The organism is Salinivibrio costicola subsp. alcaliphilus (assembly GCF_001996185.1).
GTDB classification, from domain to species: Bacteria; Pseudomonadota; Gammaproteobacteria; order Enterobacterales; family Vibrionaceae; genus Salinivibrio; species Salinivibrio costicola.
Map to the genome: position 1 here is coordinate 1 of NZ_MUFR01000011.1, position 87,489 is coordinate 87,489.

General features: G+C 49.9%; 76 protein-coding genes and 2 tRNA genes. 31 read left to right on the top strand and 47 right to left on the bottom strand.

All coding sequences use genetic code 11. From position 1 onward, the window contains the following. The first annotated feature begins 139 nt into the window (after positions 1-139). Genes rsxD through gloA form a run of 5 tightly spaced genes read left to right on the top strand, consistent with a single transcriptional unit; the run spans position 140 to position 3,664 of the window. Positions 140-1,219 carry an electron transport complex subunit RsxD gene (gene rsxD / locus BZJ21_RS05235; protein WP_077460383.1) on the top strand — a complete coding sequence of 360 codons (1,080 nt, stop codon included), beginning with the start codon at positions 140-142 and terminating at the stop codon, positions 1,217-1,219. Beyond that, a complete protein-coding gene (gene rsxG, locus BZJ21_RS05240) occupies positions 1,216-1,854 on the top strand; it encodes an electron transport complex subunit RsxG (RefSeq protein WP_077669298.1) in 639 nt (212 codons plus the stop codon). The genes rsxD and rsxG overlap by 4 nt, the downstream gene beginning before the upstream one ends. After that, positions 1,851-2,549, top strand: a complete 699-nt coding sequence (locus BZJ21_RS05245; protein WP_021022310.1) for an electron transport complex subunit E — start codon at positions 1,851-1,853, stop codon at positions 2,547-2,549. Before rsxG ends, BZJ21_RS05245 begins: the two co-directional genes overlap by 4 nt. 12 nt (positions 2,550-2,561) lie before the next feature. Next, positions 2,562-3,203, top strand: coding sequence for an endonuclease III (nth, locus tag BZJ21_RS05250; protein WP_021022309.1), 642 nt, complete (start codon positions 2,562-2,564; stop codon positions 3,201-3,203). 44 nt (positions 3,204-3,247) lie between these two features. Beyond that, the gene (gene gloA / locus BZJ21_RS05255; protein ID WP_021022308.1) at positions 3,248-3,664 is read left to right on the top strand and encodes a lactoylglutathione lyase; all 417 of its coding nucleotides are present in this window, start codon (positions 3,248-3,250) and stop codon (positions 3,662-3,664) included. A gap of 186 nt (positions 3,665-3,850) precedes the next feature. Here the strand turns inward: gloA and motY are convergent, their stop codons facing one another. Then, positions 3,851-4,762 carry a flagellar protein MotY gene (gene motY, locus BZJ21_RS05260; protein WP_021022307.1) on the bottom strand — a complete coding sequence of 304 codons (912 nt, stop codon included), beginning with the start codon at positions 4,760-4,762 and terminating at the stop codon, positions 3,851-3,853. 213 nt (positions 4,763-4,975) lie between these two features. On the opposite strand from motY, the gene rnt reads away from it, so the two are divergent. The 3 genes from rnt (at position 4,976) to BZJ21_RS05275 (ending at position 9,073) form a co-directional block, all read left to right on the top strand. Beyond that, positions 4,976-5,644: a ribonuclease T gene (gene rnt, locus BZJ21_RS05265; RefSeq protein ID WP_021022306.1), complete on the top strand. Its 669-nt coding sequence runs from the start codon at positions 4,976-4,978 to the stop codon at positions 5,642-5,644. Positions 5,645-6,080: 436 nt separating this feature from the next. Further along, positions 6,081-7,388 carry a porin gene (locus BZJ21_RS05270; RefSeq protein WP_077669299.1) on the top strand — a complete coding sequence of 436 codons (1,308 nt, stop codon included), beginning with the start codon at positions 6,081-6,083 and terminating at the stop codon, positions 7,386-7,388. Positions 7,389-7,750: 362 nt separating this feature from the next. Continuing rightward, on the top strand, positions 7,751-9,073 hold the full coding sequence (locus BZJ21_RS05275; protein WP_021022304.1) for a Na+/H+ antiporter family protein: 1,323 nt from the start codon (positions 7,751-7,753) through the stop codon (positions 9,071-9,073). A 126-nt stretch (positions 9,074-9,199) separates the two neighbouring features. Here the strand turns inward: BZJ21_RS05275 and grxD are convergent, their stop codons facing one another. Continuing rightward, a complete protein-coding gene (grxD, locus tag BZJ21_RS05280) occupies positions 9,200-9,538 on the bottom strand; it encodes a Grx4 family monothiol glutaredoxin (protein ID WP_021022303.1) in 339 nt (112 codons plus the stop codon). A 302-nt stretch (positions 9,539-9,840) separates the two neighbouring features. Between grxD and sodB the strand changes: the two genes are divergently transcribed. Then, on the top strand, positions 9,841-10,425 hold the full coding sequence (gene sodB, locus BZJ21_RS05285; protein WP_021022302.1) for a superoxide dismutase [Fe]: 585 nt from the start codon (positions 9,841-9,843) through the stop codon (positions 10,423-10,425). A 229-nt stretch (positions 10,426-10,654) separates the two neighbouring features. Here the strand turns inward: sodB and asd are convergent, their stop codons facing one another. Further along, positions 10,655-11,779, bottom strand: a complete 1,125-nt coding sequence (gene asd, locus BZJ21_RS05290) for an aspartate-semialdehyde dehydrogenase (protein WP_021022301.1) — start codon at positions 11,777-11,779, stop codon at positions 10,655-10,657. A 563-nt stretch (positions 11,780-12,342) separates the two neighbouring features. On the opposite strand from asd, the gene nhaC reads away from it, so the two are divergent. Further along, entirely contained in the window at positions 12,343-13,785 is a 1,443-nt protein-coding gene (gene nhaC / locus BZJ21_RS05295) for a Na+/H+ antiporter NhaC (protein WP_077669300.1), read from the top strand. 56 nt (positions 13,786-13,841) lie between these two features. On the opposite strand, the gene yejK is transcribed toward nhaC, so the two are convergent. After that, positions 13,842-14,861: a nucleoid-associated protein YejK gene (yejK, locus tag BZJ21_RS05300; protein ID WP_077669301.1), complete on the bottom strand. Its 1,020-nt coding sequence runs from the start codon at positions 14,859-14,861 to the stop codon at positions 13,842-13,844. A 77-nt stretch (positions 14,862-14,938) separates the two neighbouring features. Between yejK and BZJ21_RS05305 the strand changes: the two genes are divergently transcribed. The 3 genes from BZJ21_RS05305 to BZJ21_RS05315 all read left to right on the top strand — a co-directional run bounded on the left by BZJ21_RS05305 (position 14,939) and on the right by BZJ21_RS05315 (position 17,258). Next, positions 14,939-15,157, top strand: a complete 219-nt coding sequence (locus BZJ21_RS05305; RefSeq protein ID WP_021022298.1) for a YejL family protein — start codon at positions 14,939-14,941, stop codon at positions 15,155-15,157. A gap of 39 nt (positions 15,158-15,196) precedes the next feature. After that, positions 15,197-17,077 carry a DUF3413 domain-containing protein gene (locus tag BZJ21_RS05310; RefSeq protein ID WP_077669302.1) on the top strand — a complete coding sequence of 627 codons (1,881 nt, stop codon included), beginning with the start codon at positions 15,197-15,199 and terminating at the stop codon, positions 17,075-17,077. A 104-nt stretch (positions 17,078-17,181) separates the two neighbouring features. Next, positions 17,182-17,258: transfer RNA gene (locus tag BZJ21_RS05315), tRNA-Pro, on the top strand. Positions 17,259-17,345: 87 nt separating this feature from the next. Here the strand turns inward: BZJ21_RS05315 and BZJ21_RS05320 are convergent. Then, complete coding sequence (locus BZJ21_RS05320; protein ID WP_077669303.1) at positions 17,346-19,424, bottom strand: alpha-amylase; 2,079 nt, start codon at positions 19,422-19,424, stop codon at positions 17,346-17,348. Positions 19,425-19,535: 111 nt separating this feature from the next. After that, positions 19,536-22,496, bottom strand: coding sequence for a bifunctional diguanylate cyclase/phosphodiesterase (locus BZJ21_RS05325; RefSeq protein WP_077669304.1), 2,961 nt, complete (start codon positions 22,494-22,496; stop codon positions 19,536-19,538). Between the two features lie 232 nt (positions 22,497-22,728). Between BZJ21_RS05325 and BZJ21_RS05330 the strand changes: the two genes are divergently transcribed. After that, positions 22,729-23,487, top strand: coding sequence for a sulfite exporter TauE/SafE family protein (locus tag BZJ21_RS05330; RefSeq protein ID WP_077669305.1), 759 nt, complete (start codon positions 22,729-22,731; stop codon positions 23,485-23,487). Positions 23,488-23,546: 59 nt separating this feature from the next. Here BZJ21_RS05330 and BZJ21_RS05335 read toward each other — a convergent pair whose 3' ends face one another. From BZJ21_RS05335 to BZJ21_RS05345, 3 genes are all read right to left on the bottom strand, one after another. Further along, positions 23,547-25,499, bottom strand: coding sequence for a DNA topoisomerase III (locus BZJ21_RS05335; protein WP_077669306.1), 1,953 nt, complete (start codon positions 25,497-25,499; stop codon positions 23,547-23,549). A gap of 115 nt (positions 25,500-25,614) precedes the next feature. Next, entirely contained in the window at positions 25,615-26,163 is a 549-nt protein-coding gene (locus BZJ21_RS05340) for an NAD(P)H nitroreductase (RefSeq protein WP_021022292.1), read from the bottom strand. A gap of 72 nt (positions 26,164-26,235) precedes the next feature. Beyond that, positions 26,236-28,248, bottom strand: coding sequence for an NADPH-dependent 2,4-dienoyl-CoA reductase (locus tag BZJ21_RS05345; protein WP_077669307.1), 2,013 nt, complete (start codon positions 28,246-28,248; stop codon positions 26,236-26,238). A 215-nt stretch (positions 28,249-28,463) separates the two neighbouring features. Between BZJ21_RS05345 and sppA the strand changes: the two genes are divergently transcribed. Next, positions 28,464-30,350 (top strand): signal peptide peptidase SppA, encoded by a 1,887-nt coding sequence (gene sppA / locus BZJ21_RS05350; RefSeq protein WP_077669308.1) that lies wholly within the window; start codon positions 28,464-28,466, stop codon positions 30,348-30,350. Positions 30,351-30,482: 132 nt separating this feature from the next. Then, a complete protein-coding gene (gene ansA / locus BZJ21_RS05355; protein ID WP_077669324.1) occupies positions 30,483-31,496 on the top strand; it encodes an asparaginase in 1,014 nt (337 codons plus the stop codon). A gap of 154 nt (positions 31,497-31,650) precedes the next feature. Here the strand turns inward: ansA and BZJ21_RS05360 are convergent, their stop codons facing one another. Continuing rightward, complete coding sequence (locus tag BZJ21_RS05360; protein WP_077460372.1) at positions 31,651-31,932, bottom strand: YeaC family protein; 282 nt, start codon at positions 31,930-31,932, stop codon at positions 31,651-31,653. A 153-nt stretch (positions 31,933-32,085) separates the two neighbouring features. Between BZJ21_RS05360 and BZJ21_RS05365 the strand changes: the two genes are divergently transcribed. Next, on the top strand, positions 32,086-32,934 hold the full coding sequence (locus tag BZJ21_RS05365) for a DUF2989 domain-containing protein (RefSeq protein ID WP_077576300.1): 849 nt from the start codon (positions 32,086-32,088) through the stop codon (positions 32,932-32,934). Here the strand turns inward: BZJ21_RS05365 and BZJ21_RS16285 are convergent. Continuing rightward, positions 32,908-33,084 (bottom strand): hypothetical protein, encoded by a 177-nt coding sequence (locus BZJ21_RS16285; RefSeq protein WP_158009962.1) that lies wholly within the window; start codon positions 33,082-33,084, stop codon positions 32,908-32,910. The genes BZJ21_RS05365 and BZJ21_RS16285 overlap by 27 nt on opposite strands. Before the next feature lie 185 nt (positions 33,085-33,269). Here BZJ21_RS16285 and gap point away from each other — a divergent pair, with 185 nt between their 5' ends. Both gap and BZJ21_RS05375 read left to right on the top strand, forming a co-directional pair. Then, complete coding sequence (gene gap, locus BZJ21_RS05370; RefSeq protein WP_021022285.1) at positions 33,270-34,265, top strand: type I glyceraldehyde-3-phosphate dehydrogenase; 996 nt, start codon at positions 33,270-33,272, stop codon at positions 34,263-34,265. A gap of 113 nt (positions 34,266-34,378) precedes the next feature. Next, entirely contained in the window at positions 34,379-35,260 is an 882-nt protein-coding gene (locus BZJ21_RS05375) for a D-hexose-6-phosphate mutarotase (protein ID WP_077669309.1), read from the top strand. Positions 35,261-35,376: 116 nt separating this feature from the next. Here the strand turns inward: BZJ21_RS05375 and BZJ21_RS05380 are convergent, their stop codons facing one another. Further along, on the bottom strand, positions 35,377-36,135 hold the full coding sequence (locus tag BZJ21_RS05380) for a MipA/OmpV family protein (protein ID WP_158009961.1): 759 nt from the start codon (positions 36,133-36,135) through the stop codon (positions 35,377-35,379). A gap of 280 nt (positions 36,136-36,415) precedes the next feature. Here BZJ21_RS05380 and BZJ21_RS05385 point away from each other — a divergent pair, with 280 nt between their 5' ends. The 3 genes from BZJ21_RS05385 to BZJ21_RS05395 are packed head-to-tail and all read left to right on the top strand — an operon-like array spanning position 36,416 to position 41,244. Next, complete coding sequence (locus BZJ21_RS05385) at positions 36,416-38,350, top strand: PrkA family serine protein kinase (RefSeq protein WP_021022282.1); 1,935 nt, start codon at positions 36,416-36,418, stop codon at positions 38,348-38,350. A gap of 33 nt (positions 38,351-38,383) precedes the next feature. Next, positions 38,384-39,655: a YeaH/YhbH family protein gene (locus BZJ21_RS05390; RefSeq protein WP_077460368.1), complete on the top strand. Its 1,272-nt coding sequence runs from the start codon at positions 38,384-38,386 to the stop codon at positions 39,653-39,655. 41 nt (positions 39,656-39,696) lie between these two features. Beyond that, positions 39,697-41,244: a SpoVR family protein gene (locus BZJ21_RS05395; protein ID WP_077576297.1), complete on the top strand. Its 1,548-nt coding sequence runs from the start codon at positions 39,697-39,699 to the stop codon at positions 41,242-41,244. Between the two features lie 135 nt (positions 41,245-41,379). On the opposite strand, the gene fadR is transcribed toward BZJ21_RS05395, so the two are convergent. Continuing rightward, complete coding sequence (gene fadR, locus BZJ21_RS05400; RefSeq protein ID WP_077660655.1) at positions 41,380-42,231, bottom strand: fatty acid metabolism transcriptional regulator FadR; 852 nt, start codon at positions 42,229-42,231, stop codon at positions 41,380-41,382. 393 nt (positions 42,232-42,624) lie between these two features. Here fadR and nhaB point away from each other — a divergent pair, with 393 nt between their 5' ends. Together nhaB and dsbB are read left to right on the top strand one after the other, a co-directional pair. Then, positions 42,625-44,217, top strand: a complete 1,593-nt coding sequence (gene nhaB / locus BZJ21_RS05405; RefSeq protein ID WP_077460365.1) for a Na(+)/H(+) antiporter NhaB — start codon at positions 42,625-42,627, stop codon at positions 44,215-44,217. 88 nt (positions 44,218-44,305) lie between these two features. Further along, complete coding sequence (gene dsbB, locus BZJ21_RS05410) at positions 44,306-44,845, top strand: disulfide bond formation protein DsbB (RefSeq protein ID WP_077460364.1); 540 nt, start codon at positions 44,306-44,308, stop codon at positions 44,843-44,845. Positions 44,846-44,931: 86 nt separating this feature from the next. Here dsbB and BZJ21_RS05415 read toward each other — a convergent pair whose 3' ends face one another. The 8 genes from BZJ21_RS05415 to BZJ21_RS05450 form a co-directional block, all read right to left on the bottom strand. Continuing rightward, entirely contained in the window at positions 44,932-45,369 is a 438-nt protein-coding gene (locus BZJ21_RS05415) for a (deoxy)nucleoside triphosphate pyrophosphohydrolase (protein ID WP_077460363.1), read from the bottom strand. 4 nt (positions 45,370-45,373) lie between these two features. Beyond that, entirely contained in the window at positions 45,374-46,009 is a 636-nt protein-coding gene (locus tag BZJ21_RS05420) for a YecA family protein (RefSeq protein WP_077576294.1), read from the bottom strand. An 8-nt stretch (positions 46,010-46,017) separates the two neighbouring features. Then, on the bottom strand, positions 46,018-46,998 hold the full coding sequence (gene dusC, locus BZJ21_RS05425) for a tRNA dihydrouridine(16) synthase DusC (RefSeq protein WP_021022274.1): 981 nt from the start codon (positions 46,996-46,998) through the stop codon (positions 46,018-46,020). A 119-nt stretch (positions 46,999-47,117) separates the two neighbouring features. Continuing rightward, positions 47,118-47,849 carry a DsbA family protein gene (locus BZJ21_RS05430; RefSeq protein ID WP_158075505.1) on the bottom strand — a complete coding sequence of 244 codons (732 nt, stop codon included), beginning with the start codon at positions 47,847-47,849 and terminating at the stop codon, positions 47,118-47,120. 29 nt (positions 47,850-47,878) lie between these two features. After that, positions 47,879-48,397, bottom strand: a complete 519-nt coding sequence (locus BZJ21_RS05435; RefSeq protein ID WP_077669310.1) for a protein disulfide oxidoreductase — start codon at positions 48,395-48,397, stop codon at positions 47,879-47,881. After that, positions 48,394-50,517 (bottom strand): protein-disulfide reductase DsbD family protein, encoded by a 2,124-nt coding sequence (locus BZJ21_RS05440; protein WP_077669311.1) that lies wholly within the window; start codon positions 50,515-50,517, stop codon positions 48,394-48,396. Before BZJ21_RS05440 ends, BZJ21_RS05435 begins: the two co-directional genes overlap by 4 nt. A gap of 49 nt (positions 50,518-50,566) precedes the next feature. Then, positions 50,567-50,926 (bottom strand): hypothetical protein, encoded by a 360-nt coding sequence (locus tag BZJ21_RS05445; protein ID WP_077669312.1) that lies wholly within the window; start codon positions 50,924-50,926, stop codon positions 50,567-50,569. Between the two features lie 101 nt (positions 50,927-51,027). Then, positions 51,028-51,468, bottom strand: a complete 441-nt coding sequence (locus BZJ21_RS05450; RefSeq protein ID WP_021022268.1) for a YcgN family cysteine cluster protein — start codon at positions 51,466-51,468, stop codon at positions 51,028-51,030. Positions 51,469-51,632: 164 nt separating this feature from the next. Here BZJ21_RS05450 and BZJ21_RS05455 point away from each other — a divergent pair, with 164 nt between their 5' ends. After that, positions 51,633-51,899, top strand: coding sequence for a YkgJ family cysteine cluster protein (locus BZJ21_RS05455; protein ID WP_021022267.1), 267 nt, complete (start codon positions 51,633-51,635; stop codon positions 51,897-51,899). A 97-nt stretch (positions 51,900-51,996) separates the two neighbouring features. Here BZJ21_RS05455 and BZJ21_RS05460 read toward each other — a convergent pair whose 3' ends face one another. Further along, on the bottom strand, positions 51,997-52,866 hold the full coding sequence (locus BZJ21_RS05460) for a Tim44 domain-containing protein (RefSeq protein WP_077669313.1): 870 nt from the start codon (positions 52,864-52,866) through the stop codon (positions 51,997-51,999). 188 nt (positions 52,867-53,054) lie between these two features. Between BZJ21_RS05460 and BZJ21_RS05465 the strand changes: the two genes are divergently transcribed. Together BZJ21_RS05465 and BZJ21_RS05470 are read left to right on the top strand one after the other, a co-directional pair. Further along, the gene (locus tag BZJ21_RS05465) at positions 53,055-53,450 is read left to right on the top strand and encodes an NINE protein (protein ID WP_021022265.1); all 396 of its coding nucleotides are present in this window, start codon (positions 53,055-53,057) and stop codon (positions 53,448-53,450) included. Between the two features lie 115 nt (positions 53,451-53,565). Then, a complete protein-coding gene (locus BZJ21_RS05470; protein WP_077646351.1) occupies positions 53,566-55,428 on the top strand; it encodes an MFS transporter in 1,863 nt (620 codons plus the stop codon). Here BZJ21_RS05470 and BZJ21_RS05475 read toward each other — a convergent pair. Genes BZJ21_RS05475 through BZJ21_RS05500 form a run of 6 tightly spaced genes read right to left on the bottom strand, consistent with a single transcriptional unit; the run spans position 55,425 to position 62,596 of the window. Further along, entirely contained in the window at positions 55,425-56,810 is a 1,386-nt protein-coding gene (locus tag BZJ21_RS05475; RefSeq protein ID WP_077669314.1) for an AMP-binding protein, read from the bottom strand. The genes BZJ21_RS05470 and BZJ21_RS05475 overlap by 4 nt on opposite strands. Continuing rightward, entirely contained in the window at positions 56,807-57,811 is a 1,005-nt protein-coding gene (gene menC / locus BZJ21_RS05480; RefSeq protein ID WP_077669315.1) for an o-succinylbenzoate synthase, read from the bottom strand. Before menC ends, BZJ21_RS05475 begins: the two co-directional genes overlap by 4 nt. 8 nt (positions 57,812-57,819) lie before the next feature. After that, positions 57,820-58,686: a 1,4-dihydroxy-2-naphthoyl-CoA synthase gene (menB, locus tag BZJ21_RS05485; protein ID WP_077576286.1), complete on the bottom strand. Its 867-nt coding sequence runs from the start codon at positions 58,684-58,686 to the stop codon at positions 57,820-57,822. A gap of 60 nt (positions 58,687-58,746) precedes the next feature. Further along, on the bottom strand, positions 58,747-59,529 hold the full coding sequence (gene menH / locus BZJ21_RS05490; protein ID WP_077669316.1) for a 2-succinyl-6-hydroxy-2,4-cyclohexadiene-1-carboxylate synthase: 783 nt from the start codon (positions 59,527-59,529) through the stop codon (positions 58,747-58,749). Next, on the bottom strand, positions 59,529-61,298 hold the full coding sequence (gene menD, locus BZJ21_RS05495) for a 2-succinyl-5-enolpyruvyl-6-hydroxy-3-cyclohexene-1-carboxylic-acid synthase (protein ID WP_077669317.1): 1,770 nt from the start codon (positions 61,296-61,298) through the stop codon (positions 59,529-59,531). Before menD ends, menH begins: the two co-directional genes overlap by 1 nt. Further along, the gene (locus tag BZJ21_RS05500; protein ID WP_158075506.1) at positions 61,298-62,596 is read right to left on the bottom strand and encodes an isochorismate synthase; all 1,299 of its coding nucleotides are present in this window, start codon (positions 62,594-62,596) and stop codon (positions 61,298-61,300) included. The genes menD and BZJ21_RS05500 overlap by 1 nt, the downstream gene beginning before the upstream one ends. Before the next feature lie 292 nt (positions 62,597-62,888). Between BZJ21_RS05500 and BZJ21_RS05505 the strand changes: the two genes are divergently transcribed. Both BZJ21_RS05505 and BZJ21_RS05510 read left to right on the top strand, forming a co-directional pair. Beyond that, on the top strand, positions 62,889-64,109 hold the full coding sequence (locus tag BZJ21_RS05505) for a pyridoxal phosphate-dependent aminotransferase (RefSeq protein ID WP_021022257.1): 1,221 nt from the start codon (positions 62,889-62,891) through the stop codon (positions 64,107-64,109). A gap of 76 nt (positions 64,110-64,185) precedes the next feature. Continuing rightward, on the top strand, positions 64,186-64,815 hold the full coding sequence (locus tag BZJ21_RS05510) for a tRNA-uridine aminocarboxypropyltransferase (protein ID WP_021022256.1): 630 nt from the start codon (positions 64,186-64,188) through the stop codon (positions 64,813-64,815). On the opposite strand, the gene BZJ21_RS05515 is transcribed toward BZJ21_RS05510, so the two are convergent. The 10 genes from BZJ21_RS05515 to BZJ21_RS05560 all read right to left on the bottom strand — a co-directional run bounded on the left by BZJ21_RS05515 (position 64,805) and on the right by BZJ21_RS05560 (position 76,454). Then, on the bottom strand, positions 64,805-66,160 hold the full coding sequence (locus BZJ21_RS05515; RefSeq protein ID WP_077669318.1) for an anti-phage deoxyguanosine triphosphatase: 1,356 nt from the start codon (positions 66,158-66,160) through the stop codon (positions 64,805-64,807). The two genes, BZJ21_RS05510 and BZJ21_RS05515, sit on opposite strands and share 11 nt — an antisense overlap. Further along, the gene (gene yfbR, locus BZJ21_RS05520) at positions 66,150-66,752 is read right to left on the bottom strand and encodes a 5'-deoxynucleotidase (RefSeq protein WP_021022254.1); all 603 of its coding nucleotides are present in this window, start codon (positions 66,750-66,752) and stop codon (positions 66,150-66,152) included. Before yfbR ends, BZJ21_RS05515 begins: the two co-directional genes overlap by 11 nt. A gap of 110 nt (positions 66,753-66,862) precedes the next feature. Next, a complete protein-coding gene (locus BZJ21_RS05525; protein ID WP_021022253.1) occupies positions 66,863-67,171 on the bottom strand; it encodes a ComEA family DNA-binding protein in 309 nt (102 codons plus the stop codon). A 212-nt stretch (positions 67,172-67,383) separates the two neighbouring features. Continuing rightward, positions 67,384-69,267, bottom strand: a complete 1,884-nt coding sequence (ppiD, locus tag BZJ21_RS05530; protein WP_077669319.1) for a peptidylprolyl isomerase — start codon at positions 69,265-69,267, stop codon at positions 67,384-67,386. A 169-nt stretch (positions 69,268-69,436) separates the two neighbouring features. Beyond that, the gene (gene hupB / locus BZJ21_RS05535; RefSeq protein ID WP_077460346.1) at positions 69,437-69,712 is read right to left on the bottom strand and encodes a nucleoid-associated protein HU-beta; all 276 of its coding nucleotides are present in this window, start codon (positions 69,710-69,712) and stop codon (positions 69,437-69,439) included. Between the two features lie 186 nt (positions 69,713-69,898). Next, positions 69,899-72,271 carry an endopeptidase La gene (lon, locus tag BZJ21_RS05540; protein WP_077460345.1) on the bottom strand — a complete coding sequence of 791 codons (2,373 nt, stop codon included), beginning with the start codon at positions 72,269-72,271 and terminating at the stop codon, positions 69,899-69,901. A 138-nt stretch (positions 72,272-72,409) separates the two neighbouring features. Next, complete coding sequence (clpX, locus tag BZJ21_RS05545) at positions 72,410-73,687, bottom strand: ATP-dependent protease ATP-binding subunit ClpX (protein ID WP_021022249.1); 1,278 nt, start codon at positions 73,685-73,687, stop codon at positions 72,410-72,412. Between the two features lie 144 nt (positions 73,688-73,831). Further along, on the bottom strand, positions 73,832-74,455 hold the full coding sequence (gene clpP, locus BZJ21_RS05550; RefSeq protein WP_021022248.1) for an ATP-dependent Clp endopeptidase proteolytic subunit ClpP: 624 nt from the start codon (positions 74,453-74,455) through the stop codon (positions 73,832-73,834). A 277-nt stretch (positions 74,456-74,732) separates the two neighbouring features. Then, complete coding sequence (tig, locus tag BZJ21_RS05555) at positions 74,733-76,037, bottom strand: trigger factor (protein ID WP_077460344.1); 1,305 nt, start codon at positions 76,035-76,037, stop codon at positions 74,733-74,735. A 340-nt stretch (positions 76,038-76,377) separates the two neighbouring features. Next, positions 76,378-76,454: transfer RNA gene (locus BZJ21_RS05560), tRNA-Arg, on the bottom strand. A gap of 298 nt (positions 76,455-76,752) precedes the next feature. On the opposite strand from BZJ21_RS05560, the gene folD reads away from it, so the two are divergent. Continuing rightward, a complete protein-coding gene (folD, locus tag BZJ21_RS05565) occupies positions 76,753-77,613 on the top strand; it encodes a bifunctional methylenetetrahydrofolate dehydrogenase/methenyltetrahydrofolate cyclohydrolase FolD (RefSeq protein ID WP_077460343.1) in 861 nt (286 codons plus the stop codon). Between the two features lie 109 nt (positions 77,614-77,722). On the opposite strand, the gene rfaH is transcribed toward folD, so the two are convergent. After that, positions 77,723-78,223, bottom strand: a complete 501-nt coding sequence (gene rfaH, locus BZJ21_RS05570; protein ID WP_077669320.1) for a transcription/translation regulatory transformer protein RfaH — start codon at positions 78,221-78,223, stop codon at positions 77,723-77,725. 160 nt (positions 78,224-78,383) lie between these two features. Beyond that, complete coding sequence (locus BZJ21_RS05575) at positions 78,384-79,439, bottom strand: response regulator (protein ID WP_077576277.1); 1,056 nt, start codon at positions 79,437-79,439, stop codon at positions 78,384-78,386. A gap of 508 nt (positions 79,440-79,947) precedes the next feature. Here BZJ21_RS05575 and BZJ21_RS05580 point away from each other — a divergent pair. Continuing rightward, entirely contained in the window at positions 79,948-80,547 is a 600-nt protein-coding gene (locus BZJ21_RS05580) for a Yip1 family protein (RefSeq protein ID WP_077460340.1), read from the top strand. A 55-nt stretch (positions 80,548-80,602) separates the two neighbouring features. Here BZJ21_RS05580 and purF read toward each other — a convergent pair whose 3' ends face one another. The 7 genes from purF to BZJ21_RS05615 all read right to left on the bottom strand — a co-directional run. Continuing rightward, entirely contained in the window at positions 80,603-82,117 is a 1,515-nt protein-coding gene (purF, locus tag BZJ21_RS05585) for an amidophosphoribosyltransferase (RefSeq protein ID WP_077576276.1), read from the bottom strand. Between the two features lie 31 nt (positions 82,118-82,148). Then, positions 82,149-82,646, bottom strand: a complete 498-nt coding sequence (locus BZJ21_RS05590) for a CvpA family protein (RefSeq protein ID WP_021022877.1) — start codon at positions 82,644-82,646, stop codon at positions 82,149-82,151. Positions 82,647-82,707: 61 nt separating this feature from the next. Next, a complete protein-coding gene (locus tag BZJ21_RS05595; protein ID WP_077669321.1) occupies positions 82,708-83,265 on the bottom strand; it encodes an SPOR domain-containing protein in 558 nt (185 codons plus the stop codon). 12 nt (positions 83,266-83,277) lie between these two features. Continuing rightward, positions 83,278-84,528: a bifunctional tetrahydrofolate synthase/dihydrofolate synthase gene (gene folC, locus BZJ21_RS05600; protein WP_077669322.1), complete on the bottom strand. Its 1,251-nt coding sequence runs from the start codon at positions 84,526-84,528 to the stop codon at positions 83,278-83,280. Positions 84,529-84,593: 65 nt separating this feature from the next. Beyond that, the gene (gene accD, locus BZJ21_RS05605) at positions 84,594-85,526 is read right to left on the bottom strand and encodes an acetyl-CoA carboxylase, carboxyltransferase subunit beta (protein ID WP_077576274.1); all 933 of its coding nucleotides are present in this window, start codon (positions 85,524-85,526) and stop codon (positions 84,594-84,596) included. A gap of 116 nt (positions 85,527-85,642) precedes the next feature. Then, the gene (truA, locus tag BZJ21_RS05610) at positions 85,643-86,479 is read right to left on the bottom strand and encodes a tRNA pseudouridine(38-40) synthase TruA (RefSeq protein WP_077669323.1); all 837 of its coding nucleotides are present in this window, start codon (positions 86,477-86,479) and stop codon (positions 85,643-85,645) included. 137 nt (positions 86,480-86,616) lie between these two features. Beyond that, a partial coding sequence (locus BZJ21_RS05615; RefSeq protein WP_330359239.1) for a FimV/HubP family polar landmark protein occupies positions 86,617-87,489 on the bottom strand: 873 nt, incomplete at its 5' end.

Sequence of the window (87,489 nt, forward strand, 5' to 3'; positions counted from 1 at the left end):
AAAGCCAAACCGCAACAGCCAACAAAACGTCAGACACTGGCGAGGCCAGCGATAAAAAAGCCGCTGTCGCCGCTGCCGTTGCCCGTGCCAAAGCGCGTAAAGCCGCTCAACAAAAACAAGATAATAAGGAATAATCAACGTGGCGTTTTTCATTGCAAGTTCACCACACGCCCACAATAAGCGCTCCACCAGCCATATTATGCTGACCGTTCTCCTGTGCGCATTACCAGGACTCGCGGCACAGTGGTATTTCTTTGGATGGGGAGTATTAATCCAGCTAACACTCGCCGTGTTAACCGCCTGGACAACAGAAGCACTGGTGATGCGGTTACGTCGCCGCCCGGTGATGGCCTATTTACGTGACAATAGCGCGCTGCTCACTGCATTTCTTTTGGCCGTCGCGATCCCCCCGATGGCACCTTGGTGGGTGATCGTAATTGGTACCGCGTTTTCTATCATCGTTGCCAAGCATATTTATGGCGGGCTGGGTCAAAACCTGTTTAATCCCGCCATGGTTGGCTATGTAGTGTTGTTGATCGCATTTCCAGTACAAATGACCACCTGGCTACCGCCCGAAAGCCTTGCCACCCATGCGTTAACCTTCGGTGATACCCTAGCCGCTATTTTCAGTGGCTATACGTTGGACGGTTTTAGTGTTAACCAACTCCGTATGACCGTCGATGGTGCGACCATGGCCACGCCACTGGACACCATAAAAACCGCATTAGCCGGCGGACAAACCGTCAGTGAGGCCTTGCAACAGCCTATATTTTCTGCCGTTGGTGGCAAAGGCTGGGCCTGGGTGAATACGCTGTATCTGCTCGGTGGTTTGGTATTGATTCAACGCGGTGTGATCAACTGGCATATTCCGGTTGCGGTACTCACCGCCTTATTATCAAGCTCACTGTTGGGCCACTTGATTGCGCCCGATCAATTAGCGTCGCCGCTGATTCATTTGTTGTCTGGTGCGACCATGCTGGGGGCATTTTTCATCGCCACCGATCCGGTTTCCGCATCCACGACGGACAAAGGGCGCTTGTGGTTCGGCGGCCTCATTGGGGTGTTGGTGTACTTGATCCGTACTTGGGGTGGCTACCCCGACGGTGTCGCGTTTGCAGTGATTATCGCTAACTTATGCGTGCCTTTGATTGATTACTACACCAAACCGAGAACTTACGGCCATGCGAATAAGCGGGCAGAGAAGAAGTCACAGTCATGATTGAAACAATACGAAAACATGGGGGCATCTTGGCGATCGCAGCCCTCTTATCCACCGCATTAGTGGCGGTTACCAATGCGCTGACTGAAGACACGATAAAAGAGCAACAACAAATTCAGTTATCCAAAGCGCTCAATCAAGTGATCCCAAAAGCGCGCCATGATAATCCGCTTCACCAAAGCTGCCGCTTGGTGACAAACTCGGACGCACTCGGCACTGACGAGGCGCAACCTTTTTATGTCGGCACCTTGAACGATGAGGTGACCACGGTCGCCATTCAAACCATCGCCCCCAATGGCTACAATGGCGCGATAAAAGTGCTGATCGGGATGGATGCCACCAGTCATCAAGTCTTGGGCGTACGGGTCCTCGAGCACAATGAAACCCCAGGCCTGGGAGACAAAGTGAGCTTACGTGTGTCGGACTGGGTACAGAGCTTTAGCGGCAAGACAGTGACCAGTGAAGACGATAAACGCTGGGCGGTCAAAAAAGATGGCGGTCAGTTCGATCAGTTTACCGGTGCGACCATTACCCCCCGGGCGGTGGTTTCCGCGGTAAAAAAAGCGGCCTGGTTTGTCAGCCAGCAACAAGCTACCTTGCTTAACCAACCTGTCAATTGCGGAGGTGCGTCGTGAACAGTGACCACAAAGCGCTGATGAAAAATGGCTTATGGAGCAACAACCCCGCCTTTGTGCAGCTGCTGGGGTTGTGTCCACTGCTGGCAGTCTCTGCCACCGTCACCAATGCGCTGGGCCTCGGCATTGCAACACTGGCTGTGCTAGTGGGTTCCAACTTAATCGTGTCGGTGATCCGAGAATGGGTGCCTAAAGAAGTGCGTATCCCAATTTTCGTGATGGTGATCGCCTCATTGGTCACCTGTGTGCAATTGGTGATGAATGCCTATGCTTACGGCCTTTATCAGTCACTCGGGATCTTTATCCCCTTGATTGTCACCAACTGCATTATTATCGGCCGCGCTGAAGCCTTTGCCTCAAAAAACCCGGTTGGCTTATCGGTTAGTGATGGTTTTTGGATGGGAACGGGCATGACTGCAGCGCTGGTGATACTCGGCGCGATTCGAGAGATTATTGGTAACGGCACCTTGTTTGATGGCGCCGATCTGTTACTCGGTGATTGGGCCTCGGTACTACGGATTGAAATTTTCCAATTCGATACCAAATTCTTATTGGCGATATTGCCACCCGGTGCATTTTTAGCGGTGGGCTTTTTGATCGCTCTGAAGAACATCATTGATACCCATCTTGCCAGTAAGACAGAATCCGAGCAGAAACCAGTGATTGAACGCGCGCGGATCACCGGCAATCAGTGACGGGATAGGGAAATGAATAAAGAAAAACGACAACAGATTTTAGAGCGGCTGCGGGACAACAATCCCACACCGCAAACAGAGCTGCATTGGTCTACCCCTTTCGAGTTGTTGATTGCAGTGTTACTGTCTGCCCAGGCCACCGATGTGAGTGTCAATAAAGCGACCGATAAACTCTATCCGGTGGCCAACACACCAGAGGGCTTATTGGCACTAGGTGTGGATGGGGTGAAGTCCTATATCAAAAACATCGGCCTGTTTAATTCCAAAGCCGAGAACGTGATTAAGACCTGTCGTGCGCTGATCGAACAGCACGGTGGTGAGGTGCCAGAAAACCGCGAAGCGCTGGAGGCCTTACCCGGTGTCGGGCGTAAAACGGCCAATGTCGTGCTCAATACCGCATTTGGTTGGCCCACTATTGCGGTCGACACCCATATTTTTCGAGTCTCTAATCGCACCAAGTTTGCGATGGGTAAAAACGTCAATGACGTGGAAGAGAAACTAAACAAGGTGGTGCCCAAAGCGTTTAAGGTCGATGTGCACCATTGGCTTATTTTGCACGGACGCTATACCTGCCTGGCACGCAAACCCCGCTGTGGCAGTTGCATCATTGAAGATTTATGTGAATATAAAGATAAAGTCTATCCAGACAGCTAACGCTATTTCAGGCGAGCACTGGCAAGTAATAAAGGAGCAACGTCATGTCTAACGGCAGAATTCTACACACCATGATCCGCGTCGGTGATCTGGATCGCGCAGTGAAATTTTACACCGACGTAATGGGTATGCGTTTGTTACGCACCAATGAAAACGAGCAGTATAAATATAGCTTGGCGTTTGTCGGTTACAGCGATGAGTCTGACGGTGCGGTGATCGAATTGACCTATAACTGGGGCGAATCGGAATACGATCACGGCAACGCCTTTGGTCATATTGCGATCGGTGTCGACGATGTTTACGCCACCTGTGATCAAATTCGCCAAGCCGGCGGCAATATCACTCGCGAGCCAGGTCCAGTAAAAGGTGGCAGCACTGAAATCGCTTTTGTCACTGACCCTGATGGTTATAAGCTCGAGCTTATTCAAAACAAGAGCGCATCTGCTGGCCTAAACGGTTAACTGACACCTGCTCATGAAGCTCACTCGCTTAACAGAGTGAGCCTTAGTGATAGCGACATAGCCAAGACAACAAAGCCCTGCTTTAACCGCAGGGCTTTGTTATTTCTGTCGCTGGGAACTAAGGTTCGCTTTTGGTTTGTCATCCTCGGCTGAACGTCCGCCTACTCGCTGAACGTTGACTGTGCCTTATAACAAGGTCCTACCCAGAGAGATCACCACACGACGGTTTTTACTTCGGCCAATGGGATCCTCGTTATCGGCGACCGGCCGGCGCTCGCCATAGGCTTCAACGGTAATCCTGTCCTCAGGCAAGCCCAAAGAGGTAAAGTAGTCACGTAATTTCTTCGCCCGCCGCTCCGACATTTGTTGATTGGCGGCGCGTGTGCCTCGTGCATCGGAATAAGTGGCGACCAAAACCAAATCAATATCATCGCTATAGCGGACAAATTCGGCAATTTGGGTTAAGCGTTGGCGGCTCGCTTTGGTGAGCTCATCGCTGTTTTCTTGATAGCGCAACACGGTAAAGGAAATGTCCTCAAACGCGTAAGGCAATAAGGTGTTTAAGCATTGGCTAAATTCTTGGTACGGTGCCCCAAACGCCACCGCAGACAGGGCAACATCGATTTGACGCTGTTGGCGCCGCCAATCTTGAAAACTAAAGGTAGGAAAGCGACCTTCTTCCAATTCGCTCAACATCGACCAGGCCGTTTGGCCGCCGACATAACCATCAAACTGTTGGAAAAACTTAAGCTGGTCCATGTATCGGGCCGGTTCACCGGGCATCCAATCGGCAGGCATGGATAGCAAAGATACCGGCGCTGTCTCACCCATAGGACGCTGCATCTCCAACTCGAAATCTACATTCATGTCTTTGCTGGCGCGCGAGGTAAACGACGCGAGCCCGTATCCAGGGATATTATGCTGCAGGCGGCACTCGATCGGTGTATCTATGGTCACCGCCCAGTTCGACTCGCCAAGCGATGCGACATATTGCTTGTTTGCATAAACATTACCCGCACTCAATAGACCCACGGTGAGGGCCAGCGCGCCCGGCAACACATTATTAATCAGGCATGGCTTAAAAAGGCGAGACGCCATTCTGGACTCCGAACTTCGCATGAGGCTCTGCACAGGCTTTATGATCCTTGGAGTGGCATATTTGCACACCTAAAGAGGATGCACCCAGCAGTGAGAGACGGTTTAACCAACAAGAGTAACGATAAAGATATCGACCGGCAAGATGGTGACTTTAGCTTATCGTCCGGATTTGCGATAATCATGCTCTGATTATTGTAAGTAAAGTGACATTGCATGAGCCAAGAAAGCGATCTAAACAGCCTTAAGGCCCGATTCCGTGGTTACTTTCCCGTTGTTGTTGATGTGGAGACAGCCGGGTTTAACGCCAACACCGATGCATTACTCGAAATTTGCGCGGTAACCTTAAAAATGGATGAGCAAGGCTGGCTCGCTCCGGATAAAACATTGCATTTTAATGTCACGCCTTTTGAAGGCGCCAACTTAGAGCCAGCGGCCCTTGAATTTACCGGCATTCGTGATCCCTATAGCCCCTTGCGCGGCGCGGTTGATGAGGGCGAGGCCTTAAAAGAGATTTTTAAACTGATCCGTAAAGAGCAAAAAGCGGCAGAGTGCCAGCGCACCATTATGGTCGCCCACAATGCCAATTTTGATCACAGCTTTGTGATGGCCGCCGCCGAGCGCGCGAAACTAAAGCGTAACCCCTTCCACCCTTTTGCCACCTTTGACACGGCGGCTTTAAGCGGCTTGGCTCTCGGGCAAACCGTGCTGGCTAAAGCCTGTAAAACCGCTGATATTGCTTTTGATAACAAAGAAGCCCATAGCGCCCTTTACGATACCGAGCGTACGGCCGAGCTATTTTGTGAAATTGTTAATCGTTGGAAGCGCCTAGGCGGCTGGCCTTTGCCCTCTGCGCCTGACGCGCAAGAAGAGACGCCCGAATAAAACCCCAGCGCGTGAGCCGACCCACGGTTATCCGTTGCAGCAATAAATGCATGATTCAATTGTTAACAACTTGTTTGTTGTCACATTTTTGTGATCTTATTTTGGCCTCTATTTAGCCAGCATATTAACCACGATTAAACAGGCACATAAGGAGTGAGCGACAGAATTAATTTATCCATATTACGCCAAACACGGGCTGAGATGAGTAATAAACGCTTTAGAGTATTTACTTAAAACAATCGATAGAAACATTATCAGCCCAACCAGGTGACATCGTGCGGCATCCGTTTTGAAACCAACCTTTAACAAACGCGAAATTGGTGCCAGTATTGAACCTGTAGAACATCCGACCACTTCTCTCGCCCACGTAAGATGGGCTTTGAAGCGGCGGCCCCAAAGAACAAGAAGCTTAATTAACATAGGAGTGAGGCGCGTTATGTCATCACTATTTAAGAAATCGCTAGTGGCAACCAGTTTATCTTTGTTAGCCGTACAAGCACACAGTGCCGGCTTCCAAGTATCAGAAACCTCGGTATCCGGTTTGGGGCGTGCTTTTGCCGGTGAAGCCGCTATCGCAGACAATGCCGCCGTCGGCGCACGCAACGCGGCTGCCCTAACCCGTTTTAACACCACCGCATTCTCGGGCGGCTTAAGTATCATTGACCCGGATGTGCATGCGGATGCTACTCCAGGAGCCTTACCTCAAGGCTCAACCAGTACGAGTGCCAAAGATATTGCTCCTACTGAATACGTGCCTAATATTCATATCATCCAGCCGATTGATGACAAATTAGCGGTGGGCTTCTCTGCTTTTTCTAATTTTGGCTTATCGACTGATTATCCAAAAGACTTTTACGCGGGGTCAATCGCTGGTTCTACCGAACTGGTGACCATGAACTTTAATCCCAATATTGCTTATAAGCTTAACGATCAGTGGAGTATTGGTGCCGGTATCAGTGCCATTTACGCGGATGCTGAGCTAAAACGTCAGAAAGGGGCGTTAGCAAATATTCCATCTCCACCAGGACCTGGAGGTGAGCCCACAGATCAGGCAGCAAAATTAACCGGCGATGGTTGGGGTTTTGGCTGGAATCTAGGCACCCTTTGGGAATTAGATGAAAACAACCGTTTTGGTCTCACCTATCGTTCTCAAACCGATGTCACCCTGGATGGTAAATATACGGACGGCACAGGAAATAAGCTTAAAACAGGAAATCCGGCAACCGTCGACGGTGAGTTAGAATTGAACCTACCAGACATCCTCGAATTCTCCGGCTTCCATCAGCTAAATCAACAATTCGCTGTCCATTACAGCGCCATGTACACCGGCTGGGATAGCTTTGAAGAGCTTAAGGCAACCGGCTCTCAATGTACCAATAACACCTGCTTCGAAAAAGAAGAAGGGTGGGATAACAGCTGGCGTTATGCGCTAGGTGCGACTTACACCATGGACGATCATTGGGCCTTCCGTGCCGGCTATGCCTATGATGAAAGCCCGGTATCAGCAGAAAAACGCACACTAAGCATTCCAGATTCTGACCGTCACTGGTGGAGCCTGGGTGCCACCTATACTGCCAATGACAACCTGTCGATTGATGCCGGCTTTGCCTTCCTCGATGGTGATCAAGTCGGTGGGCAAGAAAAGCTCACTGAAAGTTCGTCCGTTCCTGTAGATACTACCACTAGTTTCTCAGCTGGTGGCGATGCTTACATCTACGGTTTGCAGCTGAACTACTTGTTCTAAATACTGCTACCTAGCCATCACCCAACAAGCCGGCCTACATAGGCCGGCTTTTTTCGATCTAGTATCCCGCCCTGAATGACATTAGAAGCGATGGCTGGCCGCTATGATGGAATAACGCAACCAAGCCCCGTACACAGACATGCCGTGAACCCATCCCTGGGGGCGGCGCCGCGCCCTATTTGCCTACTTTGCTGGTCGCGAATTTCAGCAACGCTGACAAGCATGAAAGAAAGTAACCAAAAAAAAACGATTTCCCCTCGACACAGACAAAATTTTGCGCAAACTGGGTAGCTTAATTACAAAATCATAGATAACCCCTGCGGCAATGCTGCAGTGATAACCCCTATAACAGGAACGTTTCCATGAACCCGGTAGTCATTTCAGTCTGTGTCATGCTGGCACTGGCCCTTATGCGCGTCAATGTCGTCGTCGCACTCACCTTTAGTGCTGTCCTTGGTGGCCTGGTCGGTGGGCTCAGTATTTCCGAGACCATCAGTGCCTTTGAAGGCGGCCTTGGCGGTGGTGCCACTATTGCGCTCAGTTATGCGATGCTCGGTACCTTTGCGGTCGCAATTAGCCGTTCAGGGATCACCGATGTTCTCGCGCACTCGGTGATCCGCAAGCTTAACGCGCGCCCAACCGATGCCAATACCGCCACCTTTAAATATGTGGTCTTGGTCTTATTAGGCCTTTTGGCTATTTCGTCGCAAAACGCGATTCCGGTCCACATCGCTTTTATTCCTATTGTGATCCCACCTTTATTGCATGTGTTCCAACGCTTAAAGCTCGATCGTCGCCTGGTTGCCTGTGTGCTGACCTTTGGTTTGATCATGCCGTATATGGTGTTGCCGGTCGGCTTTGGCGGCATCTTTTTGAATAATATTTTGCTGAAAAACCTCAATGACAATGGCCTAAACGTGGTCGCCAGCCAGGTGCCGACGGCAATGTTATTACCGGCAGCCGGGATGGTAGTAGGCTTGCTGATCGCAACCTTTATCAGCTATCGCCAGCCACGCCAATACAGTGAAGGGGACGTCCTCACTGCTGAGCCGGAAAACCACGCCATTAGCCCCCGTAACCTGTGGGTTGCAGGCATTGCGATTGTCGCGGCGTTAAGCGTGCAGCTGATGGCAGGGTCGATGATTGTCGGCGCATTGGCCGGCTTTATGGTGTTTACCTTTGGCGGCGTGATCCGTTGGAAAGACACCCAGGATGTGTTTACCAAAGGGGTACACATGATGGCGATGATCGGCTTTATTATGATCACCGCCGCTGGGTTTGCCGCGGTAATGAAAGCAACGGGTGGTGTGGAGTCCTTAGTCGCTTCTTTGTCAGGCTCGATTGGCGATAACAAACCGCTCGCGGCGTTTTTGATGTTGATTGTCGGTTTACTAGTGACCATGGGGATCGGCTCGTCGTTCTCGACCATTCCGATTATCGCTACCATTTATGTGCCACTCTCACTGGCGTTTGGCTTCTCGCCGATGGCAACCATTGCCTTGGTGGGAACGGCCGCCGCCCTGGGCGATGCTGGCTCACCCGCTTCGGATTCTACTTTGGGTCCAACGTCGGGCCTGAACGCCGATGGCCAACATGAACACATTTGGGATACCGTGGTCCCCACCTTTATCCACTATAACCTGCCATTAATTGCCTTCGGCTGGTTAGCCGCGATGATGCTCTAGGGCGTAAACGCGCTATGTGAGTAAAAAGGCGGTATAGACAAGAAAAAAGCCACGTTTTATAACGTGGCTTTTTTCCTGATACGGCTCGTTTCAGTGATACGGCGAGAGCCGGATAAACGCGAACAATTACTCGTTTTCACTCGCATCACGACGCGCGGCCGCTTCTTTGACCAGTGGCTGTAACTCACCTTTTTGGAACATTTCCAAGATGATGTCACACCCGCCAACCAGCTCTCCGTCAACCCACAACTGTGGGAATGTTGGCCACTGTGCGTAAACAGGTAGCTCTGCGCGGATCTCTGGGTTTTGCAACACATCCACGTAAGCAAACTTCTCGCCACACGACATCAGCGCTTGAGAGGCTTGTGACGAAAAACCACAGCTTGGTAGTTTCGGCGACCCTTTCATGTATAGCAGAATCGCGTTTTCTTCGATTTGCTGCTTAATTTTGTCCATTGTTTCCATTGCTTCCTCGAACACTGTCTGTGAATCTTATTTTGATTCTACTGGTTAACAGGCTGGAAAAAAATGCCTAAATGTTTTGTGGGATTAAGCGTAAAAATTTTGCTGCGATCCTTTTAATAAAGTAAAAACTTGCTAAACTAGACTTAGCAAAACGAAAATAGTAGTCACACTCGATGGTTAGGTGGCGATAACGGCAATGGGTAGTCAGTGATCATCCGTTGTCAGTCATTCGTATTTGCCCCTGCACTGTCAGTGATCGACTACAGGAAGCACTCTCACGATAAAAACGGAGATATATAGCAATGTCATTCCAACTACCTGAATTACCTTTCGCAAAAGACGCACTAGAACCACATATCTCAAAAGAAACACTCGACTACCACTACGACAAGCACCACAACACCTATGTGGTGAAGTTGAACGGTTTGATCGAAGGCACAGATTTCGAAGGTAAATCACTCGAAGATATTATCAAGACCTCGTCAGGTGGCGTGTTCAATAATGCGGCCCAAGTGTGGAACCACACCTTCTACTGGCACTGCCTAAGCCCAAATGGCGGCGGTGAGCCAACAGGTGACGTTGCAGACGCGATCACCAAAGCATTTGGTTCGTTTGACGAGTTTAAAACTCAGTTCACCAATGCTGCTGTGACTAACTTCGGCTCAGGCTGGACTTGGTTGGTGAAAAAAGCAGACGGGTCGGTTGCAATCGTCAACACCTCGAATGCCGAAACACCCGTGACTCACGATGGTGAAACGCCATTGTTGACTGTCGACGTTTGGGAACACGCGTACTACATCGATTATCGTAACGTGCGTCCAGATTACCTCGCTGCATTCTGGAAACTGGTTAACTGGGACTTCGTCGCGAAAAACTTCGCAGGCTAAACCAATCGCCAACAGACCGAGCGCGAAAAAGGTCTGTTGCAAGCCCTGGCTCTTGTAAACCTAGGTTCTTGCAAACCTAGGCGCTTGTAAACCCAGGCTTACCAATCACTAGGAGGCGTTTATCGCCTCCTTTTTTTATGCCTGATACGCTTTGCAAACTCGCATTTTGGGCAAAAAAAAACCGCCAACTAGGTTGACGGCTTAACGGAGCTTGATAAATCCAAGAGAATTAATCTTGTTCTTTTTCTGACAAGATAATCCGCAGCGTGCGGCGTAGCGGCTCTGCCGCTCCCCATAACAGCTGATCACCCACAGTAAAGGCATTAAGGAAATCATCCCCCATCGCCAGTTTACGGAGACGACCCACTGGCACAGACATGGTGCCTGTCACTTTTGCTGGGCTCAGATCCGTCATGGTCACGTCACGCTCGTTAGGCACCACGCTGACCCAGTCATTGTGCGACGCAATCATGTCTTCAATCTCATCCATCGGCACCGCTTTTTTCAGCTTAATGGTCAGCGCCTGGCTGTGACAGCGCATGGCTCCCACACGGACACAAGTCCCGTCAATAGGAATCGGATTGTTTTGTAACCCTAGGATCTTGTTGGTTTCAACCGAAGCTTTCCACTCTTCCTTGCTTTGGCCGTTGTCACGCTTGACGTCAATCCAAGGGATCAATGAGCCTGCGAGTGGCGCACCAAACTGCTCGCTAGGAAAATCGCTCGAGCGTAGGGTTTGAGCCACTTTGCGGTCAATATCTAGAATAGATGTTGCAGGGCTTGCTAAGTCAGTGTTCACTGAATCATTAATGACACCCATTTGGCTGATCAGCTCGCGCATGTGTTTTGCGCCTGAGCCAGACGCCGCTTGGTACGTTTGCGCGGTCATCCACTCAACCAGACCGTTTTGATACAAACCGCCTAAGCCCATCAGCATCAAGCTAACCGTACAGTTACCGCCGACGAACGTGCGCGTGTCGTTATGGATCCCCGCTTGGATGTGTTTGAAGTTAATCGGATCCAAGGTGATGATACTATCATCTGCCATTCGTAATGATGACGCTGCATCAATCCAATAGCCTTTCCAACCTGATTCACGCAGTTTTGCGTAAACATCGTTGGTGTAATCGCCGCCTTGGCAGGTGATAATAGCATCGAGGGTTTTGAGCGTTTCAATGTCATAGGCATCTTGTAACATGCCTGCATCTTTCCCGTAATTCGGCGCTGCAATCCCGACTTGTGAGGTGCTAAAAAACACAGGTTCGATATGGTCGAAGTCTTTTTCTTCTACCATGCGCTGCATCAGCACCGATCCCACCATGCCGCGCCAGCCAACTAAACCTACTCGCATCATAATTTTCACACTCCATGTTGTGTGACCGCCGTTAACAACAGCATATGGTTGCCTGACAGTCAGTGAAAAAACGTTTTTGATACTAACACGTCTTATCACGGTCGTCAGGTTAACGCCTCTGCCTGCTTATTAAATGACCTCATTTTCAAGTTTCCGTCACCTATGTCTAACTTGATTTAACGTACAGGCGTCTAAAAAACAAACTGAAAAACACAGACAAAACAAAATATTGAAACATTTAAACACCCTTAAAATAACCATATATTAACTAATTATGTCAGGATGTAACTTAATTCGCGCGCGACTCACATAAGCGACAAAAATGTTTCCCATCACTTTACTCTGTTAGCTAGAGTAGGGCCCCTCACAAATGGAACAAAGGATACTGAAACAAGGACAGTGATGTGAGTTTGGTTGTTGCTTAAGGCATCGCTAAATCGCGCAGGGAGTAGTCGCGCAATCACAGACGATCCACCTTCCGATAATGATATTGACTCGCTCAACGCTATCGGTAACCCGCAAGCGACCGGTTACCCAGCAAGCGACGTGAAGAAGGTTAAGTTATGACAACACAGCAAGCTCGATTACCCTCCATCATTCAGGTGGTATTAGCACTTGGCGCCTTTTTGGCGCTCGCGTTTTCGTTTACCGCCAAATTAGACCTCCCCATTCAACTGGCCTTATTTATCGGCTGGTTTGTGATTATGGGATTGGGGTTAAAACTTGGCCATCAATACAAAGATCTTGAAAGTGCTGCCACGAAAGGAATTTCTAACGGCTTAGGCGCCGTTTTAATACTTCTATCGGTTGGCGCATTGGTAGGTACCTGGATTGCAGGCGGGATCGTCCCCACTATTATTTACTATGGTCTTAAAGCTATCCACCCTTCTATCTTCCTTTTAGCGACCATGTTGATTTGCTCGTTAACCGCTTTAGCGACGGGCACCTCTTGGGGGGCTGCCGGAACCGCGGGTATTGCCATGATGGGGATTGGTCAAGGCCTTGGGATCCCTGCCCCAATGACGGCAGGTGCCGTTCTTTCAGGGTGCTACTTTGGTGATAAAATGTCGCCATTGTCTGATTCAGTGATCCTTGCCTCGTCAATGTCTGGCGTCGAAATCGTTGAGCATATTAAAGGCATGCTGCCGATTGCACTGATCAGTTACATCATTACCGGTATTCTGTTTACTCTGATTGGCTGGCACTACGCAGGCAATGTGGATATGAGCCAAGTAGAGATGGTGAAGCAAGCGATGCAAGATCAGTTTGTGATTTCACCACTATCCTTTGTGCCGGTGCTGATTGTCCTCGCGCTGCTGGCAATGCGATTACCGTCTTTCCCGGTCATTAGTTTTGGTTCATTACTGGGTGTGGTTTGGGCCGTAATGCTGCAAGATATGACCCCCGTGAACGCCATTAATACCGCGTGGGCGCCGTTTTCTATCTCATCGGGTGTCGACTTTATCGATGCCATTCTCAACCGCGGTGGCATGTCTTCAATGCTCGGTTCCGTGGCTGTGATTGTGTTTGGTCTGGGTTTTGGTGGCTTACTCGAAAAAGTCGGGGTCTTGCATACCATTGCCAGCTTGTTTGAGCGTCGCGTTAACAGTGCAGGTAGCTTGGCAACCTCCACCATCGGCACCGCCTTTATGGGGAACGTATTCGGCTCGGCCATGTATGTGTCGCTGATCTTAACCCCTAAAATCTGTGCCAAAAACTACGACAGACTGGGTTATCAACGTAAAAACTTGTCTCGTAACGCTGAATTTGGTGGCACGTTAACCTCAGGCATGGTGCCATGGAGTGATAACGGTATTTATATGGCCAGTATTCTTGGTGTCGCCACCTTGTCTTATGCACCTTTCATGTGGTTAAGCTTTGTGTGTATTGCCGTCACCATCGTGACCAGCTACTTCGGTTGGTTTGTCGATAAGGTTGAGCCAAACCAGGCCGCGCAAGCGCAAGAAGATACAACCGCAATAGCGTCTACGCCAGAGCGTGCCTAACGAGCAATAAAAGCGCTTAAAAAAAAGCGGGACACGTTAGCCGTGTCCCGCTTTTTTTATTCATCGTCTCGACTGGATAAACGGCGTTGTAGTTGGTCACGCAAATTTGGGGGCGTCCCTTTTATGGTAAGGGTGTCTGTGTCTGGATCGTAGAACACGCGCTCCCCCATCAACATGGCATCAAAGTTGACCGATAAGCCACCCCCCGATCCGACAAATTTAGTTAACTTGCGCATGGTGGTGCGGTCGGCAGGAAACTGCGCTTCCAGTTCATAGCCTTGCTGGTTGGTGTATTGATAAAAGTCCGTTCCTTCGGGGGTCGCTGGCAATTCCTCCGCGAGCTCTTTGACCACCACTTCATCACCCGCTTTAAGCTGATCGTTACAGTAGTCATACACCTGCTTGCGGTAGTTGTTCTTCTCTTCTTTATCTAAACGGGCATCATCACAGTAATCCTCAACCGCCTGCATCAGCACTTGGTTTTGCTGTTTACTGTCCATGCCCACTTCCGCTTGCAAAAAATCAAGGAAGAAGTCTGCAACTTTGCGCCCAACTCGCCCTTTGATAAACGACAAGTAACGATTTGATGCCGGATCCGTCTCCCAGGTAGACAAATCAATCCGTGCCGCGATATCCATTTTGCTGACATCTAGGTATTCGGTGGCGTTAACGTCAAGCTCGTCCGTGACACGTAAACTGTGCTTTGATTCCACCACACCAATAAATACGTAGTCAGTGGCTAAGGCACGATAATGCGCCATCACCAAGGTGCCACTATCGGCAAATGGGTATTTCGCGAGCTCAGCGCGCAGACGTTCAACGGCACGTTCAGAAAAGGCTCGAAAGTCCAGTTCGTTAGCGCGGTAAGCCTTTAACCATTGCTGGAATTCACTCTCGGTGTCGAACAACGCAAACCCTTTGCCTGCTTTTGCATGATAAACCCGATGTACATCGGCCATCAGATTTTCGGTTTGTTCGTTGAGCGGTAATGGTCCGTCGCGAAGCTGAACATTAAGCGAATCATCAGCTTGTTTGACAATTTGATGTAATATTACGTTAGAAAGCGTGAGGGTCATGATTGAAAAGATTTTCAGTAAGACTAAAGTGTGGGTTATTATACGCTGCTTTGGTTTTAAGAAGACAAGACGATTTTATGCCTGTAACCTCAAAATATGATGATAAGCAAGTGGAACGTATTATCAGTGATGTTGTCAATGTGTTAGAGCAACACGATGCATCGACGGATTTATCACTGATGGTGATTGGGAATGTCGCCACCAATATCCTTAACCACAATATTCCTGCCGCACAACGTCAGGCATTTGCCGAGAAGTTCGCCCAAGCATTAATGGCATCCATCGATAACCAATAACGCTTGCAGCAGTATCTAATCAGAGAAGAATAAATTTGTATGGTTGATAGCGGAACATCGTATCGCGACAAAGTATCCCAGCTGATCAGTTGGGGGCATTGGTTTAGCTTTTTCAACATCATTGCCGCTATGTTGCTGGGCACCCGCTATATCAGCCAATCTGGGTGGCCAGACACCCTATTAGGGCAAAGCTACTTGATCTTTAACTGGGTCGGCCACTTCGGTTTCCTGGTTTTTGCGCTTTATATTCTGATCATTTTTCCAGCCAGTTTTATCATCCCGTCTCAGCGTCTTATGCGGCTTTTTGCGGTAATAGTCGCGACTGTCGGAATGATGGTATTGCTGCTAGATATTTACGCCTATCAAACCTTACACCTACATCTTAATCCCTTGGTGTGGGAGCTGCTTTTAAGCGGCGAAAAAACCGATATGAATGCCCACTGGCAGTATTTATTTATTGCTGGGCCGGTGATCTTTATCTTAGAGCTGGTCATGGCCGAGTGGGTGTGGCGTAAGCTGCGTAAATTAACCCGTAAACGCGTTGGTGTTCCGGTTGCCAGCGTGTTTGCTCTTTGCTTTATTGCCAGCCATTTAATCCATATATGGGCCGATGCGTTTATTTACAGCCCGGTCACGGCGCAGCGTTCGACCTTTCCTGTCTCGTATCCGATGACAGCAAAAACCTTTATGGAAAAGTATGGCTTGCTCGATCGACAAGAGTATCAACGCCTACGCGAGCAGCGCGGCCAAGAAACCAGCGAGGTGATTCGTTATCCGTTGGAGCCACTGTCATTTGCGTCAGATGCCAACAAATACCGCCCAAACTTATTGGTGGTGATGGTTGAAGGGTTGCGTGCCGATATGCTTAACCCAGTCACTATGCCTCACCTGCATCGTTTCGCTACCGATAATCTGTGGTTTAAGAATCACTTCAGTAGCAGCAACGATGATATGGCCGGTTTGTTTGGTTTCTTTTATGGACTGCCGGGCAGCTATGCGCAAAGCGCGCGAACTGAGGGTTTGCGTCCTGTATTGATGGATACGCTCAATCAACGTCGCTATCAACTCGGGCTGTTCAGTGGCGATAACTTTTCTAACCCCATTTACTATCAAAGTATTTTTAGTCGCGCACTCGACCGAGATACACAGTCAGAGGCACCGGCTTGGCAGGCCGATGCCAGTGCGATCACCTCGATGCAAAGCTGGCTACAAGGGCGCCAAGCAAATACACCTTGGTTTGGTTATTTAGAGCTCGCCACGGTGAATGAATATGAGCAAGGCGGCGACTATGCGCAACCTTTCCAACCGGCGCTTAACAGTGGAATGGCCGGTGTCGACCAGCAAACAGGCTTGGTCCTCAAAAATAGCTATAACAATGCCGCTCACTATCTGGATGAGCAATTGGGCGAACTGATTCAACAGCTTGAGACTTCGGGAAAGCTAGCCAATACCGTAGTGATGATTACGGCAAACCACGGCATGGAATTTAATGAAACCGGGATGAATAGTTGGGGGTCGAACTCAAACTACAGCCGTTATCAGCTTCAAGTACCGATGGTGATGCACTGGCCTAATCAACCGGCCGAGCAGATCAATCATTACAGTAGTCACCTTGATGTGGCACCGACATTGATGGAGTCGATGCTATCGGTGAGCTCACCCGCCGACAGTTACAGTAGCGGTGTGAATCTGTTTGAACTCGAGAGCCAATCACGCAAATGGGTGTTGGCCGGTGACAGTCGCGATATTGTGGTGATACAGCCACAAAAAACCACGGTGGTGGATAAATTTGGCAATTATAAAGTCTATGATCGCCACTATACCCCACTTCCCGAAGGTAAGCCCCAGTTGTCACTATTGATGCAAGTGATGCACGAATTAAAGCGTTTCTATTATCCTGAGGATCACGAGCCGCAATAATGGCCAATAAGTGGCGCATAAGTAGCCAAACAATTGAAAAACGGGGAAACAACCGCGTTTAGCAATTGACAGTCATTAGGTCGATTCGTAATATAGCGCTTAGTCGGTCTGTAGCGCAGCCTGGTAGCGCACTGTCATGGGGTGTCAGGGGTCGCTGGTTCAAATCCAGTCAGACCGACCAACACATATAAGCCCGTCACTCAATGAGTGACGGGCTTTTTCGTATGGTACGTTCAACAAGGATAAACATCCTGTTCGCGGCGGGCACTTATTCGGCTTGACGCCCGACAAACGCGGCAACAATGGTGTCTTCTCCATATTGCCGGGAAAAGACATACGCGCCTGGTTGAGGGATCACTTGGTGCGCGCCCGCACCTACCGCAGGGTGGCGTTGCCTAAACTGCCCCACTTTTCGCCAATGGTTTAATAACCCCGCCTGCATGGCGTTACGCTGCCACACCATATCCGAGCGTGTTCCTTGGTGAAAGTCATCGCCGTAAGGGCCTAAATCACGTCCAACTTCATCACCGTAATAGACTTGCACCGCACCGGGCGCCAGAAGTAATGCGTTGGCAGCACCGCGCTGCATGCTGGCATCTTTAAAACGGCTAAAAAAGAGCTCGGTATCATGAGACGACATATAGCTAACCGGAATGAAATCCGCTTCTGTTTGCATGGTCTCAGCGTACGCGTGATACGTGGTTTCCATTTCACTTAAACAATACGCCCCTTTGTCCATCCGCTTTTGCAGATCAAAGTTAATCAGTGCATCAAAGCCTTGGTCAAAATAAGGGCTCCGGTAGGCATTGTGCCCCCATACTTCTCCCATCATCCAAAAGGGCTCGCCCGTTTGATTATTAGCGGCGCGCCAGCTTTTCAATGCCTCCGAGGCGTGTGCTTTTAACGCTCGCCAAACCTCACCATCAACATGCTTGACGGTATCAACACGAAAACCATCAATACCAAAACGCGCAACCCACTGGGTTTGCCATTCGAGTAAGTAATCACTCACTGTGTAATTGTCTCGCACCTTTACCCGCGTGCCGGGATTGTTGAGCAACCATTGTGGCGGGGTCACCGGTTGCGAAGATTCAGTTTTAAAGTCAGGCAATCCGGCTAAGGTCAGCGTTTTATCGCTGCTGCCAGGCTCATCGTACCCCGGTAATCCTGCGCGTACCCAGTCTTTTCCCCACCACTGCTGCCAATTCGTGCTCTTATAATCAATCGCATCATGAAAGTCATGCCAGCTTTGTCCGTCACCGGGCTGCCAATTTTGCCATTGCGCCGGTAATTCAGTGTCATTGACTACCTCAATCCCGTCTTGCTGTAAATCCGCGAGCGTTGCGTAACCTGGGTGATTGACGACTGCGTCCAGAAACACCTTTAGTCCGCGTTGATGCGCTTCGTCGACCAATTTTTTTAGTGTGGCATCATCACCAAAGTTGTTGTCTACTTGGGTAAAGTCACGCGACCAATAGCCGTGGTAGGCATAAAACGGAAAGTCCCCTTGACTGCCACCACCGACAAACCCGGGAACCTGCTCTACGATCGGCGATAACCAGATTACATCGGTGCCGAGCGCTTGGATATAATCCAATTTGTCGATCACGCCTTGTAGATCTCCGCCATGAAAGGTACCAATGTTTTGCGCTTTATCCTGACGCCGCCCATAGCTGTGATCATTACTCGGATCGCCATTGCTGAATCGGTCCACCATGACAAAATAAATGTTTGCATTGCGATAGGTAAAATCTGGCTCTGGTGCTGTAACCGGGGCGAGCAACACCAACCCGCCACTTTCAGAGGCCGGGGTGAGCGTCACGCTGTGATTTTTCACCGTGACAACCTGCCCACTGAGCGCCTCTTTTAATTGCGTGCCATCGGCAAAACTCTCTCCCAAAGAGAGGGTGACCGGCCCACCTTGATAGCGGTGACACTGGACATCGGGCAACGGGCGTTTAAACCTTGATGCGGTCTTTTTCGGTTCACGTTTAACGCGGATTGTTTGCGTCTCTGGCTGATAATAAAACCCATAATCCCCAGCAAAACGCACGGTAAGTTCAAAGTTTGTCTGATCTTGGCAAGAAAGCGGAATAGGCGTATTAAATTTCGCGTTCTCGGGAGACGCGGCCTGACAGTCACCTGCTATCCCTTCCACACTGATTTGGTAGGTGTTCTTACCTAACGAGAAGACCGCTGGGGCGTTGGGATCAAGCGGTCGGTCAGACTGTGTCGTTGCTGTGGTTACCGTGATATGCGGGGCCGCCGCAGTGGAAAACGACGCTGCCATAGTCAACGAGGCCGCTACCGCGATGGCCAGCCGCTGTCGAGGAAAGAAAAAAGTCATGATTGTGCTCCTTGCCATTTTCTATCAGAGTAAAAAAACAGCAAGGCATTGACATCATTCCTGCCTCTGCGCCCTAAAACTGTGAGCGATGACAGTTAGAGGAGGAGCCGATTACGCGCCGCACTCTCCCTCCGGATCCAGGCCTAACAATTCGCTCATCTCCACGGCGGGAATAGGACGGCGATAGAGAAACCCTTGACCAAAGGTGCAGCCCAATTCATGCAAAATCGCCTGTTGATGCAAGGTCTCAATGCCCTCAGCAACGACCCCCATCCCAAGGCTATCGGCCATGGCAATCATAGCCGACACAATTGCCACTTCTTGTTCATCGGGTGATTGGCTTTGTATGTCTTTAATGAAATGACGATCAATTTTTAATTTTGAAATGGGGTAGCGCTTGAGATAAGCCATCGATGAATAGCCAGTGCCGAAATCGTCGATCGCAATCCCAACCCCTTTATCACGTAATTGCTCCAGCACTTTTAACGCGTTGGCTTGGTTTTCTATCAAGGTATTTTCGGTAATTTCTAACTCTAAAAAGCGCGGATCGGCGCCGGTGCGGTCCAAGGCCTCAAACACCACTTGCGTAAAGGCCACGTCGGCAAGGTTGCGCGGCGAGATATTCACCGCCATAGACACGTTGAGGCCCGTATCCTGCCAGACTTTTAATTGCTGACATCCAGTCTCAACCACCCACTGCGTGATATCGTGGATAATCGAGCGCTCTTCGGCGACATCAATAAAGTGAAACGGTGATAACAGCCCCCGCTCTGGGTGATGCCAACGCAATAACGCCTCGACGCCAATAATATCGCCGGTCACCAGATCGACCTGGGGTTGGTAATATAATTCTAACTCTTCATTTTGCACACACTGACGTAGCTCGACCGCCAAACGTAACTTGTGATTCGCTTCTACCGTCAACGCATCATTGTAAAACGCATAGGTGTTTCGCCCCGATTTTTTCGCGTGATACATCGCCGAATCGGCAAAGGTCAGCAGATCATCAGTACTCGCGGTATTCTCTGGATATTGGGCAATGCCGATACTGACACCGATTTGAGCGTCGATCCCACCTTTGAGCATAAACAGGCGATTCATGGCATGGATCACATCTTCAGATAAGCGAATACAGGCATTATCATCAGCATGAATCACCCGTAGGATCACAAATTCATCGCCACCGAGACGGGCTAAGGTATCGCCCTCCTCTAACAGACCCTCTAAGCGCTGACTGACTAATTTAAGGAGTTCATCACCGACGGTATGGCCATGGCTATCATTGACGAACTTAAACTGGTCAAGATCGAGAAACATCAACGCCAGCTGGTTACGCTGGACCGTTTGCCTATTCATCGCTTGACGAATGCGCGACGTAAGCAGCAGGCGATTCGGTAATCCGGTTAGCGAGTCATTGTGGGCCAAATCAATCAGTTTTTTTTCTGAGTCTTTAAGCTGGGTGATATCAGAGAAAACACCGATATAATTCACCACGTCACCGGCGTCATCTTTTACTACACTGATCGAGAGAAGCTGTGGATACACGATACCATCTTTGCGGCGATTCCAGATTTCGCCTTTCCAATGTCCCTCTTGATGTATCTGCTGCCACATTTCGGCGAAAAAATGTGCGTCATGACGGCCCGAATTCAGAATGGATGGCATTGCGCCGACGACATCTTGTTCTTGATACCCGGTGATCGCACTGAAGCCACCATTGACGGCGACGATAGCACCTTGCGCATCCGTGATCAGCACCCCTTCGCTCGATTGCTCAAAGATTTTCGCATTGAGCATCAATTTACGTTCAACCTCTAACCGTTCAGATACATCGTGGATAACCGAGAACAGCAGGCGGGCGTTACCAACGGTGATCGGGGATGAATGAACCTCGACCTGGCGACTCTCACCGTTTTTTAGCCGATGTTCAAAAATAAAGCAGTTTTTCTCGCGCTGTCTCGCCTGTGAAAGGCTTTGTTTGAGGGTGCTGTCGACTTGTGTATTAATCTCGCTGATACTCATCGCTGTGAGCGTTGCATGGTCATAGCCATAAAAACGTTGGGCACTGTCATTAGCATCTAAAATTTCGCCACTTTTGGCATCCAGTAACATCATCACCGCATCATGGCGTTTAAAGATACTCCTAAAGCGGTAACTATCATCAACCATGCGACCAATCGACTGCGCAAAGCTGCGTCCAGCATTTAATCGGGCATATAATCCGCCGAGCCAAAACCCTAAGATAATCAAGCCAACTCCCCATACCGTGGGGTGAGGGTGCAAACTTTTCCAACCGTCTTGCGGGATCCCCAATAAGCGCCAGTGGCCGGAAGGCAAGCTCACTGCGACGGATTCAGGGGACTGCGTTAAGATCGAGGGGTCACCGAAAATGGGGGTAAACCTCCCCTCGGCGGTCGATTTTTCTTGCAACACCACACGCACTGGATACGCCTCGCCTTCGGCAAAGCTTGCGGAGAAAAGGCTATCAATATCGAGCACCGTGGATAACACGCCCCAGGGTAACCCTGTGTTTTGATTGATGATCGATTGACGTGCAATTAAGGCGGTTCCGCCTTGAAGAAGATCGACCGGCCCTGAAATCACGGGCTCACTGGAGGCATACGCCGCACGTACACTGGCTAATTGCTCAGGCACATCATGGTAACGCGTCCCGACTAACGATGATTTTAGGTTCTCAGGATACACATGGCTGATCACCCAATTACGCGCGGCACCAAAATTGAGGATATGAGGAGATTTGGCTTTTAACTGGCTGGCAAAGCGGGAAAATTGGTCTTGCGTCAGATCTGGATTTAAGCTGATATAGGTGGTCAGTCCATGACTTAAATCGACATTCTGCGTCACTTTAAGCTCAATCCGGGAGCGGTAGGCCAACAAGGCGTTACGAACGTCTTTTACTTCTTGGTCATGGGCTTGTTGATATAGCCAAAACTCCACGGAAGCCACCGCAAACATGAAAACCATCACGGAGATAACCACATTATAAATGAATCCGACTCGCGCCGAGCGGCGGGCGACTTTATCAAGTGCCGATGGAACAGCTTGCTGCATGACCTGGTACAACCTTATCTCGCTCTGCTTATGGAGCGAACATTAACCAAAAACCTCAGGTGTAGCACGTGATTATAAAGGGCATAGAGAGAATCGCCAGTGTTACCGGTCAGTTTCACCGCATTACACAGGCTCTGTATGCGTAGGATCAAACGGTTACATACACATATTGGCGATACAATCAAACCGCCTTTATCCAAAAAACACAAGAGATTGCAAACAAGGAGCGTGTATGGCAATCAGCCTCGAATACAGTTTTATCTTGGTGGTTTTGGGCGTGATCGCCGGGATTATCAATACCCTCGCGGGTGGTGGCTCTAACCTAACATTACCTGCATTGATGGTGATGGGCATGCCTGCCGATGTCGCCAACGCCACCAATCGGGTGGCGGTATGGCTACAGTGTGCGTCAGGGATGAGCGGGTTTCGTCAACATGACAAGCTCGATACTCAGGATATCATTCCGGTATTGATACCGAATTTAATCGGGGGCTTGTGCGGCGCATTGGCCGCTGCATGGTTGCCAACCAGTTGGGTCAAACCCTTGCTACTCGGTACCTTGCTGACCATGACGGTAGTGATGCTGGTTAAGCCAGCCACTTTTGGCCCCCCCACCGGTACGCCAGTCAAAAAGGTGGCTGACACACCCACCGCATGGTTCGGCCTTATGCTCGCAGGCTTTTATGGCGGATTCGTACAAGCAGGGGTCGGATTTGTTTTGCTCGCCGCGCTATGTGGCACCTTACACTACGACTTGGTCCGTGGTAATGCACTCAAACTGGCATGCACCTTAGCTTTCACCTCTCTTTCACTGTTGGTATTTATTGCTGATGATCTGGTCCGTTGGGCGCCAGGGCTGATCCTGGCGATAGGGACCATGGTCGGGGCACGGATTGCGGTACGATTTGCTATCTCCGCGAACCCCAAGCTATTAAAACTCTTTTTATTTGTGATGACGTTGGTCGGTTGTCTCGCCGCCTATTTATTTTAGTGGCAGCGAGTCTGTTGTCGGGCGATCACTGCATTTTTTGCTCGAGTATACTGGTGCGGTTATTGTGTCGCGGTCTTACCCGTTGATTTCGCCGGTCCTTTACGACGAGTGCTGGTGCGCCGTGTTTTACGTTTAAATGTTTTTGCCGGCGCAGCCGGTAAACCTTGCAAAGAGGCAGGCGGTGGTGAGGTTTTTACACTTTCAATCAAGCCCGCGACCTTGTCGGTTAACGCTTGCATAAAGGGGTGATACGCGCATTGTCGGTCCGCCATATCTTGCAGCTGCCGCTCCCAATCAGCGGTCATATCCGGGTAGGTCGCACTGTCGGGTAAGGCATCAATTAATCCCGTTCCACTGGCTGTCGCATGAAGTGTTTTTCCTTGTCGATTCAAAAGACCACGTTTTACCAACAGCTCAATAATCCCAGCCCGAGTGGCTTCGGTCCCGAGCCCATCGGTTTCTCGCAGTATCTCTTTCAGTGCTTTGTTTTGCACATAGCGACCAATGCCGGTCATCGCTTGTAACAAACTGGATTCGGTAAACGCAGCCGGTGGCTCGGTCATGCAGTCTTTAATGTCGCCACGCTCACACTGCGCTTGCTCACCTTTCTCCATTAAGGGCAAAGGCGTGGCGTCACTGTCTGCGGTTTGCGTGGAGGGCAATAGCGCGCGCCAGCCCGCTTGAGTGAGCACCTTGCCTTTGGCAATAAAACAGCCACCGGCAATATCGAACACCAGTTTTCCTTCTGCATACTCGGCAGGCGGATAAAACTGCATCACATATTGGCGCGCCACCAGCTGATAAATTTTCGCTTCATCGCCTGACAAGCTCGCAGGCGCAGCTTTCGCGGTTGGAATAATCGCATGGTGCGCACCGACTTTGGCATCGTTCCATGCTTTGCCTTTGCGTTTTGGATCCGCATTGTCACAAGCCTGGATCAGTGTCTGACACCCCTTTTTAATCGCTGCCAACACCTTGGGCGCCTCAGCGAAGTGCCCTTTAGGTAAGTAACGACAATCCGATCGCGGATAGGTAATGATTTTGTGGCGCTCATACAGTTGTTGACACACATCCAGGGCTTTTTGGGCGCTAAAACCAAATCGCTTTGATGCGTCTATTTGCAAGGCTGACAAGTTATAAGGCAGTGGCGCCGCTTGCTTTCGCTGCTGACGTTCCGCGTCAGTGACCGTGGCTGGCTGCCCCGTAATTCGATAGGCGACATTGTCGGCGAGTGACCGAGAAAGTACGCGCCCTTGCTCGTCTTGCCATTTGGCGCAGGCGTCACTGGGCTGCCATCGCGCGCGTATTTCACTCCCTTGATGAGCAATGATGGCGTCGAGCTGATAATACGGATGGGGAATAAAATGTTTGATTGCTTGATCGCGTCGCACCACTAGGCCAAGCACCGGCGTTTGTACCCGCCCGACCGACAATACGCCTTGATAACCGGCCTGTTGCCCTAGCAGGGTATAAGCGCGCGTTAGGTTCATCCCATAGACCCAATCGGCACGTGAGCGAGCTAACGCGGAAACAGATAAGGGCATGTAACCTTTATTGTCTTGCATGTTGCTGAGTGATTTTTTCACCGCAGAGAGGTTTAAATCACTGATCAAAAGGCGTTTTATATTGGCTTTTTTGCTCTGACTGACCTTCGCATAGTCAATCACTTCATCCACCAGCAGCTGCCCTTCGCGGTCTGGGTCGCCGGCATGAACCAGCTGATCAAATTGCTTAATCAGTTTTTTAACCACGGACAGCTGGCCCGAGGCGGCTTTGCGCGGGCGCAATTGCCATTGTTGAGGCACAATAGGAAGATCAGCCAGATGCCATTTTTTATAGCGGCTGTCATAAGCCTCGGGCTCGACTTGTTCGAGTAAGTGGCCAATACACCAAGTGACCACATCGCCTTGCCCTGTTTCAATGTATCCTTTCTGATTTTTATGAGGCTTAGGCAGGCCTGCGGCAATTGCGCGCCCTAAACTCGGTTTTTCCGCAATAAATAATCGTGCCATGACAGAGTCTCTTTATCAGTCGCTGTCCGCATGGTATGCAAAGCACGATCGAGGCGCAATAAAAAACCTGTACATATGCACAGGTTTACTCGATTAACCAAGCCCTTCTCGTGGCTTAAAGATAAGAGACAAACTGGCTAGTATCGCGTTTAGGCGCATTAGCCGCCGCACAATCAGGCGTTCCTAAGTACAAAAAACCCACGATATGATCATCGCCTTCAACGGCTAACGCCTCTCTCACAGCGGGGTGGTATGCAAATGCGCCAGTGCGCCAAAAGCCCTGATACCCTTGTGCGACCGCTGCCATTTGCATCGCATGCGTCGCACATCCCGCAGAAATATGCTGCTCAATGGTCGGAACTTTGTCATGCACACGTGTACGCGCAATCACGGCCACCACCATCGGGGCCCGAAAGGGTGCGTTTTTGGCATTTTTCACTGCCGTTTCATCCGCGCCGTTGGCCTGTGCTGCCTCGGCTAAAATGGTTGAAAGCCGCGTCAGCCCATCGCCCTCGCAAATCACAAACTGCCACGGCGTTAGTGCGCCATGATCAGGGGCTCGTAATCCTGCTTGAATAATGTTTTCTAGTGCTTCACCGCTCGGCGCTGGCGCTGCTAATCGTGGCACAGAGCGGCGCTTTAATAGCAAATCAAGTGCGTCCATGGTTTATCCTTTTTAACCGTTTAGTGCTCACTGCATGAGCGGATATCAGCATATTAGCACAGACTCCCGCCGCTAAAGCGCCAAGGCTGTCTCAATCCCCTGGCGAATGGCTCGCTTCGCATCGAGCTCTCCCGCATGCTCGGCACCACCAATTAAATGGTAAGAGACACTGGCATCATCAAGCTGCTCGGCCAACGTATTCACCGATTCTTGCCCCGCACACAAGATGATCTGGGTGGCAGGGATCAGGTGTGCTTCTCCTTTAACACTGATATGCAGGCCTTCATCGTCAATTTTATGGTAGCTCACGCCACCGACAAGATTCACACCACGCTTTTGTAACGTTTTTCGATGGATCCAACCGGTGGTTTTGCCCGGACCTTTTCCGACTCGTCCTTCGCGACGCTGCAATACCCACACCTGCTTGTCGCTAAGCGTATCGTGCCCAGGGTAGAGTCCGCCTTCGTGGGTAATAGTCTTATCGATTCCCCACTCATTGAGCCAAGCGTCCAAACTTTGATTTTTGGGTTCGGTAATCATGGTCGCGACATCAACGCCGATCCCACCAGCACCGATAATGGCGACATGGCTCCCCAGCTCAGGCTGTTCACGAATAAAGGTTTGATAATCAATAACGCTCGGGTGATCAATGCCTTCAATGGCGGGACGGCGTGGCTTCACACCCGTGGCGACAACAATATCGTCAAACGCACGCAATGTATCGACATCAGTGGCTTGATTAAGCTTGACCGTCACGCCTGCTTTTTCCAATCGTCTGAGGTAGTAGCGAATGGTTTCTTTAAATTCTTCTTTTCCCGGAATCGTCATCGCTAAATTAAACTGGCCGCCGAGCCGATCCGCTTTTTCGAACAAGGTCACGTCATGTCCGCGTTCAGCCGCTTCAGTGGCACAGCTTATCCCGGCCATTCCGCCACCAATTACCGCCACTTGTTTCACTTGGCGTACAGGCGTTGCCACGAGCTCGGTTTCATAACAGGCTTTAGGGTTAACCAAACAACTGGCACGCTTGCCTTTAAAGACATGGTCCAGACAGGCTTGGTTGCAGGCAATACACGTATTAATGTCATTCGACTGATCGGCTTTGGCCTTCGCAACGAATTCAGCATCGGCTAAGAATGGGCGCGCCATAGAGACCATATCCGCTTGCCCCTTGGAGAGAATCGACTCGGCAACCTCTGGGGTATTAATACGGTTACAGGTGACTAACGGCACCGATACCTCGCCTTTTAGTTTTTCAGTGACCCAGCTAAATGCGCCTCGTGGCACCTGGGTCGCGATAGTAGGCACTCGCGCTTCATGCCAGCCAATACCGGTGTTAATAATAGTGACGCCTGCTTTTTCTAGGCCTTTCGCGAGCGTGACCACGTCTTCAAAGGTATTGCCTTGCTCGACCAAATCCAGCATCGACAGACGAAAAATAACGATAAAGTCATCACCGGCCGCTTGACGCACCGCTCGCATCACTTCAACCGCAAACCGCATACGATTGTCGACTGGCCCGCCCCATTGGTCATAACGGCGGTTGGCGCGGTGGCAGAAAAACTGATTGATCAGGTAGCCTTCAGAGCCCATGATCTCGACCCCGTCATAGCCAGCTTCGCGAGCAAGCGCGGCACTGCGGCCAAAGGCTTTAATCGTACGCCAAATCGCCCGCTCGCTCATTTCAAACGGGGTGAACTTACTGATTGGCGCGCGAATCGCTGACGCACTTTGGGCAAACGGATGAAAGGCATAACGACCGGCATGAAGTAATTGCAGCGCGATTTTGCCGCCATTTTCATGAACGGCTTCGGTGATCGCGCGATGTGCACGCGCCGCGCGTCCAGAGCTAAACTGGGCACTAAATGGGGTTAGACGGCCACGAAAATTAGGCGAAAATCCGCCTGTTACAATAAGCCCCACCTCACCTTTGGCTCGCTCAGCATAAAAAGCCGCCAATTTTTTAAAACCATCGTTTGCTTCTTCAAGCCCGGTATGCATCGAGCCCATCAAGACACGATTTTTCAGGGTAGTAAACCCAAGATCGAGCGGGGCTAGCATGTGGGGATAAGGGTGCTGTTCCATCGCTTGCTCACTTATTGTTGTGGTCTGACCAGACTATAGCGCTGACGGACACGTGATTTCAAACATTCGTTTACAAGCTGGCAACATGAAATCGTGAATTATTGATCTGGGTAGGACTTTCGCTCGGTATTATAGAACAATGACGCGGTTGATAGCCTATCGATCTGAGCTCTGATCAGCTAGGATATCAGCGACATGCACCGATGGACTCACGTATGAAAAAACTGTTTCGCTTTATTGCATCCCTATTCCGATGGTTGTGGCGTATTCTCAGTTTCGCCCGCCAACTTTTGTTAAACGTCCTTTTCATAGGCGTGATCGTGGCAATCTACTTTGCTTTTACTGCCGATACGCCGCTGACCTCAAAGGACCCCGCTACCGCAAAAGTAGCGCAAAGTGAGCCAGAGCCACGGGCGCTCCTACTCAATATTGACGGCCCTATTGTTGAACAACAACAGCGCTTAAGTCCTGTTGATACCTTATCTCGCAATGCGCTCGGACAACCGGTAGAAACCGAGAACGTATTGTTTGATATTGTTGATACCGTGCGCCATGCCGCGACGGATGAACAGGTTAATGGCTTAGTTTTAAGCCTAGGCGATATGCCTTCTACCAGTCTGACCAAGCTACGATACATCGCCAAAGCCATCGAGGACTTCAAAAACAGCGGTAAACCTGTGATTGCAATTGGCGGCACCTACAGTCAAAGCCAGTATTACTTGGCCAGTTATGCCGATGAAGTCCTAATGTCGCCCGATGGTATGGTGATGCTCCAAGGTTACGGCAGTTACAACTTATATTGGAAGGACCTACTCGATAAGCTCGATGTGAGCACACACGTGTTCCGAGTCGGTACTTATAAGTCATTTGTGGAGCCATACACACGCAACAATATGTCAGACGCTGCCCGAGAAGCCAATCAAGCTTGGTTATCTCAGCTGTGGGATGCCTATGTCGGCGATGTGGCGAACAATCGTGGCATCGAGCCGAGTGTACTGTCCCCGAGCGCGAAGCAATTACTGGCCTCATTACGTGACTTTGATGGCGATTTTGCCGCCCTCTCTGAGCATCTTGGCATTGTCGATAAGCGCATGACGCGTCAGCAAATTCGTCGCTATTTGGCCGATAAATTTGGCAGTGACGGTGAAGACAGCTTCGAATACACCGGCTATTACGATTATCTGCCAAAAATACAAAGCGGCTTTAGCCTGCCAGGCAGTGATAATATCGCCGTCGTGGTCGCCAGTGGCCCGATCATGGATGGACGTCAGCGCCCAGGGACCGTGGGTGGCGATACTACTGCCGCTATGCTGCGCGATGCCCGCCTTGACAGCAGTGTGAAAGCGGTCGTGCTTCGCGTCGATAGTCCGGGGGGCAGTGCATTCGCCTCTGAAATTATCCGTAATGAAGTGGATGCGCTACGCGAAGCGGGTAAACCTGTGGTGGTCTCGATGTCGAGTGTCGCCGCCTCTGGCGGTTATTGGTTATCTGCCAGCGCTGATCGTATTATCGCTCAGCCCACCACGATTACCGGGTCAATCGGTATTTTTAGCTTATTCACCACCTTTGAGAACACGCTGGGTGATCTCGGCGTGCAGTCTGATGGTGTCGGCACCACACCGTTTGCAGGAGTTGGCGTAACGCGGGCACTGCCAGACGAGGTAGGAGATATCATGCAGTTAGGCATTGAGCATGGTTACCATCGCTTCTTGTCATTGGTCAGCAACCATCGCGATATGTCGATGGAAAAGGCAAACCAAGTCGCTCAAGGTCGGGTATGGACGGGACAAGATGCCTTGAGTTTGGGATTAGTTGACAGCTTGGGTGACTTTGACGACGCCGTGTCTGCCGCCGCTGAACTGGCTAACCTCGAAAACTATCAACTAGATTGGATGCAACAGCCACTGACGCCGTTTGAGCAATTTATCAACGAAGTGCTGGGGCAAAGCGCCAACGTGCTCGGTGAAGCGGTGCAAGCGACAATGCCATCGATTGCGCGCCAGTTGACGGCATCGCCCCAGTGGCAGTCGTTAACCTTGCTGGAAAAGTTTAACGATCCGCAAGGTCGTTACTTATTCTGCTTAAACTGTGAGTATCAGTAGGAACCACTCGCCCTGGCCGTTCGGTCAGGGCCTCTTCTCTGTTTTTCTTCTATTCTGTGTGTCGCTCGGTATTACCGATGTAATCGTTACATGTATACTGTGCTCACGCTCATTAAATGCAGATTTGACATGATGGAACGTAAACATATTTATATTGCTTACACTGGTGGCACGATCGGGATGCAAAAATCTGATCATGGTTATGTTCCAGTGTCCGGCTTTCTCCAGCAACAGTTGGAAAACATGCCTGAATTCCATCGTCCAGAAATGCCGCTTTTTACTATCCATGAGTACGAACCACTCATTGATTCATCGGACATGACGCCAACGGATTGGCAACGGATTGCGGACGATATTGGCGAAAATTACCACGCATATGACGGCTTTGTGATATTGCATGGCACAGATACCATGGCATACACAGCATCGGCGCTGTCATTTATGTTAGAAAATTTAGAAAAGCCGGTAATAGTCACCGGCTCCCAGATCCCGATTGCTGAGTTGCGTTCCGACGGGCAAGCCAACCTGCTCAACGCACTGCATATTGCATCGAATTATCCGGTGAACGAAGTGACGCTGTTTTTTAACAACCAACTTCTGCGCGGTAATCGGAGCACTAAGTCGCATGCTGACGGGTTTAACGCGTTCACCTCACCCAACTTGCCAGCGTTGCTTGAAGCTGGGATTCATATTGAGGTAAAAGCGGACAAGCTCAATCAATCTTCGCAAGGGCCGTTTAAGGTCCATACTATTAGCGATCAACCGGTTGCCGTGATCATGATGTATCCAGGCATTTCGCCAGACGTTGTCAGAAATGCGCTTAAACAGCCCGTCAATGCGATGATCTTATTAACCTTTGGGGTCGGCAACGCACCACAAAATCCCGAGTTACTCGATTTACTCAAACAGGCTACGGATCGCGGTGTGCTGGTGTTGAATTTAACTCAATGCTTGGCAGGACGGGTCAATATGGGTGGCTATGCGACCGGCTGTGCGCTGGCCGATGCGGGAGTACTGAGTGGTTATGACATGACACCCGAAGCGGCGTTAGCCAAGCTTCACTTCTTGCTCAGTCAGTCATTACCCTTTGAAACCTTGCGAACTTGGGTGCAAAAAGATTTACGTGGTGAGCTCAGCTATTATTAGCGTGTGAACAGAAGTGACGGTGAACGCTATTGTGACGATTACGCCGGCCGAATGCCGGCGTTTACTTTTTAGCGAGGACACGTTCAGCAAACCATATCCCACAAGGCGTGCCGCCCAATCTATTCGATCAGCATTGGTGCTGACTGGGTTAGCACTAGTGCTTGGTCTCAATATCGATGCGCTGCCCATCTTGACCGGCAAATTCACGCTTGAGCTCGGCTTTTGATTTCCAAGTCACCTGACCCCCTTTCGCGACCGTCATATGTTGAGGCTGGCTGTTATGACGTGATTGATAAAGCATAACGGCTTGCAAGGCTTGATCGCGTTGTGCTTGATTAAGGCTGGTACCATCAGGCCATTTACCGGTTTCTACCGCGTAACACAAACGATCGTATATTTCAGGCGTCATTGCTTTTAAGACTTGTTCTATATCCATGATTACCTCTGTGTGGTCCGGGTCCGACTATTATGCCTGATCTTGGTCGGTAGACGGCATGTTTAGCACAGTGCGCTTTATCACGCTTTTACGCATCAACTACACTCAAAGATAACGTATACTCGACGTAGTTGACTCAGGGTACGACAAATAATGAATTTACGATTACTTACTCGCTACGTTTATCGTCTCGGTCTTGTCACGAGTTTACTGCTACTCGTCGGCTGCGATGGACAACCGACCACCAATCAAGTGTGCGAAACGCACCCCGAATTATGCGAAGGGCTAAACATTGGCGACGGACAATGCCGATTTGAGCGCTCGGACCTGATTTTCGATCGTTTGGCGGTTGACCAAAAGCCAACCGATCTCAATAAACTTACCGAACTCAAGCAAACAAAGGCGTACTTGCGCTGTATGGAGCTGGTAGCTGAAATTGAGCCTACCACACTCAAACAACGCAAAACCAAGCGTACGGAGGCGGTCTACCATGCTTATGATGCGATTGCTCGTTTGGAAGATGAACTGGAAGCCTCTTATCAACCACCGGTGATTTACTACCGTTGGTCTCAGGGTGACAACGGCGCCCTACCCCAGTTTTTAAAGCTTGAAGGCACTCCCCATCTGGAAACGCCCCAGTTACAACTTGGTCTGGCGACCTATTATGTCTCACGGGATAAAGCTAAAACCGTGGAGATTTTATTGCACGCGTTGGAGCTGTATGACGGCCGCGATCTCACCGTAAAGCAAGACGTGATTCCAGAGGTGATTAAATCACTCGCCACCACCAATCATGCGCTTAAACGCTTTGAACATGCGTATTTGTGGGCGAAAGTGGGGCAAAGTTACAATCTTCCCATTGCCAACAGTGATCGTTTGTCTCGACTTTACACACTGAGCGAACAACAGGAGACGTCACTGCAGCGATTGGCATTTGAAATATCAGCCGCGATCGACGATGGCAATTTTCAAGCGTCATTGCTCGCACCCATTACTCAGTAAAAGGCAACCACTCAGTAAAAAGCAACGCTCAATCAAAGGTAAACCGGTCACGTCAAACTTGTCGTACCAGTTTGCCTTTCGTAATTGCCCTTCTGCTTCTACGCTATCAAGTACCAGTTGTTGCGCCAAGCCTGATTGTTCTTTATCCACGGTTGATTAAAGACAACACAGGCATGGCCGTAAGGGCGCCAAATGTTTAGGCGATGTAAAAAAAATCCGTACTTTTTTTTGATTTTAGACAATTTTGGCTGCGATTACCCTTGCATGGCGGGGTCCTATTCTGTAATTTTACTACCAGTTTAATCTCACTAGAAATTAAGTTGTGGAGCAACATAATGACTATCAAAGTAGGTATTAACGGTTTTGGCCGTATCGGCCGTTTCGTATTTCGTGCGTCTGTAGAACGTAACGACATCGACGTGGTAGCAATCAACGATCTTATCGACGTTGAATACATGGCTTATATGCTGAAATACGATTCAACTCACGGCCGTTTCAACGGCACCGTAGAAGTTGAAGGTGGTAACCTGATCGTTAACGGCAAAACCGTACGCGTAACAGCAGAACGTAACCCAACAGACCTTAAGTGGGATGAAGTGGGTGTTGACGTTGTTGCTGAAGCGACCGGTATCTTCCTAACTGACGAAACAGCGCGTCAACACATCCAAGCGGGTGCGAAGAAAGTTGTTCTAACTGGTCCATCAAAAGACGCAACGCCAATGTTCGTTATGGGTGTTAACCACAGCGATTACGCGGGTCAAGATATCGTTTCTAACGCATCTTGCACCACGAACTGCCTAGCGCCTGTCGCGAAAGTACTGAACGACAAGTTCGGTATCGTATCTGGCCTGATGACCACTGTTCACGCAACCACTGCGACTCAGAAAACCGTTGACGGTCCTTCTGCGAAAGACTGGCGCGGCGGCCGTGGTGCATCTCAGAACATCATCCCATCTTCAACAGGTGCAGCCAAAGCGGTTGGTAAAGTACTGCCAGAGCTTAATGGTAAACTGACTGGTATGGCGTTCCGCGTGCCAACTGCCAACGTTTCAGTGGTTGACTTGACTGTTAACCTAGAAAAAGCAGCGTCTTATGACCAAATCTGTGCGGCAATGAAAGAAGCGTCTGAAGGCGAGCTGAAAGGTGTACTTGGTTACACTGAAGATGCAGTTGTTTCTCAAGACTTCATCGGCGAAGTACAAACTTCAGTATTCGATGCTAAAGCAGGTATCGCGCTGACTGACAACTTCGTGAAAGTCGTTTCTTGGTACGACAACGAAATCGGCTACTCAAACAAAGTACTTGACCTAGTTGCACACATCTCTAAGTAAGTAGCAATTACAATAGTATCGATAAAGGCGGCCTAGAGCCGCCTTTTGTGTATCTGGCGCCTATCCAATGAGCCGGTTTTTGTTCGTAGACACTCCCCGAAGAGGTTTAAGCTATGTCCATGTCTTTGCTTTTTGAACGTCAACTCTCCGCCTCGGTCGATTTATGCTATCGGCAATCGGTCCCGATTCTTCGCGTGAGTCACCCATCGTGCGCCGCCACCATTAGTCTTTTCGGCGGCCACTTACTCTCCTTTGCGCCTACAGGTGAATCCTCACTGGTTTGGATGAGTCGCAACGCCGTCTACGATGCGCAAACACCATTACGAGGCGGCGTCCCTATTTGTTGGCCTTGGTTTGGACAATCGGGCTCGCCTTCGCATGGCTTTGCGCGTCGACAGATGTGGCAATTGGCGCAGGTTGACGAGCAACCGGATGGCGTGATTGTGCAACTGAAGCTGTCTGAATCTGCCCAGTCAATGGCACTCTGGCCCCATCGTTTTGAAGCAACCATCACTTTCACCCTGACACAAAAAGCCACGATTTCCCTCGCCGTCACCAATACCGATCAGCATGATTGGAGGATGGGCGGCGCGTTACACAGCTACCTGACCGTCGCGGACAGCGAGCAGGCTTATATAGACGGGGTTGGTAATCAGTACCTCGATAATTTCAGTGCCGGTGCGGCTCAACCTGCTCCGGGAAAGGTCACGTTTGAAAGCCCCGTGGATCGCATTTATACCGGGGCGCGCGATACACTGTCACTCACCGATCCGGCCGGTAACCGTCGCGTTTATGTCACCAACCAAGGCGCGACCAGCGCGGTGATATGGAACCCTGGACAAGCTGCCTCAGTACAAATGGCAGACATGGATGACGATGGCTATCAACATTTTGTTTGCATTGAGGCCGCGCTTGAGCAACCAGATACCCTGGTATCGCCAGGGCAAACCTATACCCTGGCCACAACGTTATGTGATGAAAAAGCGCGACGCTAAACAACGCGGCCACCTTGGTATAAGGTGGCCGCGTTGTTACATAGAGACTTTTTTATATAGAGACTTTTTTATATAAAGACTTGGTTACATAAAGACTTGGCTACATAAACACCTGGCTACATAAAGACATAATTAACACCGAGATAGCCGGAAGCGGCGGTAGATTGGTCCACCATTGGGCTGTTCGCTATTTCATCATCGAGGTTGGTATAGCGCACACCACCAAGCAGTTGGATGCGCTCGGTCAGCATAAAATAGCCACTGGCACCAACAAAGTAATGGCCCGCAGAGCCTGGCTCATACGCCTCAATGCCTGAAACACGCGATGCTTCAGTGGCGCTGACCCCATAAAGGTGCTTATTTAACTCATGGCTATTGTAGGCATACCCTACTTCCGGAGAGACGCCCCAACGCGGGTGATTAAATCCATATTTCCAACTCACTTCGCCATATACCCCGTCCCTATCATGGGTCACGCCTTCGCCAACAGCCGCCTGAAAACGTCCGATAGGTGAATGGTATTGGTAGGCAAGCGCTGCCACAATCGATGCATCGCGCTTGTCGAGCTGGCTCAATTGCGGATCGTCGGTATCGGCAGGATCGAAACGACGAGGGTCATAGGTCGCTGATACGACGAGATTGTGTGTCGAGTCTTTCGGTGCCAGACGTGCGCCGGCAGTGAGACCGCGAAAGTAAAAGTGGTCGGTATCAAGGTTGACTGTCGGTACCACAAGTGGGTCGGTATCCGTGTCTTTGTACACCTGGGGTGAAAACGCGCCGATCACCCCTGCTGATACCCGCGTGTCTGCATAAACATTGCCGGAAGTCAGTGCCAACGCACACACTACCCAAGCCGTTTCTCTTGCTATATTCATCATCCTTTCCTTTATTGTTTAACGGCTGGCCAATGTAAGCCCAGTCCCCCCTAGCTGGCAAAATAATCACCACCAGCATATATCACTAGCTTGAACACCCGCTGTCAATATATTGGCAAGACAGGCATACAAATCACTCAACAAAAATTATCGAAAAAACAAACAATTCTTTCACGCAAGATCGAGCAATGCGGTCTAACCTTATAAAAAGGAAAGGGAACATCCAGCCAACTTTGCGCCTTTTCTTTTCGAGTTATCAGACGATTTAGGGGGCAAGACCATGACTATTTTTGATCACTATCGTCAGCGCTACGAAGAAGCGAAAGACGAAGAAATGAGCCTTCAAGCATTCTTGGATCTATGCCGAGATGATCGCGGCGCGTATGCCAATGCCGCGGAACGTTTGCTGATGGCGATTGGCGAACCGGAAAAGGTTGATACTTCGCTCGACCCTCGGCTCAGCCGACTTTTCTCTAACCGTGTCATTTCACGTTACCCAACGTTCAAAGACTTTTATGGTATGGAAGATTCGATCGAGCAAATCGTCTCATACCTTAAACATGCCGCTCAAGGCTTAGAAGAGCGCAAACAAATTCTTTACTTACTGGGCCCTGTCGGTGGGGGGAAATCGTCATTGGCCGAGAAGCTAAAAAGCTTGATGCAGCAGATGCCGATTTATGTACTAACCGCCAATGGCGAACGTAGCCCAGTGAATGATCACCCATTTTGCCTGTTTGATGCGACTGAAGATGGCCACCTACTCGAACAAGAATATGGCATTCCACAGCGCTACGTTCAACATATTATGTCGCCTTGGGCCGCTAAGCGATTAAAAGAATTTGGCGGCGATATCAGCCAATTTAAAGTGGTTAAGCTCCGTCCCTCTATTCTCAATCAAGTTGGCGTTGCCAAAACGGAGCCAGGCGATGAAAACAACCAGGATATCTCTGCCTTGGTTGGTAAAGTGGATATTCGCCAACTTGAACATTATTCACAAGATGATCCTGATGCCTATTCTTACTCCGGTGCGCTTTGCCGGGCTAACCAAGGCATGATGGAGTTTGTCGAGATGTTTAAAGCACCGATTAAAGTGCTTCATCCCCTACTCACGGCAACGCAAGAAGGTAACTACAACGGTACAGAAGGGCTTTCGGCATTGCCATTTGACGGCATCATTTTGGCCCACTCAAATGAATCCGAATGGCAGTCATTCCGCAATAACAAAAATAACGAGGCCTTCCTCGACCGGGTTTACATTGTCAAAGTACCCTATTGTTTGCGAATTTCGGATGAAATCCATATTTACGACAAATTGTTGGCGACCAGTGAATTACGCCATGCGCCTTGCTCGCCAAGCACACTCGATATTCTGGCGCGCTTTACGGTATTGTCGCGCTTAAAAGATCCTGAAAACTCAAGCATTTATTCGAAGATGCGTGTGTATGATGGGGAAACACTCAAAGATACCGATCCAAAAGCCAAGTCTTACCAAGAATACCGAGATTTTGCTGGGGTCGATGAGGGTATGGATGGACTATCAACCCGTTTTGCCTTCAAGATTTTGTCACGTGTTTTCAACTTTGATCACGCCGAGGTCGCGGCTAACCCTGTGCATTTGTTCTATGTCCTGGAGCAGCAAATCGAGCGGGAGCAATTCCCACAAGAGGTCGCCGAGCGCTATTTAGAGCACTTGAAGGGCTACTTAATTCCTAAATATATCGAGTTTATTGGCAAAGAGATCCAAACCGCCTATCTCGAGTCTTACTCTGAGTACGGCCAGAATATTTTTGACCGCTATGTCACGTATGCCGATTTCTGGATTCAAGATCAAGAATTCCGCGACCCAGATACTGGTCAGCTGTTTGATCGTTCAGCGCTTAATGGCGAGTTGGAGAAAATCGAAAAGCCAGCGGGTATCAGTAACCCGAAAGATTTCCGTAACGAAATCGTTAACTTTGTGCTCCGTGCTCGAGCGAATAATGAAGGCAAGAATCCGGCGTGGACCAGTTATGAGAAGCTGAAAACCGTGATTGAGAAAAAGATGTTCTCCAATACGGAAGATCTGCTGCCGGTGATTTCGTTCAATACTAAGACCTCAAGCGACGAGCAGAAAAAACACGACGACTTTGTCGCCCGAATGATGGAAAAAGGCTATACCCGCAAGCAAGTTCGCTTGCTCGCCGAATGGTATTTGCGCGTGCGTAAATCGTCGTAGCCTACGGGTTGACGCAGATGACGGGAGAAAGTTATGGCGCATTTTATTGATCGTCGTCTCAATGGCAAAAACAAAAGCACTGTCAACCGGCAGCGCTTTCTACGCCGCCACAAGCGGCAGATAAAAGAGTCCATTGCCGACGCCGTCAACAATCGCTCGATCACCGATATCGAAAGTGGTGAGGACATTTCGATTCCATCACGCGACATCCGTGAACCCACGTTTCACCAAGGCAAAGGGGGACAGCGGGAGGCTGTCCACCCGGGTAATGACCAATTTAGTCCTGGCGATCGTATCGCTCGCCCACCGGGTGGCGAAGGCGGCGGCGCCGGTGAAGGGCAAGCAAGTCCAGATGGTGAGGGACAAGACGAGTTTGTTTTCCAAATTTCGAAAGACGAATACTTGGATCTGTTGTTCGAAGATCTCGAACTACCGAATCTAAAAAAGAACCAGATGGCGAAAATGGTGGAGTACAAAACACACCGCTCTGGGTATACCTCAAACGGCGTGCCTTCCAATATCGCTATCGTCCGTTCTTTACAAAATTCGCTTGCGAGGCGAACGGCGATGTCAGCCGGAAAACGCCGCGAGCTCGCTGAGCTTGAACAAGCACTCGGACAGATTCAACGTGCTGAGCCTGCTCAACCGTTAGAAGAAAAACGCCTCGAAGAAGAGATCGCGGCACTCAAAAACAAACTTGCTGCCGTGCCGTTTATCGACACCTTCGATTTACGCTACAAAAACTACGAGAAGCGACCTCAGCCAAATAGTCGGGCGGTGATGTTTTGCTTAATGGATGTGTCTGGTTCGATGGACCAAGCCACCAAAGACATTGCTAAGCGTTTTTATATTCTGCTGTATCTGTTTCTCTCACGGACTTACAAAAATGTCGAGGTGGTATTTATTCGCCATCACACGCAGGCGAAAGAAGTCGACGAACATGAGTTCTTTTATTCGCAAGAAACCGGCGGCACCATTGTGTCTAGCGCCCTGCGACTGATGGATGACATCATCAAAGACAGGTACAACCCGACAGAATGGAATGTTTACGCCGCTCAAGCCTCAGATGGCGATAACTGGGCTGACGACTCACCGGGCTGTCGCGAGTTGTTGCAAAAAACGCTGTTACCGGTGAGCCGCTATTACGCCTATATTGAAATAACACGTCGTGCGCACCAAACACTGTGGCGTGAGTATCAGTCACTCGCCGAAAGCCATGACAATTTTGCTATGCAGAACATTCGCTCCGCGGAAGAGATTTTCCCCGTATTTCGCGAATTGTTTAAGCGTCAGGTCGAAGCCTGACGCCATACCGGCATAGACGCATTTTATCAGGGAGGCATGGTATGGCTGTCACCAAAGGTAAACACAAGACTCCACTCCACGATGGGCCGGATTGGACCTTTGACCTGCTTGAGCAGTATCACAAGGAAATTAAACGGGTTGCCGAACACTACAAGCTCGACACCTATCCCAATCAAATCGAAATCATCGCCGCCGAGCAGATGATGGATGCTTACTCCAGTGTGGGAATGCCCATCAACTATAACCACTGGTCATTCGGCAAAAAATTTATTGAAACCGAGCGCAACTATAAGCATGGGTACATGGGGTTGGCGTACGAGATTGTGATCAACTCGGACCCGTGTATTGCCTACCTTATGGAAGAAAACACCATCACCATGCAAGCGCTAGTCATGGCGCATGCCTGTTATGGTCATAACTCTTTCTTTAAAGGCAACTATCTGTTCCAAACCTGGACCGATGCCGGCTCGATCATTGATTACCTGCTGTTCGCCAAACACTACATTAGCGAGTGTGAAGAAAAGTACGGCCTCGCGGAAGTCGAAAACCTGATCGACTCCTGCCACGCGCTGATGAACTATGGCGTCGACAGGTATAAACGTCCGCAAAAGATCTCACTTGCCGAGGAAAAAGCACGCCAGAAAGCACGAGAAGATTATCTGCAAACCCAAGTTAACGAACTGTGGCGGACCATCCCAGGCGGGAAAAAAGAGCAGGAGGCAGAAACGCGCCGTTTTCCATCAGAGCCACAAGAAAACCTGCTGTACTTTTTTGAGAAACATTCCCCACTCCTAGAGCCTTGGCAGCGTGAGATTGTGCGGATCGTCCGTAAAGTGAGCCAATATTTTTATCCGCAAAAACAAACGCAAGTGATGAACGAAGGTTGGGCGACCTTCTGGCATTACACCATTCTTAACCACCTTTATGATGAAGGCTTGGTCACGGATAGCTTTATTATGGAGTTTTTACATAGCCATACGAATGTGGTCGCGCAGCCGCCCTACAATAGTCAGTTTTATTCCGGCATTAATCCCTACGCGCTAGGGTTTGCCATGTTTCAGGACATTCGCCGCATGTGCGAAGAGCCAACCGATGAGGATAAATACTGGTTTCCTGACATTGCCGGCAAAGACTGGCTTGAGACGGTCCATTTTGCGATGGCAAACTTTAAAGATGAGAGCTTTATTAGTCAGTTCTTGTCCCCCAAGGTGATGCGGGATATGAAATTTTTTGCGGTCAATGACGACGATCGACAAAACTATATTGAAGTCACCAGCATTCATAATGAACAAGGGTATCGTCAGCTACGTGAAGACTTATCAGCACAATATAACCTGAGTAATCGCGAGCCAAACATTCAAGTCTTTGATGTCGATTTGCGCGGTAATCGTTCACTCACACTGAGGTATGTGCCGCATAACCGTATTCCGCTCGCTAACTCTCATGAAGAAGTGTTAAAGCATGTCCACCGACTCTGGGGGTTTGAAGTGGTTTTGGAAGAAGAAACCAGCGAAGGACGTGGAAAAATTCTTAGCAGTTGTCCCAAGCGTCCCCAGTTTGATCCTGATATGTTAATGGGTAGCCATTAGGAACAGCCCCCAGCCTAAGGGACATCCAGCGCCATTAAAAAAGCCGCCCTGATGCTTTCATCACGGCGGCTTTTGTTATGCACGCTCAGGTTTATGTGCCTTTACGCTCAGGTTTATGCGTCTTTACGCCAAGACCTATGCTTCTTCTTCAGCCATGTGAGAGGCAATGGTCTCACGGTTACTAAACCATAAGCCCCCGCACTCACGTCCGTATTGTTTTACCCGGTCACCAATGGCTGGATGTTGGTTATTGGCCACCATTTCGCGTAGATCACTATAAAAGCTCAGCGCATTTTCACAGGCACGGCGGTCCATAAAGTAATAGCCCCCCACGCGTGAATAAATTTGGCGCATACCATTAATCGTCAACACATAGACTTTATTGCCAGAGAAGTGCGCCATGCCTTGGAACAAGCGATAATCGAAATGATTAAAAGCACGGCCCATACAAATACGCTCACACAGCTCAGGATCCTGCTTACCATATTTGTCCTGAATTTTTTTGACGTCTTTCAGAACTTCGCTTTTCTCATCAATCAGATCTAAGAACTGTTCAAAGCGCTCGCACTCAAGCACTTGTTGGCAGCGCTTAATAACCAAATCAATGAGGTCCAAGCAGTCTTGCGGGCGATTTTTAGCTGCATAACGCATATAGACACCGCTGATATCTGTCCGCGCCGCAAGTAAATCCTCGAGAACCCCGTGCACGTCCTGCCCTTCCAGGGTCACCAGCGTATCAAGAATACTGAGCCCCGACGTTCGCATGTAATCATTGACCCGAGTAGGTTTGCCATGTTGAATGGTTAACCAACCATCGCGGGCGAGGCGCTGAAGCACCTCCCGTAACGTGGTGCGCGTCACGCCAATGAGTTCAGACAATTCACGCTCTGCGGGTAAAATAGAGCCCTTTGGGAAGTGATTGTTCCAAATACTTTCAATTATATATTTTTCAGCAAATGTTGCTGGGCTATCCGCCTTTATAACCATTGAATCTAAATTCCAATTTGCTTCTTGCTCTGATTAATAAGTCATCATACCACTAGTCATGAGTTGCAGAAACAGCTCTGTGATATCGCCACCAATCGCGTGACATCTGCTATCTTTTTGTACCAGATCAATGAAAATTTGGGCATAACTCGCAAAACTACGTCATACAAGATGTAACAAAATATGTCTAAGGCAAACTGGCGCACACTTACTGTCTGACAAGGCTATCCTTCGTTGCTCTGAACGGGTAACTCATACCGATAGTCGTACCGTCACTTTTAACTGTCACCCTCTCGCGTGCGAGCTTTATGGGCTCACCACACTAAGCGATGTAGCACGTAACTCGCCCATCCGTGCGCGTTAAGAGACATAGATAACAATGAGACTATCATTATGGCTAAGACCATTACGCTCAGCACCGCGTTTTTAAAGAACTTTCTCGGCAAAGCCCCTGATTGGTACAAGCTGGCCATTGTTGGCTTTTTAATTATTAATCCGATCGTTTTCTCGATTAACCCTTTCATGGCCGGTTGGCTACTGGTGGTCGAGTTTATTTTTACTCTGGCCATGGCGTTAAAATGCTACCCACTTCAGCCTGGCGGGCTATTGGCGATTGAAGCGGTCGCGATAGGGATGACCAGCCCAGATCAAGTTAAGCACGAGCTGGTAGCCAACGTAGAAGTTCTGCTGCTGCTTGTTTTTATGGTCGCCGGCATTTACTTCATGAAGCAGTTGTTGCTTTTTATTTTCACCAAAATACTACTGGGCATTCGCTCTAAAATTGCCCTTTCATTAGCATTTTGCAGCGCGGCTGCAGCGCTTTCGGCCTTCCTTGATGCCTTAACCGTGATCGCGGTGGTGATCAGTGTCGCCGTCGGCTTTTACTCTATTTATCACCGCGTTGCCTCGGGGAAGGAGCTTGGTGCCGCCCATGACCACACCTCAGATGACAGCTTAAGTGATGAGCTTAGCCGCAACGATCTGGAGAATTATCGTGCCTTCTTACGCAGTCTATTGATGCATGCCGGGGTGGGAACTGCACTCGGGGGCGTGATGACGATGGTCGGTGAGCCGCAAAACCTGATTATTGCCGATCAAGCTGGCTGGCATTTTGGTGAATTTATCCTACGCATGGCACCGGTGACCCTGCCCGTTTTCTTTGCTGGTTTGTTAACCTGCATAATCGTTGAAAAGTTTGGCTGGTTTGGATACGGGGCAAAATTGCCGAATAACGTGCTAAACATATTGGTCGAGTACGATAAAGTACAACGCGCCAAACGCACGCCACAAGATGTGGCCAAACTCGTGGTTCAAGCGTTGATCGCCGTTTGGTTGATTGCCGCCCTTGCCCTTCACTTAGCCGCAGTCGGCTTGATTGGTCTCAGTATTATTATCTTGGCCACCTCGTTTACCGGGGTAATCGATGAACACCATATCGGCAAAGCGTTTGAAGAGGCACTCCCTTTCACTGCGCTATTGGCGGTCTTTTTCTCAATAGTCGCGGTGATTATTGACCAGCACTTGTTTGCACCGGTGATTGATCTGGTGCTGTCATTGGAAGGCCATTTGCAACTTACCATGTTTTATGTAGCAAACGGCTTGCTGTCCATGGTGTCTGATAATGTCTTTGTGGGGACCGTCTACATCAATGAGGTGAAAACAGCGCTCCTCAATGGGGTCATTGATCGCGAGCAGTTTGATATGTTGGCGGTCGCTATCAATACAGGGACTAACTTGCCGTCCGTTGCGACCCCTAATGGTCAAGCTGCGTTTTTGTTCTTGCTTACTTCGACGCTGGCTCCCTTGCTACGCCTGTCATACGGGCGCATGGTTTATATGGCACTGCCCTATACCATTGTGATGGGCTTATTGGGCGTGATGGGTATCGAGTTCTTTTTGGTGCCAGCAACCGAGTGGATGCTACACCAAGGCTGGATATCTGAAACCATCCATATGACCCAACAAGCGATACCCAGTGCGCACTAACGCATTTCTATCATTGACCTTCGTCTCAACAAACGATTGAATAGCAAGGCTCTCAGTGTAGAGCCTTGTTTTTTATCAGGAGTGAGTTATGTGGCGCGCCTTAAATCAATTTTCTCGCAGCCGAGCGTCCTGGCTGTTGTTGCTTCTCTGTGTGGTTGGCCTCGAAGCAACCGCGCTGTATTTCCAACATGGCCAAGGACTTGCGCCCTGTGTGATGTGTATTTATGAACGTGTCGCCTTATTTGGTGTGGGCACGGCAGCGTTACTCGGACTGATTGCTCCCGAGGAGCCCTTTTGGCGCACCCTAGGGTTGCTGGCCTATGGCATCACCGCCGCTTGGGGGCTAAAGCTTTCATTAGAGCATGTCAGTTATCAATTCCCCGATCCTAACCAACTCTTTGGCCCCACCTGTGATGTGGCGGTAAACTTCCCTTCTTGGGCCCCTTTAAATCAGTGGCTGCCTCAGGTGTTTGAAGCGTCTGGCGATTGCAGTAAAGTGGTCTGGCAATGGTTAGGTTGGTCCATGCCACAATGGCTGGTGGGCATCTTCTCAGCCATGCTCGTGATCTGGGGGCTGGTGGTTATCGCCCAGTTTATCGGTCGCCCACCGCGTCGGATTTTTTCTTAATAACACGCGGCTATACGCTAAGCACTAGGCACTAGGCACTAGGCACTAGGCACCAAGATAACCGGATAAAAAAAGAAAACGCCGATTTACTCGGCGCTTTGCATGAGTTGATGGTCGCTTACTGAATGACACAACTGACGTATTAACGGCCGATCTGCGGCGCTAAATACCCCGGGGTCAAGCCGCTGGGGGTCGCTCCAGTACACGGCCTGATGCTGTTTCAACGTTAATGGCGTATCCAGGATCTCGCACCAATAGCTGCACAGTAAAATCACCTTGTCACCATAATCGTATTCGGTTTCGACGATGGCTGCGCCGACGTTGATTTCAACGCCGAACTCTTCAAGCCATTCACGCTTAAGTGCCTGCTGGTCGGTCTCGCCTTGCTCGACTTTGCCGCCAGGAAATTCCCACCAGCTGATAAAATGCGAATCTGGCTGTCGTTGCGCCACTAAAACGTGGTGACTGTGCGTGGCTACACCGGCCACTACGCGAATTGCAGTCGTCTGCGCTGCTGATATCATCCGATTAACGCCCGCAGCATTTTTTGAACTTAGCGCCACTACCGCACGGGCAGGCATCATTACGGCCAACCGATTTAAACGGATTCACCTGATGCGCGCCGTGCGTTCCTTGTTGTGCTTCATCGGCCGCTTTCGCGACTTCTTGGATCATAAGATCTAATTGCTCAACATATTGGCCAGGCTCAACATCAATCCCTACCTCTTTCATTTGCGCTAAGGTACCGGCCTCGTCATGCAGTAGCAGCATAGTAGTCACTAATGCGGAAAGCATGCGGCGGCTACCATCATTGAGTGTGACATCATGCCAATGCGGCTCAATATGGGGCCATACGGCAAGAAACCCTTCTGAAAAGGCTTGTGCAAGCTCGCCGCGCATCGCAATCATTAACGCGTCAGGCAAGGTGTAATCATTACGCATCAACGCATGATATTGCTGCTCCAGGTGCGCGAGTATGGCCTGCTTGTCCTTGTCATTAAGCGCCACGACTTCATCGTCTTCAACCCCGGCGGTCACTAACACCGACAACCAAGTATCTGGGTCCATCGGCACAGGACAAATGTTGGCAGCCAGCAGCGCCCCTTCAACAAAACTGGCCGGCATGCCGTCCCAGTCATCAGAGAGTGTCATAAGTGTTGACATAAGGTTTCCTATTTTATGAATTCTGTTTGCGCACGCGCGTTATCGAGCGCTCTGGCTATCTCATCAGCGCGATTAAGGACGCGAATAACCTTAAAGCACGCGTCAGCCTGCGGATAATACTGACGCAAATACTTAAACCATTGCTTAATACGGTTAGGGAAATACACCGCCTTGTCCCCTTGGCGCTCCTGTGCGCTATAGCGCACTAACAAGGCCAACACCGCAGGCCAATCCATGGGCTCAACATTATCACGAATATGTTGACCCAAGTTGGGCATATTTAGCGCGCCACGGCAGACCATTAATGTGTCACAGCCTGTGAGTGCTTGGCACTTAAGCGCGTCATCCCGTCCCCAAATATCACCGTTTGCCGTTACAGGGATCGCAAACTGTTGGTTAATCTCCGCAATTAAATCCCAACGAATCGTCCCTGCCTTGTAACCGTCGCGCTTGGTACGGCCATGGACTACCAGCTCGTCGGCTCCCGCATCATTAACCGCTTGGGCAATGTCTAAATAGTCATCCAGATCATTGAATCCTAAACGCACTTTTGCACTCACCGTATGTTCAGGCGCGACGCTTTCACGCACCGCTTTCACCACCTCGTAGATATGCTCAGGCGTCTTTAATAACGCTGCGCCGCCGCGGTTGCCATTCACCGTTTTAGAGGGACAACCAAAGTTAATGTCGATCCCTTGCGACCCTAACTGAATCGCGTGCTGCGCGTTACTGGCCATCGCATCAACATCTTGCCCCAGTAGTTGGACCCGAACCGGCGTCCCCGCATCGGTGAAGCCACCTTGATGTAACTCAGGGCAGAAGCGATAAAAGACTTTTTCCGGTAAACGCTGATCCACCACACGCACAAACTCGGTCACGCAGAGATCATAGTGATTAATCTCAGTCAGTAGCTTGCGCATTAAGGGATCAAGTACGCCTTCCATGGGGCCTAATACAATGCGTGGTGATTGATAATTCGTTTGACTCATGCCGTACCTTTACCGTTAAGGCGCGCTATTTTGCCAGCTTTTCCTTCAAATCGCAGCACACAAAAAAAGCCAGTCATCTTTTGACTGGCTTTCAAATGGTTAGCGAGTATCACTCACGCTTAGCCTTCTTGTTTGGCCGCCTTAACCATGGCTTCTAGCTGTGGATAGGGTAGATAGCCAGGTGCAACTTGATCGCCAATAATCATCGCTGGTGTACCACGCAACCCAAGCTCCATGAAGGCGCGGTAGTTGTCAGCTACCGCTTCTCCGGTTCGCTCTTTGCCCGCAAGCAGTGATTCGGTATCGGTTTTTTGCGCAATTTTCTCTAAAGAACGAGCATCATGCATACCGCGCTTTTTCATCAATAATTCATGAACCTGCGCAAAGGCCTCCGGTTTTTCCAGCCACACATTCATCGCATACACGGCAGAGTTGGTATCAAGCGATTCGATATTCTGCTGTTTTAGCGGCACGGCAATATTAATCACCTTCACATCGTCGTGGGCGGCAACCAGTTTCTGTAGCTCGTCTTCAAGCTTTTTACAGTATGGACAGTTGTAGTCCATAAAGTTAACCACGGTGACCGTCGGATCCTCCGCGCCAATCCAGCTATGGGTCTCAGACTCAAACCAGTCTCGGCGCGCGGCGAGGTTTTGTTTTAATGTCTTTTGCTGCTCAACATATTTTTGCAAGCTTTGGTTAAGATTCGCAATCAGCGCAGGATTCGCTTCGAGCAAATCGACGATTTCATCCAGCTGTGTTTGCTCCGTATCAGATAGCGTATTAGCACTCACCGGAAAAGCCAGCATAAGAAGCACCAGCCAAGGTGCAAAAAAACGAGATAGGGACATTCGGTTTCCTTTTTTAACGTTTGTCGTCATCACAACATTCTTAACCATAGGCCAACCGGTGAGGTAAAGCCTGTTGTTATCGCGGTGATTTTTCCTTGCTCAACCACCATTACCGTCGGCGTCACTTTCACTGACAATCGACGTGAGAGTTGTCCATCTGGATCATTGACGACCGAAAAATCGTAACCATGATGAGCAATGTATCCATTTACTTTTTTCGTTGAGCCCGAGCGTAACGCGATCGAGACCACCTGCGCATGATAACTCAACCAATCTACCGAGGGAGTCACAAAACGGCACACACCGCACCAGCTTGCCCATACATAGATAAGCACGGGTTCGTGCTGCGACATGGCGAGCAAATCCTGTTGGCGGCCATCCAGCAAGCGGACCGTGTCCACAGGAAACTGACTGGTGTCGATATCACGGCTTCGCCACCAATCGACGGCAGTGCTAGATATCAGCACAAACACGATGAGCCAGCACACGTCACGCGCACCACGTTTGACCCGCTCACGCCACGACCGTTTCATTTTACTGCTCGTCATGGTGTTTTTGCCTGCTCAAGCGCGCTCATGACGGCCTTATCGGTCAAAATTACCGGAAGTGCAATGCCGTTTGGTGCACCTGGACCATAAACAATATTAAACGGCACACCATAGCGCTGGTGCTTTTGTAAATATTGCGTCACACGTTCACTGGGTCGGGTCCAGTCACCTTGCATTACTACCACATTAGACGCGGTAATGGCATCATAAACGGGCGATTGCAATATCACACCCACTTTGTTGGCATGACAGGTAATACACCAATCCGCGGTGACATCGACAAACACCAGCTTGCCCTGGTCCACCGCTTGAGCGATCACAGCTTCATCCAACGCCACCCAATCCGGATCCGAGTTCATCGGCGTTGCCCAACGCTCTGCCGTCAAGGAGGCGCCAACAATCGCTAATACCATAACGGCCAATAGTCCAGCTGCGCCTTTAATCGCGGCAAGCTTACCAAGGGTACGATATGTCAGCCACACACTGGTAGCAAGCAACAGTGCCCCCACTGCGATAGCGCCAACAACGCCCAGATAAGGCATCCACAGCCAGAATAGCCACACCGTGGTAGCAACCAGCAAGAGCGCAAATACCCGTTTCACGTGATTCATCCACGGACCCGGTTTAGGCAGCGTGCGAGTTAATCCAGGGAAAACCGCCACAAGCAACCACGGCAGCGCCATCCCGACCGCCAGCGCGGTAAAAATCAGCCAGAGCGCGGTCAAGGATCCCCCCAGTGCATATGCCACCGCAGTGCCTAAAAAAGGTGCCGAGCATGGCGTGGCCAGTAAGGTGGCAAATACCCCTTGGACAAAGTGACCGCTTGTTGTGTGGCCACCGCGTGTCGCAAGCCAAGTTTGCCAGCTTGATGGCAAATCAATACGCAGCACATCAAACAAGCTCAGCGCGAATAGCCAAATGACCAGCGTCATGACGCCGATAAAGATTGGACTTTGAAACTGGACGCCCCAACCCACGGCTTGCCCCGTTAACTTTAATGTCATCAGCAGCCCAGCTATCGCCCAAAACGACACCAGAATACCGGCAGCAGAGGCCAGGAACTGGCTACGAACCGCCCGACGGGTCGCATTCGGGTTGGCGACAATGCTGTTAAGTTTGAGTCCAAGTACAGGGAGCACACAGGGCATCACGTTCAAAATCAGCCCCCCTAAGAGGGCAATGCCACCAATCACCCAAACAGATAATCCGGCTTGCGACGCGACACTTCCAGCACGCACTGTGGTGCTGTGCTCAGCCAGAAGCTGCTCATCAATAACAGTGACTTGAATCGGTTTACCGGTCAGCTTGGGGGTTTCTATCCAATTGGTGACATCAAAGGTCGCGGTCAGGGTGTCGCCATCACGGTAGAGACTGGGTACACCAAAGGTGTCATCAATAACCGCCTCGCCATCTACCAGCATATCTGGCTGTTGCCAAGCTTGGTTACCGGTGACAGTGACGGCGAGCTGCTGCTTGTTAGCATCCCAGACCGCAGACTCAACCTGCACACTGGGTAGCGGCTTAGGCACCTGACTCATCGCTTGGTTGAACTGATACATCCGCTCACCATCAGCCTTCAGTGCGCTGGGCGTCACGTCGAGCGAGATGGGGTAGTCAGTGATCACGCACACACTGGTGCACGAGGACAAGCGCAAGGTAGCATCCAACGAAACCGGCTGTTGCCAGGTTTCAACCTCAAAGGTCAGTGGGAAAGTCACTTGCCCTTTGTAGCCCAACATGGTCAAGCCAAGTAACTCATGGCGCTCAGGTGCCGGCCAATGCCAGATAATATCATCCAAGTTTTGGCTATCGTTGATAATCAGCTCTGGAGCGACCCCGCCCTCGCCTGGCGAGCGCCAATAGGTTTTCCAATCGCCTTGTAAACGGACGGAAAGCAAGCCATCGAGGTGGTGAGTCTCTGAATTACCTTGACCAGTGAGCGCTAAACGTGCCTCAACGGGGGGGTGATCAGGGTTAGACAGCCAACCTGTATCGGGCGTATTTGCCAGTACAGAAGGGCTGAGTAACAGTAAACATAAAGACAAAAGCGGTAGTAAGACCAAAGCTTGCCATACGCTACTTAGTGTTACGCTGCGCCAATAGTGATTGATTCGAGTCATAAATCTGTTCCTTGTTGAAAATAAATACGCCATGGAAAGAAAAGGCGCTTTATTCTCGGAACACACAAAAGCAAAGATGCCGCCGTCGATACGTGGGTGGGTCATGCGTGGGTAATACCACCGCGAGGCTGACGGTTGCCATAACGGCAAGCAACACAATCAACCACCAAAGTGGAGAAGGCAGCCAATCTAGGGTCAGTACAGAAGAATGCATCAATTGCTCAGACAGCGAACATTTCTTGCCCACTGTATTGATCTCATCACCATGCTCTCCCAAGTTGCCAACTTGGCAGGCAGCTTGCGCCCCTGATTGCAGGCTAAGCTGATTTTGCAAGGCACACACTGCCAGAACCCATAACGCTATTGCGAGGGCCCAGCCAGCTTTAGAACGACGCGTGTACCTTTGCATTCCACCTCCTGTCGAATTGGCACTCATTATGCCCCACGCTAGAAAATAAACAATGGGTTAGCCTTGATGCCAGGCAAACGGGAGGCTAACGATTCGCATCCCTATCTTGGCCGCGTGGTGAGCTGAATATGATCTTCCCAGTCAATCACATCAATTTCATACACCACGCTGTCTTTGACCGAAATACCCGCTTTGTGCATTGCCGCTTTTGATCCGGTGATCAGCGGGTGCCAATCAGGTAGCGGTTTATCTTCTGCCAACAAACGATAGGCACAAGTTTCTGGCAGCCAGTAAAACTCGTCGATTTTGTCGCGGGTAAGCTTCAAACAGGACTCTTCATACGAGAAACGATTAGGATAATCTTTGCATGAGCAGGTTTTATCATCCAACAAACTGCAGGCAACGTTGGTATAGTAGAGTTCATCAGTTTCTTCATCGATCAACTTATGCAAACAACAACGGCCACAACCGTCGCATAACGACTCCCACTCCTCATCGCTCATTTGCGCTAAGGTTTTTTGTTGCCAAAAGGGCGTGCTCATGATGCTGGCTCTCTTTTTATAATAAAACCGCGCGGAGCGGCAAGACATTGCGCCGCTGTTATAACCATCATAGCGATAAAGTGCAAGCAGGCATTGGGATGGGTTGGAGAGTGTACAGCCGAATGATAAAGTGCCCGCCCCTGCACATTGAGGAAGCCGACAATATGCCCACTGCATCGACATTTTCGTGCCGTCTAGGCTGTGGCGCCTGCTGCATCGCGCCTAGTATTTCATCTCCCATTCCAGGTATGCCTTATGGTAAACCTGCAGGCACTCGCTGTGTGCAGCTCGATGACAACAATTTATGCCAGCTTTTCGGTACGCCCGACCGCCCAGGCGTTTGCGCCGCATTTGACGCCGACCCGGATGTCTGTGGCGATCATTACCAACAAGCGCTCGACAACTTGATATATCTGGAAGCGGCGACATAAAAAAGCGCTACCTCACTACAAGCTAGCGCTTTCATCATATTGGCTTGTTTTTACCGCAGTACTAGCCTTTCTGTATTATTGGCGCTTTTCTGCAGAATTAGCTTTGGATACCCACAATCAGCCAAGGCGCATTGGCTTGGGACAAGTCACGCTCAAGATGCCAGATATCAGTAATATCTTCTTCGACACCCTCCACACGGTCACAATAACGGCCGGTGAATTTTAAGCTTAACTGTGCGCGACGGCTGTCGTGATCAGCACGGACAATCTCTGCATCGACGTACATCACTTCGGTATGTTGCTCAGTACCTAAGCGCGCGCGTTCTGCCGCTAAGTCGTTGTATAGCTCAGGGGTGACATATTCTTGGATCTTTTCTAATTCATTGTGGTTCCATGCACCTTGCAAAATACGATAGTGCTCACGCGCACCACTTAAAAAACTTTGCATATCGAACTGTGGCGGAAAGTTAAACGGCACATCATTTTGCGTGTCGGCACCAAAGCCACCTGTCGCAGCGCCAGTTGAGCCATCAGCCGCATGGTTTCGAAAGGCATTAGGTTGCTGATGATAATAACCTTTACTCTCACCCGCATAGGCTGGCCCTTGTGCTTGGGCCCCCGCCTTCGCTTGCGTCAATCCGCGTAAAAACTTCAGTGCAAAGTAGGCAATCAGACCCATGATCAGGATGTCCATAAACTGGATCCCCTCAAAGGCGCCGCCAAAGAAGGCCGCGAGCAGGCCACCAGCAAGCAAGCCACCCAGAAGACCACCCGCGAGCCCTTTTTTGCCGCTTTTGGTGGTATTTTGCTTGAGCGTGTTAGTGTTTGTGGTGTTGTTTTTTGGCGCTGGCGCCGTTTTGAAGCTTTTACCGAAGGACTTGCCGCCGCCAAAGCGCTTCGCTTCTGCATAAGGCGCTGTGACAACAAAGACAAACATCAAAGCTGCAACAGAGAATAATTTTTTCATGATCGCATCATCTGTGGTTTAAGACGCTTCTCATGCTAGAGTCTTTATCGATGAAGTCAATTAAAGGGGGTAAAGAAATTGTTACCAAACATCACCTCTTCGCCGTTGTTTTTGCGCGTTAAGGAACCATTTGACGCCACTGTACTCCAAGCCATTATCTAACTTAAAGACACATACAGGCCCGAACCATGAATGATACACACAGCAAAGTCGTCGGTTACCTACTCTGGATCTTTGGTTTTCTTGGTTCACACCGCTTTTATTACGGTAAACCGGTGACCGGCACTATTTGGTTTTTTACTCTAGGGCTGTTTTTAATTGGTTGGATTGTCGATTTGTTCTTAATTCCGGCCATGGATAAAGAAGCCGACCTTCGTTTTCGTAGCGGTTCGACTGACTTTACCATTGCTTGGCTTTTGCTGACTTTTCTAGGGGTCTTAGGCATTCACCGTATGTATATGGGAAAGTGGATCACGGGGATTATCTACTTGTTTACGGGGGGCTTTTTCTTAGTCGGTATTCTCTACGACTTTTGGACCTTGAACGAGCAAGTCTCGATTAAAAACATGCAAACCTTTTCGTAATCATCGCTAATCCCCCGCTACCGTTATGACGGCGCAATCTTTAATGGGTTGCGCCCTCGCCTCGCATTGCTAGTATAACGCGCTGACCGCCTTGCTAAAATGGACCAATGCACTCATGAGCCAACAGTTTCAACTTTTGCGCGAGCGACGCTTTTTGCCTTATTTTATTACTCAGGCACTGGGCGCCTTTAACGACAACGTTTATAAAAACGTATTGGTGATCATGGTCGCGTTTGCCTCCGCAGATCAGCTCCCTATGGATGCCACCTTATTCATCAATGCGGCTGCCGGGCTGTTTATTCTTCCCTTTTTCTTGTTTTCAGCGTTTGCCGGTGAGCTTGCCGATAAACACGATAAAGCGTGGATTATGCGACGAGTAAAGTGGCTGGAAGTGCTGATTATGTCTTGTGCAGCCGTCGCACTGTATGTCCAAGCGTGGATCGTCCTCTTGGCTCTCTTGTTTTTAATGGGCACTCAATCGGCCTTTTTCGGTCCGGTGAAATATGCGCTGTTACCGCAAACCTTGAGTGATAAAGAGCTGGTCTCTGGCAATGCGTTGGTAGAAACGGGGACATTTTTATCCATTCTGCTCGGGACATTATTAGCGGGCTTTATCGCCCATCATCCTGATTCCAATCTTATTGCGGGGATTGCGGTACTCGTCTTTGCTTTACTGGGGGTGCTCTCCGCTCATGCTATCCCCCCCGCACCAGCAGGTAACCCCGGACTCAACTTACGCTACAAACCCGTATCACTGATGCGGCAAACCTTGCGCTTTGCGCGTAAAGATAAGGTAACCCTGCAAGCGATACTAGGCATAAGCTGGTTTTGGTTTTTAGGCGCAAGTTATCTCACACAATTTCCGAAATACACGGCACTGCTCGGGGGCGGTGAAACAGGTGTCTCGTTTTTATTGACGCTATTTTCGATTGGGATCGCGGTCGGCGCATTATTGTGCGACAAACTCTCTGGCCATCGTATCGAACCTGGGATTGTGCCATTGGGTAGTATCGGTTTAACGGTGTTTGGACTGCATCTATTTTTTGCTACTCCGGCCAACCCAACACCTCACGCCGATTTGCTCGCTTTTGTCACCGACCCGGCGTTAACTTGGGTGTTTATTGATCTGCTGATGATCGGCGTTTTTGGTGGCATATTTATTGTGCCCCTGTATAGCTTGATGCAACAACGCGCCGATAAAGCCGCACGTGCGCGTGTGATTGCCGCGAACAATATCTTTAATGCCTTGTTTATGGTGGCCAGTGCCATACTGGGGATCACCATGTTGGTGGTCGTTGAGCTCTCGATTGCGGAATTTTTCCTGTTGCTCACCTTACTCAATCTGGTGGTCGCGCTTTACGTCAGTAAGCTCGTGCCTATTTTTGCTCTACGCTTTTTTACCTGGATGATCACGCACACCTTATACCGTGTGACGCACAAAGATCTGCACCATATTCCCGACAAAGGGGGCGCACTGCTGATTTGTAATCATGTCAGTTATATGGATGCCCCTTTACTCGCGGGCGCCTGTCATCGCCCTATACGCTTTGTGATGTTTGAAGACTTATACAAGATCCCGGTTCTCCATTGGTTTTTCCGCACCTCAAAAGTGATCCCCATTAGTCATCGTGGCCGCACAATTCGTACCGCGATGAATGAGATCCAACGTGCGCTGGATAATGGCGAAGTCGTGCTCATTTTCCCTGAAGGACACCTTACTTATGATGGGGAGGTTGATCAGTTCCGCCGGGGTATGGACATGATATTGCAACGCTCACCGGTCCCCGTAGTGCCCCTTGCATTGCAAGGATTGTGGGGCAGTTACTTCAGCCGCCATGGCGGCAAAGCGATGTTAAAGCTTCCAAAACGGTTTTGGTCTAAGGTGACGGTTGCCGCCGGGCCAGCGGTTGAACCTGAGCAAGCAAATGCTGACTATTTGCGTGATGAAGTGATTCGCCTCCAAGAAGATAACGCTTAACCCTTCATATAAGCTTGCGCCCATTGGGCCAAAGCGTGACGAGACGGTTTGATTTGGCCGTCTTGTTGCGTCTCAGGCCAACAAAGGTAATGTGCCGGGCGCTGATACGGCGCCAGTGAGGCACAATGCTCGGCCAATATTTGGGGCGAAAAAGGGCTCGCGCTCTGCACAATGGCTAGTGGGCGATGACCGAATTCGCGATCGACAATCGGGACAACCATCGCTTGCGTCACGCCTTTCAACCGCTGTAAATGCGCTTCGATCGCTTCAGGTTGAACATTCTCGCCGCCGCAAATAAATTGATTATCTAGACGTCCGACAATGCGTAGTACCGACACCGCCTGCTGGGTCTGCCAACGGCCGAGATCCCGCGACGCAAGGCCTTGCTCGGCATCTAAGCGGTGTAGCTGGCCCGCTTGCCAATATCCCAAAGCTAACGTCTCACCACGATGGATAATCTCACCATCGTCACGTATCTGCACATCACGATAAGGCAGCGGCGCGCCGACATCATCTTGACCATCGGCACGCTTTAACGTCACGGTTGATGCCGTTTCCGTCATACCATAGCCGCACCAGCAGGCAATGCCCATCGCTTCGGCGTCTTGGGTTAAAGCAGTAGGGATCGCCGCACCGCCTAATAATACATGGGCCAAACGCCGTGGTTCGGCCTCGTCCTTCAATGCGGGCAAGACGCGATAGAGCTGGGTTGGGACCAGTGATGCATGGGTCACCCGTTTTAACGCATTGACTAAGTGCTCGCCTCGACACGGATAAATGCCAAGCTCCCCCCCGGCTAACAACCAACGCCACACAATGGCAAGACCAGAGACGTGATAAAGCGGTAAAGAAAGCAACCAACGATCCGGCGTTTGAGAGGCACGGACGCCTGTAAACGGTAGCCGCTTGATCAGACCGGCAGCACTGGCAAGATGCTGACGCGCGCCGTGTACCACCGCTTTGGGCGCGCCAGTCGATCCTGACGTCAAGGTAAGGGTTAACGGCATGTCGATATGCCAAGGCGCCATATTGCGTGCCGATTGCGCGTCAGGCACCGATTGGTGAGCGTGGGCCCATTGAAAAGGACCTAGATTATCGAGCACTGCCGTTTGTACATCCGCACTTAATGCCTGATTTAATACCAAGGTTTGTTTACCGGCTTGCCAAGCAGCCAACAAGGTGACCACCAAAGACTGCAGGGCATCGTGGCTATTTAATACCACCACTGGCGCATCATTGAACGTCCGCTGCTGGGCATCGACTAAAGCACGCAACGCCTGCCATGTGAGGGGGGTCTCGCTATCTATCGCGATGGCATCAGGCGCGTCAACCGCCCAGTAACGCCACGGCCAGGTGTTAAAAGCAAAGCATGGCGACGTCACAAGGTATTGACCCAAATTAACGGCTGGTCATCGAGTGGAATCAAAGGCTGATTGGCGCCAGGCCAGGTTCGATCCAGCTGTTGTTCAAACACGCCCAAGGTATCGAGCCCAGGCACAACATTCGGGGTGAGCGAGCTGGCAACGCGCGATAATTGCGTCAGTCCCAAGCTGGTTTCAAGTGATGAGCTAATGACGGCTATTTTACCGAGTGCGTGTGCGCGTGTAACGGATTGATTCACCTGCGCGAAATCACCCATCATTGTTGGTTTGATCACCCAAGTCCTTACATGATCACTTTCTTTTAACCCTGTGTCGTCGCTATCTCGCAAGGTTTCATCCCATGCTAATGGCACCCCTAATGCCTCTGCTTGAGCAAGAGACTGATAAGGATCACGACAGGGCTCTTCAATCCAGCTTATTCGCGCTTGATGCGCCTGACTCAGACCACACCAAAAGGCCGCAAGTTGTTCAGGCCGCCAACGACGATTGGCATCAAGACGCAACTTAAGGTGAGGAATGGCATCGAGCAACGTGGTCACCATTAAGCGATCACGCGCCACTTCATACTCACCCACTTTAACTTTGGCTTCATCGGATGGATCATCCGAGTGCGGGCCACCCGACACATGTCCCAGTGCGGCGAATAGCGCGTCCGGATCCCCGGTACACACGGGCACCGTCTGAAACGAGGACGGGGTCGGCAAGCGTTGATCCAACTCCGCTTGGGCAATGCTTAACCCCCATGCAACCGAAGGTGGCAATTGGGGCATGGCGATATTACGGTGATCACACCAAACAGCGGTTGCGGCAATCAGAGCGTGCCGTGCTTCGGCGAAGGTTTCCTGACTAAACCCAGGCAAAGGGGCAATTTCGCCCCACCCGCGTTGTGCACCTTCGCTTAATTCCACCACCAAGCCTTCACGCTGGGTTAAACGCTGGTCACGTAAAAATAGACCGGCAGTGACCGGCAAGGTGTATTGATATATCCGTGCCTGTCTCATAAAGACCTCTATGGATTGCGTGGGAAACGATCAAACTCTGGCCGACGTTTCTCGTTAAAGGCATTTCGCCCTTCTTGCCCTTCGTCGGTCATGTAAAACATCATGGTGGCGTTGCCGGCTAATTCTTGAAGCCCTGCTTGACCATCGCAATCGGCATTGAGTGCCGCTTTTAAACACCGCAATGCCATTGGGCTATGCTGCAGCACTTCGCGACACCAGCGTACGGTCTCTCGCTCGAGCTCGTCCAAGGGCACCACTGTATTGACCAGTCCCATGTCCAACGCTTCTTGCGCATTGTAAAAACGGCAAAGGAACCAGATTTCACGCGCTTTTTTCTGCCCCACAATCCGCGCCATATAAGAAGCACCCCAGCCGCCGTCGAAACTGCCTACTTTGGGGCCTGTTTGACCAAATTGGGCGTTATCGGCCGCGATGGTTAGATCACACATCATATGCAGAACATGACCACCACCGACAGCATAACCGGCAACCGCGGCAATTACAGGTTTGGGACAGGTGCGGATCTGACGCTGGAAGTCGAGCACATTCAGGTGATGAGTGCCTTCGTCGTCTTGATAGCCGCCATAATCACCACGTACCGATTGATCGCCCCCAGAGCAAAATGCTTTTTCGCCTAAACCGGTCAGAATGATCACGCCTACTCGGCTGTCATAGCGCGCATCAGCGAGCGCTTGCATCATTTCTTTAACGGTTTGCGGACGAAACGCATTACGAACCTGAGGGCGGTTAATGGTGATACGCGCAATACCATCGGCGGATTTGTGATACAAAATATCGCTAAACGTTAGCTCAGTCGGCATCCAGTCAATGGGTGCATACAGTTCTTGTTCGGTCATTCCCGGCGTTACAGCCATGGCTTTCCCCTTAATTGGTTGATGGGGTACAAGGCCCCGAAAATTGGAAGATAAAAATCGTTACGCTGATAACCGGTCGTTATCTGATAGCACCTGCACAAACGACGACGGATTGGCCCAATGACAATTATGTCCCGCCCCTTTTATCAAAGTGAAGGGGATCCCGGTTGTGCGCTGTAGCGAGTGGGCCAACGAGATAAACTTAGGATCTTGCTCCCCACAAAGGTAGTCAATCGACAACCCTTGTCGCAACGCATCACCTAATGCGGGACGCAGATCAGCTTGCCGACCGAGCGATGTGGCATCGAGCATAGCGGCAATCGCGGGCCCATGGTTGTCACCACGCACTGTCATCAGTTTGGCGCGCTGCGTCGCATCAAGGGATTGAAACACCGATTGCTGATACCAATCGTTTAATACCATCGAGAGCGGCTCATGCGTAAAGCGCTGAGCCCAGGCTTGATCGTGGGCCAACCGTTGATGACGTTCATGGCGATGCAGTAAACCAGGGTGTCCCGCTTCGAGGAATACGCCCTGCCAACGAGCTGGATACGCGGTGGCTAAATGCATCGCGATGCGCGCACCAAGCGAATACCCCACTAAATACGCTGGCAGATTCCCCCACACCTGGTCACAGGTCTGGCGCACCGCGTCGACAGTAGTGGCAAAATCAACGCTTGGACAATCAACACTGTCACCATGGCCGGGTAAATCAAGACAGAGCCAGTGACAGGCTTTTAAGCGCGAGGTAACACCTTGCCAATCTTGTTGACTCCCCAGCAAACCGTGCAAAAAAACCACCTTGGGACCGTCCACCTTGCCCCCCTGCTGATACCCCAGCATCACCCCTCCTGCGCTGCCATATTGGCAAGTTGCTCTGTTAAGATTTTCCCCGCTTCACCCGCGGGCGTCACCACTTCAATCACATCAGTCCCTGGTGTATTAAACGCTTGGACGAGCGCAGCAGCGAGATCAGATTCGCAGGTTGGTTGTTGATAGTTCAAGGAAAACTGCGCGGCAACCTGCTCAAAGCGCAGACCGTGCGGCATGCGATAATAGGCGTCACAAAGCTGCGGATCGACTGGCAAGGAATCAAAAATGCCGCCGCCATTGTTATTGAGGATAAGCATGGCTGCCGGGGCAGCCGTCTCACGCCATAGCGCAAGACTATTAAGATCGTAAAGCGCGCTCGTGTCGCCAAGCACCACCAGCATCGGCTGACGTCGGCATCGCTGAACGCCTGCAGCGCAGGCAAATAGCCCGTCAATGCCTGACGCACCGCGATTGGCAAACACCGGATAGGCGCCAAGTTGCGACCAAATATCCGCCAAACGAATCGCTAGGCTGTTGCCGATAAAAATATCGACGTGCTCGGGAAGCATCGTGGGTAATTGTTGAAATAAGCGGTGCTCTGACAGCAATGAGGGAGAGAGCCTGTCAGTCGCTTTCTCCATCTGTGCTCTCGCCTCATTCGTCAATGTTTGTTGCCAAACAAGGGGCGAGTCCGCCGACGAAGTGAGCCCTTCAGACGTTGAGCACGCCGCACGCACCTGGTCAGTCAGTGCATCAAGCCATAACGACCAGTGGCGCTTGTCGACAACGCACTGTTCAACCGCCCGATGATGAGGGTCAAGTGGCTGCGCGTTATCCGTCACCAACCAATATTGCGCCGAGGTTTGCGCCAACCATTGTCCCAAGCGTTTTGACACTAAACGCCCGCCGAGCTGGATCACCCATTGCGCCTGAGACAACTGCGCCTGCAAGTTGGGATGGTTTAACCAAAGATCGTAGCCAGGTGCCGTGCTCGTGATGCCCGATTGCGGGTCGGCTAATACCACCGCATTCAGCGCTGTGGCTAAGCGGTTAACCGATGCTGATAATCCGTGCGGCAGCGCACCCGCCACAATCACCGTTTTTACGGGGCGATCGGGTGGCAAACTGGGCGGGAGGCTATCTCGCTCTATCGGCGTAGAAAACCGTCCATGATGGCGCGTATAGCTTTGTTGGCTTTGATACCAGTTAGCAATCGGCGCACGGATCTCAGCCTCAAGCGCTGCATCTCGTTCGCCATAGAATGGCTCTCGAAACGGGCAATTAATATGCACACTGCCACCACGTGCCGCTTGATGGGCAAGCACCTGATCCACCTTGGTCAATAAAGCACTCAGTGGCATCCCCGCGTCTGGCGTAGGTAAATCCAGTTGGGCAGTAACATGGGACGAAAACAGATCGCGCTGCACAATCGCTTGGTTCGCCCCGCAATCGACCAATTCAAACGGACGATCTGCAGACAGAATAATTAATGGCTCACCGGTTAACCCGCTCTCGACTACCGCAGGCAAACAATTCGCCACCGCGGTTCCGGAAGTGACAATCACCGCCACCGGTGCCTGTCCGGCTTTGGCTAAGCCTAAGGCAAGATAACCAAGACCACGTTCATCAAAGTGACAATGTAAGGTCACCGGACGCTGAGGGTGCTGACTTTGTTTCACGGCGGCCAGTGTGAGCGGCGTCGATCGCGATCCTGGGGCAATACAAATATGTTTGACGCCCAAGCGCGATAACTCGTCGATAAGGGTTTCGGCCCATATATGCGTGAGTGTCAGCGACATTAACACACTCCAACAATGGCGTCGTCGTGCTCTTGAGCATGACGATAAGGGAGACACTGACGCATGGTCGTCAGTTTGTTATCTAACTCATGCCACTCAGCCTCAGGATCAGAGCCGGGAACAATTCCTGCCCCCGCAAATAAATCCACCGTATTATCGGTCAATTGCGCGCTTCGGATCGCCACACAAAATTGGCTTTCACGTTGTGAAATATAGCCCACGGCTCCACTGTAACGACCGCGTGTGATCCCTTGTTCGGCGAGAAACGCGCGGGCCGTATCACGAGGAAGTCCCGCCACCGCAGCAGTCGGTTGAAGCGCGCCCAAGATCACACTGTCATCGACACCAGGACCAACGATGGCACTAATACGACGACGCAAATGCTGAAGATGACGGAGCACAATCAAATGGGGTTCAGGATCAACGGTAATCGTTAACGAATGACGCCGTAAGCCGGCAAAAATATCATCAACGACCAACTGATTCTCATGAACGTTTTTACTGTCGTTTAGCAACCACTCACCGAGATGATGATCTTCACTAAAGCTCGCGCCGCGACGTACGGTGCCCGCGACCGCTTCTGTGGTCACGCGACAATCTCGACGCCGATAGAGTCGCTCTGGGGTCGACCCGACAAAAGCGTCGTCAGGCCCCGTTGCGAACAGAAAATGGAAACTCTCGCTGTTATGTTGTTGGCTGTGGCTAAGAAGCTGTCCACCGCTCACCGCCCCGTCCAAGGTTAAACGGGTTTGCCGCGCAAGCACCACTTTTTTCAGCTCAGTGTGGGCCATGTTTGACAATGCACGCGTCACCGAGTGACACCATTGATGATGGTTTGGGGTATGTACTTCTTGACGGATTCGTCCAGCCATCGGCGCGAGGGGTCGGCCTTGCCAGATAATTTGGCTGAGAATAGCTTGGCTGTCGGTTTCAGCGATAAGATTGACACAAAGCTGCCACTGCTTATCGCGACGAATAAGCTCCACCACGGGAAGAAAGAAATCACCACTGCCTGGTGTATCATCAAACGCAACGCATCCCCAGATTCGCTGCTCGGGTAATAAGCTAGCCTGCGCCTGCTGAATTTGCGTAAACTGACGACAAGCGCCCAGTACTAGCACCTCTTCCCGGCCATCACGCGACTGCCAATAGCTTTTCGGGTAGACAGGCTGGGCGTCTAGCCACGCAATCGGTGATAAATCTCCTGGCCAAGTAAAATCGGTTTGCACCTGTGTTGGCGCTTGACTGATCGCCAACTGGCTTTGCAAGTGATTGGCCGCTTGAATCAAGGTAGTCACGACATCCTCCAACCGCCTAGGCGGCAGTCCTATTCGCAAGTCTGTACCTGCTGCTATTTATGTAGCACGTTATTCTTGCTTGTCAGTCTAACCTGTCAGGGCATAAGACAAATATGCGCTAGATCAGTCTTCGGTTAAAATTGGCTGATTTTTTGCCGACACAAGCGAAACAGCACTCGATTCAACCAATGCTTATCAAATCGATCAACCATCTTTCGAAGAGGGTGAGAAATAGTGTAAGTTACTTAAAAAGCCTAATAACAATTTTCACCTTTGATTGACAGGAAGGGTAATGCAACCAATCGGTATGTCCGCCAAGCTGGATAATGTCTGTTATGACATTCGCGGCCCAGTGATGAAAGAAGCCAAACGGCTAGAAGAGGAAGGCCACCGGATTTTAAAGCTCAATATCGGCAATCCTGCGCCGTTTGGTTTTGATGCCCCAGACGAAATCCTGGTCGATGTGATTCGGAATTTGCCGACCTCGCAAGGATATTGTGATTCGAAGGGCCTTTATTCAGCCCGAAAAGCCGTTGTACAGCACTACCAAAAGCGCGGCTTGATGGATCTGGATGTCGAAGATGTCTACCTGGGCAATGGCGCCTCCGAACTGATCGTCATGGCCATGCAAGCGTTACTGAATAATGGCGATGAGCTACTCGTGCCCTCGCCGGATTATCCACTTTGGACAGCCGCAGCATCGTTATCAGGCGGTAATCCAGTCCACTATCTGTGTGATGAGGAATCTGATTGGTATCCAGATTTAGACGATATCAAGCGCAAAATTACGCCAAAGACTCGCGGACTGGTGCTGATTAACCCCAATAACCCGACCGGCGCCGTCTATAGCCGTGACTTTTTGTTGCAGGTTGTCGAGCTGGCCCGCCAGCATAATTTGATCATTTTTGCCGACGAGATTTACGATAAAATTCTCTATGACGGGGCGCAGCATTATTCTATCGCTACCCTCGCTCCCGATGTGCTTTGTTTGACCTTTAACGGTTTGTCTAAAGCCTATCGAGTCTGTGGTTTTCGTGCCGGTTGGATGCTAGTGACCGGGCCCAAACAGCATGCGCGTGGTTATATCGATGGGCTTGAAATGCTGGCGTCGATGCGCCTGTGTGCCAACGTACCGATGCAGCATGCGATTCAAACTGCGCTCGGCGGCTATCAAAGCATTAACGAATTGATCCTGCCGGGCGGTCGATTACTGGAGCAGCGCGACAAAGCCTATGAGCTGATCAATCAGATCCCTGGTGTCAGTTGTAAAAAACCCAAGGGAGCATTGTATTTGTTTCCTAAAATCGACACCAAGCGCTACAGCATCCATAACGACGAAAAGCTGATGCTCGACTTTTTGTTGCAAGAAAAAGTCCTCATGGTGCACGGCACCGGCTTTAACTGGCAACAGCCGGACCATTTCCGGTTAGTCACGCTCCCGCGGGTGGATGATTTGGAAATGGCAATCAGTCGTTTTGAGCGTTTTCTCTGCGGTTATAGCCAAGCCACCTAACGGCTTAATCGACCTTGCGTTTATTATCAAGCAGCGGTAAAACGCTGCTTGATTCCGTTATTAAACAGTGACCATCATGTCTCGATACTGCTCATCTTGCCATAAAGCGAAAGCCATTTGCGTATGCGATGCCATTACACCAATCACCAATACAATCCCGGTGATTATCTTGCAGCATCCCGATGAAGTCTCGCACCCGAAAAACAGTGCTTGTTTACTCGCGTTAGCATTAGAGCATTGTGAGCGTTGGATAGGAGAAGATTTTAGCGAGCACCGCGCGCTGAATGAAAGGCTCGCACGGTCCCAGCGCCGCTACGCAGTGTTATATCCGGGCGAGCATGCTATCGCTCTATCATCGCTGACCAAGCCATTAGCATCAGCCAAAGAAAGCGGCCGCGAGATACCATGGGGGATCATATTACTCGACGGAACATGGAAAAAAGCTTACAAACTGTATCAGTTATCAAAGAATCTCCATGATTTACCCACAGTCAAGATTACCACCATGCCACCGAGCCAATACACCATCCGCAAAAGTAGTAAGCTAGGGGCCCTTTCGACCCTTGAGGCCGGATTTGCTGCACTGAGTGAGTTAAGTGGTGATCGTGAACATTATCAGCCCTTACTCACAAGCTTTGAGGCGATGATCGAACGCCAGCTTGCCTTTATGCCGGTATCATCCAATCATCCCCGTCCTAGCGAATAGCGTACAAAGGACCGTTGCTCGCGGCGGTAAACATGGTGCTGTGTAGCTTCTGGGCAAAACTGTCTGTCATCGACGATAAGTAATCGGCAATCACGCGCATGCCCGACTCCCCTGCGGTTTGTGCTGTTAACCAATCTTGTCGATAGTCTTTAGGCAACAGGCGCTCGGGATCAGAGGCAAAAGCGTCAAACAACTCCATCACCAATTGCTGACCTTTATACTCAACCACCTGAAGCTCAGGCTGCTTCACTACAAATTCACTGACAAATCGCTTCAGTACCTCCAGCACGCCAGCCATCACCTCGGTTAGATAGGCGTTCCAGGCTAACAAAGGAGACGTAAAGCGGTAGGTTCCATCTTGAACCGTCGGGGTCACCTCGACGGAGGTTAATAAGGTGTTGACCAAGGCTCCGATCGCATCTTTGCGCTCATACGGAGGACCGAACATTTGTTCGCTCAGTTCACCAATATTGGCTTCTAACCAAGGATCACCGCATTCAGCGATATAACTTGCCACAGCCTCTTGCCATTGTTCGCGGGTGACCAATCCCATCACAATTGCATCTTCCAGATCATGGACACCATAAGCGATGTCATCCGCTAACTCCATAATGGAGCAATCCAACGACTTATAACGCGTCTTGCGATGCTGGTCAGCAGGCGTGTTGTCTCTGAACGTCAAAAATAACGCCCGATCGGCGGCACTGAACGGCTCAAGTACCCAGTTTCGGCGTACACTGTCATGATCATAAATACCTTTAGCAGGTTGCCAATCACGCGCTTTAAGATGACGAAAGTCGCTGACAGGCGTTGGCTGTGAACCATTGTGTGCGGCGCTGATAAACGCGGGGTATTTCATTACGCCCAGCAAAGTGCGACGCGCCAAGTTCATGCCATGATGTTGGGTATAAGGTTCAAGCAGCGTCACGGCCCGAAATGTCTGGGCATTGCCTTCGAAGCCACCGTCGTTTCGCATCATATAATTTAATGCCACTTCACCACCGTGCCCGTATGGCGGGTGGCCAATGTCATGGGCAAGACATAAGCTTTCCATCAGCCCAGTGGACGGTAAAAGTGGCCGAAACTCAGGCTGTCTTTCTTTAAGCTGCGCAACAATGCCGGTGCCAATTTGTGATACCTCGAGCGAGTGGGTTAAACGGGTGCGATAAAAGTCGCTATGCTCAGCCCCCAACACCTGTGTTTTGGCTTGTAAGCGACGAAATGCGGCTGAATGTAAAATACGCGCACGGTCACGCTGATAAACGGTACGCTTATCGTGACGGCGCTTCTTGTTCTCATTGCTCATCTGGCGTGTTTGCCAGGTATCTGGTAGTTCAAAATCCATCGTCACTGATCTCATCCAGCGATAAGGTGAAGCTATCCACGAAGGTGGCCATAAAGTAATCGGTGGCTGGCGAACGACGCTTTTCTAGTGATGCTTCAAGTCGCTTCTTGGCTTGCTCAAATTCATGATTACCGGCGGCGATTTCTTCCAAACACTTTAAGTAAGCACATAAAATATCCGCTTGTTTCACCAACAAATAATCATCTGGATCAATATGGTCTGAATCAATTAACCCGCTGTATTCATCCTGCAGCTCTGGCGGCAGCATGGCGATCAACTTTTTCTCCGCCATTTTCTCGATTTTTTTATATTCAGCGGCAATCGACGGATTAAAGTATTTGACCGGGGTGGGTAAATCGCCTGTGATGACTTCGCTACAGTCATGAAACATCGCCAGTACCGCAATACGTTCTGGCTGGTACTGCCCTTCAAAACGTTTATTGTGAATAAGCGCTAAGGCGTGGGCGACAAACGCGACTTGTAAACTGTGTTCAGAGATATTTTCGACGGAAACATTGCGCATCAAAGGCCAACGGTAAATCAGCTTCATCCGGGCAAGATGAGCAAAAAAGTGACTTTGTTTGTGAGTCATTGCGTCCTGCTACTTTCCTACAACCAGATTTCATTGTGTGCATTCCGGCCGGCAGACACAAGGATTATTCGCGCAAAGACGGTGACGTCTTTGCGCTGAACTCTCCATCACTATGACGACACGTTAATCCGGTCGCGGTTTTTCTCCAATGTCGATGCGCCAATGCCTTTTACTTCGACTAAATCGTCTGGTGAGGCGAACTTTCCGTGTTTCTGGCGATAGTCGACGATGGCTTTCGCTTTGGCAGGGCCAATACCGCGGAGCTGCTCTGAGAGGATTTGTACACTGGCAGTGTTAATATCCACCGAGCGCGTCTCAACCTGTTCAGAGGACTGAGACGCATCTTGACTGGCGCTTAGCACAGTGGGCGCAGTCACCAGTGCCAACACAAATAGAATACTGGATAGTAGGTGTTTCATTTTTGATCTCCATGTCATCAATATCGCCGACACGGTAAATCACTGCTTGCGCCTTTTCATGTCCCCGCAAACAGAAAAACGACGCAGGACAAAATCCTAGCGTCGTTTTTCTATTTTCACACAAACGAATGCGAGAGACGTCTAACTCTCTGCGATCCTGTTAAGCGCTCACGCTGAGCGCTTTCTCGCGTTTAAACGCTCACTGCTCTCGCTTATTGTTGTGCGTCAACCTCTGCATAAGTCACATCCACTTGCTCACGCAGCGCTTCGAGTGTGGCAGACAAAGACATATTGCTCATCGCACGTGCAACGCGATCGGCCATTTGGCTTTGTGGGCTAATGTCTGGCATCGCAGGGTTAATCACGTTATCCAGCGCAACCACCACAATATCGCCCTGACGGTTCTGCGTCACCCCATAACTTGCGCCTGTTTCGTTAGGCTGAGGCAACGAGAAAGCGAGCTCCGACACCGCTTGCTGCTGAGAAACACGATTGATCACTTGCGCATCACTGAACACATAATCACGCTGATCTAGCGTACCGGTCTGCTCAAGTTGCGCGACCAATTGGTCCGCTTTTTCTTGCGCCTGCTGACGGCCTTTTTCTACCGCGAGCGTCGCCTGCACTTGGTCTTTTACTTCGGCAAAACTCAATTGCTTTTCAGGCTTCACATCGTCGAGACGCACCACAATCGCGTGCTCACCTGACAGCTCAATCAGCTCAGAGTTAAGGCCATTTTCACGCACATCATAGCTATCAAGCGCTTGCTGGATTTGAGGGCGCGCCATTAAGCCTTGGGCATTATCGAGCGCAAAGTAATCCGTAAACTGCACCTTCGCATTCACCGCCTCTGCGGCTGGCTCAAGGCCATTCGCCTCTTCAAACGCTACTTCAGCCAGTTGCGTTGACTGTGCATAGAAACGATCCGCCGCTTGCTCTTGTTGCAGAGCAAGACGAATGTCGTCTTTTACGTCAGACAATGGCGTAACATCGGCTGGGTCAATATCATCTAAGCGAATGATATGATAGCCGAAATCAGATTTAACTAAGCCACTAATATCGCCTTTTTGCGCCAGTGCGTAAGCGGCTTTTTCAAACGCAGGATCCATCACACCGGGTTCGATCCAATCCAATGATCCGTTTTGCTCGGCACTAAAGGTGTCATCAGAAACTTCCTTGACCAAGGTCGCAAACGCTTCACCTTGCTTGAGGCGATCTAACGCTTGTTGAGCACGAGCTTTGGCGTCGTCTCCTATTCCTTCAATTAAGATGTGGCTAACCTTACGGCGCTCTTGTGAGCCATACTGAGATTGGTTGTCTTGGTAGTAAGTGGCAATGTCTTCATCCGTGACTTGAATGTCACTGGCTAGCCCTTCACCGGTTAATTCCACATACGCGACTTTCACCATACGTGGTTGAATATAATCATCACGATTCGCTTGGTAATAGGCTTCCAGCTCCTCATCCGTTAACGACACCTGGTTGGCAAAGTCCTCAACTGGCAAGGTTAAAGTGCGCACTTCACGGCTCTGTGCTTCGAGACGGTATAAGCTTTCCAGTTCGCTAGGTAATACGAATGCAGTTGTTTGTAAGCCATTGACCAACTGCTGGCGCATTAAATCCGTGCGCATATAGTTAGCAAATTCATCTGCACTCATACCGGTTTGACGCAATGCCGCTTGATAACGCTCGTTATTAAACTGACCCGCCTGACGGAATTGAGGCATGGCACGGATCGCCGCTTTCACTTGTGCGTCACTGACGCGTAATCCTAATTCACTGGCTTCGTGCTCTAAAAGCAAGTCATTCACCATACGATCAAGAATATTTTGGCGAAAACGTTTTACGTATTCGGGGTTACCGAGAAGCTGATTGAATTGCTCGCCCGCTTGTTGCTGCATACGTGCACGCTCATTTTGATACGCGCGATCCAGTTCCGCTCGGCTAATTTCTTTATCACCGACGGTTGCAGCAGGCGGTGTAGATCCACCGGCCAGATAACTACCGACACCGGCAAAAGCAAAGGAAAAGATAATAAGGCTTAAAATGATCTTAACCGGAAGACTATTGGTGCCTTCGCGTATACGTTCCATCATAACGGGCCGGTACTCCAACTGGTTTGGACTGGTTGTTTTTCAACTAAAAAGGCGCATCTTTTGATGCGCCTTTACGCTCTTGTGCACCGAATTATACGCGGTTGTTAGTGGCTTTGCAGCTCCAACACCCTGTCAAACGCGAATAATTCGGCACGACCTCACGTGATAATTACTCGTTTACCGCGTCTTTTAACGCTTTACCGGCTTTAAAGCCCGGTACTTTTGCAGCGGCAATATCAATTTCAGCACCGGTTTGCGGGTTGCGTCCCTTACGTGCGGCACGTTCGCGCACTGAGAAGGTACCAAAACCGACGAGTGCGACTTGATCACCTGACTTGAGTGTGTCAGAGACAGAGTCTACGAACGCATCCAGTGCTCGCCCCGCCGAGGCTTTAGAAATATCAGCACTCTCTGCAATATGATCAATCAGTTCCGACTTATTCACTTTTTCATCCCCTTAAATAACTTCTCCGCAAATCCTATGCGCATTGCGGTTTCAATAACAGACGCTTTGTCGACGCAAGACGTTGTAAGCAACTGCCTGCCCCATGCAGACAGTACGCCAGAGCAACGTTAGCGAGCAAAAAAAACGCTGACAAGCCTTTTGCGGTCTGTCAGCGTTTTACGTTGCTTAATTTTGCTGCATGTCACTCTTTTCAGCGTCAACCAGCTCAATCCCAAGCGGATTATTCACTAATGCAATGGTTAACACGTCATCAATCCATCGTACTGGATGAATCGATAATTCTTCTTTCACATTGGCTGGAATGTCTTCCAAGTCACGCTCATTTTCTTTTGGAATCACCACCGTTTTGATCCCACCGCGCCGTGCCGCTAGCAGCTTCTCTTTCAATCCACCAATCGGAAGCACTTCGCCGCGCAGCGTGATTTCGCCAGTCATCGCTACGTCGGAGCGCACTGAGTTACCCGTGAGGCTTGAGACCAAAGCTGTACACATCGCGATGCCCGCGCTGGGGCCGTCTTTCGGTGTCGCACCTTCTGGAACGTGCACATGGATGTCACGCTTTTCATAGAAGTCGCTATTAATCCCCAACTTATCGGCTCGGCTACGCACCACTGTCATGGCCGCTTGCACCGATTCTTGCATCACATCACCCAATGAGCCGGTATGTGTCAGTTTACCTTTACCAGGCATGGACTCGGTTTCAATCGTTAACAGATCACCGCCCACTTCGGTCCAAGCGAGACCGGTAACTTGACCGATACGATTTTGCTCATCGGCTTTACCATAATCGAAGCGACGCACACCCAAATAGTCGGATAGATTGTCATTGGTTACCGTGACTTGCGTTAGGTCTTTATCGAGCAAAATTTCTTTAACCGTTTTACGGCACAGCTTAGAAATTTCACGCTCTAGATTACGCACGCCCGCTTCACGAGTGTAGTAACGAATAATGCCGATAATCGCCGAGTCTTCGATAGTGATCTCGTGCGGCTTCAAACCATTCCGTGAAACTTGTTTATCCACTAAATGACGCTTGGCAATATTCAATTTTTCATCTTCGGTGTAACCCGATAGACGAATCACTTCCATCCGATCCAACAATGGGCCAGGGATATTCATCGAGTTCGATGTTGCTACAAACATTACATCAGAAAGGTCATAGTCCACTTCTAAGTAATGATCGTTGAAGGCGTTATTTTGTTCGGGATCCAACACTTCTAACAACGCAGAGGAAGGATCGCCACGCATGTCGGAGGAGACTTTATCGATCTCATCCAACAAAAATAGTGGGTTACGCACGCCAACTTTTGACATTTTCTGGATCAATTTACCGGGCAACGAACCGATGTAGGTACGACGGTGACCTCGGATTTCCGCTTCATCGCGAACCCCGCCCAGTGCCATACGGGTATATTTACGTCCCGTCGCCCGAGCGATAGATTGCCCCAAAGACGTTTTACCGACCCCCGGAGGGCCGACTAAACAAAGAATCGGACCTTTTAGTTTTTTCATCCGGTTTTGAACCGCAAGATACTCCAAAATCCGGTCTTTGACACGCTCAAGGCCGTAATGATCGGCATTCAATACTTCTTCAGCGCGCGCTAAATCTTTCTTCACTTTCGAGCGTTTCGCCCAAGGTACGCTGATCATCCAGTCAATATAACTGCGTACCACTGTGGCTTCGGCAGACATCGGCGACATCATTTTAAGCTTTTGCAGTTCTTGCTCGGTTTTTTCCCGTGCTTCCTGCGGCATTTTTGATTCTTCGATTTTCTGCTTCAGCGTTTCAAACTCATCCGGCGCATCGTCTAGCTCACCCAGTTCTTTCTGGATGGCCTTCATTTGCTCGTTGAGATAATACTCGCGCTGGCTTTTTTCCATCTGTTTTTTGACGCGACCACGGATCCGCTTTTCGACTTGCAGCAAGTCAATCTCAGATTCCATCATCGTCATCAGATATTCTAGACGCTCGGAAATATCAACAAGCTCAAGAACTTGTTGCTTATCTTCAAGCTTAAGCGGCATATGGGCCGCAATGGTATCAGCGAGACGGGCCGCCTCTTCAATCCCATTTAGCGACGTCAGTACTTCCGGCGGAATCTTTTTATTGAGCTTAATAAAGCCTTCAAACTGGCTGATCGCCGTCCGTACCAGAACTTCTTGCTCGCGCTCATCCAAACTTGGCGTGGTTAGATAATCAGCTTGCGCGGTGAAGAAATCGTCTTCACTAAACTGGTCAATACTTGCACGCTGCATCCCTTCGACCAGAACTTTTACCGTTCCGTCTGGAAGTTTAAGAAGCTGTAGGATGGTTGCTACCGTACCAACGGTATATAAATCTGAGATACTTGGGTCATCGGTTGCCGCATCTTTTTGCGCCACCAATAGAATCTGCTTATCGTTGTCCATCGCCGCTTCAAGGCAGCGTATCGACTTTTCCCTTCCCACAAAGAGCGGGATCACCATGTGAGGATAAACCACCACATCCCGAAGTGGCAGCACCGGAATGTCAATGCGCTCGGAACGCTCCAAGTTCATATGCTTCTCTCTTCCGTTCAATCTGATTAAGAGTATATGGGGTCTGTTGGACAGGTTTCAACGGCTCAACCGTCAGAAAATAAAAAAGGGAGTGATAACTCCCTTTTTTCTTTATCGCTGATAAAACAAGTGAAAGCGTTATTCACCGCCTGCGGCTTGATTCTCAGTGTGTTCATACATCAATAGAGGTGCGGATTCGCCTCGGATCACTGAGTCATCAATGACGACCTTGGTCACCCCTTTCATGGATGGCAGATCATACATAGTATCTAGCAGCACAGATTCCACAATCGAACGCAAACCTCGTGCACCTGTTTTGCGGGTCATCGCTTTTTTGGCGATCGCACGTAGGGCGTCATCACGGAACTCAAGCTCGACACCATCCAGCTCAAGCAGCGCGCTGTATTGTTTGGTGATGGCATTTTTTGGCTCACGCAAAATCTGTACGAGTGCGTCTTCATCAAGCTCTCTAAGCACAGCAGTCACTGGCAAACGGCCGATGAACTCAGGGATCAGGCCATATTTAACCATATCTTCTGGTTCTACTTTGCCGAAGAACTCGTCGACTGACCGATCAGTCGCGCCTTTTACTTGCGCGCCAAAACCAATGCCAGAGCCGGTATCAACACGCTGCTCCACCACTTTGTCTAGTCCTGCAAACGCACCACCACAAATAAATAGAATTTTCGAGGTATCAACCTGGAGAAACTCTTGTTGTGGATGTTTACGCCCACCTTGTGGCGGGATCGATGCAACCGTTCCCTCGACCAGTTTAAGCAGGGCTTGCTGTACGCCTTCGCCAGAAACATCACGGGTAATCGATGGATTATCCGATTTACGTGACACCTTGTCGATTTCATCGATATACACGATGCCGCGCTCTGCTTTAGCGACGTCGTAGTCACACTTTTGCAGCAGCTTTTGGATGATATTTTCGACGTCTTCACCCACATAACCGGCTTCGGTTAATGTCGTTGCATCAGCCATCGTAAATGGCACATCCAAGAAGCGGGCGAGAGTTTCAGCCAGCAGTGTTTTACCACTCCCTGTGGGGCCAATCAGCAGGATATTACTCTTACCTAGCTCCACGCCCTCGGCGCTTTTATCGCCGTTTCGCAAGCGTTTGTAGTGGTTGTATACCGCAACCGAAAGCACTTTTTTAGCTTGCTCTTGGCCAATGACATAATCGTCCAGATGCTCGCGAATTTCGCTTGGCGCAGGTAAAGAATCACCTTCACGCTTCGGCATCACTTCTTTGATCTCTTCACGGATAATGTCATTACATAGGTCAACACATTCGTCACAAATGTAGACCGATGGCCCAGCAATTAACTTGCGAACTTCGTGTTGGCTCTTACCACAGAATGAGCAGTAAAGCAGCTTTCCGCTTCCACCGTCTTTTCGCTTGTCTGTCATTCGCTAACCTCTTTGGGGCACTTGCCCGTCGTTGCCTTATGTTGAGTTTACAACAAATCGGCCACTTTTTCCGACCCAACAACCATCAAGCCTTGGCTAATGAGCGAAGTTTGTCTCATTTCAACGCTCTGCGGCGAATTGGGTTTAGTCTCGTTGACTCAATACGGCGTCAACTAAGCCATAGTCCACCGCTTCTTGCGCCGCCATGAAATTATCACGGTCAGTATCGCGCTCGATCACTTCCATCGGCTGGCCAGTATGTTCAGCCAATATAGTGTTGAGACGGTGCTTCGTTTTGATCATTTCCTGCGCATGAATTTCAATATCAGACGCCTGGCCTTGGAAGCCCCCTAGCGGCTGGTGAATCATCACGCGCGAGTTTGGTAAACAATAACGCTTACCTTTGGCGCCACCCGCAAGCAGGAAAGAGCCCATCGAACAGGCTTGGCCTGTACATAAGGTGCTCACGTCCGGTTTAATAAACTGCATGGTGTCATAAATCGCCATCCCCGCAGTCACCACGCCGCCTGGTGAGTTAATATACAGATAAATGTCTTTTTCTGGGTTCTCAGATTCCAAGAACAGCATCTGCGCCACAATCAAGTTCGCCATTTGGTCTTCCACTTGCCCTGTCAGGAAGATAATGCGTTCTTTGAGTAGGCGAGAGTAAATATCGTAAGAGCGCTCACCGCGCGAGGTTTGTTCCACCACCATAGGGACAAGGGCGTCCGTAATGGGTGGCATGGCATTTCTATCTTGATGGCTCATAACGTAATATCCCTAATCGAATTTGTTATCACTCTTGCCTTAACCAAGGTTTAGCACAAAATGCTGTAACAGGTCACTAAAATCTTATATCGGTGTATGCAGCTTGATGATCCATCGAGAGTTTTTACTTAAAAACAAGGCTCTCTAACGTCGATTGGTTTCATCACCATTGCGACCAATAGATGGAAAAAATGGCCCGAATGACAAGTCATTAGGGCCATTGTAAGCAGATACGTTTACGCAGTGTCAATAAAACACAGACGTTTTTTAATCCGAATTACGCTTGCTGAGAAGCGTTCATTAGATCACTGAAACCGACTTCAGCTTCAGTAACGGTTGCTTTTGCTAATAACGCATCGATCGCTTGCTCTTCAAGCGCAACGTTACGCATATTTTCCATCAGCTTCTCGTCTTTTTCATAGTAAGCGACAACTTCTGATGGGTCTTCATACGCAGACGCCATTTCTTCGATCAGTGCTTTAACGCGCTCATCATCGGCTTTAAGCTCTTCAGACTTGATCACTTCGCCAAGCAGCAGGCCGACGCTAACACGACGCTTCGCTTGCTCTTCAAATAGCTCACGCGGTAGCTGAGAAGCGCTATCCATGTTGCCACCAAAACGTTGTGCCGCTTGCTGACGCAATGTGCCAATTTCTTGGTCAATCAAGGCTGACGGTACGTCGATTTGGTTTTGCTCAACCAGACCGTCCAGTACTTGTTCTTTTACCTTGTTTTTGATCGCTTGCTTGAGTTCGCGATCCATGTTTTTGCGTACTTCCGCTTTCAGGCCTTCAACACTGCCATCTGCAATGCCGAAGCGCTGAACGAATTCTTCTGTTAGCTCGGGTAGCTCTTGCTCTTCTACTTGATGCAGTTTAATCGCGAACTGAGCCGCTTTGCCTTTCAAGTTTTCAGCATGGTAGTCTTCAGGGAAGTTCACGTCGATGGTGAATTCTTCGCCCGCTTTTTTGCCGACAAGACCGTCTTCAAAGCCTGGGATCATGCGACCCTGACCCATTTCTAGCTGGAAGCCTTCGGCTTTGCCGCCTTCAAATTCTTCACCGTCGATGGTGCCGACGAAGTCCAGCGTCACACGGCTGTTATCTTTCGCTTCACCTTCTGCTTCTACCCAGCTCGCTTGTTGCTTGCGCAAGGTGGTGAGCATTTCTTCAACGTCGCTTTCTTGTACGTCGGCTTTTGGCTTTTCGACGCTGATCGCGTCTAGGCCTTGTAGCTCAACCTCTGGATACACTTCAAAGTCAGCTTTAAATACCAGATCTTTTCCTGCTTCGTTCTCTACAGGGGTAAAGGTTGGTGCGCCCGCTGGGTTCACTTTTTCCTGGATCATCGCTTCAATAAAGTGACGCTGCATCACTTCGCCCAGCACGTCTTGACGCACGGTATCACCGTACATACGTGACACCATTTTCAATGGCGCTTTACCTTTACGGAAACCATCAAAACGACGATTCTTAGCGATATTGCGTAGCTCTTTAGTGACTGCATCATCGATATTGGCAGCAGGCACTGTGATGGTCATTTGGCGCTTAAGGCCTTCGGTGGTTTCAACGGTAACTTGCATTATAAATTTAACCTCAAATTTACTCAGGGGTACTGAGTGATGTTTACCAGTTTGACTGGTGGCATCATCCGAGCTATGAGTCCGTCATAGCCCCTGCGAATCCGGATACACGCAATTGGCGTATCGAGCTATCTCATCCGAGACTGAAAATTAAGACGCGCTATTATAGCGGCACCCGTCAACTGAGTCGAGACAAGGGGCAACCGATGGCGTTTCAATATCGAAATTGGGGTGATATCTCACAATTCAACCGCGTAAGATCACAGATTTTACTGTTTTATGCGCGATTGATTATTTTCAGAGCACTCAGACAAGGCAAATACGGGGAGACGCATAAGAATGGCGCGCCCTACAGGATTCGAACCTGTGACCCACGGCTTAGAAGGCCGTTGCTCTATCCAACTGAGCTAAGGGCGCAATAACGATATGCAGCGTGGATTATAAAGCGACGTCAGGTCCCGTCAACGCTTTTCCCTAAAATGTTGACCTAGTTGCTCAAAACCGCGCCATTTTATTGTCAATCACCGTCTATCGCTTTTTTGGGCCACTTTGCCAACCTAATGACGCGAAGGGCTAGACAATGACGTGATATTCTCTCTCAATAGGATATCTGGCATATTCCGCCATCAAAACCAAAGCAAACGTTTGCGTAATAGCTTTTAGCCGCGATTTTTGTCACAATACTGACGAATATTGCTTTAGCCAAAGGATAGTTATGGCCGCACAATTGATTGATGGAAAGCTGATCGCGCAAACGGTGCGTCGTGAGGTCGCTGCACGCGTCGCCGCCCGCACAGAGGCAGGTCGCCGCGCACCTGGTTTAGCCGTTATTTTGGTCGGCTCGGACCCTGCATCACAAGTTTACGTGGGGAGTAAACGCCGAGTCTGTGACGAAGTCGGATTTGTATCACGCTCCTATGACCTCCCAGCCTCTTGCTCACAGCATGAGCTACTCTCGTTGATTGACACTTTGAATGACGATGACTGCATTGATGGTATTCTCGTTCAACTGCCGTTGCCGGCTGGGATTGATGCCACGTCCGTATTGGAACGAATCCGCCCAGATAAAGATGTAGATGGTTTTCATCCTTTTAATGTGGGCCGCTTGTGCCAACGTATGCCGACACTACGCTCGTGCACGCCGAAAGGAATTATTACTCTTCTCGATCGTTATAATGTACCGCTACGTGGTAAACATGCTGTGGTTGTGGGAGCATCCAATATTGTCGGTCGCCCGATGACGTTGGAGCTGTTGCTCGCCGGCTGCACCACCACCACCTGCCATCGATTTACCCAAGATTTAGAAACGCATGTTCGACAAGCCGATGTGCTCGTGGTTGCGGTCGGTAAACCTAAGTTCATCCCTGGCGATTGGATAAAACCCGGGGCAATCGTGATTGATGTGGGCATCAACCGCATGGATGACGGTAAATTAATCGGGGATATTGAGTACGATGTCGCGTATGAAAGAGCCAGTCATATCACCCCTGTACCTGGCGGGGTCGGCCCTATGACAGTCGCCACCTTGATTGAAAACACACTCATGGCGTGCGAGCAGTATCACGACGTTGGCTAGCATCACAAGGTGGCGAAGTCAATTTGATTGGCTTTCACACATTGATTTCGCCCATCTTTTTTGGCCTGATACAACGACCTATCGGCACGTTCTACGACGCGTAAGTCGCTTAGCATGACGCTTTTATATCTGAGTTATTGATCCGTAACTCGGTTTGTTGATTGAGTATTTTGATTAAAAGGATACAGCGTTTTTCGCCGTCTTTTTCTTTAAAAATCGCTTCAGCCCCAGCAAACTGGCCACTCTCAACGGTTACTTTTTGACCAGACTTAAAGCCTTGATACAGTAATTCTCGTTGCTCATCACTGTCTTCCATCATCATCAAATGTTGAATTAATTGAATATCGACGTGGATCGGCTTCGCACCTTGGCGAACAAAATCAACAACGCCACGTGTAGAGCGAACAGACGTGTATTGAACCGATTCAGGATCAAAACAAGCAAAGATGTAATTCGGAAAGAGCGGTTCTTCAACTTGCCGGTATTTGCCTCGACGCAACTTTTCGACTGTGACTATCGGGTAGTAACAGTCCACGCCTTGCCGCTTCAAGTTTTGTTCCGCACGTTGTTGTTCCGTGCGTTTACAATAAAGTAAATACCAATGTTTCATGCCGATCTGTCCCTGATATCTATCGAAGGTAAGGTAACAACCCATCCAGAGCGACGTGAGTATACGGATGTAAATCATCACCAGCAAGCAGAGCGGGACGTGCATCGCTTGAACTGGTGATATGGAGATGACGGGACACCACAATCATTGATGGCCTATATTAGGCAATCTTTTGAATATCAACGCTAAAGCTATTCAGGCCGACTTCGTTTAAAGACACACGCGCATCGCCTGATTGCATATCCACAGTTTGGAATTCACTGCTAAAGGCATCGCGACCTAGCCAATGCTCACTACGAACTAATTTCGTGGTTCCGCTACTATCAATCGTGGCTTTTAAACCTGCTGGCAGAATATCAAGTTGGCTATCAACCATGTTTAAGACACCAAACATGGCACGGACCGGTGATGTATAAGCCGATGCACGAATCGCATCTTCAATCCGTTTTACCAGCGTCAGGAATCCGCGTTCATTCACATCACTTGAGCGGACAAAATCATTAAAAAAGGCCCGAATCATCAAAGTCGTTGCCGTCCCATCTTCTTCAGCTGACGCTGAGTCAACTACATAGAACGCCATTTTCCCGCCGAGCAGCCAAGCATAATCGAGCACAATAGGGTTGGCGTCTGCCGATTGCAGCGAGTGATATGACAAACGCCACGCGCCTTGTTGTGAGTCTGGATCAGGCATCAACCCCATCAGCAACTCTCGCGCACTGCCAGGATTATGACGTAGCGCATCAAGGTGCCATTTTAGTTCGCTTTCTGAGGCGCCTTTGTCCGCATCTTCACTCACTTTAAACCACTGTTGACTAAAGTCATCACTGGCATGCACATCATCGTTGGCATCATCAATCACCGCTTCAATGGCTTTTTTAACCGATTTGATGTCTTCAATGGGCTTGAGTAAAAAATCCTTTACTCCAAAGCGAAGCGCCTGGGCAACGTCGGCCATGCCTCCGGTACCTGAAATCACAATCATGGGCAGCATCGGGTATTCGAGGCTCACTTCCTCAACGAACTCAAGCCCCGTCATGACCGGCATGGAAAGATCGCTGATCAGTAAATCAGGGATGGATTGCCTCAATGCTTGTAGCCCTTCTAGCCCATTTTCTACTTCACGGACCGTCGCACCTTCTCTTTCAAGAAACGAGGCAATCATTCGACTAAAGACGGGATCATCTTCAACAATTAAAATATCTTTACTGTGCAACACGACGCTCTCCTCCCTGACTGCAAAGCAGCGGCTGTTTTAAATCGCTCTGTACTAATCGTAGCTGAACTCAGACACCCCGTGCCTGCTTATGATATTTAATTTGATAGCGAACAATAAACAGCTGTTTAAAATAACAATTTTATCAATATAAACTCACATGCATCTTAACGTACAACAAGGAGTACGATAAAAAACACTTAAAAATCAGCAACACTCCAGAGTACGCCACTCTGTATTAAAAGTGAGATGTTCAATAATTAATACATGACAATCATCACATAATGCATATTTTCCTCGCTTTATTTCCGAGCGACTTCGCCCTTTGCCTCGTGAGGAAGGTTGTTATAGCGCACAAAACTTGCCAATTATGATGTCAAGAGCTATTCGTTAGGTAAGGAAAGAAGATTTGGGCATCTGTCTTCGCACAGCCGAGCTAGCCGTTACCCAGCTGTCGTGCGCCGACCATTGCACCTTTGTTTATATTTAGGGAATAACGAGCGGGGTTACTATGATTTTAGGTCACTTAGTCGGGTTATATACCCATCCCAAAAAAGAATGGAAAACAATTGGCGAACGACACGAGGGCGTTTCAAGTAGCATCGGACATGCGCTATTGTTAGCGTTGATCCCACCTGTGTGTGCCTACTACGCGAGTGTCAATATCGGCTGGCAAATCGGCGCGGGAGAGCCCATTTTCATGACGCCACAAAGCGCGCTTTTTATTGCCAGTGCTATGTATTTAGCGTTACTCGGTGGGGTTGCTGCCCTTGCCTACCTAACCTTGTGGATGAGTCGAACATTTGGCTCTGCGCCTAACTATACGCAATGCCTTGAGCTGGCCGCTTACACGGCGACGCCGATTTTTATGGTCGGGCTTGCAACGCTCTATCCGGTGGTATGGTTTGTCATGATTGTCGGCTTGATCGGTGTCGCTTATTCCGTTTATCTGCTGTATACCGGCGTGCCGATACTCATGGAGATCCCTGAAGAGCGCGGTTTTATTTATGCAAGCTCCGTCGTCACCTGCGGCTTAGTCCTGTTGGTCGCTATCCTTGCCGCCTCCGTGATTCTGTGGAATGTCGGCATGGGGCCTGTTTTCACACACTAAGACCTTCTCTCGCTAAAAAGACAAATACGCCGCGATAATCTCGCGGCGTATTTATTTAATCTTCGTTATGTATCTCTAAGTTCGCAAGCTCTTGTTGCTGCTCTCGTACAGTTTTAGCATCATCACTACGTAAGCTTTGTAAATACTCGAGGTACGCCTGATCCACATCTTGGGTGACATATTCGCCACTAAACACCGATGTTTCGAAGCGCTCAATCGCTGGGTTGGCCTCACCAACAGCGGCGACGAGATCAGGCAGATCTTGATAAACCAAGCCATCGGCACCAATTAATTGGCCAATTTCATCCACTTCGCGACCATGAGCAATCAACTCGTTGGCGCTCGGCATATCAATGCCATAGACATTGGGGAAGCGCACTTCGGGGGCCGCGGAGGCCATATAAACTTCTTTGGCGCCTGCTTCACGTGCCATCTCGATGATCTGCTCTGAGGTTGTGCCTCGCACGATCGAATCATCGACCAAGAGTACGCGCTTGTCTTTAAACTCTGAACGGATGGCATTGAGTTTACGACGTACGGATTTTCGACGCATCTGCTGCCCCGGCATAATAAACGTACGACCTACATAGCGATTTTTAACAAAGCCTTGGCGGTAGGGTTTACCTAGCACTTGCGCAATTTCTAACGCGATATCACAAGATGTCTCAGGGATAGGAATGACGACATCAATATCCACGTCTTCCCACTCGCGCTGAATTTTAGCGCCAAGCTTTTGACCCATACGAATACGGGCCCCATAAACGGATACTTTATCGATAAATGAGTCGGGACGAGAAAAGTAAACGAACTCAAAGATGCAAGGGTTAAGACTCGGTGAGTCCGCACACTGACAGGTATGAAGTTGTCCCTCTAAGGTGATATAAACCGCCTCTCCGGGTGAGACATCACGCACGAAATCGAAACCCACGGCATCCAATGCAACGGTTTCAGACGCAACCATATACTCGGTACCTGTTTGCGTATCGCGCTTCCCTAAACAAAGCGGGCGAATGCCTTTAGGATCACGAAAAGCGATAACGCCATGCCCAATCACCATTGCCACAACGGCATAAGCGCCGGAGACTTGTCGATGGACCGCTTTCACCGCGGTAAACATATCATCAACAGTAAGAGGATGAGAAGTCGCAGTCGACAGTTGATGGGCAAGGACATTGAGGAGAATTTCAGAGTCAGACGTTGTATTAAGGTGACGACGATCTTTTTCAAATAAAGATTGGCGCAACGCCTCAGCATTGGTCAAGTTACCATTGTGGGCGAGAGTAATCCCATACGGCGAGTTGACATAGAAAGGCTGTGCTTCTGATGCACTAGAGCTGCCCGCTGTTGGATACCTTACATGCCCTATTCCAACCTGGCCTTGCAAGCGCTGCATATGCTTCAGTTGGAACACATCCTGGACTAACCCATTGGCTTTTCGAAGCCGGAAACGATTGTCATCGATAGTGACAATGCCGGCTGCATCTTGTCCTCGATGTTGAAGCACAGTCAGTGCATCGTAAATGGACTGATTGACCGGAGTGTTACCAACGATTCCAACAATACCACACATGTCAGCGATTCCTTGTTACGCGAATATCAGCCTAAGATCCTGCGATCTCAGGTAAGAAACTGGAACTGTTCTCGAGATAGTGGAAGAACCATTCGATCACTACCGCAAAGTTAGGAATAAGTTGCGATTGTCCCCACGCTTGGTTGTTGGCGACCGATGTAAAGGCATCGAGGAAGAAAAGCACCGCCGCGATGATTAACACGCCGCGCACACTGCCAAACACCATACCAAGCACTCTATCCGTGCCAGACAATCCCGTTTTTTCTACTAACTGGGCAATCACATAATTGACTACTGCGCCGACCAATAAGGTGGCAATAAACAACAAGGCGATGGCACTACCATTACGGATAACCGCATCTTGGATATTGGTCAAATACACCGCTAGCTGCGTGTAGAATTGGCTGGCAATAAAAAATGCCCCAAACCAAATCACTAATGACAAGGCTTCTTTTACAAAGCCTCGAATCACGCTCACTAACGCCGAAAAACCAATGACGCCAATAATAAGATAATCAATCCAATTCATCGTATTCACTTGCTCGAGACGTGCGCATTCTAACAGAAAAAATGCTCACGCAAACGTTTTCTTATTGGGTAAGTGGGTCAAATTTGCGCAACTGTCCTTTCAATCCTGTCAGCGATTGCAGATCAGTCAGTTGCGATTCGAGTGTGGTTTTAGAAACATGTGGCCCGACGACCACTTTCGCTAAGTCACCGGGTTGAATGTCTCTGGGTAAGATATGTGCTTGATATCCTTTGTCACGTAATTGCTTAACCAAGCGACTGGCATTCTCTTGGTTACGGAAGGTCCCCAAACGGATCATCCATGCGCTGTCTCCGTCGTTGACTGACGCTGTACTTGATGCCGTGGGCGTTGGGTCACTTTTTTCCGTCTCAGCCTGCGCATTTGTGTCAGCTGAACGCGTATCGTTTACCTGGGTATCGGGCGCTGTCACCTCAATCACCTCGGGTTCTTCAACCGGCATTTGGCTCACTGTGCCATCAAAGTCATCCCGCAGGGGGATGCTTTGATAGTTTTCTTGGTAATGCTCTTTTTTGCCATCGAGCACATCAGGTAGCACTATCACACCGATAGAGACTAATACTAGGGTGCCGACCACTCTTTTTTGTAACTTACTGGCCACAATGACTCCGTTTTAATTAAGCGTTTCCATCACCTGCCCAACGGTATGGAACGACCCAAATACGACCACACAGTCTCGCTCAGGTTCAGCCTGACTCAACGCATGTTGATAGGCGTCACTCGGTGAGCTGAATTGCATCGATGCCACCACCGGCAATTTATCGGCTGACGCGCCACGAGGTACGGCTAAAGAAGCGGGGTACCAGCAATCCACAATGCCATCAAAACAGGCTAAGGTACCCTCTATATCTTTGTCTGCTAACATCGCCACTACAGCATGCACGCGTCCTGTCAATCTCGCTTTTTGCTCAGCGAGTTTCTTTGCTAGGTAAGCGGCAGCATGCGGATTATGGGCGACGTCAAAAATCGTGTAAGGGGCGTCAGCAATAACTTGCATCCGACCGGTAACCGCGACAGACGCTAATCCCTCGGTAATGTGTGTATCAGCAATGTCGAGGTCAGCGACGCCCAGCGCCATTAAAGCCGTTGCCGCATTTTGTAGCGGAATAGCCGGAATAGGTAGCTCTGTCAGTTCAAAAGCACCGGCCGCCCAACGCCACGTATCACCTGTCATGGCATAGTGGTACTGATAGCCTAACTGATTTAATTGCGCGCCAATCGCATCAGCATGCGCGGCAACACTCGCAGGTGGCGCAGGCTGACCACATATCGCCGGTTTATCTTTCCGGAATATGCCTGCTTTTTCATAGCCAATCTGATTAATGTCATTGCCCAGCCAATCACAATGATCGAGCGCGAGACTGGTGATCACTGATACGTCATGATCCACCACATTGGTGGCATCTAAACGGCCACCGAGACCCACTTCGAGGATCACGACATCAAGCGCATGATGTTTAAATAGCTGTAACGCGGCTAAGGTACCAAATTCAAAAAAGCTCAGACTGGTTTGGCCACGTGCCTGGTTAATTACCTCAAACGCTTGAGTATGCTCACTATCGGCCAGCACGTCGCCATTGACACGGACCCGCTCATTGTAATGAATAAGATGTGGTGAGCTGTAAACCCCCGTACGGTAACCCGCGTGCTGTAATATTGCCTCTAATAAGGCGCAGGTGGTCCCCTTGCCATTGGTCCCTGCAACGGTAATCACTTTAGGCGCAGGCTTGGTCAATTGGGCGTGCTCCGCAACTGCCGCGACGCGTTCAAGGCCAAGATCGATGGCACTGGTATGGATATTTTCTAGATAAGACAGCCACGTATCCATTGAGGATGTGGCTGTTGGATGCTGTAGTTCAGACATTGACTTGGTCAGTTACTCGATGATGCGCAAATGATACCAAGGATAACGCCATGGAACACGGTCAATTATTGCTCTTGAGAGGAAGGTGCCACTTCAGGCTCTTCTGGAGGTTGAGGTTTATCTTGCTCAACATCGACGACTAATGGCGACTTAATGTTACCCAGCTTCGCCAATAGGCCCGCCAAACGCTGGCGCATCTCACGACGATCAACAATCATGTCGATCGCACCATGCTCAAGCAAGAACTCACTGGTTTGGAAATCGTCTGGCAGATTCTCGCGTACGGTTTGCTCAATGACACGACGGCCAGCAAAACCGATAATCGCTTTTGGCTCTGCGACATTAATGTCTCCGAGCATAGCAAAGCTCGCGGTCACCCCACCGTAAGTTGGATCAGTGAGTACCGAGATGAATGGCAAGTTGTGACGCGATAAACGCTCAAGTGCCGCACTGGTTTTCGCCATTTGCATCAATGACATCAAGGCCTCTTGCATGCGCGCCCCACCACTGGCCGAAAAACACACCAGGCCACAATGGTTTTCGATCGCGTGCTCGACCGCTTTAACAAACCGTGCGCCGACGACTGCGCCCATCGAACCGCCCATGAACTTAAATTCAAACGCACAAGCAATCACGGGCACGTCTAGCACACTGCCTTTCATGACCACGAGTGCATCTTTTTCCCCACTGGACTTTTGCGCGGCTGACAGGCGATCTTTATACTTTTTCGAATCACGAAATTTTAATACGTCTTTAGGCTCCAGTTCACCGGCAATCTCTTCACGTCCTTCAGGATCCAAAAAAACATCCAGACGACGGCGTGCTGGCATACGCATATGGTGGTCACACTTGGGACAAACTTCCAAATTACGTTCGACATCAGCGTGATAAAGTACTTGATCACACGACGTACACTTGGTCCAAACCCCTTCAGGGATCGACGCCTTGCGTGATGAACCAATATTACTTTTGGTTAATATTTTCTCTAGCCAGCTCATGGACAACCTTTACTTAGTCATGGCTATCACAATTAGACAACCATCTTGGATTCGTAACAAATTAGACCGAATTAAATCACAAGTCTGCCAGACTTGGGATAAAAAACTGGTACTACCTATTCTGTCTCCGTACGCTTTGCGCCGAGTATGCTCTCGGATTCCATCACCTGATCGGGCAAAAACAAAGGCCCTATCGGCGGGCGTGGTAAGCCATATTGATCCGGATAATCCACCTCGACCAAATACAAACCTTCCGCTTTGGCCGTCGCGGCCGCCAAGGTGCGATCTTTCTGTGCCAGTAGCCATGCGATCCACTCTGGCGGCTGTTCTTTACGACCGACAGCCATGAGGCTGCCCGCGATATTGCGCACCATGTGATGCACAAAGGCATTCGCTTTTATATCGATCACGATAAACCGCCCCTGACGCGTGACAGATAAATGCATCACATTCCGCCATGGCGAGTGAGATTGACATTGTGCCGCACGAAATGACGAGAAATCATTCTCACCTAGTAAGTACTGACCCGCTCGCGCCATTAAGGTTTCATCCAACTCGCTATGATAGTGACTGACACCTTTACCCAGTATCGCTGGGCGCAAAGAGTGGTTGTATATCACATAGCGATAGCGGCGTGCTGTCGCACTGAATCGCGCATGAAAATCGTCTGGAACAGGCGTGGCCCAACGTACGGCAATCGCATCAAGCAAGTTTGCATTCACTCCCATCGTCCAGGCTTTTAATGGCCGTTGGCTATCGCTATCAAAATGCACCACCTGTCCGGTGCCGTGGACTCCCGAATCGGTACGCCCCGCACATTGTACTGCCACAGGGTGATTAGCGACGGTCGACAAGGCCTTTTCCAAGTGTTCTTGGACACTGGTGACTTCTCGTTGCCTTTGCCAACCGTAAAACTGGGCGCCGTCATATTCAATGCCTAACGCGAATCTCATGCCTGTGCCTTTTTAGTTACTGCTCAACAAGGCGCAGCATTATACCCATAAAGCCGGCCTGTTGCAGGTCTTAACATCGACTGTCTATTCTGAGGCCTAATAAGCAATCAGGTAGCCTGTGCTACCTGATTGTGGTGTCACCTAAGTTGTTCAAGCAGTTGCCGAGCCTCTTGCTGCAAGGCCTTATTGCCTGACTGAATCACTTTTTCTAATAAGGAAATCGCGCCATCCATATCATTCATTTCCAAGTAAGCTTTCGCCAAGTCGAGATTGGTCGATGCCTCTGTGCTGGCGGTGTCGCCATCAACATCAATCGCACTAATGTCTTCTAACACATCAGGGAATTCATCCAACCCTACGTCAAGGTTCATCTCTGCCTTATCGGGATCAATATCTGGCGTCGAGCCGTCATCGCGCATAAGCTCTTCGATACTAATGTAGTCGTCATCTTCCTGCTCTTCGCCGATAAGCTCACTTTCAGCATCACCCTCACCGAGCAGATCATCATCCAAGGCCTGTTCCAGTTCAAAGGTTTCAAGCGAGGCCGGATCAATGGCGGGTTGTTGGCTCCAATCTTCACTTTCGGCTTCTGGCTCTGGCTCATTATCGGCTTGCCAAACCGCTGCTTCTTCGTCGGATAAAGCGGAAAGATCGAGAGGCTCATCGTCATCGGATTCCGATAGCAAGGCCTCCATATTCAGACCACCGACCTGGTGATCATCGTCATCCAGATCACTGATATTGCGTGTATCGCGCTCGGGCGCCTCAGAGGTTGGCGCGTTGTCTTGCTGCTCATTGAGATAAGACTCGAGCTCTCGTTGTTCATCGAGTGCCGCCCCTAGCGCATCGTTTTCATCAAACTCACCCAAATCGTCTAACGATAGAGAATCAAACGTGTAATCACGTTCCTCTTTTGAGGTGGGCTCTGGCTCTGGCTCTGGCTCTGGCTCTGGCTCTGGCTCTGGCTCTGGCTCTGGCTCTGGCTCTGGCTCTGGCTCTGGCTCTGGCTC

What these genes read in the sequence shown, in the direction of transcription:
- rsxG (WP_077669298.1), top strand. Translation starts at nt 1,216, where the DNA reads ATGATTGAAACAATACGAAAACATGGGGGCATCTTGGCGATCGCAGCC.
- nth (WP_021022309.1), top strand. Translation starts at nt 2,562, where the DNA reads ATGAATAAAGAAAAACGACAACAGATTTTAGAGCGGCTGCGGGACAAC.
- gloA (WP_021022308.1), top strand. Translation starts at nt 3,248, where the DNA reads ATGTCTAACGGCAGAATTCTACACACCATGATCCGCGTCGGTGATCTG.
- motY (WP_021022307.1), bottom strand. Translation starts at nt 4,762, where the DNA reads ATGGCGTCTCGCCTTTTTAAGCCATGCCTGATTAATAATGTGTTGCCG.
- rnt (WP_021022306.1), top strand. Translation starts at nt 4,976, where the DNA reads ATGAGCCAAGAAAGCGATCTAAACAGCCTTAAGGCCCGATTCCGTGGT.
- BZJ21_RS05270 (WP_077669299.1), top strand. Translation starts at nt 6,081, where the DNA reads ATGTCATCACTATTTAAGAAATCGCTAGTGGCAACCAGTTTATCTTTG.
- BZJ21_RS05275 (WP_021022304.1), top strand. Translation starts at nt 7,751, where the DNA reads ATGAACCCGGTAGTCATTTCAGTCTGTGTCATGCTGGCACTGGCCCTT.
- grxD (WP_021022303.1), bottom strand. Translation starts at nt 9,538, where the DNA reads ATGGAAACAATGGACAAAATTAAGCAGCAAATCGAAGAAAACGCGATT.
- sodB (WP_021022302.1), top strand. Translation starts at nt 9,841, where the DNA reads ATGTCATTCCAACTACCTGAATTACCTTTCGCAAAAGACGCACTAGAA.
- asd (WP_021022301.1), bottom strand. Translation starts at nt 11,779, where the DNA reads ATGATGCGAGTAGGTTTAGTTGGCTGGCGCGGCATGGTGGGATCGGTG.
- nhaC (WP_077669300.1), top strand. Translation starts at nt 12,343, where the DNA reads ATGACAACACAGCAAGCTCGATTACCCTCCATCATTCAGGTGGTATTA.
- yejK (WP_077669301.1), bottom strand. Translation starts at nt 14,861, where the DNA reads ATGACCCTCACGCTTTCTAACGTAATATTACATCAAATTGTCAAACAA.
- BZJ21_RS05305 (WP_021022298.1), top strand. Translation starts at nt 14,939, where the DNA reads ATGCCTGTAACCTCAAAATATGATGATAAGCAAGTGGAACGTATTATC.
- BZJ21_RS05310 (WP_077669302.1), top strand. Translation starts at nt 15,197, where the DNA reads ATGGTTGATAGCGGAACATCGTATCGCGACAAAGTATCCCAGCTGATC.
- BZJ21_RS05320 (WP_077669303.1), bottom strand. Translation starts at nt 19,424, where the DNA reads ATGACTTTTTTCTTTCCTCGACAGCGGCTGGCCATCGCGGTAGCGGCC.
- BZJ21_RS05325 (WP_077669304.1), bottom strand. Translation starts at nt 22,496, where the DNA reads ATGCAGCAAGCTGTTCCATCGGCACTTGATAAAGTCGCCCGCCGCTCG.
- BZJ21_RS05330 (WP_077669305.1), top strand. Translation starts at nt 22,729, where the DNA reads ATGGCAATCAGCCTCGAATACAGTTTTATCTTGGTGGTTTTGGGCGTG.
- BZJ21_RS05335 (WP_077669306.1), bottom strand. Translation starts at nt 25,499, where the DNA reads ATGGCACGATTATTTATTGCGGAAAAACCGAGTTTAGGGCGCGCAATT.
- BZJ21_RS05340 (WP_021022292.1), bottom strand. Translation starts at nt 26,163, where the DNA reads ATGGACGCACTTGATTTGCTATTAAAGCGCCGCTCTGTGCCACGATTA.
- BZJ21_RS05345 (WP_077669307.1), bottom strand. Translation starts at nt 28,248, where the DNA reads ATGGAACAGCACCCTTATCCCCACATGCTAGCCCCGCTCGATCTTGGG.
- sppA (WP_077669308.1), top strand. Translation starts at nt 28,464, where the DNA reads ATGAAAAAACTGTTTCGCTTTATTGCATCCCTATTCCGATGGTTGTGG.
- ansA (WP_077669324.1), top strand. Translation starts at nt 30,483, where the DNA reads ATGGAACGTAAACATATTTATATTGCTTACACTGGTGGCACGATCGGG.
- BZJ21_RS05360 (WP_077460372.1), bottom strand. Translation starts at nt 31,932, where the DNA reads ATGGATATAGAACAAGTCTTAAAAGCAATGACGCCTGAAATATACGAT.
- BZJ21_RS05365 (WP_077576300.1), top strand. Translation starts at nt 32,086, where the DNA reads ATGAATTTACGATTACTTACTCGCTACGTTTATCGTCTCGGTCTTGTC.
- gap (WP_021022285.1), top strand. Translation starts at nt 33,270, where the DNA reads ATGACTATCAAAGTAGGTATTAACGGTTTTGGCCGTATCGGCCGTTTC.
- BZJ21_RS05375 (WP_077669309.1), top strand. Translation starts at nt 34,379, where the DNA reads ATGTCCATGTCTTTGCTTTTTGAACGTCAACTCTCCGCCTCGGTCGAT.
- BZJ21_RS05380 (WP_158009961.1), bottom strand. Translation starts at nt 36,135, where the DNA reads ATGAATATAGCAAGAGAAACGGCTTGGGTAGTGTGTGCGTTGGCACTG.
- BZJ21_RS05385 (WP_021022282.1), top strand. Translation starts at nt 36,416, where the DNA reads ATGACTATTTTTGATCACTATCGTCAGCGCTACGAAGAAGCGAAAGAC.
- BZJ21_RS05390 (WP_077460368.1), top strand. Translation starts at nt 38,384, where the DNA reads ATGGCGCATTTTATTGATCGTCGTCTCAATGGCAAAAACAAAAGCACT.
- BZJ21_RS05395 (WP_077576297.1), top strand. Translation starts at nt 39,697, where the DNA reads ATGGCTGTCACCAAAGGTAAACACAAGACTCCACTCCACGATGGGCCG.
- fadR (WP_077660655.1), bottom strand. Translation starts at nt 42,231, where the DNA reads ATGGTTATAAAGGCGGATAGCCCAGCAACATTTGCTGAAAAATATATA.
- nhaB (WP_077460365.1), top strand. Translation starts at nt 42,625, where the DNA reads ATGGCTAAGACCATTACGCTCAGCACCGCGTTTTTAAAGAACTTTCTC.
- dsbB (WP_077460364.1), top strand. Translation starts at nt 44,306, where the DNA reads ATGTGGCGCGCCTTAAATCAATTTTCTCGCAGCCGAGCGTCCTGGCTG.
- BZJ21_RS05415 (WP_077460363.1), bottom strand. Translation starts at nt 45,369, where the DNA reads ATGATATCAGCAGCGCAGACGACTGCAATTCGCGTAGTGGCCGGTGTA.
- BZJ21_RS05420 (WP_077576294.1), bottom strand. Translation starts at nt 46,009, where the DNA reads ATGTCAACACTTATGACACTCTCTGATGACTGGGACGGCATGCCGGCC.
- dusC (WP_021022274.1), bottom strand. Translation starts at nt 46,998, where the DNA reads ATGAGTCAAACGAATTATCAATCACCACGCATTGTATTAGGCCCCATG.
- BZJ21_RS05430 (WP_158075505.1), bottom strand. Translation starts at nt 47,849, where the DNA reads ATGTCCCTATCTCGTTTTTTTGCACCTTGGCTGGTGCTTCTTATGCTG.
- BZJ21_RS05435 (WP_077669310.1), bottom strand. Translation starts at nt 48,397, where the DNA reads ATGACGAGCAGTAAAATGAAACGGTCGTGGCGTGAGCGGGTCAAACGT.
- BZJ21_RS05440 (WP_077669311.1), bottom strand. Translation starts at nt 50,517, where the DNA reads ATGACTCGAATCAATCACTATTGGCGCAGCGTAACACTAAGTAGCGTA.
- BZJ21_RS05445 (WP_077669312.1), bottom strand. Translation starts at nt 50,926, where the DNA reads ATGCAAAGGTACACGCGTCGTTCTAAAGCTGGCTGGGCCCTCGCAATA.
- BZJ21_RS05450 (WP_021022268.1), bottom strand. Translation starts at nt 51,468, where the DNA reads ATGAGCACGCCCTTTTGGCAACAAAAAACCTTAGCGCAAATGAGCGAT.
- BZJ21_RS05455 (WP_021022267.1), top strand. Translation starts at nt 51,633, where the DNA reads ATGCCCACTGCATCGACATTTTCGTGCCGTCTAGGCTGTGGCGCCTGC.
- BZJ21_RS05460 (WP_077669313.1), bottom strand. Translation starts at nt 52,866, where the DNA reads ATGAAAAAATTATTCTCTGTTGCAGCTTTGATGTTTGTCTTTGTTGTC.
- BZJ21_RS05465 (WP_021022265.1), top strand. Translation starts at nt 53,055, where the DNA reads ATGAATGATACACACAGCAAAGTCGTCGGTTACCTACTCTGGATCTTT.
- BZJ21_RS05470 (WP_077646351.1), top strand. Translation starts at nt 53,566, where the DNA reads ATGAGCCAACAGTTTCAACTTTTGCGCGAGCGACGCTTTTTGCCTTAT.
- menC (WP_077669315.1), bottom strand. Translation starts at nt 57,811, where the DNA reads ATGAGACAGGCACGGATATATCAATACACCTTGCCGGTCACTGCCGGT.
- menB (WP_077576286.1), bottom strand. Translation starts at nt 58,686, where the DNA reads ATGGCTGTAACGCCGGGAATGACCGAACAAGAACTGTATGCACCCATT.
- menH (WP_077669316.1), bottom strand. Translation starts at nt 59,529, where the DNA reads ATGCTGGGGTATCAGCAGGGGGGCAAGGTGGACGGTCCCAAGGTGGTT.
- menD (WP_077669317.1), bottom strand. Translation starts at nt 61,298, where the DNA reads ATGTCGCTGACACTCACGCATATATGGGCCGAAACCCTTATCGACGAG.
- BZJ21_RS05505 (WP_021022257.1), top strand. Translation starts at nt 62,889, where the DNA reads ATGCAACCAATCGGTATGTCCGCCAAGCTGGATAATGTCTGTTATGAC.
- BZJ21_RS05510 (WP_021022256.1), top strand. Translation starts at nt 64,186, where the DNA reads ATGTCTCGATACTGCTCATCTTGCCATAAAGCGAAAGCCATTTGCGTA.
- BZJ21_RS05515 (WP_077669318.1), bottom strand. Translation starts at nt 66,160, where the DNA reads ATGGATTTTGAACTACCAGATACCTGGCAAACACGCCAGATGAGCAAT.
- yfbR (WP_021022254.1), bottom strand. Translation starts at nt 66,752, where the DNA reads ATGACTCACAAACAAAGTCACTTTTTTGCTCATCTTGCCCGGATGAAG.
- BZJ21_RS05525 (WP_021022253.1), bottom strand. Translation starts at nt 67,171, where the DNA reads ATGAAACACCTACTATCCAGTATTCTATTTGTGTTGGCACTGGTGACT.
- ppiD (WP_077669319.1), bottom strand. Translation starts at nt 69,267, where the DNA reads ATGATGGAACGTATACGCGAAGGCACCAATAGTCTTCCGGTTAAGATC.
- lon (WP_077460345.1), bottom strand. Translation starts at nt 72,271, where the DNA reads ATGAACTTGGAGCGTTCCGAGCGCATTGACATTCCGGTGCTGCCACTT.
- clpX (WP_021022249.1), bottom strand. Translation starts at nt 73,687, where the DNA reads ATGACAGACAAGCGAAAAGACGGTGGAAGCGGAAAGCTGCTTTACTGC.
- clpP (WP_021022248.1), bottom strand. Translation starts at nt 74,455, where the DNA reads ATGAGCCATCAAGATAGAAATGCCATGCCACCCATTACGGACGCCCTT.
- tig (WP_077460344.1), bottom strand. Translation starts at nt 76,037, where the DNA reads ATGCAAGTTACCGTTGAAACCACCGAAGGCCTTAAGCGCCAAATGACC.
- folD (WP_077460343.1), top strand. Translation starts at nt 76,753, where the DNA reads ATGGCCGCACAATTGATTGATGGAAAGCTGATCGCGCAAACGGTGCGT.
- rfaH (WP_077669320.1), bottom strand. Translation starts at nt 78,223, where the DNA reads ATGAAACATTGGTATTTACTTTATTGTAAACGCACGGAACAACAACGT.
- BZJ21_RS05580 (WP_077460340.1), top strand. Translation starts at nt 79,948, where the DNA reads ATGATTTTAGGTCACTTAGTCGGGTTATATACCCATCCCAAAAAAGAA.
- purF (WP_077576276.1), bottom strand. Translation starts at nt 82,117, where the DNA reads ATGTGTGGTATTGTTGGAATCGTTGGTAACACTCCGGTCAATCAGTCC.
- BZJ21_RS05590 (WP_021022877.1), bottom strand. Translation starts at nt 82,646, where the DNA reads ATGAATTGGATTGATTATCTTATTATTGGCGTCATTGGTTTTTCGGCG.
- folC (WP_077669322.1), bottom strand. Translation starts at nt 84,528, where the DNA reads ATGTCTGAACTACAGCATCCAACAGCCACATCCTCAATGGATACGTGG.
- accD (WP_077576274.1), bottom strand. Translation starts at nt 85,526, where the DNA reads ATGAGCTGGCTAGAGAAAATATTAACCAAAAGTAATATTGGTTCATCA.
- truA (WP_077669323.1), bottom strand. Translation starts at nt 86,479, where the DNA reads ATGAGATTCGCGTTAGGCATTGAATATGACGGCGCCCAGTTTTACGGT.